At 44.7% G+C, this 115,343-nt stretch carries 109 protein-coding genes (2 of these 109 only partly in view); 9 read left to right on the top strand and 100 right to left on the bottom strand.

Annotated elements, in window-relative coordinates:
- The 6 genes in view from AC3WTJ_RS23810 to AC3WTJ_RS23785 are tightly spaced (at most 34 nt apart) and all read right to left on the bottom strand, a layout consistent with a single transcriptional unit that may run on beyond the window.
- Positions 1–188, bottom strand: the 5' portion of a protein-coding gene (locus tag AC3WTJ_RS23810) for a Gfo/Idh/MocA family protein (protein WP_492523920.1). Its footprint begins 841 nt before the window's first position; 188 of the gene's 1,029 nt are visible here — the first part of the coding sequence; the start codon lies at positions 186–188; its stop codon lies beyond the left edge, outside the window.
- A gap of 23 nt (positions 189–211) precedes the next feature.
- A complete protein-coding gene (locus AC3WTJ_RS23805; RefSeq protein WP_492523919.1) occupies positions 212–1,750 on the bottom strand; it encodes a type 2 periplasmic-binding domain-containing protein in 1,539 nt (512 codons plus the stop codon).
- Between the two features lie 29 nt (positions 1,751–1,779).
- Positions 1,780–2,661, bottom strand: a complete 882-nt coding sequence (locus AC3WTJ_RS23800; RefSeq protein WP_492524035.1) for a carbohydrate ABC transporter permease — start codon at positions 2,659–2,661, stop codon at positions 1,780–1,782.
- Positions 2,662–2,693: 32 nt separating this feature from the next.
- Complete coding sequence (locus AC3WTJ_RS23795; protein WP_492523918.1) at positions 2,694–3,659, bottom strand: ABC transporter permease; 966 nt, start codon at positions 3,657–3,659, stop codon at positions 2,694–2,696.
- Positions 3,660–3,677: 18 nt separating this feature from the next.
- Positions 3,678–4,481 (bottom strand): sugar phosphate isomerase/epimerase family protein, encoded by an 804-nt coding sequence (locus AC3WTJ_RS23790; RefSeq protein WP_492523917.1) that lies wholly within the window; start codon positions 4,479–4,481, stop codon positions 3,678–3,680.
- 34 nt (positions 4,482–4,515) lie between these two features.
- Positions 4,516–5,454 carry a sugar phosphate isomerase/epimerase family protein gene (locus AC3WTJ_RS23785; RefSeq protein ID WP_492523916.1) on the bottom strand — a complete coding sequence of 313 codons (939 nt, stop codon included), beginning with the start codon at positions 5,452–5,454 and terminating at the stop codon, positions 4,516–4,518.
- 234 nt (positions 5,455–5,688) lie between these two features.
- Between AC3WTJ_RS23785 and AC3WTJ_RS23780 the strand changes: the two genes are divergently transcribed.
- Positions 5,689–6,894 carry an ROK family protein gene (locus AC3WTJ_RS23780; RefSeq protein WP_492523915.1) on the top strand — a complete coding sequence of 402 codons (1,206 nt, stop codon included), beginning with the start codon at positions 5,689–5,691 and terminating at the stop codon, positions 6,892–6,894.
- Between the two features lie 106 nt (positions 6,895–7,000).
- Here AC3WTJ_RS23780 and AC3WTJ_RS23775 read toward each other — a convergent pair whose 3' ends face one another.
- From AC3WTJ_RS23775 to AC3WTJ_RS23765, 3 genes are all read right to left on the bottom strand, one after another.
- Entirely contained in the window at positions 7,001–7,963 is a 963-nt protein-coding gene (locus AC3WTJ_RS23775) for a bile acid:sodium symporter family protein (protein ID WP_157321050.1), read from the bottom strand.
- A 144-nt stretch (positions 7,964–8,107) separates the two neighbouring features.
- On the bottom strand, positions 8,108–8,647 hold the full coding sequence (locus AC3WTJ_RS23770; RefSeq protein ID WP_492523914.1) for an NAD(P)H-dependent oxidoreductase: 540 nt from the start codon (positions 8,645–8,647) through the stop codon (positions 8,108–8,110).
- Positions 8,648–8,817: 170 nt separating this feature from the next.
- Positions 8,818–9,390: a TetR/AcrR family transcriptional regulator gene (locus tag AC3WTJ_RS23765; RefSeq protein ID WP_492523913.1), complete on the bottom strand. Its 573-nt coding sequence runs from the start codon at positions 9,388–9,390 to the stop codon at positions 8,818–8,820.
- Between the two features lie 137 nt (positions 9,391–9,527).
- On the opposite strand from AC3WTJ_RS23765, the gene AC3WTJ_RS23760 reads away from it, so the two are divergent.
- Both AC3WTJ_RS23760 and AC3WTJ_RS23755 read left to right on the top strand, forming a co-directional pair.
- Positions 9,528–10,409 carry a LysR family transcriptional regulator gene (locus tag AC3WTJ_RS23760; RefSeq protein ID WP_492523912.1) on the top strand — a complete coding sequence of 294 codons (882 nt, stop codon included), beginning with the start codon at positions 9,528–9,530 and terminating at the stop codon, positions 10,407–10,409.
- A 70-nt stretch (positions 10,410–10,479) separates the two neighbouring features.
- On the top strand, positions 10,480–11,580 hold the full coding sequence (locus tag AC3WTJ_RS23755; protein WP_492523911.1) for a GerAB/ArcD/ProY family transporter: 1,101 nt from the start codon (positions 10,480–10,482) through the stop codon (positions 11,578–11,580).
- Here AC3WTJ_RS23755 and AC3WTJ_RS23750 read toward each other — a convergent pair.
- The 11 genes from AC3WTJ_RS23750 to AC3WTJ_RS23700 all read right to left on the bottom strand — a co-directional run bounded on the left by AC3WTJ_RS23750 (position 11,569) and on the right by AC3WTJ_RS23700 (position 21,978).
- Positions 11,569–11,799: a hypothetical protein gene (locus AC3WTJ_RS23750; RefSeq protein ID WP_492523910.1), complete on the bottom strand. Its 231-nt coding sequence runs from the start codon at positions 11,797–11,799 to the stop codon at positions 11,569–11,571. The two genes, AC3WTJ_RS23755 and AC3WTJ_RS23750, sit on opposite strands and share 12 nt — an antisense overlap.
- On the bottom strand, positions 11,796–12,968 hold the full coding sequence (locus AC3WTJ_RS23745) for a Ger(x)C family spore germination protein (RefSeq protein WP_492523909.1): 1,173 nt from the start codon (positions 12,966–12,968) through the stop codon (positions 11,796–11,798). Before AC3WTJ_RS23745 ends, AC3WTJ_RS23750 begins: the two co-directional genes overlap by 4 nt.
- Complete coding sequence (locus AC3WTJ_RS23740; protein ID WP_492523908.1) at positions 12,965–14,566, bottom strand: spore germination protein; 1,602 nt, start codon at positions 14,564–14,566, stop codon at positions 12,965–12,967. The genes AC3WTJ_RS23745 and AC3WTJ_RS23740 overlap by 4 nt, the downstream gene beginning before the upstream one ends.
- A gap of 222 nt (positions 14,567–14,788) precedes the next feature.
- Positions 14,789–15,532, bottom strand: coding sequence for an SDR family NAD(P)-dependent oxidoreductase (locus tag AC3WTJ_RS23735; protein WP_492523907.1), 744 nt, complete (start codon positions 15,530–15,532; stop codon positions 14,789–14,791).
- Positions 15,533–15,721: 189 nt separating this feature from the next.
- Positions 15,722–16,219, bottom strand: a complete 498-nt coding sequence (locus AC3WTJ_RS23730) for a hypothetical protein (RefSeq protein ID WP_492523906.1) — start codon at positions 16,217–16,219, stop codon at positions 15,722–15,724.
- Between the two features lie 173 nt (positions 16,220–16,392).
- A complete protein-coding gene (locus tag AC3WTJ_RS23725) occupies positions 16,393–17,064 on the bottom strand; it encodes a succinate dehydrogenase cytochrome b558 subunit (protein ID WP_492523905.1) in 672 nt (223 codons plus the stop codon).
- A gap of 163 nt (positions 17,065–17,227) precedes the next feature.
- The gene (locus tag AC3WTJ_RS23720) at positions 17,228–18,223 is read right to left on the bottom strand and encodes an oxidoreductase (RefSeq protein WP_492523904.1); all 996 of its coding nucleotides are present in this window, start codon (positions 18,221–18,223) and stop codon (positions 17,228–17,230) included.
- A gap of 97 nt (positions 18,224–18,320) precedes the next feature.
- Positions 18,321–19,073, bottom strand: a complete 753-nt coding sequence (locus tag AC3WTJ_RS23715) for an SDR family oxidoreductase (RefSeq protein ID WP_492523903.1) — start codon at positions 19,071–19,073, stop codon at positions 18,321–18,323.
- A gap of 163 nt (positions 19,074–19,236) precedes the next feature.
- Entirely contained in the window at positions 19,237–20,556 is a 1,320-nt protein-coding gene (locus AC3WTJ_RS23710) for an FAD-dependent oxidoreductase (RefSeq protein WP_492523902.1), read from the bottom strand.
- A 163-nt stretch (positions 20,557–20,719) separates the two neighbouring features.
- A complete protein-coding gene (locus AC3WTJ_RS23705) occupies positions 20,720–21,469 on the bottom strand; it encodes an SDR family oxidoreductase (RefSeq protein WP_492523901.1) in 750 nt (249 codons plus the stop codon).
- Between the two features lie 29 nt (positions 21,470–21,498).
- Positions 21,499–21,978, bottom strand: a complete 480-nt coding sequence (locus AC3WTJ_RS23700; protein ID WP_492523900.1) for a carboxymuconolactone decarboxylase family protein — start codon at positions 21,976–21,978, stop codon at positions 21,499–21,501.
- 145 nt (positions 21,979–22,123) lie between these two features.
- On the opposite strand from AC3WTJ_RS23700, the gene AC3WTJ_RS23695 reads away from it, so the two are divergent.
- From AC3WTJ_RS23695 to AC3WTJ_RS23685, 3 genes are read left to right on the top strand one after another with little or no spacing between them, the layout of a single operon-like run.
- Positions 22,124–23,572, top strand: coding sequence for a spore germination protein (locus tag AC3WTJ_RS23695; RefSeq protein ID WP_492523899.1), 1,449 nt, complete (start codon positions 22,124–22,126; stop codon positions 23,570–23,572).
- Positions 23,569–24,741 (top strand): Ger(x)C family spore germination protein, encoded by a 1,173-nt coding sequence (locus tag AC3WTJ_RS23690; protein WP_492523898.1) that lies wholly within the window; start codon positions 23,569–23,571, stop codon positions 24,739–24,741. The genes AC3WTJ_RS23695 and AC3WTJ_RS23690 overlap by 4 nt, the downstream gene beginning before the upstream one ends.
- A 16-nt stretch (positions 24,742–24,757) precedes the next feature.
- Entirely contained in the window at positions 24,758–25,858 is a 1,101-nt protein-coding gene (locus AC3WTJ_RS23685) for a GerAB/ArcD/ProY family transporter (protein ID WP_492523897.1), read from the top strand.
- A gap of 44 nt (positions 25,859–25,902) precedes the next feature.
- Here the strand turns inward: AC3WTJ_RS23685 and AC3WTJ_RS23680 are convergent, their stop codons facing one another.
- The 8 genes from AC3WTJ_RS23680 to sigV all read right to left on the bottom strand — a co-directional run bounded on the left by AC3WTJ_RS23680 (position 25,903) and on the right by sigV (position 32,298).
- On the bottom strand, positions 25,903–26,814 hold the full coding sequence (locus AC3WTJ_RS23680) for an RNA polymerase sigma-70 factor (RefSeq protein ID WP_492523896.1): 912 nt from the start codon (positions 26,812–26,814) through the stop codon (positions 25,903–25,905).
- Positions 26,815–27,033: 219 nt separating this feature from the next.
- Positions 27,034–27,624 (bottom strand): DUF3892 domain-containing protein, encoded by a 591-nt coding sequence (locus AC3WTJ_RS23675; RefSeq protein WP_492523895.1) that lies wholly within the window; start codon positions 27,622–27,624, stop codon positions 27,034–27,036.
- A gap of 77 nt (positions 27,625–27,701) precedes the next feature.
- Positions 27,702–28,547 (bottom strand): ABC transporter permease, encoded by an 846-nt coding sequence (locus AC3WTJ_RS23670; protein ID WP_492523894.1) that lies wholly within the window; start codon positions 28,545–28,547, stop codon positions 27,702–27,704.
- Positions 28,531–29,334: an ABC transporter permease gene (locus tag AC3WTJ_RS23665; RefSeq protein WP_492523893.1), complete on the bottom strand. Its 804-nt coding sequence runs from the start codon at positions 29,332–29,334 to the stop codon at positions 28,531–28,533. Before AC3WTJ_RS23665 ends, AC3WTJ_RS23670 begins: the two co-directional genes overlap by 17 nt.
- Positions 29,309–30,328: an ABC transporter ATP-binding protein gene (locus tag AC3WTJ_RS23660; RefSeq protein ID WP_492523892.1), complete on the bottom strand. Its 1,020-nt coding sequence runs from the start codon at positions 30,326–30,328 to the stop codon at positions 29,309–29,311. The genes AC3WTJ_RS23665 and AC3WTJ_RS23660 overlap by 26 nt, the downstream gene beginning before the upstream one ends.
- 229 nt (positions 30,329–30,557) lie before the next feature.
- Positions 30,558–30,815 (bottom strand): hypothetical protein, encoded by a 258-nt coding sequence (locus tag AC3WTJ_RS23655; RefSeq protein ID WP_492523891.1) that lies wholly within the window; start codon positions 30,813–30,815, stop codon positions 30,558–30,560.
- Between the two features lie 87 nt (positions 30,816–30,902).
- Complete coding sequence (gene rsiV / locus AC3WTJ_RS23650) at positions 30,903–31,787, bottom strand: anti-sigma-V factor RsiV (RefSeq protein WP_492523890.1); 885 nt, start codon at positions 31,785–31,787, stop codon at positions 30,903–30,905.
- Between the two features lies 1 nt (position 31,788).
- Positions 31,789–32,298, bottom strand: coding sequence for an RNA polymerase sigma factor SigV (gene sigV / locus AC3WTJ_RS23645; protein ID WP_492523889.1), 510 nt, complete (start codon positions 32,296–32,298; stop codon positions 31,789–31,791).
- Between the two features lie 196 nt (positions 32,299–32,494).
- Between sigV and xerS the strand changes: the two genes are divergently transcribed.
- Entirely contained in the window at positions 32,495–33,577 is a 1,083-nt protein-coding gene (gene xerS / locus AC3WTJ_RS23640) for a tyrosine recombinase XerS (RefSeq protein WP_492523888.1), read from the top strand.
- Between the two features lie 3 nt (positions 33,578–33,580).
- Here the strand turns inward: xerS and mgrA are convergent, their stop codons facing one another.
- The 9 genes from mgrA to AC3WTJ_RS23595 all read right to left on the bottom strand — a co-directional run bounded on the left by mgrA (position 33,581) and on the right by AC3WTJ_RS23595 (position 42,646).
- Positions 33,581–34,570 carry an L-glyceraldehyde 3-phosphate reductase gene (gene mgrA, locus AC3WTJ_RS23635; protein ID WP_407867700.1) on the bottom strand — a complete coding sequence of 330 codons (990 nt, stop codon included), beginning with the start codon at positions 34,568–34,570 and terminating at the stop codon, positions 33,581–33,583.
- A 521-nt stretch (positions 34,571–35,091) separates the two neighbouring features.
- A complete protein-coding gene (locus AC3WTJ_RS23630; protein ID WP_492523887.1) occupies positions 35,092–36,132 on the bottom strand; it encodes a phosphotransferase enzyme family protein in 1,041 nt (346 codons plus the stop codon).
- Positions 36,133–36,156: 24 nt separating this feature from the next.
- Entirely contained in the window at positions 36,157–36,663 is a 507-nt protein-coding gene (locus AC3WTJ_RS23625) for an ADP-heptose synthase (RefSeq protein ID WP_492523886.1), read from the bottom strand.
- Positions 36,664–36,833: 170 nt separating this feature from the next.
- Positions 36,834–37,427: a ribonuclease H-like YkuK family protein gene (locus AC3WTJ_RS23620; RefSeq protein ID WP_246239259.1), complete on the bottom strand. Its 594-nt coding sequence runs from the start codon at positions 37,425–37,427 to the stop codon at positions 36,834–36,836.
- A 108-nt stretch (positions 37,428–37,535) separates the two neighbouring features.
- Positions 37,536–38,489, bottom strand: coding sequence for a C40 family peptidase (locus AC3WTJ_RS23615; RefSeq protein WP_492523885.1), 954 nt, complete (start codon positions 38,487–38,489; stop codon positions 37,536–37,538).
- Between the two features lie 148 nt (positions 38,490–38,637).
- Positions 38,638–38,931 carry a hypothetical protein gene (locus tag AC3WTJ_RS23610; RefSeq protein WP_492523884.1) on the bottom strand — a complete coding sequence of 98 codons (294 nt, stop codon included), beginning with the start codon at positions 38,929–38,931 and terminating at the stop codon, positions 38,638–38,640.
- Between the two features lie 70 nt (positions 38,932–39,001).
- A complete protein-coding gene (locus AC3WTJ_RS23605) occupies positions 39,002–41,305 on the bottom strand; it encodes a thiamine pyrophosphate-dependent enzyme (protein WP_127450909.1) in 2,304 nt (767 codons plus the stop codon).
- A 35-nt stretch (positions 41,306–41,340) separates the two neighbouring features.
- Positions 41,341–42,351 (bottom strand): 2-oxoacid:acceptor oxidoreductase family protein, encoded by a 1,011-nt coding sequence (locus tag AC3WTJ_RS23600; RefSeq protein WP_127450910.1) that lies wholly within the window; start codon positions 42,349–42,351, stop codon positions 41,341–41,343.
- A gap of 115 nt (positions 42,352–42,466) precedes the next feature.
- Positions 42,467–42,646 (bottom strand): hypothetical protein, encoded by a 180-nt coding sequence (locus tag AC3WTJ_RS23595; protein ID WP_157321118.1) that lies wholly within the window; start codon positions 42,644–42,646, stop codon positions 42,467–42,469.
- A gap of 225 nt (positions 42,647–42,871) precedes the next feature.
- Between AC3WTJ_RS23595 and AC3WTJ_RS23590 the strand changes: the two genes are divergently transcribed.
- Both AC3WTJ_RS23590 and AC3WTJ_RS23585 read left to right on the top strand, forming a co-directional pair.
- Positions 42,872–44,119, top strand: a complete 1,248-nt coding sequence (locus AC3WTJ_RS23590) for an ATP-binding protein (protein WP_492523883.1) — start codon at positions 42,872–42,874, stop codon at positions 44,117–44,119.
- 90 nt (positions 44,120–44,209) lie between these two features.
- Positions 44,210–44,608 carry a hypothetical protein gene (locus tag AC3WTJ_RS23585; protein ID WP_492523882.1) on the top strand — a complete coding sequence of 133 codons (399 nt, stop codon included), beginning with the start codon at positions 44,210–44,212 and terminating at the stop codon, positions 44,606–44,608.
- A 49-nt stretch (positions 44,609–44,657) separates the two neighbouring features.
- Here the strand turns inward: AC3WTJ_RS23585 and AC3WTJ_RS23580 are convergent, their stop codons facing one another.
- The 63 genes from AC3WTJ_RS23580 to AC3WTJ_RS23270 all read right to left on the bottom strand — a co-directional run.
- A complete protein-coding gene (locus AC3WTJ_RS23580) occupies positions 44,658–49,604 on the bottom strand; it encodes a family 43 glycosylhydrolase (protein ID WP_492523881.1) in 4,947 nt (1,648 codons plus the stop codon).
- A 197-nt stretch (positions 49,605–49,801) separates the two neighbouring features.
- A complete protein-coding gene (locus AC3WTJ_RS23575; protein WP_492523880.1) occupies positions 49,802–50,287 on the bottom strand; it encodes a low molecular weight protein-tyrosine-phosphatase in 486 nt (161 codons plus the stop codon).
- A complete protein-coding gene (locus AC3WTJ_RS23570; RefSeq protein WP_157321130.1) occupies positions 50,284–51,018 on the bottom strand; it encodes a phosphonate ABC transporter ATP-binding protein in 735 nt (244 codons plus the stop codon). The genes AC3WTJ_RS23575 and AC3WTJ_RS23570 overlap by 4 nt, the downstream gene beginning before the upstream one ends.
- Before the next feature lie 116 nt (positions 51,019–51,134).
- A complete protein-coding gene (locus AC3WTJ_RS23565) occupies positions 51,135–51,524 on the bottom strand; it encodes a YlbF/YmcA family competence regulator (RefSeq protein WP_492524034.1) in 390 nt (129 codons plus the stop codon).
- A gap of 107 nt (positions 51,525–51,631) precedes the next feature.
- A complete protein-coding gene (gene miaB / locus AC3WTJ_RS23560; protein WP_492523879.1) occupies positions 51,632–53,113 on the bottom strand; it encodes a tRNA (N6-isopentenyl adenosine(37)-C2)-methylthiotransferase MiaB in 1,482 nt (493 codons plus the stop codon).
- Positions 53,114–53,248: 135 nt separating this feature from the next.
- Entirely contained in the window at positions 53,249–53,818 is a 570-nt protein-coding gene (gene pduL, locus AC3WTJ_RS23555) for a phosphate propanoyltransferase (RefSeq protein ID WP_492523878.1), read from the bottom strand.
- A 95-nt stretch (positions 53,819–53,913) separates the two neighbouring features.
- The gene (locus AC3WTJ_RS23550) at positions 53,914–54,780 is read right to left on the bottom strand and encodes a 2-oxoacid:ferredoxin oxidoreductase subunit beta (RefSeq protein WP_127450936.1); all 867 of its coding nucleotides are present in this window, start codon (positions 54,778–54,780) and stop codon (positions 53,914–53,916) included.
- A complete protein-coding gene (locus tag AC3WTJ_RS23545; RefSeq protein ID WP_492523877.1) occupies positions 54,768–56,516 on the bottom strand; it encodes a 2-oxoacid:acceptor oxidoreductase subunit alpha in 1,749 nt (582 codons plus the stop codon). The genes AC3WTJ_RS23550 and AC3WTJ_RS23545 overlap by 13 nt, the downstream gene beginning before the upstream one ends.
- Before the next feature lie 205 nt (positions 56,517–56,721).
- A complete protein-coding gene (locus AC3WTJ_RS23540) occupies positions 56,722–57,663 on the bottom strand; it encodes a dipeptidase (RefSeq protein WP_492523876.1) in 942 nt (313 codons plus the stop codon).
- A gap of 125 nt (positions 57,664–57,788) precedes the next feature.
- Positions 57,789–58,049: a stage V sporulation protein S gene (locus AC3WTJ_RS23535; RefSeq protein WP_028558349.1), complete on the bottom strand. Its 261-nt coding sequence runs from the start codon at positions 58,047–58,049 to the stop codon at positions 57,789–57,791.
- Positions 58,050–58,162: 113 nt separating this feature from the next.
- Positions 58,163–58,957, bottom strand: a complete 795-nt coding sequence (locus AC3WTJ_RS23530; RefSeq protein ID WP_127450942.1) for a TIGR00282 family metallophosphoesterase — start codon at positions 58,955–58,957, stop codon at positions 58,163–58,165.
- Between the two features lie 119 nt (positions 58,958–59,076).
- Positions 59,077–60,615, bottom strand: a complete 1,539-nt coding sequence (gene rny / locus AC3WTJ_RS23525; RefSeq protein ID WP_145656332.1) for a ribonuclease Y — start codon at positions 60,613–60,615, stop codon at positions 59,077–59,079.
- 386 nt (positions 60,616–61,001) lie between these two features.
- Positions 61,002–61,691, bottom strand: a complete 690-nt coding sequence (locus tag AC3WTJ_RS23520) for a regulatory protein RecX (protein WP_492523875.1) — start codon at positions 61,689–61,691, stop codon at positions 61,002–61,004.
- Positions 61,692–61,769: 78 nt separating this feature from the next.
- On the bottom strand, positions 61,770–62,813 hold the full coding sequence (gene recA / locus AC3WTJ_RS23515; protein ID WP_492523874.1) for a recombinase RecA: 1,044 nt from the start codon (positions 62,811–62,813) through the stop codon (positions 61,770–61,772).
- 172 nt (positions 62,814–62,985) lie between these two features.
- On the bottom strand, positions 62,986–64,236 hold the full coding sequence (locus AC3WTJ_RS23510) for a competence/damage-inducible protein A (RefSeq protein WP_492523873.1): 1,251 nt from the start codon (positions 64,234–64,236) through the stop codon (positions 62,986–62,988).
- Positions 64,237–64,277: 41 nt separating this feature from the next.
- On the bottom strand, positions 64,278–64,865 hold the full coding sequence (gene pgsA / locus AC3WTJ_RS23505) for a CDP-diacylglycerol--glycerol-3-phosphate 3-phosphatidyltransferase (RefSeq protein ID WP_127450952.1): 588 nt from the start codon (positions 64,863–64,865) through the stop codon (positions 64,278–64,280).
- The gene (gene rimO, locus AC3WTJ_RS23500; RefSeq protein ID WP_492523872.1) at positions 64,862–66,190 is read right to left on the bottom strand and encodes a 30S ribosomal protein S12 methylthiotransferase RimO; all 1,329 of its coding nucleotides are present in this window, start codon (positions 66,188–66,190) and stop codon (positions 64,862–64,864) included. Before rimO ends, pgsA begins: the two co-directional genes overlap by 4 nt.
- 127 nt (positions 66,191–66,317) lie before the next feature.
- Complete coding sequence (locus AC3WTJ_RS23495; RefSeq protein ID WP_127450956.1) at positions 66,318–66,809, bottom strand: YajQ family cyclic di-GMP-binding protein; 492 nt, start codon at positions 66,807–66,809, stop codon at positions 66,318–66,320.
- Positions 66,810–66,955: 146 nt separating this feature from the next.
- Positions 66,956–67,834 carry a helix-turn-helix domain-containing protein gene (locus tag AC3WTJ_RS23490; protein ID WP_127450958.1) on the bottom strand — a complete coding sequence of 293 codons (879 nt, stop codon included), beginning with the start codon at positions 67,832–67,834 and terminating at the stop codon, positions 66,956–66,958.
- A gap of 49 nt (positions 67,835–67,883) precedes the next feature.
- On the bottom strand, positions 67,884–68,627 hold the full coding sequence (locus AC3WTJ_RS23485) for a DUF3388 domain-containing protein (RefSeq protein WP_379171917.1): 744 nt from the start codon (positions 68,625–68,627) through the stop codon (positions 67,884–67,886).
- Between the two features lie 120 nt (positions 68,628–68,747).
- Entirely contained in the window at positions 68,748–69,599 is an 852-nt protein-coding gene (locus tag AC3WTJ_RS23480) for a hypothetical protein (RefSeq protein WP_492523871.1), read from the bottom strand.
- Between the two features lie 92 nt (positions 69,600–69,691).
- Complete coding sequence (locus AC3WTJ_RS23475) at positions 69,692–69,943, bottom strand: DUF3243 domain-containing protein (protein WP_127450964.1); 252 nt, start codon at positions 69,941–69,943, stop codon at positions 69,692–69,694.
- A gap of 93 nt (positions 69,944–70,036) precedes the next feature.
- The gene (ymfI, locus tag AC3WTJ_RS23470) at positions 70,037–70,792 is read right to left on the bottom strand and encodes an elongation factor P 5-aminopentanone reductase (RefSeq protein WP_492523870.1); all 756 of its coding nucleotides are present in this window, start codon (positions 70,790–70,792) and stop codon (positions 70,037–70,039) included.
- Complete coding sequence (gene yfmH, locus AC3WTJ_RS23465) at positions 70,789–72,078, bottom strand: EF-P 5-aminopentanol modification-associated protein YfmH (RefSeq protein WP_492523869.1); 1,290 nt, start codon at positions 72,076–72,078, stop codon at positions 70,789–70,791. Before yfmH ends, ymfI begins: the two co-directional genes overlap by 4 nt.
- Positions 72,079–72,081: 3 nt before the next feature.
- A complete protein-coding gene (gene yfmF / locus AC3WTJ_RS23460) occupies positions 72,082–73,362 on the bottom strand; it encodes an EF-P 5-aminopentanol modification-associated protein YfmF (protein ID WP_492523868.1) in 1,281 nt (426 codons plus the stop codon).
- A 99-nt stretch (positions 73,363–73,461) separates the two neighbouring features.
- Positions 73,462–74,265 carry a spore cortex-lytic enzyme gene (gene sleB, locus AC3WTJ_RS23455; protein ID WP_492523867.1) on the bottom strand — a complete coding sequence of 268 codons (804 nt, stop codon included), beginning with the start codon at positions 74,263–74,265 and terminating at the stop codon, positions 73,462–73,464.
- 139 nt (positions 74,266–74,404) lie between these two features.
- The gene (locus AC3WTJ_RS23450; RefSeq protein ID WP_492523866.1) at positions 74,405–76,969 is read right to left on the bottom strand and encodes a DNA translocase FtsK; all 2,565 of its coding nucleotides are present in this window, start codon (positions 76,967–76,969) and stop codon (positions 74,405–74,407) included.
- 64 nt (positions 76,970–77,033) lie between these two features.
- Positions 77,034–77,270 (bottom strand): YlzJ-like family protein, encoded by a 237-nt coding sequence (locus tag AC3WTJ_RS23445; protein ID WP_407867720.1) that lies wholly within the window; start codon positions 77,268–77,270, stop codon positions 77,034–77,036.
- Positions 77,267–78,007, bottom strand: coding sequence for a ClpP family protease (locus AC3WTJ_RS23440; protein ID WP_127451156.1), 741 nt, complete (start codon positions 78,005–78,007; stop codon positions 77,267–77,269). Before AC3WTJ_RS23440 ends, AC3WTJ_RS23445 begins: the two co-directional genes overlap by 4 nt.
- A gap of 177 nt (positions 78,008–78,184) precedes the next feature.
- A complete protein-coding gene (locus tag AC3WTJ_RS23435; protein ID WP_127450978.1) occupies positions 78,185–79,861 on the bottom strand; it encodes a ribonuclease J in 1,677 nt (558 codons plus the stop codon).
- A gap of 168 nt (positions 79,862–80,029) precedes the next feature.
- Positions 80,030–80,893: a 4-hydroxy-tetrahydrodipicolinate synthase gene (gene dapA / locus AC3WTJ_RS23430; RefSeq protein WP_492523865.1), complete on the bottom strand. Its 864-nt coding sequence runs from the start codon at positions 80,891–80,893 to the stop codon at positions 80,030–80,032.
- 25 nt (positions 80,894–80,918) lie between these two features.
- Positions 80,919–82,136 (bottom strand): aspartate kinase, encoded by a 1,218-nt coding sequence (dapG, locus tag AC3WTJ_RS23425; RefSeq protein ID WP_492523864.1) that lies wholly within the window; start codon positions 82,134–82,136, stop codon positions 80,919–80,921.
- 44 nt (positions 82,137–82,180) lie between these two features.
- Positions 82,181–83,218, bottom strand: a complete 1,038-nt coding sequence (locus tag AC3WTJ_RS23420) for an aspartate-semialdehyde dehydrogenase (protein ID WP_127450984.1) — start codon at positions 83,216–83,218, stop codon at positions 82,181–82,183.
- 36 nt (positions 83,219–83,254) lie between these two features.
- Entirely contained in the window at positions 83,255–83,848 is a 594-nt protein-coding gene (locus tag AC3WTJ_RS23415; RefSeq protein WP_127450986.1) for a dipicolinate synthase subunit B, read from the bottom strand.
- Positions 83,845–84,744: a dipicolinate synthase subunit DpsA gene (gene dpsA / locus AC3WTJ_RS23410; protein WP_157321166.1), complete on the bottom strand. Its 900-nt coding sequence runs from the start codon at positions 84,742–84,744 to the stop codon at positions 83,845–83,847. Before dpsA ends, AC3WTJ_RS23415 begins: the two co-directional genes overlap by 4 nt.
- Positions 84,745–84,869: 125 nt before the next feature.
- On the bottom strand, positions 84,870–85,325 hold the full coding sequence (gene dut, locus AC3WTJ_RS23405) for a dUTP diphosphatase (RefSeq protein WP_492523863.1): 456 nt from the start codon (positions 85,323–85,325) through the stop codon (positions 84,870–84,872).
- Entirely contained in the window at positions 85,312–86,568 is a 1,257-nt protein-coding gene (locus AC3WTJ_RS23400; RefSeq protein ID WP_181646151.1) for a M16 family metallopeptidase, read from the bottom strand. Before AC3WTJ_RS23400 ends, dut begins: the two co-directional genes overlap by 14 nt.
- Positions 86,569–86,674: 106 nt before the next feature.
- Positions 86,675–87,730 carry a polysaccharide deacetylase family protein gene (locus AC3WTJ_RS23395; protein ID WP_492523862.1) on the bottom strand — a complete coding sequence of 352 codons (1,056 nt, stop codon included), beginning with the start codon at positions 87,728–87,730 and terminating at the stop codon, positions 86,675–86,677.
- Between the two features lie 162 nt (positions 87,731–87,892).
- Positions 87,893–89,995 (bottom strand): polyribonucleotide nucleotidyltransferase, encoded by a 2,103-nt coding sequence (pnp, locus tag AC3WTJ_RS23390; protein ID WP_492523861.1) that lies wholly within the window; start codon positions 89,993–89,995, stop codon positions 87,893–87,895.
- A gap of 263 nt (positions 89,996–90,258) precedes the next feature.
- Positions 90,259–90,528, bottom strand: a complete 270-nt coding sequence (gene rpsO, locus AC3WTJ_RS23385; RefSeq protein ID WP_029195252.1) for a 30S ribosomal protein S15 — start codon at positions 90,526–90,528, stop codon at positions 90,259–90,261.
- A 163-nt stretch (positions 90,529–90,691) separates the two neighbouring features.
- Complete coding sequence (locus AC3WTJ_RS23380; protein ID WP_492523860.1) at positions 90,692–91,630, bottom strand: bifunctional riboflavin kinase/FAD synthetase; 939 nt, start codon at positions 91,628–91,630, stop codon at positions 90,692–90,694.
- Positions 91,631–91,679: 49 nt separating this feature from the next.
- A complete protein-coding gene (gene truB, locus AC3WTJ_RS23375; protein WP_492523859.1) occupies positions 91,680–92,597 on the bottom strand; it encodes a tRNA pseudouridine(55) synthase TruB in 918 nt (305 codons plus the stop codon).
- A complete protein-coding gene (locus AC3WTJ_RS23370; RefSeq protein ID WP_492523858.1) occupies positions 92,594–93,595 on the bottom strand; it encodes a DHH family phosphoesterase in 1,002 nt (333 codons plus the stop codon). Before AC3WTJ_RS23370 ends, truB begins: the two co-directional genes overlap by 4 nt.
- A complete protein-coding gene (gene rbfA, locus AC3WTJ_RS23365) occupies positions 93,592–93,951 on the bottom strand; it encodes a 30S ribosome-binding factor RbfA (protein ID WP_157321176.1) in 360 nt (119 codons plus the stop codon). Before rbfA ends, AC3WTJ_RS23370 begins: the two co-directional genes overlap by 4 nt.
- Before the next feature lie 6 nt (positions 93,952–93,957).
- Entirely contained in the window at positions 93,958–96,894 is a 2,937-nt protein-coding gene (gene infB, locus AC3WTJ_RS23360; protein ID WP_492523857.1) for a translation initiation factor IF-2, read from the bottom strand.
- On the bottom strand, positions 96,884–97,213 hold the full coding sequence (locus tag AC3WTJ_RS23355) for a L7Ae/L30e/S12e/Gadd45 family ribosomal protein (protein ID WP_157321181.1): 330 nt from the start codon (positions 97,211–97,213) through the stop codon (positions 96,884–96,886). The genes infB and AC3WTJ_RS23355 overlap by 11 nt, the downstream gene beginning before the upstream one ends.
- Entirely contained in the window at positions 97,203–97,517 is a 315-nt protein-coding gene (rnpM, locus tag AC3WTJ_RS23350; protein ID WP_127451004.1) for an RNase P modulator RnpM, read from the bottom strand. Before rnpM ends, AC3WTJ_RS23355 begins: the two co-directional genes overlap by 11 nt.
- A gap of 30 nt (positions 97,518–97,547) precedes the next feature.
- Positions 97,548–98,645 (bottom strand): transcription termination factor NusA, encoded by a 1,098-nt coding sequence (gene nusA / locus AC3WTJ_RS23345; protein WP_157321183.1) that lies wholly within the window; start codon positions 98,643–98,645, stop codon positions 97,548–97,550.
- 36 nt (positions 98,646–98,681) lie between these two features.
- Positions 98,682–99,146 carry a ribosome maturation factor RimP gene (gene rimP, locus AC3WTJ_RS23340; protein ID WP_309491758.1) on the bottom strand — a complete coding sequence of 155 codons (465 nt, stop codon included), beginning with the start codon at positions 99,144–99,146 and terminating at the stop codon, positions 98,682–98,684.
- A gap of 219 nt (positions 99,147–99,365) precedes the next feature.
- Positions 99,366–103,676, bottom strand: coding sequence for a PolC-type DNA polymerase III (locus tag AC3WTJ_RS23335; protein WP_492523856.1), 4,311 nt, complete (start codon positions 103,674–103,676; stop codon positions 99,366–99,368).
- A gap of 68 nt (positions 103,677–103,744) precedes the next feature.
- The gene (gene proS, locus AC3WTJ_RS23330; protein ID WP_407867730.1) at positions 103,745–105,193 is read right to left on the bottom strand and encodes a proline--tRNA ligase; all 1,449 of its coding nucleotides are present in this window, start codon (positions 105,191–105,193) and stop codon (positions 103,745–103,747) included.
- A 22-nt stretch (positions 105,194–105,215) separates the two neighbouring features.
- Positions 105,216–106,475, bottom strand: a complete 1,260-nt coding sequence (rseP, locus tag AC3WTJ_RS23325; protein ID WP_407867731.1) for an RIP metalloprotease RseP — start codon at positions 106,473–106,475, stop codon at positions 105,216–105,218.
- A gap of 172 nt (positions 106,476–106,647) precedes the next feature.
- On the bottom strand, positions 106,648–107,793 hold the full coding sequence (locus AC3WTJ_RS23320; RefSeq protein ID WP_492523855.1) for a 1-deoxy-D-xylulose-5-phosphate reductoisomerase: 1,146 nt from the start codon (positions 107,791–107,793) through the stop codon (positions 106,648–106,650).
- Positions 107,794–107,817: 24 nt separating this feature from the next.
- Positions 107,818–108,612: a phosphatidate cytidylyltransferase gene (locus AC3WTJ_RS23315; protein WP_157321193.1), complete on the bottom strand. Its 795-nt coding sequence runs from the start codon at positions 108,610–108,612 to the stop codon at positions 107,818–107,820.
- An 85-nt stretch (positions 108,613–108,697) separates the two neighbouring features.
- Positions 108,698–109,471, bottom strand: a complete 774-nt coding sequence (uppS, locus tag AC3WTJ_RS23310; protein WP_492523854.1) for an undecaprenyl pyrophosphate synthase — start codon at positions 109,469–109,471, stop codon at positions 108,698–108,700.
- A gap of 64 nt (positions 109,472–109,535) precedes the next feature.
- Positions 109,536–110,090 (bottom strand): ribosome recycling factor, encoded by a 555-nt coding sequence (frr, locus tag AC3WTJ_RS23305; RefSeq protein ID WP_492523853.1) that lies wholly within the window; start codon positions 110,088–110,090, stop codon positions 109,536–109,538.
- A gap of 3 nt (positions 110,091–110,093) precedes the next feature.
- On the bottom strand, positions 110,094–110,819 hold the full coding sequence (pyrH, locus tag AC3WTJ_RS23300; protein WP_127451020.1) for a UMP kinase: 726 nt from the start codon (positions 110,817–110,819) through the stop codon (positions 110,094–110,096).
- A gap of 87 nt (positions 110,820–110,906) precedes the next feature.
- The gene (gene tsf, locus AC3WTJ_RS23295; protein ID WP_157321198.1) at positions 110,907–111,557 is read right to left on the bottom strand and encodes a translation elongation factor Ts; all 651 of its coding nucleotides are present in this window, start codon (positions 111,555–111,557) and stop codon (positions 110,907–110,909) included.
- 111 nt (positions 111,558–111,668) lie between these two features.
- Complete coding sequence (rpsB, locus tag AC3WTJ_RS23290) at positions 111,669–112,367, bottom strand: 30S ribosomal protein S2 (RefSeq protein ID WP_127451023.1); 699 nt, start codon at positions 112,365–112,367, stop codon at positions 111,669–111,671.
- Between the two features lie 238 nt (positions 112,368–112,605).
- Positions 112,606–113,112: a hypothetical protein gene (locus tag AC3WTJ_RS23285; protein WP_492523852.1), complete on the bottom strand. Its 507-nt coding sequence runs from the start codon at positions 113,110–113,112 to the stop codon at positions 112,606–112,608.
- A complete protein-coding gene (locus AC3WTJ_RS23280; protein ID WP_492524033.1) occupies positions 113,105–113,674 on the bottom strand; it encodes a hypothetical protein in 570 nt (189 codons plus the stop codon). The genes AC3WTJ_RS23285 and AC3WTJ_RS23280 overlap by 8 nt, the downstream gene beginning before the upstream one ends.
- Before the next feature lie 41 nt (positions 113,675–113,715).
- Positions 113,716–114,042 (bottom strand): hypothetical protein, encoded by a 327-nt coding sequence (locus AC3WTJ_RS23275; protein ID WP_492523851.1) that lies wholly within the window; start codon positions 114,040–114,042, stop codon positions 113,716–113,718.
- 19 nt (positions 114,043–114,061) lie between these two features.
- A protein-coding gene (locus tag AC3WTJ_RS23270) for a flagellar assembly protein A (RefSeq protein ID WP_492523850.1) crosses the window boundary here: on the bottom strand, positions 114,062–115,343 show its 3' portion. Its footprint extends 128 nt past the window's final position; 1,282 of the gene's 1,410 nt are visible here — the last part of the coding sequence; the start codon falls outside the window, past its right edge; it ends in the stop codon at positions 114,062–114,064.

Here is a 115,343-nt window from a genome sequence, read left to right as displayed (position 1 = left end):
ACAGCATCATCGTATGACGTGTAGGTATGTACCCCCTCCCACTTTTCGGCTTCCTGCCGCAGTTTACCTTCACCACGAGAAACTAGGGCAACAAGTTCAATGTGATCGGATAGCTCCCGTATAGCCGGAAGATGGGACTTCGACACACGTCCCAATCCGACAACGGCTAATCGTAATTTACGCAGCATGTTTGCTCGACTCCTTTTTCTCTTTATTTGCTGTTTTTCCTGTCTTGATAGGACTTATTAAATTCATCTATCATCTTCATGTAATTGGCATCCGCTTTATACATTTTTACCATCGCATCCCAGGATTCGATCGGTTCTTTCCCCATAATCACTTTGACCTTCATATCATCCATTTTCTTCTTGAAGTCAGGTCCCATTTTCAAATCAATATCGGACATCAGACCAATGGATACATCCGGTACGCCATAATTTCCTCGTTCATCAATAATTTTTTTATTACGCTCGAAGGTGGCTTTCGGCATACCTACGCGATAAGCCCATAAGTACGGATCAAATCTTTCGAAGATTTTACCGAACGAGCTTTGCGATACACTGTCTTTCACCGCTTGCTCTGTCGCCGTTTTGAAACCGTCTACCACCGTGAAGTGGGTATCCTTCAGGCCGTAACAGGCCAATTCGAAGCCTTCCTCGGATGCGCCGTAATCCATCAAAGCCAGGATTTTCTTCATTTTGGCTTCAGGAACTTTTTTCGGAATCACATACAGCCCTGCGAATCCGGTACCTGTAGGAACCATTTTACCGGCCGCACTTTCCAAATAAGTCATAGCCACAAAATCCGCTTTCGGATCAAGCTTTTGCGCACCTTCCGTCGCCCGGAAAACGCCTTCTGTGGTATCCACTTGAACACCGACTTTACCTGCTTTCGCCATGTTTTCAAAATCGGTTGTTTTCATAGCAACGAAATCTTCAGGCAATATTTTATCCTTGTACATCTTGTTAAGATAAATAAGTCCTTCTCTTGTTCCCTGTTCTAGATCGGTGTCCACCAGTTTGCCGTCTTGCAGTTTCCACTTGCCATTGCTTTTATTGAAAATATCAATGACTTTCTCCCAGTTCTTTCCGTTATAGCCGTACGTGTCAGCTTTCCCGTTTTTGTCGGGATCTTTGTCAACGAAAGCTTTCAAAGCGGCGTAGAACTCATCCATGGTGTGCGGCATCTTCAGCCCAACGTTATCCAACCAGTCTTGGCGGATATTAAAGAAGCTGCTTCCATGCAGCGGTCGTACCGACGGCAGGATATATTGCTTACCGTTTACTTTGACACTGTCCATAATTTCTTGCGGATAAGCCGATAAATTTTTATAATCCTTCAAGTAAGGCGTCAAATCCCAGAAAGCGCCTTGCTTGATCATGGTGATCGCTTGCGTTTGCTTCATGTCTTTGATTTTCATCAAATCCGGCATATCGCCTGAAGCTAACATGACGTTCTGTTTCTCTTCCCATGCATTCGGAGATGCCCAAGTAATTGTCAGCTTCGTATTCGTGCGCTTCTCGAATTCCTTGGTCACTGGATTATCGGCTGCGGGTGGTTCCGGTGTGCTAAACTCCGTAAAAATGCTAATTTCTGTTGGTGGACCGTTGTCAGCTGCAGCTCCTGTTCCTGTTCCTGTTGTTGAAGCTGGTGCTCCGCCTGAGCAAGCCGACAGAACCGATGCGGCCATCATGAAAGTTAACGATACAGGCAGTGCTTTGCTCGTCATTGACCTCTCATTTTTATTCATATGAACCCTCCTCTTTCATTTTAAAAAGATTATCCTTTCACCGAACCCAGCATGACGCCTTTGGCAAAATGCTTTTGCAGGAACGGATAAACACACAGGATTGGCAATGTCGCTATGACGACAGCAGCCATTTTTAAAGTTTCGGTAGGGATGCTTTGTTCGGCCATCATCTGTGCTGCAGCAGCCCCTCCTGCTTGCGTCGATGAGTCGATTAACATATTGCGGAGCACGAGCTGAAGCGGCCACTTGGTGTAATCATTGATGTACAAAACCGCACTAAAAAAGGTGTTCCAATACGCCACTGCGTAGAATAGTCCAAATGCGGCAAGAGCAGGAAGTGATAGAGGAAGGACAATACGAAAGAAAACGCCGATATCCGTGGAGCCGTCAATGATGGCGGATTCTTCTAATTCAACAGGGATGCTGTCGAAGAAGCTTTTCATGAGAATTACGTACCACCCGCTTGTCAGCACCGGTAGAATTAAGGACCAGACGCTGTTAATCAAGCCCAAGTCGCGAACCAGCAGGTAAGGTGGGATCAATCCCGGACTGAACAAAAGGGTTATCAGAATCAATAACATGATCAGTCTTCTACCTTGCAACCGCTTACGGGATAACCCATAGGCTAATGCAGCAGTTATCACAAGGCTGAGCGCTGTTCCGACAGTTGCCAGAAAACCACTGATCATCGTTGCATTTTGAAAGGCTGACGTAGACAACAAATATTTGTAGGAATCCAAGGTCCATTTTTGCGGAAATAAGAGATAACCCTGCTTTTGGATGTATTCTGCTGGATCCGTAAATGAAACGACAAACACATAATAAAGCGGAAAAATCGTAATGATCGCTATGACACCGAGCACGATAATATTCATCGTATCAAATAAACGCTCGCTTAAGCTTCGATTCATCATTCTCACCCCGTTTCCTGTATTTGCGGAGATCAGTATACGCCTTCTTCACCAAATCGTTTGGCCAGCTTATTGGCTGCAATAACCAAAATCAATCCGACCAATGATTTGAACAAGCCGACAGCCGTGCTGAAGCTGAATTGCCCTTGCTGAATACCTAAACGATAAGCATAGGTCTCAAAAACATCGGCCACATTGGAAACGGCTCCGTTCATCATTAGAAATACTTGCTCGAACCCAACATCCATGATGTGCCCGAGCTTGAGGATGAACAGTACGATAATGACACTTCGAATCGCGGGCAGCGTTACGTGCCAAGCTTGCCGAATACGGCCCACTCCGTCTATTTTCGCCGCTTCATACAGTCCAGGATCGACTCCCGCGATAGCAGCAAGGAAAATGATCGTTCCCCATCCCGCTTCTTTCCAGACGTTCTGCACGGTAAGCAGGATCCAGAAACTGTTTGCATTCGTTAAAAAGTCGTATTTGGCAGCCCCTAAACTGACTAGCATCTTATTAATAATCCCCGATGATTGCGATAACAACAAGAAAGTAATTCCTGCGATAATAACCCACGAAAGAAAGTGCGGCATGTAGACGATGGACTGGATCCACTTTTTATAAACTTCATTACGTAGTTCATTCAGCAGAAGTGCAAGTAGGATCGGCAGCGGGAAAAAGAAGACCAGACTTAACAAGCTGATGGCCATCGTATTTCGAAATAATAAGTAGAAGTCTTGATTCGAGAAGAAGCGGATAAAATGATCAAAGCCAACCCATGGGCTTCCCGATACCCCCATATAGGGGGAGTAATCTTGAAAGGCGATCACGACCCCCCACATCGGGACATACTTGAAGATCAGGAAAAACAACACACCTGGAGCAATTAACAAATACAGAAATTTATCTCTCTTAAGTCCATGCAGCACATGTTTCCATCTGCTTTGCGGGACAGCTTCCGGGATACTACCCAGATGCCATTCACTCTGAGCTGCCATTTGCCCTGCACCTCCTATTTACTTGAAAAGCGATTTCGCATAAGCAAGATCTTCGGTGATGTAGCGGTCCTTATTGGCCAAATCCGTATACTCTGCAGTCAAACAAATGACACCGGCATAGTTTCGTTCTTTCACATAGCCGGCAATTCTCGGCCAGTGCGCCATGCCGTGCCGTCCGGTCGTGAAATGACGTTTCCACTCCGCTGTTTCAGCCTCAGGTCCATTACTTCGTTGAAAATACCCATTTTTCAAGTTCACCATCGCCAGATGGGACCATACGATGTCCAAACCATATTCAGGCTGCTGCCCAGCGAATGCATCGTGCGCAGCATCCCAGACGACGCCGATATACTCGGGGTTTATTGGAGACATCAACTGCATAATGCCGTTCGAATCGATGATGTAGTTTCCATAATGCTGCTGAATGCCGACCTTTACGCCATATTTCTCGCAAAGCGGGACAAGCGCCTCCAGCTTCCGCTTGGTCCTCTCTTCCGTCGCCTTATATCCGTCCTGATCGATATTGACCATAATTCGGATCAGCGGTACACCGGCTTCCGAGCATGCGGCGAAAATCGATTCATCCGTTGAAGCGGCAACGCTATACAAATTGACTCCTTGCTCGTTTAACTGCTTGGCAAATTGCGGCAGTGTTTTCCAAGCTGTCTCTGGCTCTACCTGAAACCCGTCTCGAATCGGAAGCTCGATGCCGTCAAATCCAATTCGGCTTACAAAGCTAGCCAGCTCGGGAGCCGATTGATCTTTCCAATGTTTCACAAACAATGAAAACGAATAAGGCCTTTTCGATTCCGAATGTTCCACAGCCGCCAGTCCTCCCTCTCCCTCTACGCAATTCTTATACATTAACGTTAGATTTCGTGACGCTAAGCAGGTGCTGCACATCGTTATAACATTGCTGAGCTAATCCGGTATGTACGGGAAGATCGGAGCCAGGCTTGCTTACACTTTCAACGGTGAGGTAACCGTTGTATCCGATTTGTTCCAGCCCCCGGAACACTTCATACCAATCAATCCCGCCTTGATTAATAAGCCGATGACAGAAATATTGCTCATCTTGCTTACCCTGCTTCGGTATGACTCTATGATAGCGGCCGATATGCGGCACATAATCACTGTATTCGAAAGCCCAAGGATACTGGTTGCCTTGCAGCTTCACAATATCCTTAATATGAATGTTGAGGAGATACGGTTTTAAACGTTGAATAGTTGCGATCCCATAATCAGTCGGCACCTGATACAAATTGACCGGATCCAGGATCAGCCCTACATTACTGCGCCCTACTGCTTCTACAAAAGCAATGGAGGAATCGGCATGATCGCAAAGCGTTCCGTGATGCATCTCAATAACCGCCCGAATATTTCGGCTGTTTGCCGCATCGGCGCATTGCTGGAACCACTTGACGGCCTTAGCAAAGTCCTCCTTGGACACCTCATCGGAATGCTGGAATCCTGGGTTCAATCGCATCATGCCGCATCCAATGGTTGAGGCAAAATCGAGATAACGCTCCCACTTCAGAAATTCCGCATGGTTTTCCTCTTCCGTATTACAAGCAAAATTCCCAACAAAAAGGGATAGATTGATTGGAGTTAACCGATAACTTACGAGCAAACTTTTAATCTGCTCCGCTCGTTCTTTCGAGATATGGCCATCTTTTAATTCACCAACACCGCGAATCTCGACGCCCTCATAACCAACAGCAGCTGCATCTTTCAAAAAGTGCTCAATGGTTGAATCATCATACATATTACCGCCTAAAACGATCATTGTTCTCATCCCGCCCTTTCCGTAATAGCGCTTTCAATAGTATGAGAATATCATAAATTAACTCCGTGACTTATGTCAATATTTAAATTAAGTCATTTATTTATCCACTTAATTTAATTATTATCGCTAGAAAAACATTGATCTTTGTTCTTATTTTTATTAAAGTAAGCTCATTACCACTATTCGTATGGGTTCAGGTATAATCGGTTTAATTACATAATGATATAGCGACGGTGAGAACTCATGATAAGTCCATATAAAAGCGATCAAAAGGGTACCAAAACCAGCATCATTCAAGCTTTGCGTATGCACGGTTCCATGCCTCGGATTAAATTGACCAAAGTTACGGAACTGAGCAGAGCGACCATCTCTTCCACGATTTCCGAGCTCATGGATTGTAAGCTGGTCCAAGAAACAGAAAAAGCCCCCTCAACGGGAGGCCGTCCAGCTATTTCACTAGAGCTTGTCCCAGGATCACCAGGTATTATGGGCGCTGATCTGGATAATCAAGTATGGACGTTGGGCGTGTTTGATTTACTTGGGAATGTCATTCATCTTACGAAAATACCTGTCAGCTCTCCCCTGCCCGAGATCGCGATTCAGGAGTTAACGGAGCCAACGGCAAAATTTGTTAAAGAATTGAAGATTGGCGTCATCCAATTGTTCGGTCTGGGAGTGCCTGGTCTTGTCGATACAAGAAGAGGTATTATTAAAAGCGCTTCCGATTTGGGCTGGTCAAACGTGGAGATTGAGGACATGGTAAGTAAAAAGCTTGGCTGGCCCACTGTAGCCATCAACAGGCACCGTGCCCGTGGACTTGCCGAATGCCGTTTTGGTTCAGGCAGCAGCTATAAGCATATGATCTATGTCGGGGTCGGTTCCGGGATTGCTGCCGGAATTTTTAATGATCGACAATTGGTTTCAGGTTCGTTCGGCGGAGCAGGTGAACTCGGACATATTACGGTTGAGCCGGACGGACCCGTATGTCCATGTGGAAATAACGGTTGCTTACACCTCTATTCAACGGCTTCGGCCATTGAACAGGAAGCGCGCCGGCAGCTCCGTTCCGGACAGGAAGATAGTGTGCTCAACCGTGTGATAGCCGGAAACGATCTGCAAATTCTGCAAGCAAAGGACGTTTGCTTGGCTGCAGACCAAGGTGATGTTTTGGCCTTACGCATCATTAACCGCGCCGCCACGTATCTCGGGATCGCGTTGGCTAATGTGGTCAATTTACTCAATCCGGAGGCGATCATTCTTGGGGGATCCATCCCCAGCATGTGCAGCACATATGTCCAAACCGCTACAAAAGTTATGAAGCAGCGGTCTATGTTAGCCCTCTCTGCCGGGATCGCCGTGGACACGGCCGTTTTACCTGAAATCGGCGGTGCACTCGGCGCGATTAATTTTGCGCTTGATCAACATTTTTCTTTTACCATGATTCAGTAAACCATGGATCAATGTTAAAAGCCTCCAGCCCACTTAAAAGTGGTCCTGAAGGCTTTTTTAGTTTCGCGTTATCCTTATGTATACGTCAAATGTAATTACATTTCATCTAGGCTGCTTTTGCTGTGTGGCCGTTCACACCATAGCTTTTAGCCAGACGTTGCCCGAATATGGCCGCAAGAATTTGCTGAAACAGCATGCCTGCGACAACAGGAAGCGCCACTGGCGGCGGAAAAAAGCTGATGGCGAGCACCGCGCCTGCACTTAAATTTCGCATCCCGGAATTAAACGTTAAGGCTATCGTAACTTCGCGTTCCCATTTCATCATCCGTGACACCAGCCACCCTGCCAAGTACCCGATGGTCGCACTCACGAAAGCGATTACAATGATTTTGACCAATTGCCCATTCATGTTCTTCAGATAAGGAGCTATGACCGAGGAATTAATCGCCACGACCACAAAAAGGCCTATTTTTGAAAAAGGCGCAAACCTGGGTCCCCATGTGGTTTTAATTCTCCCTTTTGTCCACTGATTAAGGAACGTGCCGATCAATGAGGGAATCACAACCATCAGAAATAATCCTCTCATAATGTCCCATTGGTCCATATGTACCTTCGCTCCAACGATGAGTGAAAGACTAAGTGGCACAATAAAGGGAGACAGAAGCGTGTCCAGCAAAATCAGCGCCAAAGTAAGCGCTATATTTCCCCCGTAAATAGTGACCCATACCAAGCTAACTACGCCTGTAGGAATAACGAAAAGGAGAACAAAACCAGTCTGAGTCAAATCATCTCCCGGGAAAAAAAGCGAGCCGGCCGCCCAACCAAGCAATGGCATGGCTAGATGCAGAATGATAAAGTTAGCGACAATCGGCAGCGGATGCATCATGACCTTCTGTAAATCTTTAAAATTAGAGCCAATACTACCGAAGAACGTCATCAGCGCAAAAATCCATGGCACCAGAAAGCTCAGATTGTGCAGCCAAACACTGCAAATTAGCCCAACAATAACAGCCGTTGGCGTGACAAAAGGCATGGCTTTCTCGAGAACTTTATTCAAACGGATAAGCATATACACCCCTCCTTTCTCTTTTGATAAGGATTCATTTTAATTACTTAATTACGAAACCATTGTAGCACAATTGCGAGTCTGGAAACTTACTAAATTAAAAAGACTTCCACCCACGAGGGCGAAAGCCTTTTAACGAAAACGTTCTTAAACCATCACAGTGGGTTTGACCGTTTTGAGATGCTGAACATAATCTTGGGCGCTTTTTGCTACACGATCATCTGTCGCATTCGATGTATCGTTCAGAGCAAAGTGCGGCAAATACGAGGCGCTAATAAAATGAGCAAGCGCTTCTACCGGTCGCAGCATCTCTTCCAAGGTAAAGCGATTGGACCCGCTTTTTGAATACGACTCTTTGGTGCCATACGTCGAGATCGCAGCACCGATTTCTTTTCCTGCTGTTTTGCTGCCATCGGGTCCATAAGCCCAGCCGTATAACAATACGGTATCGAACCACTTTTTTAATAATGGCGGAGTGCTGTACCAATAAAACGGGTATTGAAAAATAATGCGGTCATGCGACTCAATTAACTTCTGCTCTTTAGCAACATCGATATTTTCGTCTGGGTACGTTTTGTATAACTCATGGATAGTGTAATCCGTTTGATCTTGCAGAGCTTTCACCCATGCTTTATTCCATGTGGACCCTTCCATGTTCGGATGCGTAACGATGACTAAAGTTTTCATTTTATTTTGCCTCATTTCATCATTGGTTTCGTTTTGATTTACGTTACATAGCACACTCATTTACCTTCATTATTTTTCTTTAATTCTCAGGAAATGATACGCCATTTTAGCATATAATTGTTTTATCTACTAAAAGGTAGATTTACCATAAAAACAATCCGCCTCCTTTTTCAAGTTAAGGCGGATAGCAAACCATCGACAATCATATCAAACTTTTTGACATCGCTAAAACTTCTTGCAAGTAGTTGCGCACCTTGAAGTGAAGCCAGAAATTGATGGGCTCTAACATCTGCGGCACCTTCAAACTTGAGCTGTCCATCACGCCGCCCCTGCTCCAGCACACGTTCCAACCATTCTAAATTCGATGTGAAGAATTGAGCTAACCCATCTCGAACCTTGCCGGATAGTGTAGCTAAATCCGTTGATAACATGACGCTCAGACAAGTACGATACTCTTGGACTGGACCGCTGTAGAGTAAAGTGAATTTGCGCAGTTTCTCCAAACTATGCTGAGTATCCAAATCAATTTGTGCGACGTAGGTAATAAAATTTCTTTGATACCGTGTAATCAGTGCTTCTCCCAGATCCTCTTTGTTAGGGAAATAATAATGAATACTGGCATTCCGTATCCCTACTTTGTCTGCAATGTGTGAATAGCTAAAACCGTTAAAGCCAAATTGCTGCACAAGCGACTGAGCGGTATCTAAAATAAATTCTGCTGTATTTTTATTGTTTTTATCCATAAATAAATTCTAGCTTTCAGTAGATAGCGTGTCAACATGCAAGGCAATCTTTTATCATGTATAATGCAGAATAATGACATTCATTATCTCAAATACTGATAGCTAATCGTACCAAATACAGGAGGTTTATATTTTATATGGATATACAGTTGCTCAAAGTATTTTTTACCACGGCACATGAAGGCAGCATTTCCAAAGCGGCTAATAAATTAAACTTCGCTCAGTCCAACGTCACTCACAAGATTCAACAGCTTGAGGCTGATTTGCAGACACAGCTCTTCTATCGCCACAACCGGGGGATCACACTTACGCCTTCCGGTCAAATCCTTGTTTCCTATGCGGAGAAAATATTGCATGTGATTCAGGAAGCCCGGCTTGCCGTGGGAGACTCATCCGAGCCTGCCGGACCTCTGCATATTGGCTCCATGGAGACAACCGCCTCCGCCCGGCTGCCCATGCTGCTCACCAACTATCATACGGAGTATCCGGCTGTCGATTTCACATTAACAACGGGTCCTACAGAACAGCATATCCATGGCGTACTTCATTATGAGCTTAACGGAGCATTTGTGGCCGGTCCTGTCGAACATCCTGATCTCATTCAAGAAAAAGTCATTGATGAAGAACTGGTCCTCGTCACTTCATCCTCCCACCCGCCCATCCGTTCCATCCATGATGTGCAGGATCGCCCGCTTCTCGTCTTGCGCAGCGGTTGTGCATACCGGGCAAAATTAAATCTGCTGCTCAAAGAAGAAGGCTTAACCCCCGTTAAACTCATGGATTTCGGATCACCGGAAACGATTATCGGTTGTGTCGGCGCAGGCTTAGGCATTTCGCTTTTGCCTCGTACAATCGCTGCCGAACCAGAGGAGCAAGGACGAATCCGCACGCATGAAATTACGGGCAAGCATGCCATCGTGACAACGGTCTTCATCAGGCGCAAGGATGCTTTGATCACACCTGCATTGTCCGCTTTCTTAACGGCTATGCGTGCGCATTTTACGGGTCTTAACGTATAATTAGCTATCGATAAGTCAATACTTGGAGCAGCCTCTGTGAGGTGAGACGAGGGGTTGAGGGGTTGCTGCCATGCACAATACAGAAAAAATTACAGCTAACCAATTTGGTATTCTGCTATTCTCTTTTATCGCTTCCACGATCATCTTAACCATTCCGGGATTGATGGCGATGTTTGCCAAGCAAGATGCTTGGATATCGGTATTACCATCCACAACAACAGGATTGCTAAGTATTTGGGTGATGACCAAACTCGCGAAACGGTATCCAGGTCTTACAATCATAGCGTACAGTCAAAAAATACTCGGTAAATGGTTAGGAACTTGTTTGGGCCTTTATTATATTTACTTTTGGTTCATGTCTATATCGATTATGACCATACAACATACCTTTTTCATTAAAACACTGCTATTGCCAAGAAGTCCGTCCATAATAGGAAGTCTGACTTTATTGATCCTTTGCGGATTAGCTGTTTATATGGGAATTGAGGTCATCGGAAGATGTGCTGAGTTTCTTACGCCACTGAAATTGTTTTTTTTGATTCCACTTTTGGTTCTGACGATTGGTGCAGCAGATCATGAGCAGCTTAAACCGGTTTTAGCAGACGGATTTCTGCCGGTATTACAAGGAGCCATCCTTCCGGCAGGAGCTTTTATGAATCAGCTGTTTATATTGGGTTGGCTACTTCCCTATTTGAATCAACCCAAAAAAGCGCTCAAGGTCTCCCTTTATGCGCTTTTATGTATTTTTATTTTTATTTTCTTCGTCGTTTTGTCTACGATTTTGGTCCTCGGTTCCTTAACAGGCCAACTAAACTATTCCTATTTAAGCGTCATGCAATATATAGGTATTGAAGGTTCATTCGAACGTCTCGAAGCCATTGCTGTCATGGTATGGGTCATTGGCAGTTTCGTAAAAGTTTCGGTGTCATTGTTTATAATAAGTCTTAGCATAAGCGAGATTTTCGGCATCCGGAACTATCGAGATCTCGTGGCGCCAATTACCCTCTTATGCCTCATTGGATCGGTTTGGGTTTTCAAAAATGGTGCTGAACTTCAGACTTATCTTACATTAATTTACCCGAGCGGGGGTTTTGTCACGCAAAGCCTTATACCGTTGTTTCTTCTCCTGATAGACACAATCAAAAGAAAAGCTGTGCCCTCAGCGCATTAAAAGCATTTTTCCGATAGGTTCAAAAACAATTTTGAACGGGACAACCATACTTGGCAGCTCAACCCGAGCAATTAATAAAGAACCGACTACAGACGATATGAGCATTAAACTGCTGAATACCGCTGCTTCTCTATTTTTCTGTCTCCGCAGCATAGATCGGATTGTAACAAAAGACCATACGATCATGAAACATACAAAAAGGACGATTTTAACGATCATTTTACGATCTCCTGTCTCTTCAAATGTAAAGGAGGACCTGCCATCCCGCTGCCTAATATATTTATCTTAACTTCAAAGGAAACGGCTACCTCCGGAAACTTATTGTCCCATTGATTTTTCAACATTTTCCACTGTTTCGGTTCATCACGGTAGATTTCTCTGCCAAAACCCACACTATCTACTTTGTATTGCTTCTGGATTTTGGATAATGTATCGTGAATTTGTTTCTCCACCGCTTTCTCTAACGCTTCCTCCACAATTTTAAGATTCTCTGGTATTCGAATATCTAAATTGGTGTTATTTTCCCAAATGTTCCCTTCGCCTTGAAGCTGTATGTTAAATTTAATCTTACCCCCACTGATCTCCGGAGTAATTTTCCGATCCGTTTTTGATAATATCATCCCAACCGTTCCACCGCTATCTGGTATATTTGCATTCAGACTCCCATGCTTCATTCTATTTGTAACCCATAGAAATCCATTGGTTTCATTCTCGTTTAGGAAGCCAGCTAATTTGAAGTCCTTAAAAATGGCCGAGCCAGCCAGCTTGAATATATGGCTTTCTTTGACTCCTTCTGTGATGCCATCCGGCGTGATGGCTCCCAGTACGGGGCTGATTCCTTCTCCAGACGAGGCTAAAAAGAAGTCTCGCAATGAGATTGCCAGCTCACTTCTTAAAGCTTCCATCTCCTTGATTGCCTCACTGGGCACTTGTTCAAAAGGGTATTTCACTTTCAGAATGTCCCGCCCTTTTCCTCCCTTTACAACCATGATATATGTTTTCAAGCGTTGTTTTGAATCGTGGGTGTAAATATCGAGAATGTCTTGAATTCCGCGTTTAGACAGCTTCTCGCCAATGTAAATAACGACGCGGTGTGCAGTAAACAGTCTGCGCGAACTTTTTTTCTGAAGCCTATAGAAAGCTTCATTAACATTACTACCCTCAGCGGAAATAACGAAAAATTTCTCATTGCTGTTGCCGCCACTACCCGGCCCTCCTTGCGCGGAGGAAGGAACCGCAATTTGGTGGGATAAGATAAAGTTTCCATCATCGGTTATGTCGAATGCCGTCCCCATAATGAAAGCAAGGTCATTTATTTCCGTTCGGTCCCAACAGCCACTTGTGGTCAATAAAGTGACTAGTAAACCCATGTAAAGGAATGGTTTCATTCTGGAGCTTCCTTCCCTTTCGCCGCCGCAGATCCCGGACTTGGTTTCTGACCTGTCGGCTCACGTACCGTATCGTTCATGCTTGTTTCATTAGGACGCCGAGTTTTGGCCCAAATAGGTGCCCGGATGATGACATCCTTTAATTCCGCGAAATTCACCGGTGCTGCCGGGGTAAAGTAAGGGACACCGAACGAACGAAGCGATGAGATATGTAACACAATGCCCAGCAACCCGATTACAATGCCATAAAGACCAAGCGTACCCGCCAGTAATAGCATTGGAAATCGCAGCAATCGAATACCGTTAGCAAAACTGTAACGAGGGATCGTAAACGCTGCAATACCAGTAATGGACACAATAATAACAACCGGTGCGGAAATTATGCCTGCTAATACGGCCGCTTGTCCGATGACTAATGCGCCTACAATACTTATCGCTTGCCCGATTTGCTTAGGTAATCGAATCCCAGCTTCCCGTAAGGCTTCAAATATAATTTCCATTATGCAAGCTTCGATAACGGCTGGAAAAGGAACGGGTTCTCTAGAGGAGGCAATACTCAGCACCAGATTCGTTGGAATCATTTCCTGATTGAAAGTCGAAATCGCGACGTATAGAGGAGGAGCAAATATCGCGATACTAATGAAAAGGAAACGAATCCACCGTACAAAAGTGGCGATTGGCCAGCGGATGTAATAATCCTCACTTGCCTGGAGGCCTGTCCAGAAGGTCATAGGAACAATTAAAACAAATGGAGATGTATCTACTAGAATAGCTACTTTTCCTTCCAACAGTTCTGCAGCAACTACATCTGGACGTTCTGTACTGTGCACAAGCGGAAAAGGGGAGTAAGGACTGTCTTCAATAAATTCCTCAACATAACCTGAATCAATGATCCCATCGATTTGAATCCGACCTACCCTTTTTCGAACTTCCTCAATGATAGATTCAGACGCAATACCTTCTATGTATGTAATGACAACTGGGGTTTTAGTAAGCTCTCCAATTGTAAAGGATTCCATTTTTAGCCTTGAAGTTTTAATTTTGGCGCGTATTAACCCGATATTTGTTGAGATTTTCTCGATAAATCCAACTCTTGGACCGCGTATAACAGGTTCAGATGACGGTTCATCCAAGCTTCGTTGTGATTTAGCATTCACTTTGACCAGCATTGCTTCGCAATTCCCTAAAGTAAGCACAGCTGCATGGCCATTTAGCACCTGATTTACAATTTCCTTTACTTCAGATGTCATACTCGTCATCCCTAATGAGATAACTTGATCATCCAGCGATTCTGTATTTACGATAAACAACTCGTCTTGCTTGTTCGATTTGGCTATCATTGGTTCCAAAATATGCTTGTTAATCAGCTCTTCTTCAACAAGAGTCGTAAAGTAAATGATAAGCCAATGATCTTTTCCTGCCGATTGAACTTTTCGAAAAACGATGTCCGCACTTTTATGGAATATACGTTTAAAAATTAATTCATTATGCTCTAAATCCAAGTTTAAATTGGCGGTCTCTTCAGCTTCAGAGAGATGATCCTCAGGTATAATTGGATACCCAGGTTTCTTGTGCATCCATTTCCTAATCCACTTCAATGAAAAGTCCTCCTAGTGAAAAACTGTTAAAGTTAATTTCCCATTTTTTCACCAAAAATATTCTTGGATGAAGCAGCCATCTTCATCGCACTCTCCTTGTTATAGCCAGGAAATAACACATATAATCCCAGGCCTGAACGGCACTGGGATTATATAAAGAGATACGACTTTGCTATATTATTATTCTGAACCTATTCACGGATTTCTCTAGCTTAGACTTGCTTACCACTGACCTGCATTTTGACCGCCATCGACGTGAAGAATTTCTCCAGTTACAAAATTCGCGGATTCCAGATATACAATCGCATCAACAATCTCTTGCATCTCGCCCATTCGGCCCATAGGGTGTAAGGTAGCCAAATAATTGTGATTCTCAACCGGATGCATCGGCGTTTTGGTAATTCCCGGTGCGACAGCGTTCACCCGAATTCCTTTGTCCGCATATTCAATCGCTAGCGATTTCGTTGCTGCGTTCAAGCCTCCCTTGGTTAAAGCGGGCAATGCAGCAGGAATGGCTTTAATTGGCTGCTCGATGAAGCCACTTGCTGTAATGTTGATGATGTGGCCTGAACCCTCTTTCAACATCTCGATCAGAGCGCGCTGTGTGAGATGGAAGAATCCTGCCACATTGACGGAAAGGATCGAGGCAAAATCTTCTTCCGTGTATTCGGTAAATGGTTTCGCAACAAAAATCCCAGCATTATTGATCAGTGTGTCAATGCGTCCAAAACGCGAAAGTCCTTCGCCGATTAACTGTTCAGCTACTTTCGGGTTTGAAATATCGCCTGCAACATAAGCGACATGCGCACCTGTCGGATCGATTTCATTTGCAGCCTTAACTAGCTCTTCCTCGCGACGCCCATTGATGACGACATTTGCTCCTCTTTTTACAAATTCAATAGCTGCTGCTTTCCCAATTCCACTGCTTCCACCTGTAATTACGACAACTTTACCTTGATTACTCATTTTCTCCACTCTCCGTTTCTACCTATTAAAAGGTAGTTAATTTTGTTTAAAAAAAGCGTCCTTTTCTTAGGCGCTAACTAACTGTGTTGTTTCTGTCTTCTTATGTATCTTACAACGATTCATCTATCTTGTATAATACGGAAATGAGATATTCGACATCTCATTTCCAGATGACAAAGAACTCCTGCCCTATTTGCGCTTCCCCCATGGCTTAAAAACGGATAGCAGAAACATGGCAACCAAGGAGATCAACTGTAAAGCTATGCCAATGAATAACGATATCGTGTTTACTACCATAGCCCCTTGATTTGCTCCCTCTACCCCCACATCCGTTATCAGCGATATGCCTTGAAGCGTCCAAATGTACATGCCGACAGGACCTAGAATAAGCGCGATCAAACTAAGGATTTCTTTTGCTATGATCCAATAATATTTCACCAACCCCCAGTGAGTCCATACGGATAAAAGCAATCCTGTCACTATTGTTCCAATAAACGAGGCTCTGACAGAAGTTGTGGATAAAACATGCATAGCCTTGTAACAAGAAAGTATTAATCCTGAATCACTGGTGCTCACTGCCGTTATACTCAAAATAAGAAATGTTACACTTGTCCCGAGCATAATGGCTGAAAAAAGGATGTGCAAGCTCAAGAGCCACTTCTTCTGTGTTATGTTTAACACTTTCATTGTCCCGTATTCCCCCTGTAAACGTCGTATCTATAAGATAATAAATGGAAATAAACTAGGTCTAAACCGCATATTAAAAATTCATAAACTGAGAATATGAAACAAAAACGGGATAAAGTTTGCTGTCAAGAGCCGCGACAACAACTTTATCCCGTTATGAGGTTATTCGACTGTCAGATGCTGCCGACCGCCAAACCTATGCCGATAGCCGTTCCTTTAAACTCCTCGCTAGTGAACGCAATGAGCGAAAGAAGGAACAGCAGCGAAACAAGAACAAATACTCCCATACAAATTTTAGAAGAAACTTTTTGTGCGCGCGGTGAGATCGTAATCCCCCAACTAATCATAAAAGCCCATAGACCATTGCTGAAATGGAATACCGCTGACAATACCCCGATCACGTAGAGGACAAAGTAAGTTGGATTCGTAGCAATTTGATGCATTGTAGAACCAAGATCATCATGCGTGATAGTCCCAAGGTAGACTTGAAGGCGCGTATTAAAGAAATGCCAGAAAACGAAAATAAACGTAATTGCCCCCGTTATACGTTGTAAGGTAAACGCCCAATTGCGACCGTACGCATATTGTCCTGAGTTCAGCTTGGATTGATAAGCCATATAAAGTCCATATACGCCATGGAACAGGATCGGAATATAGATTCCAAAGATTTCGAGTAAAGGTTTAAGCGGCAGGCTGTTGACCAAATGCACACCGCTGCTGAACCCCTCTGGTCCACGCTCAAACGATTGAAAGTTAATCAATAGATGAACTAGTATGAAGCCTCCGAGTGGAATGACTCCGAGTAGCGAATGCAGTTTGCGCCAGTAATAGGAATTTCCTTTCATGTGACACCTCTCTAAGATGATTTTTCCCGATCTGTCTCGTTGTTTCGAATCGGGCAATAATATGTTGTCTTGACATTAATAAGACAATTGAGAGTGTCAAAGTGTGACAAAAAACCGCCCACAAGGTTCGAAAACCTGAGGACGGTTGATAGCTCACTCTTGCTTATACTGGAAACTTGATACCGGTCAGATCTTCACTAAGGTACCAGAGTTGCTCGGCGAATTCCGGATTCGTCGCCCATGGTTTGACGCCTGGACCGCGAGGGTTATCGGCTGGAACGGCCTGTGCGATATCTACATTTTCGCAATAAACGCCTCCCTTGCCTTCCAATTGTTTATTCACAGCACACCAGACAATCGTAGCGGCACCTTCCGAAATTGTTTTAAATTCATCGTTATACTCGCTGAAGACCCGCTGTCCTTGTTCGTCCAAAGCCCCCATTGCATGCATTTCATCATCTGACAGGTTACGTGACAAGTCGGTTACAATCGAACCTGGATGAACGGAAAAAGCACGAACACCATAGGATTGGCCTCGCTTATCCAACTCCACTGCAAATAAGGCATTTGCAGTTTTGGATTGTCCATAAGCTGTCCATTTCTCATATGGGCGAGTTTCAAAATGCGGATCGTTGAAGTCCATCCCGCTAATCGCATGACCACGCGATGAAACCGATACAACTCTAGCTCCCCCGGCTTTCACTAAAGCCGGCCACAGTCTTGCCGCTAGTTGAAAATGTCCCAAGTGGTTTGTTGTAAACTGAGCTTCATACCCGCGGTGATCACGCGCCAGCGGCGATGCCATGATCCCGGCGCTATCAACAAGGATATGCAAAGGACGGTTCGAAGCAAGGAATCGCTCGGCGAAAGCATCTATGGAAGCTGGATCCAGAAGATCCAAAGATTCCAGTTCAACCCCAGGGATATCGGAAACGGTAGCCAGAGCTTTCCCCGGCGTACGCGCGGGCACAATAACCGTCGCCCCGGCATTCGCAAGCACACGTGCGGTTTCGAGACCTAGACCTGAATAACCACCTGTTACTATCGCGACTTTACCGCTCAAATCTTTTCCCTCAAGTGCTTCCTGCGCCGTCGTTCTTGGGCCAAATCCGGATTGAATTGGAGCTTGTATCGTTACTTCTTTGCTATTTTTTTGCATCTGAATATTCCTCCATAGTCATTGAATTTTGGGGCTTAGGCTGAAGTCACTTCGCCTAGTTCCAAGAATAGTACCTGGAGTATACTCGATGTCAATTTTAAAATTTCGAAGTGCTCTTTAACCAATCTTCGAAGCGTGTCGTAGCGATACGTGCATCCCCAAGAGGGACAAGGGAATGTTGGTTTAATAGCACACCGTAGTAACGAGAATTTTCGTCTGTGACTACTTGCCGAGTGTCCTTTCTAGCAGTCAGGAAGCGACGAACGAGTTCATCAAGACCCATTCGTTCTGGACCGGCCAGGTCCACAATACCATTCACCGGCGCCGCAAGCGCATAGTCCGCAACCGCGGCAGCGACATCGTCGGATACAATCGGTTGAATATAGGCGGACGGCATCCGGACGGTTTGTCCTTCCGTAGAGAATTGAGCAATGCTTTCAACGAACTCGAAGAACTGTGTCGCGCGAACGATTGTGTAAGGGACTTTGGAGGCTTTAATCATTTCTTCTTGCGCCATCTTTGCCCGGAAATAGCCACTTTCAAGTAATCCATCCGTACCAACGACGGATAGGGCAACGTGATGTTTCACGCCCGCAGCAGCTTCAGCTGCAAGCAGATTACGAGTTGATGTTTCAAAGAACTCTAATACGGCTTGGTCTTCCCAAGAGGGAGCGTTCGAAACGTCGACAACAACTTCTGCGCCGCTAATTGCTTCACCTAGTCCTTCACCCGTAACGGAGTTGATGCCTAAAGAAGGTGACGCAGCCACTACATCATGGCCATGCTCACGCAGGTTGTTTACGAGTTTTTTTCCAATAAGACCACTACCACCAATAACGACGATTTTCATATGAATTCCTCCTAGTAGATGATTGCTGCCTATAATTTACACGTTGTGCTATTTTTATATACCTGCATTGTGCTGTTACTTGGTTGTTTTTCTTTACACGATTAAGACAATTGGCCGCATTGAAGTGTGACATACCTTTTACTGTGTTCGAGTACCCTATTTTTCAAACCGTTTGCAAAGCTTCGTGAGCTTCATTAACAATGGACAAAGCCACATTTCGAGCGCTGGAGAAAGCTCTTTCTGCAAGCTCTCCCTTCCCCTCACAGCCGTCTCCACAAAAATAGAACGGAACATGATCGATACGAGTTGGAAGTAACTTATTTGTAATAACGTTTTTCACGCTGGAAACCATGGCTTTTTTGGAAACGCGTTTCACCGCGGTAACGTCGCGCCATCCTGGATAATGCCGATCGAAGAGTGCTTCCATCTGTGCATTCTTATCATCCAAATAGGTTTTACGCTGCTCCTCATTATCAAAATGATCTTTTAAATAGGCAATTGCCTGGAGCAGTTGTCCACCCTCTGGGACAAGCGTATGGTCTGTTGCCGACACATCCGTGATAAATATTTTATTATCCATATCGCTAATATACGTAAAAGGTCTTGCAACAACCTGAATTAATCCAACATCATAGATCATTACTTCGGTTGCTGTATTGGATTCATATGGAGCAAGGAATGGCTCCCAAGCCGTACCTTTGAGAAATTTGATGACTTGTTGAACCGGCATGGCAAAAACAACTTTATCATAGGCCTGCCTACGATTTTTAGTCTGCAGAACGAATTTTTGATTCTCATATCGAAGTTCTTCAACACTTTCCTGCATGGCGATTTCCCATTGGCCAGAAGTCGTTATTTTCTGCTTCAATTGATTCGTAATAACGGACCAACTTCCTAAGATGTAATTGACAGGTTTCGTTGACAGGAACAAATTATGATAGTACTCGCTAATCACAGCTCCGGAAACATGGCGAGCATCTTCAGGAGCAATGAAAAAGTTGGAGCAAACCAAATGCTCCCATAACTCCTTCACATCATCATCCGCCTTGGAGGCTTCGAAATAGTCCTCTAAGGTATTGTAATTTTTCAAGTTATGAATATTGGCAATAATCGCCGTAATATCTCCGACAAATCTTACTTTCTGCATGGTGCTTAACAGATCTGTTGTTAAAAGATTAATAGCGTCCAGCGGCGCCGTTGTAAGATGATTACCTTTCGAATAAACGACTTTACGCTTATCGACCTGCTTTGAGGAAAATGTCAGACGCAATTCGTGTTCCATGGACGACAAGATATGGCGGTCGATGCCATAGATCGCGTGTGCGCCGTAGTTCAATGTGAATCCAGCCTTTTCATAAGTAAAAGCTCGCCCGCCTAATTGCGGACTGCGTTCGAATAAAGTTCCTTCAACCTGTGGATTCTCAGTCAAGTATGCTGCCGCTGTTAATCCGGCTAATCCACCGCCAATAATAGCTATTTTCATTATGATTCCTCCTGGGGGGTATGGTATGAGCTATTCGGATCGACATTAATAAGGCAACTGGCGGCAACAATACGTGACATCTTCGGAGGAGCTATTTATTGGATAAAAAAAAAGAGACCTGCACTCAAGCAGTTCTCCTTTTCGGCATTGCAGTCTATTCTACTTAGTTCGTAGTACGATTTAACCACTCTTCAAAATGTGTTGGAGCAATGCGCGCCTCGCCTAGTGGGACGAGGGAATGCTGCTTCAACAGCACGCCATAGTAGCGTGAATTTTCGTCTGTGATAAGCTGTCTTGCGTCCTTTCTGGCTTCCAGGAAACGACGCACAAGTTCATTAAGACCCATACGCTCGGGACCAGCCAGATCAACAATGCCATTCACTGGAGCCTCGAGTGCATAGTCCACAAGCGCGGCAGCGACATCGTCGGAAACAATCGGTTGAATAAAGGCAGATGGCATCCTAACGGTTTCCCCTTCCGTGGAGAATTGAGCAATACTTTCAACGAACTCGAAGAATTGCGTCGCGCGAACGATTGTATATGGCACTTTAGAATCTTTAATCATCTCTTCTTGCGCCATTTTCGCACGGAAATATCCACTTTCAAGCAAGCCATCCGTACCAACGACCGACAAAGCAACGTGATGTTGCACGCCTGCAGCAGCTTCTGCATCAAGAAGATTTCGCGTTGACGTTTTGAAGAAGTCTAGCACGGCTTGATCTTCCCACGAAGGAGCGTTCGTAACGTCAACGACAACTTGTGCGCCGCTGATTGCCGCATCAAGCCCCTCACCCGTAACGGAGTTGATGCCTAAGGAAGGTGATGCCGCTACAACTTCATGGCCAAGTTCACGCAAGTTATTTACAAGTTTTTTCCCAATAAGTCCATTACCACCGATTACAACGATTTTCATATGAATTCCTCCTGGTTTTATGATTGAAATTATTTGAGACCAGCTTTCGATAAGCCGAATGCTGCGTCAGCCGAGCCTGGAACTGTTTTGAACCCGACGTTGATTCGGTTCCAAGCATTGATCGCCATGATGGAGAAGCTCAAATCAGACAATTCTTTCTCCGAGAACTGGCCGCGAACTCGATCATATACGTCATCAGGTACGCCATGTTCAGGAAGCTTGGTCAGGATTTCAGTCCATGCTAGTGCAGCACGTTCGCGCGGCGAGAACAAAGTGGATTCGCGCCAAATTGGAAGGTGATAGAGACGAAGCTCGCTCTCACCATGAATTTTGGCTTGTTTGACGTGCATATCCACGCAGAATCCACATCCATTCATTTGTGAAGCTCTGATGTGAACCAGATGCAGGATTGTTTCTTCAATGGAGCTATCCTTCTCAGCGTTGCTGAAGTCCATCATTTTTTTGGTGAATTCCGGTGATTGCTGCATGTAATTTATACGTTGTGTCATTTTTGTTACCTCCACTGTTTTGATTTCATAACACTATTAAGACAATTGGCGTCTTCAAAGTGTGACATCCTACACACCCTGCATAACGAAATAATACTTTGTTAATAATATCCATCATCTATGATGCATGGAGAGATGATCCTCGATGAGCGAAATAAGCAGGTCAATCGAAGTGAACGAAGCCTTTCTTAGAGATCAGTTCCGTGATTGCTCAGATATCGTTATACGATCTTTTATGTTAAAAGATGAAACCAAACTCATCTTCGTCTATTTAGACGGAATGACTCGTATGCAAAGTGTCGAAGATAACGTACTCAAACCGCTGATTTTCAACGGTCTCCCCCAAGGCATAGATCGGATTCAATCTCTCGCCGACATGCTTAGCCAGGAATGGATTCCTTTAACCGACGTCAAGACGGATTGTACGCTCGAAGATCTTGTCCAGCACATTCTGCAAGGCAGCTTAGGAATATTAGCAGATGATGCGGCAACCGCGCTAATTGCACAGGTGCAAGGATTTGAGACAAGAAGTATCCAAGAGCCAAGGAAAGAAGCAACATTACGAGGATCAAAAGAGGGCTTCGTCGAAAATATTCGCACGAATACAACGTTGATTCGGAGAAGAATTGTTCACTCACATTTGAAAATGGAATCTTTTACAGTTGGGACTTATACGCAGACCGAAGTTGTCCTAACCTATTTGAAAGGATTAGCAGATGAGAAAGTACTAACCGAGGTACGAGATAAGTTAAATGCCATTGAGCTTGAAGGCGTTCTCGATTCCGCTTATCTCGAGGAGTGCCTTGAGCATAACTCTTTCTCTATCTTCTCACAGATTCAGAATACGGAACGACCTGATATTGCGGCAGCAAGTCTTCTGGAGGGTAAAGTCGCGATTATAACGAATGGAACTCCCTTTGTCCTAATCCTTCCTATTACACTATGGTCAGGTCTTCAATCGGCGGATGACTATTTCGAGAGGTTCATCTTTGTTTTACTGACACGTATGATCCGATATATATTGACCTTCACCTCCTTTGCTTTGCCCGCAATATACGTCGCTTTGTCAACATTTCACCCCGAAATGATCCCAAGCTCGCTTATGATCGGGATTGCAACGGCAAGGGAGAACAGCCCTTTTCCTACCGTCATCGAAATATTCCTGATGATGTTTATTTTTGACGGCTTGCAAGAAGCAGGTGTACATCTGCCCAATCAACTCGGGCCCGTCGTCAGCATTATTGGTGCGTTGGTCATCGGACAAGCGGCGGTAGAAGCCGGAATTATTTCAACCCCGATTATCATCGTGATTTCATTGACCGGTGTCGCGGCATACACCATACCGAGGTACAGCGCCACGCTTCCCTTCCGTTTCATTAGATACCTCTTACTCTTTATATCCGGGTGGCTTGGTTTCGTCGGCTTCGCCTATGGCATAATCTTTTTACTGATTCATCTGGTGTCGCTTGAATCATTTGGAACCCCCTTCTTGAGCCCGATTGCTCCGTTTGACGCCAAACGGTTCAAAGATGTCATTATCCGCTTCCCTTTTAGATTCAAGAACGTTTTAAATAAGAAAGGCCGTCAAACATGATCCGTTTTGTTATCGTTATAAGCGCATCCCTCACCCTTCTATTATTTGCCTCAGCCTGCACCGATTTTGTAGAACCCAATCAATTGGCATTCGTGCTGGGCACTGCATTTGATCATGACAAGGATGGACAAATTGAAATCAGCCATCAGATTTGTATCCCTTCCCAGATCAATGGTTCATCCATAGGAGGAGGATCCGGAGATTCAGACGGCTACATTGTCATGACCGCCAAAGGCAGGGATATTCTTGATGCCAGCGAAAAAATACAAAAAAAATTGTCGCGGAGATTATTGACGAATCATCGTGTCATTATTGCGATTAGTGAAGAGTTTTTCAGTAAGAACGAGGTGGACAAGCTATTTGACGAACTCGGAAGAGATCCTGCCAACAATCAAAGAGATATTACCGTTATGATTAAAGGAAAAAGTGCGAAAGATTTCCTAATGTCCAAGCACCCCTTGGAGCATCTCTCTAGCATTGCCGCGGGAAAAGAACTGCACATCAATGGCATGAAGAGTTACTCCACCAGGCAATTCATTATCGACAGTAGTGCAGAGGAACACAGAACACTCGTCCCTATTCTGCAAATTCAAAATACGCAAGTAAGCAGAAATAAAAAGGATCCCATGGCCGTACTATCCGGTTACGCGGTTTTAAATAACAAGCTTAAAATAGGTGGGGTTTTGGATGATGTAGAGGGCAGTCAAACAGCCTGGATGTCCGGCAAAGACGGGGTACGCGTTCTGACCATTCCGTGGAAGGACGGCAAGGGGGAGCTATCCTTCCGATTAAGCCATCTAAAACGCGAAATTTCATCAGTTGGCGACGATGATCCCAGACAAGTTGTTTTAACAGTAAAAGCGCAAGCCTACTTGCTTGAAAACACCACTCAAATGGATATGTCCGAAGTAAGCAACCTGCTTGAAGTACAGAGACATTTGAATGATCAGCTTAGAGAAGAGTTACAGCCAACATTGAAAAAAGTTCAAAATTGGGGTCCTGACGTTTTCGGAATCGGTGCTTACCTGCACCGCCATTATCCAACATGGTGGAGAACGCATAAAGAGGATTGGGATGGCAACTTTAAACAACTCGATGTGACGATTCAAGCGAATGTCCAAATAAGATCTATCGGAGCAACCGGCGGGCAAATAAAACGAAGAAGCTAAAGAGGGTGAAGGCTGTATGAAAGTAAGTAGTTATCAGATGTTTTGGTTGGTTTGCATCTCTTCTATTATCGTACTTTCTTATCTTCCTCTCCATTTGGCCGCGGAGCAAGCTCACCAGGACTGTTGGATTTCTATCCTGCTTGGCGGCTTGCTAATGATGGCAATTACCTGGGTGATGCTCCGTGTTTGTATGCAAAATAAAGAAAAAACATTAGTGAGCTTTATGAAAGACCTCTTGGGTACTTTTTTGGGCAAAATTACTGTGATCGTCTATTTTCTTCTTTGGTTTTTACAAATGTCCACGATTGCAAAAGGGAATGCGGAATTTGTGAATTTAGTTTTGCTGCATAATACACCCACGATCATTATCTTGCTCTTTATGATATTTCTGATTTCATATGCCGTGTATAAGGGTGGGATTACGACCATCAGTCGATGCGCAGAGGTCATTGGCCCCATCTTCGTATTCATGTTGTTCTTGCAGTTGTTTCTCAATCCTCAGGACATGGATCCAACAAGAATATTTCCCGCCTATGTGGATTCAGGTTGGTTGCAAATACTAAAAGGCACTTTTTATTCGTACTGCTACATGGTGGATCCCTCCATCATATTGATGTTGTTCTTTTTCGCAGAGAACAAGCAAACAGCCGCGCGAGCCATCCTATGGGGAACAGGTATCTCGATGATCTGGGGTGTTTTAGCCGCGCTCGTTCTTTTATTCGTCGCCGGTCCCGATGTAGCTTCGCAATTATTAGTTCCTGTCTATTCACTCTCCAAGCTGGTATCCATTCTTAATTTCATTCAAAATATCGATGCTTTTTACATTCCGCTATGGTTATTCGGAGCTTTTATCAAGCTATCGATCTGCTTATTTATTATGAGTTACGGGTTGTCCGAGTGGACAGGCATCAAGAATTGGAAATACATTGCCTGCAGCATTGCGTTTATTTTACTGGCATTTGTCGTCTATAGCTCATACAATATTCGAATTTCTTATACGTTGAAGAACAAGTTTCTGATAAGTATCTTTTATCCGCTCGCGTACATTGCCATCCCTTTACTTTTGTGGTTGGTTGGCAGTTTGAAGAATCGGCGGCGCAAGGTGTCCGTTTCATAGATAAAAACTCCGAGCCCCGCTTCAAGGCAGGGACCGGAGTTTTTTTACAAGGAACTGGCTATATGTTTTAACTTATCTGGATTCAAAATGATGAAAATTCGCTGCACAGCCAGCTTATAGGCATCCCATTCAAAAGAAATGACGCCAGTTGGCACGCCATCTTTGGTTAACAATATTCCTTGTTGATCATTAACCTCGACGAGATGAGCGTCCGTTTCCGGAAATTTAGACGAAAGAGCCTGCAATATTTTAAGTACACGTTCTCTCAAGTAAACTGGCACAGCTGCAGCCGACACTTTCCCACCACCATCCGCAACCAAGATGACATCCTCTGTCAGTAAGTCCACGAGGGATTGAACGTTGCCGTTCGAAAGCGCAGAGATAAACCGCGTCACCAGTTCCTTTTCCTCAACGGGATGCATCTGTAAGTAATCATTTTTGTCTGTAGATATATCAACTTTTTTCTTAACCCGGCTATAAATTTTACGGCAATTCACTTCCGTTTTATTGAACATTTCGGCAATTTCGCTATGCTCATAGGCAAAAACTTCTCTTAAGATAAATACAGCTCGCTCCAGTGGGGTTAGTTTTTCCATCAGTACAAGAAAAGCGTAGGAAATCGTGTCATGACGTTCAATGCTATCGAGCGGATTATCCTCACTCAATTGGACCAATGGTTCCGGAAGCCAATTGCCTACGTAGCTAACACGTTTCTTTCGCGCCGATTTCAATTCATTCAAACACCGATTGATCATCATTTTGCTTAAATATGATTTCATATTATGGATATTATCATTCAGATAACCGTGCATGCCGATGAACAAATCTTGCACCATATCCTCAGCATCGGAGCTAGACCCAAGCATGCGGTAAGCTATTGCAAACAAATGAGACTTATAGGTTTTATACAAATCTTCGATGTTATGAAGTTGTGGGTCCATAGTATAACTTTGCATAATAGCCTCTTCTCTTTGATTTAAAATTTAATCTGTTTTAAGTATTATGAAACAAACCCAAATAAACCATTCTCTGTGAAAAAACTGCCCAGAACCATCCATTAATAAGACAACTGGCATGGAGTTTCTGTGACATCAGAAATGATATTTTTCGAGAAAAACCTTGAAAAAGTAAAAAAGCAGCTTGCTTGGCAGCAAACTGCTTGATGTCATCCCTTTTTAAAACCGGGGTAAATTCGATAAGTTGTTGCTTGGATCTCCATCCGGGTAAGACCTTAGCGTCTTTTCCCCTTCACGATTTCGCCCCGTATTCACATCTTCAATTAATCCAGCTTCCGTCATCGCTATTGCATCAGCAATATCCACGATTCGGCCATCTTGAAATTGCACGCTGCGAATGCCGCCGTCTCCATAATGAACAGCTTGAATAATCGCTTTATTCGGATCGATCGTATGAGGTCCTGCCCCGTACTGCGTTCCATCTCTCATAAACGTACCGTACTGCGTAGGTTGACCATTCGCTCCATACCCTGTGTATCCACCTTGGAACCCCACATTACGCGCGTCCGCGTGATTAATACCAGTATTTCGTTGACCATACGGGGCACTCATGTCGCCGGAAGAACCCGGAACAGGCATTCCGCCCTGATAGGTCTGGTACTGATATTGATCATTACGGGCTTGCGGCATAAAATTTTGTTGCATGTTTGGTTGATACGAAGACGTTGCTTGAAACGTTGGCTGCATCATACCGTTAGGTTGGCTTTGCATATTCGGATTCGGTACTGGACCGCGCCGGCGTCTTGACATTCTTATCGACTCCTTTGTTTTACGTAATATGTCTGCCACCTGAGTAGTATGCGCAGCTCATAAGCATGCTATGCTTTCTAACGTCTCAGTCCCATCATGTTACCGGATGAATACCTTCTTAACCCTCCATGAAATAGGCTTATGGCGACAACGCAAAGGAATAGAGCAATACCAATGGCAGCTAAAATAAACGGCAGATCGATATCGCGTAACAATCCAATCGGCAAGTAACTAATAAATCCCGCTGGCAGCACGGTGAATAGAACAATTTTACCTAAACCTTTAAAAATGCTGGTCGGATACGTTGTAAAAGTTAAAAGTGCATTATACAACTGCAAACTAAGTCCCTCCGTGCTGCCCAACCAGAAAGCAAGACAATTTACAATGACCGTGAAAAATATAAAAATCAGCGTCGACAATACCATCGCCAGTGTGAATTTAAGTAAACCAAACCCTGACTTATCTCCAAAAGCGGCGTAAATCAATAGGGCAAATAAGACATCACCAATGGCGCTAACCGACATCCGGCTAATGAGAACATGCAGCAGTACGGGCTTTGGCTGTGTTAAATAAATATCAAGCTGTCCGGTCGCAATCAGATTCGATATCCGGGTCGCATTGCCAAAGAATGTGGCCATCACCCCGAAACCTCCGGCTGCTACGGCCCACAGCATCATCACATCCTGCATCTCCCATCCATTCAACACATGGAATCGGCCAAAATAAATCCCCCAGAATACGATCCAAACCACATTATTAATGATCATCATGCCGGCGGTAAGCAGAAAACTCAAGCGAAATTCCATGGCTCCCGCCAGATTGAGCTTCCAGCATGCTAGAACAAATCGAAGTAATCGCTTAAACTTCCCGGGCTGCCCGTATTCGCTGATTGTTGGCAAACGTTTGCTATCCACCGTTAACATTGAGTTTTGTCACTCCTTTCCGATACACGAGAAAGACGATAACACCGATCACCAGCATCCAAATCAGCTGTGTGCAAATCGTTCCGCCCAAATTGGAGGCATCGAAAGCCACCGTTGTTTTGGCTGGGAGATAAACAATCGTTTGAAAGGGGAGCCAGCGGCCTACCTGCTGCAGCGCATCAGGGAATAGCTCAAGAGGCATCAGCATGCCGCCGATGGTAAATAGAAATTTATTGTACACAAATTCCAATCCCCGAGTCTCTTCCACCCAGAAAGCGCAAAGGGCTAATACCATGTTCAGTAAAAAATTGACCGTGAAACCGCAAAGCGCAATAAGCGGAAGCCATAACAACCCATAGCCGAAATGCGGCGGCCCAATGATTAATAGCCCCAAAATGGTACCAAGAAATGCGTTTACGATAAAACGTATGGCTGCTTCGCTCATGTATTCGACAAAGTGGAACACGACAAAATTGACCGGACGAACGAATTTAAACACGATGTCGCCGCTTTTCACTTCTTCTTCAACCCGCGTGCACAAGCTGGGACTAGCCAAAATCATCGATTCCGTAATGACCAGATACCACATAATTTGTTTAAAACTATAACCGGCAATGGTATCTGTGCCTTCCCCATGGAACGTCGTCTGCCACAACTGAAGGAAAATATATAAGATCAAAAGCAAAAAAATCGATCGAATAAGAAAATCAATCATATAGGCAAATTGGTTACGCAGTGTGATTTTGCCGATAAAAACATACTTAACCGATTTGCTCCAGGAGTTCATGTTCCGTCCCTCCCTTGCCATAGTCCCCGTACATGCGAGTAATGATATCCTCCATAGGCGGGTCTTCTACTGTGACGTCAACAATTCGGTGAGCCGCCATAATCTGAGATAAGGCTGTTTCAATCGTTGTTCGCCCCGTATCCACCGAGAGGGAGAGCCCCACGCCGTTTTTTTCCAGCAACGCCACGCCTTCGAGTTCCATCTCGCCTGGTTCGTCCTCCAGCACAAGGCGTACTGTCTTGTGAGTCATGAAGCGCTGCTTCATCACTTGAACGCGATCATCGAACACAATTCGTCCATGATTGATCACAATGGCTCTATCGCATAGCCGTTCGATGTCGCCGGCATCGTGAGAGGTTAGGAAGATCGTTGTCCCCTCTTCCCGCTTCAACTCCAGAATGAGCTCTCGGATACGCTGCTTCACAACCACGTCTAATCCGATCGTCGGTTCATCCAGGAAGAGCACTTGGGGACGGTGCAGCAAGGAAGCTGCGATTTCACAGCGCATCCTCTCGCCTAGAGACAGCTTACGAACGGTGGTCTGCAAGTAGGGACCAAGCTCGAACCGCTCGATCAGGTCGTCACGCCGCTTGATATAATCACTTCGCCGCAGCTCATAAATACGGCTCATCAGCTCAAAGGTATCGATCGGCGGCAGATGGTACCAGAGCTGCGATTTTTGGCCGAACACAGAGCCGATCTGATAACTAAGCTTGTTTCGCTCCTTCCAAGGACAACAGCCCAGTACTTCCGCCTCACCCGTGGAGGGATGCAGGATCCCGGTCAGCATCTTGATCGTCGTTGACTTCCCCGCTCCGTTCGGGCCGAGGAAGGCTAGCGTTTCTCCTCTAGCAGCAGAGAACGTAATGCCTTCAACGGCTACTTTCTCGGTGTATTGCGGCCTAATGAGCGCCTTAACACTGCCGATGAATCCCTCTTCTTTCTTCTTCATTCGAAATGACTTCCCTAACTGCTGAACACGTATCGACTCCATCAGGGCCACCGTCCTTTCATTCACTAAAGCAAAAAAGACCTCTCGGTCCGTTTCGCCTATGCAGGCGGAACTTTCCGAAGGTCTTTTATCCCTTACGGTGTAACACGTCTTCATCCGTGTCGGCTTCGCTTGGTTCGCCATCCGTGTGGATTCGGATCCCTAGAAGCCCTTCCGTTTATTTTCCACATCTTAACACACCATGTCATGTACAGACAATACCTTTTTTCAATTAATTCCCAGATTGTTCAAGGGAATCAAGCTCCTTTTTGAGGGTAGCCGATTTCTCCTGTGCATCCTTTATTTGAGACTGCAGCTGCTGAATCTCCTGCTCCGCCTCCGAGAGTGCAGCCGCGGTAGCCTGGGAGTGAAGCTCTTGAGCTACCTGCAGGGTTTGTTCAGCAGCTTGCTCCGCCTTTTGGGCAAACTGTTTAATTTGTTCAATGTTTTGGTTATTGTCATCTTGACCTTGTTGATTTTGTTGTGACATAAAAGAACCCCCAGCTCGAATTTTCCATACACGATTAATTTTAGTAAAATGAGCCGATCTTATTCCTCTCATCCATAGCAGCTTGAATTATCGAAGATATTCCTCTTTGCTGACCAGAAGATCGGATATCACACCAGTTGGAATGATGAATTCAGGAACGCCCATATAACCTGGCGCAACCTCATACTTTTGAAACGAAATCACAAGTTGACCGTCCGAATTAATGTAAAAGTTTTGATCTTTTTTTATAGACTTGAAGATTTCGCTCATCTGTACCGGTGCCGGAGAGCCATCCACCCAATATACTTTTCCCTGATCCGATTTCATCTGCTCCGTCATTTGCGACTTAATATTCTCGCTGATCACCTCGATATAACGCTCATCCTTGAACAAGCTGGGCAGCGTAATGAGAATCTCTTTCTTCTTATCAATCGTGTCGAATTGAAACGTGGTCGACGATGATCCCACCATGTTTACCACGTATCTTCCCACAGACAAAATGCGATCGTTATCGGTCTTCACGACATAACCGCTATTTACGCCCAAATGCCCTCCGCTGCCAGCTGCTTTCATGCTATCCATTTCCACCATGAAATCTTGATACTGCTTTTTCGCTTCTTCCTGATATTTTTGATTCAGCGATTCCTGAAGTTCCTTATTTTTCATGTCCGTAATCACTGGCACTTCCAATTTGGCTTCATAAGTCTGGTCTTTAAACATATATTCTTTAAACGTGAGCACCTTGATCAAATTCCCCACCAGCGGCACTTCCGACAATGCATGAGCAAAAGATGGACTTGTGTTGATACCAGCGACAAAAATAATCGCCGCGGCAGCAGCAGCTGTCAACCATTTGAGACTTCTCTTTTTCTTCGTATGACGTTGGATGGCTTTCGATACGATAGAATCAAGCTCTTTGGGAATCGGGACATCCATATATTGTTGTTTCATTTCTTCTAATTTCCTATCCATCTTAGAGTGCCTCCTCTGGATTGTCATCGGTCATACGAATACGGAGCAGCCGCAGGGCTTGATATAATCGGGTTTTGATCGTTGAAATATTTTCGCTCAGCACTTCGGCAATTTCGTCGATTTTCAAATCCTCAAAATATCTAAGGGTAATCACGCTGCGATACATAGTTGGCAGTTCATCCAGCGCTGTCTCCAGATCCAAATTGGCATACACGTCTTCACTGCCAGAGTCCATGGCTTCCAGCATCGTTTCGTCCACGACCTGCATGTTTTTGTGCTTCCGTAAGAAATCCAGCGAAGTGTTCACAACAATACGATAAAACCAACTCTTCATCGACGCTGTATTTTTCAGCGATACCGCCGAGGCAAACGCTTTATGGATCGCTTCTTGAACAATATCAAGCGCGTCTTCCTGATTTTTCACATAACTGTATGCCAAACGGTAAACGTGATCTTTATGTTCCGTTATACAGGTAATTAACAATTTCTCCAGATTGGGTTGTAGGCTCATGAGTGTAAAAACGCTCCTTTTAATACGCGCGTATTATGTGTCTTCTATGAGGTAGGACGTATAAGTGCGTCATAAAGTTTGGATCTAGCTATCATAACATAGGGTGTGAAGCCTCAGAGCCATCCTTCTTCTACCAATTTCCCTCCCTCACTGCTATACTTACAACATGCATACGTTAAAGAGGTGACTAGAGCCTATGAACATTATTAAAGTCAAAGACCGCCAAGAGTTAGAGAAAAGAATCCCCACCATGCCCTGGTATATAGAGAAATTTATTAATTATAAGCTGCCTGATCTCTCACCCTCCTCTTTGCTGGAGTACGTGCGCGATTACGAAATTTTCTTATCCTGGATGCTGGCCGAAGGATTAAGCACGGCGCCATCAATCAATCAAGTGCCTATCGAAGATTTAGAGGTATTACATATGGACAGCGTCGATAATTTCCGGATGTTCCTTGCTGTTCGGAGAGAACATGCGAATGTCAAGACGACGGTGAACCGGAAGCTTTCCGCACTTCGATCCCTGTTCCATTATTTAAGCCAAATTGCCGAAGATGAGAATTTCTACCCGCTGCTGAAGCGAAATGTCATGGCTAAAGTGGAAATTAAGCGGTCTCACAGGCCCAAGGATAGTGCCGCCAAGCTCGAAGGGAAGCTGCTGCAGGAAGAGGAAATTGCCCAGTTCATCGACTATGTCCAGAATGGGTACGAGCATGATGTGGCATCCAACAAGCAGGCTATCTACTCTTATGAACGTAACAAAATTAGAGATATATGCATCATTACTTTAATTTTGAATTCCGGTTTGCGCGTATCCGAAGTGTTTAATCTGAATGTCGATGATATCGATCTGAAGAAGAAGTTAACGCATGTCTACCGCAAAGGTAAAAATGATGATACGTTCAAAACGCCTGTCTACTTCCGTCAGGATGCCATTGAGGCGCTAACGGATTATCTAGCTATTCGGCAGACCCAATATAAGCCGCTAAAAAAAGAAAAAGCCCTCTTCCTTGCCATTGCGAATGGCAAAAAAGAAGGCGTTCGTATGACCAAACGTGCCATACAAGAACTCGTTATCAAATATGCGAAGCGTTTTGGCAAACCTTATCTGTCCGTTCATAAGCTGCGGCATTCATTCGCTACAGATTACTACTTGCAGAACGATTTATACAAAACACAAGAGCAGCTTGGACACGCTTCGCCGGAAACGACGCAAATTTACGCGCATCTGACCGACCGGACCATGTCCGAAGCGATTGATAAACGATTGGAATCCTGAAGCTTACTTCAGGATTTTTTCAATTTGTTCCAGCTCTTCCGGAGCGAACTCCAGGTTTTTCAAAGCTGCAACGTTTTCTTCGATCTGGGATACACGGCTTGCGCCGATCAACGCTGAAGTAACACGTCCGCCGCGCAGCACCCAAGCCAGCGACATTTGCGCCAAACTTTGTCCACGGCTAGCAGCCAGCTCGTTCAACTGAATAATTTGATTCAACTTCTCTTCTGTAATGTCCTTCGTGTTCAGGAATTGGCTTTTCCCGCCTGCGCGTGAATCACTTGGTACTCCGCTCACATATTTATTCGTCAGCAAGCCTTGAGCAAGCGGACAGAACGCGATGCTGCCCACGCCGAATTCATCCAGCACATCCTGCAGGCCACCTTCGATCCAACGGTTCAGCATGCTGTAAGAAGGTTGGTGGATCAGCAGAGGAGTGCCAAGCCCTTTCAGAATGGTCACCGCTTCTCTCGTTTGTTCAGCCGTGTAGTTGGAAAGACCAACGTACAAAGCTTTACCTTGACGAACAATTTGATCAAGTGCGCCCATTGTTTCTTCGAAAGGCGTGTTCGGATCAGGTCTGTGTGAGTAGAAAATGTCTACATAATCAAGGCCCATGCGTTTCAAGCTTTGATCCAGGGAAGAAATTAGATTCTTCTTGGAACCCCACTCCCCGTATGGTCCTTCCCACATGTGGTAACCAGCTTTTGTGGAGATGATCATCTCATCCCGGTATGCGCCAAGATCGCTTTTCAATACTTTGCCGAACATTTCTTCAGCCGAACCTGGAGGCGGGCCGTAGTTATTAGCCAAATCGAAGTGTGTAATCCCCAAGTCAAAAGAACGAAGCAGCATAGCTCGTCCATTCTCGTGAATATCCAATCCCCCGAAATTATGCCATAGACCTAATGAAATCGCTGGCAGTTTAAGTCCGGATTTTCCGGAACGATTATATTTCATTTCTGCATAACGTGTTGAGCTTGCTTGATAAACCATGTGAGTCCTCCTTCAAAATGTCCATAGAAAGCTTACGTTGTAAGTATCTATTAAAGTTTCACCAAAGTTTGGTTTCTTAGTACAGTATAGGCGAACGCTGGCAACAAAAAAAGAACTGAAAAAAACGTGTCTTACTTACCTTTAGGTTAGTAGGCTCTCTCAGACTCGTTCCCGGCAACAAAAAAACTGCCGAGTCGCCTCGACAGTTTCAGGACTTACTTGCATTTACCGCAACCACAACCGCATTTCCCTTTGCCTTTTGGTTTATAGACCTCTTTGTTCATAAGCAGCGCTTTCGACTTCGCAGTTCCTCGAATTCCCGCACAGCGTAAACAGTCTGCGATACATTGATTCCGGCCAACTACAAACAAACGTGTACAGACATTCGTACAAAAACGGCCGCAATTTGGTATTGCACGTACATTTCCCAGATAAGCACCTTTTGGCATACCACCAGCACCACCTTTTCCTTTGGTACTATAAGGTATTCCCGCAATGATGCTTACGGTTGTACAGTTCCTCTAGTCTAATTGCTTATTTTGTATAGAACGTACAAGTTCCATGCTATGCTCCTGCAGCCATTTTGTCTTATCAAATGTATTCTGGATAATATCAATCAGCACACCTTGCGGATCAACACCATCCGCATATCGTCCCAGGAAGTGAATAAATACATCCAGCCTCCGCAGCTCAATCAATAACGGCAGCACTTGAATTTCCGCTTCTTTTAACTGGGCGAATTGTTGGTAGCCTTGATAGAATGCGTCACAATTTCGCTTCAACTCCGCTTTCGGCAGCGCAGGATCAATCAAATCGGACAAGCAGACCGCAATTTCCATAACCCGAAGATCGCGCGTAATAAATTCAAAGTCCAGAACGGAGGTAATGTGACCTTCCTCATCCACCAGCATGTTGGAACCGTTAATATCGCCATGCACAAGTTGATGAGGCAGTTTACGCAAGGAGGGAATCGCTTGATATAACGCGGAAAATCGTTCAAAAATATATAGGAGCTCCTCACGCTGCGCGAAAAACGGTTCCGGTGGATGCAGACAGAATTCGCGGATCGCATCCGGCGTGCAGCGGGGATGAATATTTTCAATCTCGTAGTAAGGTGGGTAAACAGGCTTCAAATCGACAGCTATCGTTCCCAAAACAGCAGATAACTGACCAACAGCCTCTCCATAATGTAGCAATTGTTGAGCATTCACCCACGTGGGATTTATCCCGTCCGTATAGGTGAATAAAGCCGCGAGTTTTCCTTGGCTATCATCCAGCTGTACAACCGTTCCACCGTCCGGCAGTTCGATCGGCACTGGAATTCGGTAAGGTAGTTGATTTTTTCGTTTGTTCAAAGCAAGCAGAATGCGATGCTCAAAAATAATTTTATCGATATCGCGATGAGTTTCGTACAACCGCAGTACATAGGAAGTGCCTCCTACATCAACAAATCTTGTTGTATTATTCATGCCGCCCGCACCTACACGGATCGTCCAATTTTGACCAGGAAACCAGTATGCAGGCAATAAGGCCAATTGCTCCTCAAAATCTTTAACTCGCATAATTGTATTCACCAGCTCCTTTCACTAAACTTGATTGTCGCCTTCCACCGCGAATTCGAAGTCTTCTACATCAAACGCTTGAACAGGAATTTCGGCTTGAATCAGCCTCTCGATCAGATCAAACTGATCTGTTAAAATGGGGGCTTGCTCCTTCATTGAACTGAGGATTAACTCCGTTTCAATCGGATCAAAATGCTCACCATAAGCCTCTGTATCGATGGCTAACACAACCATTAAGGTGACGTGCTCATTGATCGGCAGCGGCGGGCTTTTCCGCCATGGTGCAACAAGTGCTTTTTCAATTTTTTTCTTATTAAATGATTCTTCGAAGAAGGCGATCAACTCGCCAATCATTTGTTTGACGAAACCGTCATCCTCTTCCTCCAGCATGATCGGCTCGCTGCCTGCTTGTAATTCATATAACTCTTGAATGCTTGTATAAGGGATTATATAGGTAACCGGCTGGCCTGGCAGCATTAATTGGCCATGCACAGCGAGCATAACGGCTTCTATGATAAATGTTTTGCTCATAACTTATCCGTCTCCTCTCTCTAAGGGTGTGTCAGCATTTATTTCGCTAATAAGCTTTGAAAACCCTTTTTTCACTGGACATTTTAACCTGGAGATTAAGTTGAGAGAACAAAAAACCGCCAGCTCAAATGATCGCAGAGATCATCTAGAACTAACGGTTCAATCTTCTCTTATAAACTGCCATCCTTTACCTCACGATCTTCATACAAGGGAAGATAAGGTTTCTTAGAGAACCTGTTCGCATAAGCCGATGCCACATAACAATCCGGTTTAATGACAGGCACCATGCCGACAGACTCTACCCGCCGCACCATCTCTTGGACGTATTTGGCCGTCCTGTTCTTATTCTCATCATCACCTGCATCAATATGGATGTACATATCGAAAGAGGCTCCTTGGTACAGATGAGGAAGAACAATATTTTCCATATCCTCTCGTTTAGCCTCGTCAAAGTACGTCGCGATCTCTTCACTGAGTGCCGTTTCCATCGAAAGCTTTTCCTTAATGGAATGCAAAGCCCGATGGACAATCACTTGACGATAGCATGCCCACGCTCCTTTTCCAAGCCGCTGAATCACTACACCTGTGATGAATTTGGTGTGGCCTGAGTGCACCTGACAATCCGTTCCAATGATAAACTTGTAGGTACCTGCCGGCTCAAGACGCATGAAATGCAGGATCCTCTCATGAACCGTATCCAAGTTCAGTCCTCTTTCCGTCGTGTTCCGAAATTCCAGTGGGTGATTTGCTCTCGAAGGTTTCAAAGATAAGGTTCTTCCTTTCTCCTTAGAATCAGGAAGAAGCGGATGCTGGCCAGCTGCATCCGCCCCTATCTATAGTATATAGCAAAACTCCAATGATCGAACCATCACTTATCGTAAAACACTTCCGCCATACAAAAAGCGGTTCTCCCATTGCTTGCCATCGATCGTATCGACACGAACACCGCCGGATTCAACGGAGTACGTATGCAGGATAGTTCCATTCCCCAGGTAAAGCCCTACATGGGTAATCGGCTCTTTGAACGGATCGACACCATCGTAATCAGAAGGTTTGCTTCCTTTATAGGAGCTGAAGAACATCAAATCTCCACGCTTTAATTTCGTCCAATCCGTACTAACAGGACCTAAAGATCGCACGAAAGTGCCTTGTGCAGCGGAATCACTTGGAACCGAGAGGCGAAGCGCATCCCAGAACATCGTTTGTACGAAATCAGAGCAGTCAAACGTAGTAGGATCATTTCGAACGGAACCAAACTCATAAGGTGTGCCTAAGTAAGCATTGCCTGCTGAAATCACCGCTTCAATCTCATCCGCAAGTGGCCTATTCGGAACGATCACGGAGAAATCAGTGACCATATATTTGCTGCCTGTGCTTACGTAGCCGCTTGTCCCGTTCGCATCCACAATTTTGTACCAGCTGTCATTAATCTTATCCGTAATTAAAACTTCTTCACCTTTATTAAGCATGCGAATCACTTTGGAGCCACTATCTGATGAAGGAAGCGTACGAAAGTTAACGCCATAAATGATTGCTGCATTGCTGACAATTTTTATGTACTTGCTGTTTGTCGATACATAGCCGCTCACGCCTTGAGCATCCTTGACTTTGTACCAATTGGTTGTCACATAATCCGTTACCGTGACGATTTCATTCGTTTTCAGCAAGCGGATCACATTGCTTGACGTGCTCGGCTGATCTCGAAAACTTACCCCAGATACGATCTGTGCTTTCGTCGAAGCACCTGCATTTGCTGAAATCGCTGCCGGTAAAACAAAAGTAAGCGCCAAAACAATCAAGCTAACAACCAACGACCATTTTTTCATCGCCTCAACCTCACTTCATGATGTCATATTTTACTTACATATCCTTATTATAGTTTCATGGGCTGAAGAGCGAATATAGGCGAAAGGTTGCGATTTTTGTCGTTTTTATGTAAACGTCGCATGGCTGCATACCTATTGACGGCAAGGTTTAATTTTCCAATTTTTGAACTTCGGATTTTCTTGTTGGAAGCCAACAGATCGAGAGGTTAGGGTCATTTTTCAATTTCACGTTGCAGAGTTTCATTTCCCCTTCTTCAAGCTCGATCACCTGCCAATCTTCCGGTACAACTCCCGTTATGGAAAGGAGAAATTCCCGTGAAAGCTCATTCGCCTCCTCCTGCTCCGGCCAAAATTTCACACCATAGTAAGCCAATCCGTAATGATTGACCAGCATACAGGTGAAGAGCTGCTCAGTGTTTTTATTTTGTAATACATACGGCATTTGATCTTCCTCCATTAAAAAGGCACATTCACCGCAACAGGGTGAACGTGCCTCGTTCATATGATTGCTATTACAAATAAGCGTTCTCGTGTTTTGCTTTTAAACGATTCCACCGGCGTTCAACTTCGACTTCGAAAGATTTGAGCGAGCCCTCATATTCCGGCTTCGTCATATGTTTCGTTTTCCCCATCGTCTTAAGCCAATCCGATAAAGGAATTTTCTTGTTTTTATCTTCGGGGTTATACGTGATGCTCGTAATGCCGTGTTCTACTTCATACAGCGGGAAGAAACAGGAATCTACCGCAGCGCCTACAATGTTGGATCCCTCCTGGTCGTCAGACAGCCAGTTGAGCGGGCAAGCAATCAGGATCTTCCCATACACAAGGCCCTCATTCTGAGCGTACCATTGTGCTTTCGCCGCCTTTTTCACGAGATCTTGCGGATACGCTTCTGATCCTGTGAAGACATATGGGATATGCGTAGCCGCCATAATTTGCGCCGTATCTTTATGGTGGAACACTTTCCCGCCTTGGTGCTTCCCAACGTTCGATGTCGACGTGCGATGCCCCATCGGCGTTGAATAGGACAGCTGCGCGCCTGTATTCATATAACCCTCGTTATCATACTCGAGGATAATCATTTTATGATTGCGCAGCGCAGCGCCAATGGCCGGCCCCATGCCGATATCCATGCCGCCATCGCCTGTAATCATGACGAAGGTGAAATCGTCCTTCAATCCCAAATGATCGAGTTCTCCACGGCGCTTGCGCTCCCAGAACATCTCCACAACCCCTGACAGCGTTGCGGCGCCGTTCTGGAACAGGTTATGAATATACGTCGCTTTATGAGCCGAGTATGGGTAACCTGTCGTGACAACCATCGCACAGCCTGTGTGGAAGATCGAAACGATATCGCCTTCGATTCCCTTGAAGAACAGCTCTAAGCCCGAGAAAATGCCGCAGCCCGGACAGGCGCCATGGCCTGGAGCAATCCGCTTCGGTTTCTTGGTTAGAGCGCGCAGTGGCGGGATCCGAACATTCAGCTTGCCGGAAGCCTCATCCGGTGTTACAGTAATGAGCCCCGTCTTCAAATCCTCATATTTCATCGGTGTCAGTACCCGCTTCGGCGCTTTCGCCGGATCACCTGGCGTGTGGCCGTAGTAATCGAAGGGCACTTCCACCTTGCCGTTTTGCACAGCGTCAATGGCAAATTGGAACAGGTTATGCCCGTCTTCGGCATAAAAGTCCTTGCCACCTAAGCCGTATATTCGGCTTATGACAAGCGTATCTCTGTTCCCGTGCGTGAACAGCGCCGCTTTAATTTCGTTGACCATATTGCCGCCATGGCCGCCATAGGAATCCGCGCGATCGCCGACCGTGATCGCCTTCACATGCTGCAAAGCTTCGGCAATTTGCTTGGCAGGGAAAGGACGGATCATATTCGGTGCGATGGATCCGGCTTTAATGCCCTTTTCGCGGAGTTGGTCGACGACGTCCTTGATGATTTCGGAAGCCGAATTCATCAGGAACACCGCGACTTCCGCGTCCTCCATCCGATACAGCTCAAGAATCGGATAGTCACGGCCTGTCAATTCGGCATATTCCTGCCGAATGCGATCATACACCTCTTCGGCATTGTACATCGCCATAGATTGCTGGTAACAGTTATTAATGTAATCCGGTTCATTCATATAAGGGCCAACCGTGATCGGGTTATTCCGATCTAACGTATCAGGGAAACCTTGCGGCTTCTCGCCGATAAATGCATGCACGTCTTCACGATTTGCGAACGTTTGCACTCTGCGTTTCTGGTGGGACGTGAAGTACCCGTCCGAGGCTACCAGAACCGGCAAGCGCACCGCTGGATCTTCAGCCAATTTCAAAGCGAGAATATTCATATCGTAAACCGCTTGCGGATCACGGCACATCACAATCGGCCATCCCGTATTTAAGGCATAATACAGATCCGAATGATCCCCGTGGATGTTCAAGGGACCGGAGACAGATCTACATACCAAGTTCATCACCATGGGAAAGCGTGTGCCGGACTGCACCGGCATTTGTTCCAACATATACAAATAACCGTTGGCGCTAGTCGCGTTAAATACGCGGCCGCCAGCAGTTGAGGCTCCATAACATATACCTGCAGATCCATGCTCTCCGTCTGCCGGAATGAGCACAATATCATGTTGTCCGTTGGACTTCATCAGATCCAGGAATTGGGCCACTTCCGTCGATGGAGAAATCGGAAAATATCCCATAATGTGATAATTGATTTGATGGGCTGCATAAGCCGCCATCTCGTTGCCTGACTCATATACAATGCGTTGTTCAACCTTGGCCTGCCCTAATTCCTTCTTAATATCAATGGACATAACGAGTAGTTCCACCCTTCTCCCATAAATACTCTCTAAGAGTTTATAGCTAGATTGAAGCGATGTGGCATACGGTGAATATCGGCATAACCGTCTTCTTCCCGCTCATCAGTGAGCGCTTCGGTCGGACAAGCCTGTACACATTTAAGGCAACCTTTACAGTATTGATAATCAATGCCCTGCAAAAACATCTGCGGACGCCCTTTTTTGTCAGGGAGCTCATCCCACACAAAACAGAAATCCGGGCAAGCGTTATCGCAAGAAGCACAGTGAATGCATTTATCTTCATGGAAATGCGGCATCATGCCCGCGCGTGAAATGCTTAAATCCTTTAGAATGCTGTTCCCAGGATTAGAAATTACTCCGCCGATCGTCTGCGTTTCGTATCCGAGTACCGGGGTATCGAAGCGCACGAAATCAGGCATTGTCTCCCCTTCTGGAAGCGCATACGTTTGGAACTTAACTTCGTTGTATCCGCGGTCGAACGTTCGTAAGGCTGGTGCAACAGCCTGCGGATACTTCTTCTCTAATGATTTCCGAATAACACCTCTCATAACATCCGGATCAAGGAAATCACATAACCGGAACAAGGCGCCAAGCATCGCCATGTTTACACGATTTTTCTCCTCCAACGAAATGCCGATGGCATCGATAACCGCAATCGTGCCGCCTCTTAGCTTCATCTTTTCCTTGAGTTCATCAGGCGTTTTCGTTGAGTTTACTAATACTGTACTGTCTTCATAAATGCCACTGATAACGTTTACAGTTTTGGAAAGCGATTCGTGAAAAACACCTACAACATGCGGTCGTTCTACAGGCGAAGTATCCCGTATTTTCGTATCCATGTCACAAAACCTGATGTGCGCTTTCACTGCCGATCCTTTCTTCTCCGAACCATAAGAAGAAAAACTAACCCCGTTCAATCCCACCCCGACTACGCCCGCTTCCGCCAGCATTTTGCCAGCTAGATTAGCGCCGAGACCGCCGATGGATTCCAGTCTTATCTCGAAAAATCCGAGATCGTTCAATTTAGGTAAAGTTACCATGCAAGGTCTCCTTTCAAAAATGAACAGCATAAAGAATAAATAGTATGAATAGTAAATCTACTTACATTGTAACAAGAAATTGCTGCTAATCAACCTTTTTTTAGACAAAGCCTTTTTAGAGCAAATAATCGATAATAAGGCCGCATTTTCCCAAATAGTAACTTGTTTCTTCTAGCCTCTCACTCTCTGTTTCAGATTCAAGCTTCCCGACATGCTCACACTCGTCACAAACGTTCAAATAATCTTCGTCAATCGGATTAAAGACAACACCGCAAACCTGTGAGCACGCCCGCATCCTCATCTCTCCTCGTTTTCAAATCCCATGAATTTGTAAACGCTTGCATTGATGTTAACTCCTATTATACAGCGCTTAATAGCGTAAACACCATAAGTCTTTATTAAATCTTTAGCAAATCTTTAGCATCCAAAATGGACCCTTTCTCTTGATAAGGTCTAATTCTGTGAGATAATGTAGAAATAGCTAAGATAATGTCGTACACATGGAAAGGATGGCAATCGTTTGCTCCATTCAATCATTTCCCATGAACTGCATGGTCTCTTCTACCTCATGAGCGCTACATTAATCCATCAGGTTCTCACACCTTTATTCATCTACAAAGAGCAGCACCGCAAACTGTTATTTGGTATCCTGCTCATCATTCTACTTATCTTTTATTGGAATTATGAAGATATTGATCCCTTCATCTATTCGCTTCACTTTCTCCCTTTGAGTTTAACAACGGTCATTCTGTTTGCTGGATTTATTCCTGCTGCAATGACTTGGATCAGTTTTAATATAGGCTGTATCTTCGTGCTTCATTACTATTGGCAGCCAGCATTGCTAAGCAGCGCTTTTATCTTGCTTGGCAGTTATTATATTAGAAAAAAAGTTAATCAGCTTAATCTTAAGTACAAATTAACATACGCATTGGCCTTACTGGTTGTGTACGAAGTATTGTATGCACTGCTTGCGTCTTACATACAATCTTACTTTTCTATGTATGTTCTATACACCATATTGTTTACTTTTATTTCACTACTGCTCATTACTTTTTTAATTTTCCATATGAAGAAACATGAATTACATAGACAACGCATTATTGCTATTGAGAAAGACCGCATGATTGGTCAATTGGCTGCTACGATCTCTCATGAAATTCGCAATCCATTAACCTCCATTCGGGGGTTCCTGCAGTTGTTAGATCAGAAGGAGCTGCCACTCCATGATCAGAAGAGATATATTGAGCTAGCGCTATCCGGTGTAGACCAGGCGAATACCATCATCAATGACTATTTGAACTATGCCAAGCCTTCCAACGGGTTGCAGGAGCAGCTGGATATTAAGGAGGAATTGGAAGCCACGCTTCGATTCATTACTCCACTGGCTAGCGATCATCGGGTTAACATCGAAATTATTCATGAAACCGATGACCCCCTGTTCATCCTGGGTGAGTCCAAGAAGCTTCGGCAGTGTTTGATGAATTTGGTCAAAAATGCCATTGAGTCCATGCCCGATGGTGGTCACATTGTACTGCGCACCTGCAAGCTGCCGGACGGTGTTCAAATTTCCATTACCGATACAGGGGTTGGGATGAGCAAGTCACAATTAGATTCACTAGGAATGCCGTTTTATACAACCAAAGAACAAGGAACCGGACTTGGGCTTGTCGTCGTTATGAGTATCATCAAAATGATGAACGGGAAAATTTCCTTCAGCAGCGTTTTAAACCAGGGGACACAATGCTCGATCCTTTTCCAGCAAAAATAGAAACCAAGTCCCTCCATTTAACAAGGATGATGATCTGTGTTATTCTGTTAAGACAAGCGATCATCATGACTCGTGAAGGAGGGCATTGCCATGAGTTCAGATTTTATTCAGATAAAATCGCTGGAAGGCGACTTGAAGATGTCTCATAAGAAGAAGGATTATGGCTTAACCATCACGACCAAAGAACTGATTCTTCACAAGCCACATATGAATTATTATTTTAAATTGGAGAAAATCATCAGTATTGTTCCCTATGAGATTTCTTCAACGAAAGCCATATCTTTTGTCAATGCTCGATCTGGTAATCAGGAGACTACGCATTTATCTCCGGGCTCCGATCACTTCCGTATTTATGTGCAAGGAGCAACAGTCCATAACAGAAGCGGATTGTTTGAACTTGGTCCTATTAACATCGTTATTCCTATTTATCCAGTCATGCTCGGCGCTATCTCCGAATGCCTCACGCGTACAGGGTTAATCTCTTTATAAATTGTAAAAAGGCGTGCAAATGGGTTATCCCATTGCACGCCTTTTTACTTTAATTCAAGATCATCCGAGCTACCTCGGCCAAGTCTTTAATATCAACTGTCCCGTCACCATTCATATCTGCCTTTTTGTACTCGCTCCAATTTGGATCATTGAAGGTTTTTCCATATGCAGCAGCCACGATAGCCAGATCGCCGATTGTAACGTGTCCATCGCTGTTGACATCCGTGGAATGCGCTGTGTTGACCGAATCGATGAACGCTTGAAGCGCCAGGTTAAGCTCTATTGCTGCTTGATCGATCTGTTGTTGGGAAGCATTTAGGTTGTTCAGCACCGATTTTGCTTTCTCGATCGCGGACAGCAATACGGCCTTGGATCCTAATGGATATTGATTCACTTCTGTTCCTTCCGCTGAGTTATCATACTTCGCTTGGGCTGATGCTATAGCGGCGCTAAGATTAGCTCGATCACCTGTTTGGATTTCTACGCTCTTGAACACATTGCCAAGTGCGGTTTCTTCCCCTAGCCCATTGGAAATCACCACATTAGCTAGCCCGATTACGGCCGGTTGAGAGGAAGATTTCGCTTTAAAATGAAGCGTCAGCTGATCGCCGTTAGTTTGAACGGCATTTTCTGCTCCTATACTTGCCAGCAGGATGCGCACGCGCCCGGCCATTACGTTTTTACCGGCGATAGTTAGTCCCTTCTGAACAGGCTCTGCATCAACAAACTCTATTTGTGCAGGATCGAACGTGACCGTAATGTCTTGTGCATATATGCTTTGTGTAACACTAAGATGGTCGAGGCCGTACAACAGTTCGAAGGGCTGTCCGGCTTGCACGCTGTTCGCTCCATTTAATGTAGCCGTCGCTTCTGTCGCCTGCTCAGCCGAAGGCTTAAGCTGAGGAGTAATCGTCGGGCCCCACACTTCCATCGCATCGATACCGCTGGCTTGCGGCACAAAATGAACACGATCAATCGCAAGCTTGCGTGGTTCAGTTGTACCTGCCTTGTAATGAGTATGGTACACCATGAACAATTCTGTACCGTCCGGCGAGTAGATTAAGGAATGATGTCCCGCTCCGGGCACAATCGTGTTGGATTTCATAATCGGATTATACGTGTATTTCGTCCAAGGTCCCGTTGGCGTCGGAGCCGTGGCATAACCCACGCCATAATCCGGGCTTTCGAAATGGTTGCCGGAATAGGTCAAGTAGTAGGTTCCCTTATGCTTAATCATAAACGGACCCTCGTTTATACTTGCAACCGGCTGCTTTTGGCTGCGTTCCCATTCTTGAGTGGCCCGGAACACGAATTGCACCGTATCTTCCTTCATGCTCTTCATATCGTCATTCAACTCGGCCATCCACATTTCATTGCCTTGATTGAATCTGACGAAGTAAATGTACCTTTTGCCATTATCGTCTTTAAAAATATGCGCATCGATTTCCGGCGTATTCAGATGCATCGGTTGCTTGACGTCTTGAACGAACGGCCCTAATGGAGAACTGCTTGTTGCAACCGCAAGCCGCTCGTTGACTACATAGTACATGTAGAAAGTTCCGTCCCTTTCCACGACCTCCGGTGCCCAGAAACCGCTAGTCCCCCAAGAGTCGGACTGCTTTAACGCTAGTTCATTTTGTTCCGACCAAGTCACCAAATCCGTTGAAGTATATACCTTGAATCCCAATGACGTTTTATTGGGATCCGTATTCGTCCCGTACAGATAATATTTGCCGTCATGCTGCAGTACGAATGGATCCGCAATGTTTGGCAGCACCGAATTGGTATAAGTTGGCCCCGTTATCGGATCACGGTACGAAGATACTTTGATATTGTCGAAATTGGCATCGGCATTCCATGTGCGCAATCCGATTGCTCCGGTCGCCATATGTGATGTATCCAACAAGTCGAATTTCGGATATCCGTTGACATTAAGAGGATTATCATTTACGTAAACCTGAATGTGATCTTCGTTCGCAACGACCTTAATATGGTATCGCTCATTTACCAGAATCGGCAGCTTTTTAGAAGCAAGCTCTTGCCACTGGCCTTTCGACATATGGCCGAGAACGGCCGATTGTGCGGAAGCGTTAATGCCTACGTAATATCCGTCTAAATTATCGGCCCCACTCGCAACATTCGATGCTCTGAAAATAAACCCAGCTTCGTTCCCGCTCGTTATTTGCACATCGCCCTCAAGCACGAAGTCTGTGAAGCTTTTGCTGTTAAGCACCGCTTTATAGCCGGGACCGCTGTTAACCGCATATTGCCCGTTCGACACGGTCCAATTTCCTTCGTACGTAAACCATCCTTCCGCTGATGTACCGCTAAAGTCGTTCGTGTACAAGACCTCCGGCACTGGGGCGGAATTCGGAACGGTGACTGTTGCTTGCGAACGGAAATCACCGCTCGTCGATACCGCTTCAATGACCGCTCTGCCTGGCGCTAATGCCGTGATTAATCCACTGCTGCTGACCGTAGCGATCTCCGGATTGCTGGAAACCCAAGTCACTTCATCTCCGCTGGCTCCCACGTTGTGAAGCTGAGCTGTCTTCCCTGTTTCAAGTGTCAGTTTCTTCTGATCAAGATCAACTCCGCCTAGAATCGATCTGACAGCGAAATAGTCGAATCGGGCATCAATCCGATTGTTTGTAGCAACGATATTGTTAGCGTAGAAACCGACTTTAATATTTTTCAAATTCGCAGTGACGGGGTTCGACGCCTGTATCCACACATATCCATCCCAATAATAGGTCGTATATACATTCCCCATCTTCTTGATTTTGAGTGTCAGTGTATCGCCACCAGGATGAGCCGCCTCATTGCCTGGTTTCTTATAACTGCCGCCAAGTTCATAAGCGGTTTCAATAATTTTTCCATTCGCATATACATGCCCGAGCTTTACGAAATTATCCGCATCCTGCCAGACGAACAGACCGCCTTGCTGGTGATTTAACGTAACAGGTGCCGTAACTTTCGTGACAATTTCAAAATCGCCGTTCACGGGTACATTTCTCAAGAATACATTGTTTTGACTATTGTTATCCTGATAAACATCCGTGGGCGTCGTGTGAATCGTCATTGAACCCGGCGTTTGAGTCAAGCTCCAATTGCCTTTGCTTTCCTGGAAAATGGACCATGCCGGGTCGAGCACCTCGCTATCAAAGGAATCAACGGTGAACTTCGATAAGTCCGGTTCTCCAGGCGTTTGACGGACAGTGACGTTGCATTCACTAATGACTGCGCCAGTATCGGCACTTGCAACTCGAATTGTTGCGCTGCCCGCCTTCAGTCCCTTTACCGTCAGCATCGTGCTTCCTGTAGCTGTATCCTTGCTGTCCTGGGTCACCGTCGCCACTTCAGGCGCTGATGAAGTTACGACGACGTTCTTGTTTGTTCCTACCATCGGTTTCACTGACGCAATTAAGGATGCAGATTCTCCAACCGCCAATGACATTGTTTGATTATCCAGTGCAATACTATCAGCCGGCGCTGAAACGTTACTCTTCTCTAGTGGCTCAAGAACGATGTAATCCAGTTGAGCGAAATTCAGTTTGCTGGTAAAACGGATCTTGTTGATCCCGGCATTCAGGCTAACATCCATCGATACGGGATTAAATCCTTTCCAGCCAAAGTTTTTATAAGTGATCGACTGGCCTACACCGCCATTTACGGAAACTTCTTGCTGCGCAGAAGCACCTCCGGCAGTTCCGTTGTCAGCCATGGCAAGGAGTGAGTACTCGCCCGCTTCCTTAACGTCAACTGTGAACTCTACATAATCTTTTCCAGGCTGATCCAAATGACCGATAACTTTATCTCCCGATGCATTATCGGATGAAGTGATAGCCGCTGTGCCGCTGATAAAAGCGCTTTCAGCTTCATATTTGTATCTTGTTACACTCGGAGTACCTGAGGGCTCATCCAAAGAAGCGCCGTAAGCGGCAGGTGTTCCGAAATTCGGGGTACCATCCTCATTCCACGTGAATTTTTGCGCCCGGATACTGCGATTTCCCCAGCTTCCACCTGAGAATTGATCGGCGTGATAGACAATCCAGTCCTCTTTTCCGTCTGGAGAAGTGGTAAACGTATTATGGCCTGGACCGTAAGCGGTAGGTACTTTGCTGAAAACAGGGCCGGATTTGCTCCAGGAAGCAGGATTCAATACATTGCCATCCGTGTTGCTTAACATCCCAAGCGTATAATCGTCCGTCCAACTGCCGCTTGCCGAATAAACCACAAATATTTTACCGTTTTTCTTCAAAATCTCCGGTCCTTCGTTGATATAAGGCGTACCTTTACGCTCCCAATCTTGGTCCGGCGTAGAGATTTGAACTCTCGGACCGCTGATCGTCCAAGGATTGCTCATTGGAGCGATATAAATGCTTTGCTTCACATTGACATCGCCTTCCCAACCCGACCATACGAAATATTTGGAGTTGTCATCCTTAACCAGAACGGTTCCGTCAATTGCCCATTTGTTGGTGCTGTCCGAAATTTTCCCTTTCAACGTATAGGATCCTTGCGGATCCTGTGAGTTCCCTTCCAGTACATACATCCTGTGATTTTCATTCGCCCCGTCATCAGCAGCAAAGTAGATGTACCACTTGCCATCCAGGTATTGAAGCTCAGGCGCCCACAGTTCCTTGGAATAGGCTTGGCCGCTTGGCGGCGAATAAACAGTCACTCTGGGGACAGAGCCGATATCCTGCAATCTTTTCGCCTTCGAAATCGAGATGGATGCATCTCTGTTGGATTTTACATAGTAGTAGTAACCATCTCTAAATACAATGCTTGGGTCGGCTGAACCGCCGCTGCTGTTGGAAACAGCAACGATCGGGTTTTTAAAAGAAGTGGTCTCTTGAACCGTCACATCCTCAGATGCCGTAGCTCCGCCATCCTTCAAGGTTGCTGTGAATGTTAAAACCATGCTGGCAATCAAGGCAGAAGATACGATCGTTTGAATCTTGTTGGATATGCAATTTAACCTTTTCTTCAAGTTTCTTCCTCCAGTCACTACATATATTTCTTCAAGCACAAGATACATTATGTAGCAAAAAGGAGGAATTGTATTTGCGTTTTCCCGTCTTTTTGTTTGTTTTTACAATTTATTCGTGCAAACGCGTACATAATTAGGCATATCAACGACAAAAACGGAGCCTCGCGGATTTGCGAGCTCCGTTTTCTAATAACGATTTATGTAAGTTGTTCCTTATCTCTGATATAGGTCAATAATCTTGCGCAGCTCTCTTCAACCATCTCGTAAACTTCTTGGAAATTCCCCGTATAATACGGATCCGGCACATTCTTATCCTTGCGCCCGGGGGCAAAATCCAACAATTTATGAATGGATGCGCGATTCTCACCATCTGCCGGTTCAGGAGCGAACCCAGCTAGATTCTGCACATTACTCTCATCCATCGCGATAATATAGGTAAACTGCATGAAATCATCGGATGTTACCTGTCTAGCTAGCATGCCTTTGTAATCAATCTGATTTTTATCTAAAATGTCCCGTGTTCCTCGGTGCGGCGGATGACCGATATGCCAATCACCAGTGCCTGCGGAATCAATGGCAATGACATGATCAAGACCGGCTTGTTTGACCTGATGACGGAAAACAGCCTCTGCCATGGGAGAGCGACAAATATTACCTAAACAAACGAATAAGACCTGGATCATACTTCACCAAATACAAGCTTTTTCTCACGCATCGTTAACTGTCTGGCGGGGATGTCGAGTACGATTCTACCCTCTGAAAGACCCCAAATACGTGTTGCGAATCGCTCTGCTAATTCCACCTTATGCAAGGTTGCGATTACACTCATATTCCTATCTTTACATAATGACTTCAAATCCTGCAGAATATACTCCGTGGATTTCGGATCTAATCCAGAAACAGGCTCATCCGCAACGAGCACTTTAGGTCCAAGTATTAGAGCCTTTGCGATGGCTACACGCTGCTGTTCACCGCCACTAAGCTGGCCAACTTTCTTGTCCCCTTTATCCAGCAGCCCTACTTTTTCCAAATAATCCATGCTATCTACATGCTCATCCCTGGACGTCATGCCTGTGAGAACTCGTAGTGGCGCTTGAAACACTCTGCCCATCATGACATTCTTGACAGCGCTTTTATTTCGATTCAGCGCAGGTTTCTCTTCTAAGTAAGCGAAATCCTTGCCTAATTTAAAGCGCTCCCAAGGTCCCGGCTGAGAAATATCATTGGAGTTATAAATTAGCTGGCCGCTTGTCCACTTTTCTTGATGGCTAATGCAGCGCAGTAAGGTTGTTTTCCCACTCCCGCTACTCCCTATTACGGCGATAAATTCGCCTTGATCCACTTGAAAGCTAACTTGAGAAAGCACTTGATTGTCTGGCGGATATACTTTACTTAGATTACGTACGGTAAGCATGACAATCTCTCCTTCATGTTTCCTATTGGTCCCTTTGGAAAAAATCGCCACTCACATCAAGCTATGGCCTGAATAGAGGGCGATTCTCGCTAACCCACGGGAAGTCATCTTTCATCTTAGTCACAAGATGTCGGTGCTTCTGAAGTTCCTGCTTCTACATTGATTTTATCGGAAATCGTATCACGAATGACCGACATCACCAGTTGTAGCAAATAGTTGATATCGTCTTGTGTTTGTTTAAACTCACTTACAATGGGAATTCCGTCTAATTCATCTTGCAGAACTTCGATTTCATTCTCAATCTTTTGAACCATTTTCTCGTTCTTAAATGTCTGAAATGCAACAATTTCTTTTTGCTTCTTTTTAATGGAGTTAATTAAAACTTGAATATCCGGGTTTGTAGCAATTTGCTTCTCTGCTTTTTGGTAAAATTGCACTTCATTCGAAGTCGTTAGCAAATTCGCCAATTCTTTAGCTTTGTCTAAAATATCTTCGCGAACGATCATTTCCGTATTCGTAAATTCTTCAACTTTAAAAGCGTGAGGCTGGTTATCATGTTGGTGATCACATTGGGACACTTTCATTCACACTCCTATCTATAATAACAAGCGGATTAAATGGATACTTTCAAAGGTTCCTGAACAATTTCGCCCTTCAAAATCCATGTTTGCGCATGCGTCACTTTGACGTCGATCATTTGACCGATTAGCTCTTTGGAGCCGGTAAAATGGATCAGCTTATTCGTTCGTGTGCGCCCGGCGAGTACATCGGCGTTATTTTTACTTTCGCCTTCAACGAGTACTTCGACCGTTTGGCCCAGCAATTTCTCGTTACTCGCTTTACTGTGAGCATTTACAAGCTCATTCAAACGATATAAGCGCTGTTTCTTCACTTCCATCGGAACATTGTCTTCCATTCCAGCAGCAGGTGTACCTTCGCGCGGCGAATAAATGAATGTAAACGCGAAATCGAATCCTACTTCCTCGTATAAAGACATCGTTTCATCGAATTGCTCGTCTGTCTCGCCTGGGAATCCAACGATAATATCCGTCGTTAGCACAACATCCGGCATGGTAGCTTTAATTTTGCGGGCAAGTTCCAAATAATGCTCTCTGGAATATTTCCTGCTCATCCGTTTCAGCACTTCGGTATTCCCCGCTTGTACGGGCAGATGAATATGTTCAACCAAATTACCGCGTTTGCCTAAAACCTCAATCAAGTCGTCATCAAAATCCCGTGGATGTGAGGTTGTGAAACGAATCCTCGGAACGTCAATTTTACGGATATCATCCATCAAATTAGCGAAAGAATAAGTAATATCTTCAAAGTCTTTGCCATAAGCATTGACGTTTTGTCCAAGCAGCGTAATTTCTTGAAACCCTTGTCTTGCCAGGTCTCTAACTTCAGCAAGCACATCCTGCGGTCTACGGCTTCTCTCTTTGCCGCGCGTATACGGAACGATGCAGTATGTACAGAATTTATCGCATCCGAACATGATGTTCACCCAAGCGCGGATACCTTCCCGCTTCTTCGGTAAATTCTCAACAATGTCGCCTTCTTTGGACCATACTTCAACAACCATTTCTTTGCTATAAAAAGCATCCTTCAACAAACCAGGCAAACGATGAATGTTATGTGTTCCAAAAATCAAATCAACAAAAGCATGCTTTTGCATAATCCGATTGACGACGGCTTCTTCCTGTGACATGCAACCACAAACTCCAAGAACAAGTCCTGGTTTCTGTGCTTTAAGCGCCTTCAGGTGTCCAAGCTCACCGAACACTTTATCCTCCGCATTTTCACGGATTGCACAAGTATTCAACAGAATGACATCTGCTTGGTACTTGTCTTCCGTCGACTGATAACCCATTTGTTCAAGCAAGCCCCTCATTACTTCTGTATCATGCTCATTCATCTGACATCCGTAAGTGCGAATCAAATAATATTTATCTTTGCCGAACCCCTGCATATCTTCAGGGATATGGAAATCATAGTGAACGGCGATTTCTTCTTTTCCGCGCTTCTTAGCATCTGACAGTGAAGGAGGCTGAAAATATTGAGAATAATCCTTATCGGATTTCACTTGGTTAGCCACTTTCGTTCCTCCTACGTGTTTGCGTTGGTAAAACTTACGTAATTCACAAATAATTACGCAACTTTTATTATAACATCACATGCCTATATAGTACAAAAAGAAATTGGTATAACGGTGAAAACAGCTCTTTTTGAGCTAGTCGAGAATCTCGGCGATGTCTCCTGTTTTAACCCCAGCCGCGTTCCCCTCATCGGTGTCAATATGCATGTCCAAAGCAAATTGTTCGGATACCCGTGCAATCACATTTTCAAAAATCAACGGTCTTTCGCCATTTACTTTGACACGGAGCAATTGTTTATCCTGGATGCCCCATTGATCTGCGTCTGACGTGTGAAAATGAATATGTCTGGCTGCTACAATCACACCTTGATCGAGCTCTACTTCGCCTGCCGGACCTATCACCTTCAAACCTGGTGTTTGGTCGATATGGCCTGACTCGCGTACTGGCGGGTTAACTCCCAGAGAAAATGCATCCGTGCGTGAAATTTCGATTTGGGTAAATGGGCGTGATGGACCCAGAATTCTCACTTTATCCATCCTGGTTTTCGGTCCGACGATGGACACTGTTTCTTGAGCTGCAAATTGTCCAGGCTGTGAAAGATCTTTAAATACTTTGAGCTCATACCCTTCTCCAAATAAAATGGCAATATGTGCCTCTGATAAATGAATATGTCTAGCCGAAACGCCAACGGGAACTGTTTTCATTAGGGTATCATCCTTTAATTTAGTATAGTTGTCAGTATTGCCGCTCAGCAAAAAGGGCATACGGATTATCTCCATATGCCCTCAAGGTCAAGCCATTATTTGAATTCAGTGAGCATTTTGTTGAAGTCTGCTTCTGAAATTTGAAGATCTTGTTTCGAAAGTCCTTCTTTTGCGAAGCTAGGGATGGAATCTTCATAGCTCTTTTTGTCTTTATTTTGGTAAATGATACCCGTCAACATGGAGTTAGTTTCCATGATTTTGGTCATTGCCATTACGCGGTTTGTGTAATCGTAATCCGGAATTTCGTCCAGATCAACAATGTTTTCTTTGAACCAATCATACGTGTTTACTTTGTTGAAAGTTACGCATGGGCTGAATACGTTGATCAAGGAGAATCCTTTGTGATTCAAACCAGCTTCGATAACAGCTGTTAACTGTTTCAAGTTGCTGGAGAAAGATTGTGCTACGAAAGTTGCACCAGCAGCCATCGCTACTTCTAACGGAGAAATAGCAGACTCGATTGTACCTAGTGGTGTACTTTTCGTTTTGAAGCCTTCCGCACTACGTGGAGATGCTTGACCTTTTGTCAAACCGTAGATTTGGTTATCCATAACGATATAAGTAACGTCGATGTTACGACGAATCGCATGCACCGTGTGACCCATACCGATTGCGAAGCCGTCTCCGTCACCGCCGGAAGCGATAACTGTGAGGTCGCGGTTAGCCATTTTCACACCTTGTGCGATTGGCAAAGATCTACCATGAATACCGTGGAAACCATAAGCATTGATGTAACCGGAGATACGTCCGGAACAACCGATACCGGATACGATTGCTAAGCCTTCAGGCTCCAAACCAACATTAGCCGCTGCACGTTGAATGGCTGCTTGTACGGAGAAGTCTCCGCATCCTGGACACCAGTTTGGCTTTACATTGTTACGAAAGTCTTTTAATGTTGCCATGCTAAAGTCAACTCCTTACATTTTTGTTCGATTTCTGCTGGAAGGAACGGATTACCGTTGTACTTAAGAACGTTTTTAATTTTATCTGCATGACCAACATGCAGTTTAATTTGATCAGCCAATTGACCAGTCGCGTTGTTCTCAACAACGATAACTGTTTTTGCTTTCTCAACAAGCGGTCTCAGCTGTTCAGCTGGGAACGGATGAATCAAGCGTACAGTCGCGTGGTTCGTTTTGATGCCTTCTTGTTCAACGCGGCGTCTTGCTTCATCAATTGTGCCGCCAGTGGATCCCATACCGATGATCAATAGATCCGGGTTCTCATGAGGAGCATCAGCTTTGATCGCGTCTGTAACTTGAATATGTTTCAACTTCTCAAGACGTTTATCCATCATTCTTTGACGATTCTCTGTGCTCTCCGAAGGACGACCTGTTTGGTCATGCTCTACCCCAGTTACATGGTGAAGACCATGTTTAACGCCTGGGATGACACGTGGAGAAACGCCATTTTCTGTGAACTCATAACGTTTGAACAATTGATTTGCTTCTAGCTCAGGAGCTTCTGTTACCAGAGCACCGCGATCGATGACGATACGGTTGTAGTCCAGCATTTCAGCGGATTGTTTACCCAAGGAAAGCTGAAGATCCGTCATCAGAATTACTGGGCATTGGTATTTCTCAGCCAAGTTGAAAGCTTCGATTGTGTCATAGAAGCACTCTTCAATTGTGCTAGGGGACAGAACGATTTTCGGGATTTCACCGTGTGTTCCGTAGACCATTGCGTTCAAGTCAGATTGCTCTTGTTTCGTTGGAAGACCTGTACTTGGACCGCCGCGTTGTGTATCAACGATAACAACTGGCGTTTCCGTCATACCAGCGAGGCCAATCGCTTCCATCATCAAGGACAGACCAGGACCAGCAGAAGCTGTCAGTGCACGTGCACCCGCGTAGTTAGCGCCGATTGCCATTGTGCATGCCGCGATCTCATCTTCTGTTTGAATAACGGTACCGCCGAATTTAGGAAGTGCTTTAATCAAGTATTCCATTACCTCGGAAGCAGGTGTAATCGGATATGCAGGCATGAAACGGCAGCCAGCAGCTACAGCTCCCAGAGCGATTGCATCGTTACCGATCATGAACAATTTTTGCTTGCCGTCAGCCGGCTCTAATTGGAAGTCAGCGATTGGGCCGCCAGCCAATTCAAGTACGGATTCAGCACCTTTGCGAACAGCTTCAACGTTTTTCTCAACGACAGCTGCGCCTTTACGACCGAACTCTTCTTCAACAGCTTTATTAAACACATCAAGCGGCAAACCGAGCAATGCCCAAGAAGCTCCCGATGCGGCCATGTTCTTAAATAGGGATGTTCCTAGTTCTTCTGCAATTGCAGTAATTGGAACTGGAAACAAACGTGCTTTAATTCCTTCAGGTAAAACAGGGTTAAATTTGGCATCTGCAACGATGACCCCATTGTCACGAAGCTCGTGAGCGTTGAAATCGATACTTTCCTGGTCAAATGCAACCAGAATGTCCAAATCATCTGAAATTGCGCGAATCGGCTTGGTGCTGATGCGAATCTTGTTATTTGTATGTCCCCCCTTAATCCGTGAAGAGAAATGACGGTACCCATACAAATAGTAACCGAGACGGTTCAATGCAGTAGAGAAGATACGGTCTGTACTTTCGACCCCTTCACCCTGTTGACCTCCGATTTTCCAAGATAACTGACTAATCACCGTACGTCCACTCCTTTTGATTGTAGCTGCTCGAAGACATTAAAAGCTCAATTGTTTAGTAAGATAAGATAATGCAATAAAAAAAACCTTTCACTGTCAACCAAATTCTATGCCTTTATGAAGCAAAATGCAAGGGGTACCAACGATTCTAAAAGATAGAGTTTTTAGATCGAATCCATATCAATTTTAGATCGGTTTTCAATTTTCATTTCGGAAGATTCGTCAACATGAAATTGCGCCAATTTCCAAACAAAAATGCCTCCACTTGTGTTTCCTTATAGTTTTTACAAAGAGCCTCTATTAAATTTTCGTATTGGCCTGCATGTCTTAATCCTTTGATCCATTGTTCAATGCCGTCAAAATCCGATCCAAACCCAATCTGCTTCTCTCCCCCCAACGAGCAAACGTGATCAATGTGTTTAAGTAAACCTGCAATAGGAACAGCCAGATTCACGCTATCAACGAAGTAGGGAACAAACGTAAGGCCAATTTGTCCTTGACATTGAATGATAGCTTTGATTTGATCGTCTGATAAATTTCTTGGATGGGGACATATTTTCTGAGCATTGGAGTGGGAAGCAATAAAAGGTTTGTTAAATCCTTCGACCATTTCCCAGAATGCCGCAGTCGATAAGTGTGACACATCTGCTATTATACCCATAGTTTCTAATTCTCTTAACATGAGTTTGCCTTTTCTTGTGAAACCGCCTTTTCTAGGCTCCATTACACCGTCTGCGGCCCAATTCGCATAATTCCAAGTTAGCCCTATGCTTCGTACGCCGAGGTGATACAAGATTCTTAGGTGGGTCAAATTGCCTGCTAAAGCATCCACACCTTCAAGTGTCAGAATTGCGCCAATTTGATCTCCTGCTTCTACTTCGTGCCAGTCCTGCACATTAAGAATGAATTTCATACCCGAATGACTCACAATTTTCCGATGAAAAATATCAACCATCTGCAAAATATGCTCAAATGTCGGCTGTTGGATAGAGTCGGATAAATAAATGGCAAAACACTGCACTTTAACGCCCGCATGCTTTAGTCTCGGATAACTGACATCCAGTTCCTGATCTTCCAACCCAAAATCGAGCTTTGGGTTCACATACAACTTCGTTAATGCATCGCAATGGCCATCCATGATCTTCATCCATCCAGCCTCCTTATTTATCGCTATACAAGACAAAAACCCCTTAACAGAGGTTTTGGCGTAGAATAAAAAACCTGTCTACAAGGTAAACAGGCCGCATGCATTCTTATGTATGGTGACGTTCATTACCTCGGCTCAACAATTAATTTAATGGCCGTCCGATCTTCCCCGTCAATCACGATATCTGTGAAGGCTGGTACACAAATTAAGTCAACTCCGCTGGGCGCCACAAATCCTCTTGCGATCGCTACTGCTTTAATGGCTTGGTTCAAGGCGCCTGCTCCGATCGCTTGGAGCTCAGCTGCCCCGCGCTCACGCAACACACCTGCCAAAGCACCTGCAACGGAGTTTGGATTGGATTTTGCTGAAACTTTTAATACATCCATGAATAGTACCTCCTCGGGAATGATGGATAGTTCCATTAATCATCATATTCCCAAGGCAGCACAAACATGACTTTCTGTTTCATTCTAATTCTCTAAATTTTCTGAAATAACGATTAATCCATGAAAACTTGGTCTTCATCGTACCGAATAAGCTGTATGGCTTTCGCTTGACCTGTTTGATCATTCAACTCGATTACGACAGCATGGAAGTGCCATTTCCCTTCATCTGTTACGAATCTCACAGGCAATTGTGTTTTGAATTTCTGAAGCACAGCATTTCGCTCCACACCAAGAATGCCATCACGCGGACCAACCATCCCCACATCTGTCACATAAGCTGTGCCCTGCGGCAATACACGGTTATCATTGGTTTGCACATGGGTATGCGTGCCGACAACTGCCGATACTCTCCCGTCCAAATGCCAACCCATCGCAATTTTCTCAGATGTTGCTTCAGCATGGAAATCAACAAATATAAATTTGTGTTTTTTCTTATCTGCTTCTAGGATCTCATCTACTTTCCGGAATGGACAATCAATTGGCGGCAAGAATGTGCGCCCTTGTAAGTTAATGATCAGCAGCTCCTGATCTTTCACTTTAATGACGGTATGTCCTCTACCTGGCGTACCCGGCGGAAAGTTGGCTGGACGAACCATTTTCTCATCCCGATCGATAAAATCGAAAATTTCTTTTTGATCCCATGTATGATTGCCCATTGTAAGCGCCTGAATGCCCATCTCATAGATTTCTTTTGCGATGGCTGATGTTATCCCTTTCCCCGCAGCAGCGTTCTCTCCGTTAGCGATGAACACGGCGTGAGGGTGCGCCTGCTTTAAACGAGGCATAATATTTTTTAGTGCTTTGCGTCCAACGGATCCAACAATATCTCCAATAAATACAATTTTCATAACAATTTTGTAGCTCCTTTATTAACATAGATACATGGAGGGTGATGATCCAATGAAATCGTCCCTCCTATAAAATAAGGAAAAGTGGCTGTATCAGCCACTTTTCGCATTGGTTACTCTTATTTAGCGTATTCAACAGCTCGTGTTTCACGAATGACGGTAACCTTAATATGTCCTGGATAATCGAGTTCACCCTCGATTTTTTTGGTAATATCGCGGGCCAGACGGAACGCTTCGGTGTCATCCACTTTCTCAGGTTGAACCATAACACGTACTTCACGGCCTGCTTGAATGGCGTATGATTTCTCAACACCTTCAAAAGATTCCGAAATTTCTTCGAGCTTCTCTAGACGCTTAATATATGTTTCGAGCGTTTCCCTGCGTGCTCCAGGTCTCGCCGCGGATAAGGCATCTGCTGCTCCGACTAACATCGCAATAACGGAAGTTGCCTCCACATCACCGTGATGTGATGCAATACTGTTAATGACGACTGGATGCTCCTTGTACTTCTTACCAATCTCAACACCAATCTCGACATGAGATCCTTCAACCTCGTGGTCAAGCGCCTTACCGATGTCATGAAGCAGCCCGGCACGTTTCGCCAAAGTTACGTCTACCCCGAGCTCCCCGGCCATCAGACCAGCCAGATAAGCTACCTCCATGGAATGCTTCAATACGTTCTGACCATAACTTGTTCTAAATTTCAGTCGACCCAAAATCTTGATCAAGTCAGGATGCAATCCGTGAACTCCAACTTCAAACGTGGCTTGCTCCCCATATTCGCGGATGCGTTCATCCACTTCTTTACGGGATTTCTCAACCATCTCTTCAATACGTGCTGGATGAATACGTCCATCGGCAACAAGCTTCTCTAGGGATGTACGAGCAATTTCGCGACGAATTGGATCAAAACCAGATAAAATAACTGCTTCTGGCGTGTCATCAATAATAAGGTCAATACCCGTTAATGTTTCTAGTGCACGGATATTACGTCCCTCACGACCGATAATCCGGCCTTTCATTTCTTCATTTGGCAACGAAACAACTGAAACGGTCGTTTCAGCAACATGATCTGCGGCACAACGTTGAATGGCGAGCGTGATGATCTCACGGGCTTTCTTATCGCCGTCTTCTTTGGCCTGTTGTTCGATTTCTTTAATAAGCTGTGCAGTCTCGTGTCGTACTTCCTGCTCCACATTGGTAAGAATGATGCTTTTCGCTTCTTCCATTGTAAGTCCTGAGATACGCTCTAACTCCGAAACCTGGCTTTTATAAAGCTGATCAATTTGATTTTGGGTATCCTCGATCCGCTTCTCTTTGTTGGCAACTTGCTCTTCTTTACGCTCGAGAGATTCTAATTTTTTATCCAGCGATTCCTCTTTTTGCAACAATCGTCTTTCTTGTCGTTGAATTTCATTCCGACGCTCACGAATGTCTTTTTCAGCTTCGGACCTAAGTTTATGCACTTCGTCCTTTGCTTCCAGAACCGTTTCTTTTTTCAGTGCTTCTGCTTCTTTCTTAGCAGCTTCTCTAATCTGCTCAGCGGCTGTTTCAGCACTGGAAATTTTCGCTTCTGCAAGAGATTTACGGATAAAATAACCAATCCCTAAGCATGCAGCTCCAACAATGAGAATGATCGCGATCCAGATGACAGTCATCTTGTTCACCTCCTCGTTGGTTTCTCCAAGGTGTTAGCCTGGGATTCCGTTCGGTTTTTTAATCCGATTTTTAATTGTTTGACTAGTCATACATACCCTAATGTAAAAGGGTATGGCTTTTAAATGAATGCGCACTGTGCGTAAGAGGCACTATAGTGCTAATAATCCATAATCAACAGAGTAAAAATTGGCGGTTTTTACATCTGTCCCCTCAAAATCAATGAAATAAGTATGATTTTGAATACATTATGAAAATATACACTGTTATTTTATCTTTTGTCGAAGAAGCTTGTCAAGCGATAGTCCATGAGAAGATCATCATGCCCAACTGCGTCCCCTTTTATTCATTCATATTGTTAAGTAATTTCAGTTATTATTTAACAACATTAATCATCAAAGGAATCATCATGGATTTCAAAATCATCTTCACTTGGCTCGCTGCTCAACTGCCCGAGTACCTTCGTCACAACGGCACCCGTGTACCCTCTGCGCATTAGAAAAGCTGCCGTCTTTCTCTTCTTATCAAAAACCTCGCCAGAGGTTTGCTTCCATTTCGTTTGAGCAAGTTTCATGGCTCCAGCTATTTCATCCTCTTGATTGATGTTCTCCATTGCATGTTTGACCAACTCTTTATCGATGCCTTTTTGCTGCAGTTCTTGACGAACGAGGTTGCGGCCTTTCTTTTGAGAAATAATCCGGCTGTCCGTCCACATTTTAGCAAACTCTTGGTCATTCAGATAATTTTGCGAGGCTAACTTCTCAATCACCCATTCGATAATAGGTGGTTCATAACCTGATTCTTTGAGCTTGCGTTTCAACTCGCTCGATGAATGCGGTCGCCGGCCGATCGCTCGCAAAGCCTTCATGTACGCATTATTCCGTTCTTCATCTTGAATAATTCTCTCAATATCTTGGAGATCTACGCTCTCTCCTTTGACTAATCGATGCTTAATGAGAATGTCTTCATGGACTGAAAACGCGTACTCTTCATTCAAAAATATGTTATAGCGGTGCTTCCCCCGCTTCTGCTTCTCCACAAGTGTGATGATAGAAATCTGTTGTTCTTCTTGCTCCAAACTTTCCGGCCCCTTTCATGCACGAAAGCACCCTAACCTAAGGTTTAAGGTGCTTTCACGATATCATATCATCGAATCTTACTCGAAAGCCGCTTCTAACTCATCGTCTTCCTCGTCTACATTTGGCCCGACAGCAATAATCAAATTGCTGTTTTCACGGATTTTTTGTTCGATCGTTTCGGCAATTGCTTTGTTATCTTTCAAGAATTGCTTTGCATTTTCACGACCTTGGCCTAAACGCTCGCCCTCATAGGAATACCAGGCTCCGCTCTTATTCACGATATCCATCTCAGTTGCGATATCAATAATACTGCCTTCACGTGAAATGCCTTCACCGTACATAATATCTACTTCCGCTTGTTTGAACGGAGGAGCTACTTTATTCTTAACGACCTTAATTCTCGTCCGGTTACCGACCATATCGTTACCTTGCTTGATCGTTTCTATGCGACGAACATCCAGTCGAACGGAGGAGTAGAACTTCAGTGCACGGCCACCAGGCGTTGTCTCCGGGTTTCCAAACATAACGCCGACCTTCTCACGCAACTGGTTAATGAAAATCGCAATAACCTTGGATTTGTTAATTGCACCAGACAGCTTACGAAGTGCTTGAGACATCAGACGTGCTTGCAGACCTACGTGAGAGTCTCCCATTTCGCCTTCGATCTCTGCTTTAGGTACTAATGCCGCTACAGAGTCGATAACGATAATATCTACCGCGCCGCTTCTTACAAGCGCTTCTGCGATCTCTAGAGCTTGCTCGCCGGTATCAGGTTGAGAGAGCAACAGCTCATCTATGTTAATGCCGAGCTTACTTGCATAAGAAGGATCCAACGCGTGCTCTGCATCGATAAATGCAGCTTGTCCGCCAACCTTCTGGACTTCAGCGATCGCATGTAACGCTACTGTTGTTTTACCTGAGGATTCAGGTCCGTATACTTCAATAATTCTTCCGCGTGGGAATCCACCTATTCCTAGTGCAATATCAAGGGCTAACGCTCCGCTTGAAATCGTCTCAACTTGCATATGCGTTGATTCTCCAAGCTTCATGATGGAGCCTTTACCGAACTGTTTCTCAATTTGTCGTAATGCATTATCAAGTGCTGCGCGACGGTCTGTCAAAACACTCACTTCCTTCTATCATTATAGGTATATGATAACTTGTTTCGGGGTGTTTGCCAAGTACTTTTTCGAACATACATTCGTTTTTTTTCGCGAACAAACAAAAAACCGCAACAAAGTTATCGCTTTGTTACGGTTCTTCCGTTAACACTTCTTTGATTATATGCGAACTCTAGCTTTCTTTCAACTGTTTCCAAAGATGGTAGAGCGCGCTCTTCGCGGATCTATGTTTAATCGATTCCCGGTTGCCGGAAAGCTGCAGCGTAATGACTTGTGGCTCCGCGTTCTTTTGCGCAAATCCAATATATACAAGTCCGACAGGCTTGCCTTCAGACGAGCCAGGACCGGCTACACCGGTTACGGAAATGCCGAAGTCACTCCCCGTTGTCGTGAGCAAGTTCTCTGCTAAGATAACCGCTGTTTCGCTGCTAACGGCACCTGGCGCACCTTCGCCTTCCAGCACCTCCATAGGAACACCGAGAAGTTTATGTTTTAGCGCATTGGAATAACAGATAATCCCCCCCAGGAAAGAGCTCGAGCTCCCGGGTATTGAAGTTATTAAATCACTGAGCAAACCGCCTGTGCAGCTCTCAGCAACGGCAAGCGACAATTTGCGTTCATCCAACATTTTCAAAACCATTGTTTCAATCGGTACGTCTTGATCCGCATAAATATGCTGGCCTAAACGGCTTCTAATCTCTTGTTCAGTCGCAAACAGTTTACGCTCGCCCTCTTCCGCCGTTTGTGCGCGGGTCGTCAGACGAATCGTCACTTCGCCTTCTTTGGCATATGGAGCAATGGTTGGGTCCGATTGTGCTTGAATCAAATCAATTAATTGATGCTCTAAATTAGATTCACCGATGCCGGCAAATTTGAGCATTTTGGAATAAAGCGGAACTTCATCATGCATAACCGCACGCAGCCAAGGAATCGCATAGTTGGTAAACATGGGCTTCATTTCTTTGGGCGGTCCAGGCAGAAGAATGAAATGAGTTCCTTCAAACGTGAAGGCAACACCTACGGCCAGTCCTGTTTCGTTATGTAATGGATCACTGCCCTCAAGCATTAACGCTTGGCGCCTGTTGCTTTCTACCATATGTATCCCGCGTGATTGGAACATCTGGGTGATTGCGTTCATCGACGGCTCATGAATGATTAACTGACGGCCTACGTAAGCCGCTAGGACATCTTTTGTAAGGTCATCCTGTGTAGGACCCAAACCACCTGTGCAGATGACCACGTCGGCTCTGGAGGCGGCTAATGTGAGGCTTTCCAGCAATCTCTGCTCATTATCGCCCACTACGGTCTGGAAATAGATGTCCACACCAATTGCGGCGCACTCCCTGGAAAGAAATTGAGCGTTCGTATTAACAATTTGTCCAAGCAAGAGCTCTGTTCCAACAGCAACGATTTCTGCTTTCATCCCAGCATCCTCCTAGAATAGAAAAAAACCAATAGGAAGCCCTATTGTGTCTTTTCTGAAAAGTCTATGACATGTTTATTTTTCACAAAATACTCGATACCTGAGTAGACCGTAATGATGGCCGCTGCCCAACTTGCTATAACATCAAAAGGGAAATCCACAAACGTAAACGGAAAATTATTGATAAGTAGCGCTATGATGGCTGTAATCTGAGCTGCCGTCTTTGCTTTTCCCCACTTACTAGCCGCCATCACTGTGCCTTCCAGCAGAGCAATCTGGCGAAGACCAGTTACAGCCCATTCTCTACTGATAATAACAATGACGATCCAAGCATCTACTTTACCCATTTCCACTAGTGAAACGAGCACAGCCGTAACAAGCAGCTTATCCGCCAAAGGATCAAGCAGCTTGCCTAAATTGGTTACTAAATTGCGTTTTCTGGCAATATAACCATCTAAACTATCTGTGCTCGCTGCAATAATAAAAATAGTAGCAGCAATAATTTGATTATACGTAATGCTAAATTCCTCAATCCGTATATGAGGGAATTTCACCTTAATCAACAGAAAAAACATGATGATCGGTACTAGTAAAATCCTCGCCACGGTGATGCGGTTGGCCAGGTTCATGCAATTACCTCCCCAGATAAGTCAAACTCATAAGAGTGGGTAATACGAACTTTGGCAAGTTCACCGATCGTCAGTTTACCATTCGAAACGAATACTTCCCCATCAATCTCGGGAGCATCAAATTGAGAACGTCCAATATACACATCACTTCTGCCATCGTACCGCTCAATCAGTACATCAATTTCTTGACCGATACGGCGTCCGCCCCGGATATTCGAAATTTCTCTCTGGATTTCCATGATCGCATTCGCACGATACTCTTTCACATCATCAGGCACTTGATTCGGCAAACGTGCCGCCGGCGTATCATCTTCTTTGGAATAGGCAAAAACGCCAAGGCGATCGAACTGTACATCACGAACAAATTGTTTCAAGTTCTCGAAATCTTCTTCCGTTTCTCCCGGGAACCCTACAATAAGGGAAGTCCGAAGTGCAACATCCGGGATCGATTCGCGAATTTTGCGAACCAGTTCACGGGTATCCTTTTGACGGCCAGGTCTACGCATACGTTTAAGAATGGAATCTTCGCTGTGTTGAAGCGGCATATCGATGTATTTACACACTTTCGGGTTTGTCGCCATCACTTCAATTAATTCGTCGCTAAAGAAACCAGGATATGCATAGTGCAGACGTACCCACTCAATGCCTTCTACCTCGCTCACTTTATTCAGAAGTGTAGGCAGCATAAAGCTATCATACAAATCTGTCCCGTAGTTCGTAGAATCCTGTGCAATTAAGCTAATTTCTTTCACGCCTTGGGAAGCCAAGTTAGCTACTTCCGCGACAATGGACTCCATGCTTCTGCTCTTGAAGCTTCCGCGCATGATCGGGATACTGCAGAATGTGCACGCATTATCACAGCCTTCGGCGATTTTTACATACGCTGTATATCTAGGCGTTGTAACAAGCCTCGGCAGGTCCGCATCATAGTTAAATACCGGATTCCCAACAAGAATCGGTCTTTTCCCGCGCAGCGCCTCATCAACGATATCGTTGATTTTGTCAAAATCTCCCGTTCCCACGATTCCGTCAATCTCCGGCATTTCATCGAGCAGCTGCTTTTTGTAACGCTGGGTTAAGCAACCTGAAACGATAAGCGCCTTAAGATTCGCTGTTTCTTTGAGTTCCGCCATATCCAAAATTGTATTTACGGATTCTTCTTTCGCTGCATCAATGAACCCGCAAGTGTTCACGATAATGACAGTGGCATCTTCCTTGTTATCTACAAGCTGAAAACCACGCCCATGTATTAATCCAGCCATAATCTCGGAATCGACCATATTCTTCTCGCATCCGAGGGTTACTACTTTAACCTTTTCTGTCATGAAAGAAACAACCTCCAATAGTCCTAAAAACGCTCCCTACAAGTATAATACAAGCCCTATAGGGTGTCAAAATGTAAAAACCCCCTCGCAGCAGGGGGCTTCTCTTTCAATAACAGGGTATGTATGCCTATTTTAAGTTTACAAATTGTAGATCAAGAGGAATATCAGCCTTGCGAAGCAGAGCGATAACAGCCTGTAAATCATCACGGCTCTTGCCCGTTACCCGAATTTGATCTCCTTGTACTTGCGTTTTCACCTTAAGTTTCGAATCACGAATCAGGACGTTGATCTTTTTCGAATTTTCTTGATCGACACCTTGTTTCATGCTGATTTTCTGTCTTACGGTCGAGCTGGCCGCTGGTTCTACCTTGCTGTAATCGAGATTTTTGATCGAAATCCCGCGTTTTGTCATTTTGGCATGCAGAATATCTAGAACATTCTGAAGCTTGAACTCGTCATCCGAAGTAACCACTAATTGATCTTTTTCTAATTTAATGCTGCTTTTGCTGCCTTTAAAATCAAAGCGGGTTGCAATCTCTTTTTCAGCCTGTTGAATGGCGTTATTTAACTCCTGCATATCCACCTTGGATACAATATCGAACGAACTTTCTGAACTCATCTTAGACCAAACACCCTTTCCATCAAATTACAATAGCATTATAGCAAGAAGTCTAATAAAAAGAAACATCCCGCAGCCCCACGGCCTAGGATGTCTCTTGAGGAAATGATTTCATTACCCGGGAAAGCGCAGGAAATGCCAAAATGCTAGTTTTTTTGCAAGTTCAGCTGTACACGCTTTGGATTAGGCGTATCACCAACAGGTACCACGGTGCCGTTCACAGTAAGCTCTAGCGCACTTGCTGCTCCTACATTCAGATAGGCGGAACTTGTCAAATCAAAGGCGTCAGTATCGCCTGCTTTGTAAAGCTTTTGTCTTAACATGTCTTTACCGCCACCCTCTGTAAGGGCATCAATTCGAATCCAGCAGGAACCGTTTATTTTCATTTGTATGTTTAAATTCGCAGTACCGGTAATCGTGTAGTTATCTACACCTTTTTCATTGCTGCTAAATTTAACTTGTACCGCTGGTGGCGTTGGGGTCGGTGCCGGCGTTGGGGTCGGAAGAGGCTCCACTTTACCTTCACTGGAGGCATTCGTTGAAGTTGTCGGAGTCGTTCCTGCCCCGGGATTCGTGGTATCCGTAATTCGCGGAGACTGCGTTTGAGAAGGCTTTTCCCCTGCCGGTGTTCCCTTATAGTTCTTATATGTATAATAGTACACAATTCCGAAAATGAGCAAAATGAAACATATAAACATCACGCTTGACGCCCAACGGCTCATTTTCTCCGTGTTACGAACACTCGTTCGATTTTTACGAATTGTTTCTACTACCGGTTTTTCCACGACTGGAGAAGGATTCGTTGTCTCGTACATATTCAACACTTCAGTTGGATCCAATCCTACCGCTTCGGCATAGCTTTTGATGAAAGCTCGTACATAAAAGCTTCCTGGCAGCACTTTATAGTTTCCTTCTTCAATGGCTTCAAGGTAGCGTTTACGAATTTTTGTAACTTCCTGCAAATCATCTAGCGAAATCTTTCTTTCCAATCGTGTCTTGCGTAAAATGTATCCAAGATCAGACATAATGGTCACCTCCCCACGGGAATCTCATTAGTTAATGACGTTACAAACCTTAAAATGGTTCGGACGTATACGTAAACGAATCATAATTGATTTCTTCATCCGGGCTATTTCGAAGCTCAATAATATAATCAAAGTGATTATAAGTGTATTCAGATTCGCGAATAAATATATCCGGATGCTCGATTACCTTCGTAGATGGCATCGCCATGATATCCTGTAAAAGACTATGATGCTTCTCATTCGAACGAATCGTGGAGACGATTCCGTCAATAATGAACACATTGTTAGGAGTCATTTCATCTTCGGATAATTGGCTGCGAACCGTCTGACGAAGCAACGTGGAAGAAACGAAAGTCCAGCGTTTATTTGCACATACACTTCCTGCAATAATCGATTCTGTCTTGCCGACCCGAGGCATGCCGCGAAGCCCGATCACATGATTGCCTTCGCGTTTGAAAACCTCGCCAAGGAAGTCAACCAATAACCCTAGCTCATCACGGGTAAACCGGAATGTTTTGCGATCATCCGAATCGCGTTCGATATAACGACCATGACGCACAGCCAAAATATCCACAAGCTTAGGTGGACGTAATGCTGTAATAGTAATATTATCTACTTTTTTCAGCATTTTACCCATTAAGTCAATTTTTTCTTCATCGTTAGTTTGAAGAAGCATACCACGCGTACGATCTTCAACCCCATTAATGGTTACAATATTAATATCCAACATCCCCATCAAGGAAGCGATATCCCCTAATAACCCGGGACGGTTTTTGTGAATCTTATACTCCATATACCATTCTTTAACGTCCAATCCTTCCACCTCATCGCTGTATCTGTAACGTTCCTTTTGTTAGCTCTTCAAATAAATTCTACAATTTTCGCCAATTTCCTTCTATAAAGAGGCACGAATTTATTTCATTTTGAGTTCAGTAAGCTCTTTTTCATTGTAATTCAAAGCGCCTTTCTGCCATGACTTACTTGTCATTGCAAGAAGCCGGTCATCGAGAATTTGCGGCCAGTTCAGCTCAGCTGATAATGAATTTGAAACATCGATGACAGAGGTTCCTAGTGTTTTTGCTTTTTGCAGCTGCGCTTCTGTCGCTGGAGAATAGAATATAATCCAAGTCGCATAGTGCTGTCTCGTTTGGAAAGCTAATTGCTGAAACCATTGTTCATTATTATCAAGCAAAACAATGTGGTCCGCTTCTTCCGAAGGTGCCCATGCAGAAGGAATCGGACGATCGCTTCTTGTCACCCATTCCACTGTAATATTCTGAGCCATGAGATTTTGAATCCACTGATTCTTCAAGTTATCAATTTGTTGAGAATCAATTTGCAATAACGCAGCTTGCTCAAGGGTTGTGCTCGCACTCCCGTTAGCATCCAACTGGCTCTGTAATAATGTCCACTTACCCGGATTTAACCCTTGCTGAATCACCCCATTTGCCGATGGGAACAAATCGTTGCCGATAACATATATGTAATCGTACGAGCTTGCTTTCAATTTCGTGAGCACACGATCATCCACTGCACTCAAATCGTTAATCCAATCATAGGCGATAAAATTGGCGTCTCTCCACTTTTGAAGCGCACTCCCAATGGAGTCCTTAGCGGTTTGAGACAAATTAACGCTGGAAAGCATCAAGACAGACAATTTCTTATCCAATAACTCCTGTTTGATAACAGGAATACCTCGATTTCCACACCCTGCAACAATAAAAGATAAGAGCAAAATCATAAGCATAGAACGTTTGATCATCATGAAATTCGATTCCTTTCTACCTAAGAAAGCGTGCAAAAGCCTCCGAAAGAGGAGGCTTTCACATAGTACCCTATTGAATTGTAAAACGGTTATTAACCTTTGTCTACTAATTTTACCATGAGGCGGGCAAGCGTACGTTTATCCTGCTCATCCCCGGCATCCCACAGCTCTTTGAGCACACGTTCCTGCTCATTTTCCGGATCAACTTTATCAGCTAGGAATTCGCCAATTTGAAAAGCGAGCTTCGAGATGGTTTCATCACTCATCCCCGCATGTCCAGCTTGACTAACGCGTTCAGCCAGAAACTCTTTCCATTTGTCAAATACTTTAAGTACTGTAGCCATTGTAAGAAGCCTCCTTTGAGTTATGAGAGATGGTCATTACATAAGTAATATTCGCTTCTCCCACTAGAATTATGCGCGCTTCTTACAATGACATTAAGTTAACCATCCGCCATTAGGGCTAATGATTTGACCTGTGATATAGCCGGATTCGGGCAATGCCAGGAAATAAACGAGCGAAGCCACTTCATAGGGCATTGCAAAACGGCCTGCCGGAATTTCACTGGCAATCGCATCCCGCTCCTCCGTTTGAAATCCGGACATCATGTCGGTTTCAACAGCGCCGGGTGCAACGGCGTTTACTGTAACGCCGGATGGAGCAAGTTCTTTAGCTAATGCCTTAGTGAACGCATTCAGCCCACCTTTTGCCGTGGAATACACCACTTCACAGGATGCCCCTGAGATACCCCAGATCGAGGAGACATTAATGATTCGACCGTACTTTTGTGAAATCATCGCTTGCATAAAGGTTTGCGAACAAAGAAATGCTCCCTTTAAATTAACGTCCATGACAGAATCCCATTCTTCTTCGCTAACATCTGACAACAGCCCGTAATGAGCGATGCCCGCATTATTCACGATGATATCAGGAACCATTTCTTTTTGCTCCAGCTTTTCCTTCATCAAAAGAATTTGTTCTCGGGATTTGACATCCGCAGACACGGTCAGCACCTTCGCACCATGTTTCATGCAAGTTCTGGCAACTTCGTTCGCTGCTTCATGAGAATCGCGGTAGTGGATGACCACTTTCATCCCTACCGCGGCGAAGCGCTCAGCAATTGCTGCTCCAATCCCCCGGCTGGCGCCCGTAATGAGAACCGTTTGCTCACTAAATGGCTTGGAAAAGGTCACGACTTCTCACGACTTTGGACAATGGAAATAGCAAGCTTACTCCAATCGAAATGCTCTCTGAAGCGTCGATTAACATCCTCAAGCGTAATTTGCTCGTATACAGGCAAAATGTCAAACAGATCAATTCCTTTAAAGCGGTATTTCGTAAATTCATTCGCAATCGATTCCGGGGAATTCATCATCCGTAAGAAATTGCCGATTTTCTTCTTCCGGCTGCGTTCAAAGGTAACCTCATCAAGTCCTGAGCTTTTCCTTTTTTCTACTTCTTCACGGATACGGGCAATAAGCTGATCAGGATCTTTGGTATCACCGCCAAGGATAGAGAAGGCATATCCGTCACTGCAATTATATTCATGTCCGAAATTATCAGAGATTAACTGTTCATCATAAAGCGTTTGATAAATATCCGAGCTTGAGCTGAACAAGACGTCCAGCATTAATTTCGTTGTCAGCTCTCTAACAAGCAAATCTTTGCCATTCACAGCCGGTGCTTGCTCCTTGAAGCCAATTAAACACTTCGGCATCGATACTGGAAGCAAGGTAACTCTGCGTGCTTCCTTCACCTCCACCGGCTCTTCCGGGAAAAATCTTTTGATTTCTCCTTGCGGCGGAAATGTTTTGGCAGCTTGGTTCTCCTTCACTAATTTGATTACCTCTTCCGCATTCACCCCGCCTACAACAAATAAGCTCATATTGCTCGGGTGGTAGAAGGTGTTGTAGCACTCATACAAAGTCTCCTTTGTAATTTTGGAAATCGAAGCTACGGTCCCAGCGATATCAATATGAATAGGATGCTTGGCGTATAAAGATTCAATTAAACCGTAATAGCTTCTCCAGTCCGCATTGTCTTCGTACATTTTAATCTCTTGGCCGATAATCCCTTTTTCTTTTTCCACATTTTCATCTGTAAAATAAGGATTTTGCACGAAATTAATTAATGTCGTTAAATTAGTTAAATAATTGTCCGTTGACGAGAACAAATACGCGGTCCGGTCAAAACTTGTGAAAGCGTTCGCTGATGCCCCGTTTGAAGCAAAAGTAGCGAAAATGTCACCCTCAGGCTCCTCAAACATTTTGTGCTCCAGGAAATGGGCAATACCGTCCGGAACTTGAGCAGCCTCTTTCCCTTCAACTTGAAAATCGTTATCGATAGAACCATACTGCGTCGTGAACGTCGCATAGGTTTTCTGGAAACCTTCTTTGGGCAGAACAAACACATGAAGCCCATTATCGAGCACTTCGTGATAAATCGTTTCACCCAGGTGTGGATAAGGAATAACTTTCATGGCCTACTCTCCCTCCCGATCCCGTAAAAAGTAAATCGTATCCAGTTGAACTCGCTTAGCAGCTTGAGCAATCGCCGGAATGTCGATTTGTTCCACGGACTCGATTAACCCCGCTACAGTGCGCTCTTTACCCGACAAGATCGCATTAAAATCAAAAGAAATTAATTCAAAAGCGGAATCCTGAATTTCGCGGAGCTGATTCGCAATCATCGCTCGCGTCTGGCTTAGTTCGATATCATTAATATCTCCCTGCTCCATCGCCGTCAGCTGCTTGCGGATAATGTCAACCGCTTTCTCATAATTAGCCATTTCAATTCCGGACTGGATCGTTAGTATGCCTTTGTGCCCATCAAATCGAGATGATGCATAATAAGCTAAACTTGCTTTCTCACGGACGTTAATAAACAACTTGGAATGCGGATATCCGCCTAGAACCCCATTATACATAAGAGCTACAGGATAAAGCTCATCCCCATAGGAAATATTCGTGCGCAGCCCCATGTTCAATTTACCTTGATTAACGTCTAATCGCTCGACAACCGTTCTCACTTCACCTGAAGCGCCCCGCGGAGCCGAAGTTACATAACCAACATCTTGCTTGCGTTCAATCTTGAAGGCGGAAGCGACAATTCCTTCAACTTCAGCGAGCGTTGTGTTGCCAACCACATAAATATCTATCGGCTGTGATTGAAGCCACTGTCTATACTGTTCGTAAAGCTGCTCGGAATTAATGCGGTCAAGATCCGCTATTTTACCCAATGGGTGAAGACGATACGGATCGTCACTGCACATTTCTTCGATACAGCGCTCAGCGGCATAGCGGATTTTATCATTAATTACGGATTCAATACGCTTCTGAAGCGTTTGCTTCTCGGAATCTACATATTTGCTGCGAAAATGATTACCTTCCAGAGCTGGCCGTGTCAGTGTTTCTCCAACAAAATCAAGCCCTTGCTTCAAGAGTGATTGCGCCGACTTTACGAAACGGTCATTAATGATATCCATCCGCAACTGCACAATTTGATAATCGCCTCTTTTGTAAATATCAAAACCAAAACCCGCACCGTACAGATCATCCAAATACTCTCGAAATTGCTTCGTTTCCGGACGTAATTCCGTTCCTCTGCGTAAGACAAAAGGAGTAAGGGCGGTATTCGTGACCGTATCTTCATCTAAGGGACGGCCTATGTACACGGAAATTGCAAACGTTTTGAACCGATCTGTCGGCAGCACATGCAAACGAATATGATTTAATGTACTGCGCTCAAATTGTATATGCTTCAAAGGTCTGTCTCCCTTCTAAGATCGTAATAGTTCCATTATATTCCTATACGAAGAGGAGAAGCAACCAATGCCGGTTCCTTCTCCTTGTCCATTTCGAAATTATTTACAAAAAATATGCTTGCCAATATTCTTAACTTGTGGTCGGCTCCAAATCCACTTGGATGTTGCGGTTTCCGGGTTAAAATAATAGATACACCCGCCTGTAGGATCCCAGCCGCTTAATGCATCCTTAACCGCTTTTTTCGTTGATTCGCTAGGTGTAAGCCAAATTTGGCCATCTGCTACAGCGGTAAACGCACCTGGTTGAAAGATAACGCCCGAAACCGTGTTGGGAAAACTCGGGTTTTTGACGCGGTTCAAAATGACTGCGGCTACTGCTACTTGTCCAATATAGGGCTCGCCTCGTGCTTCACCATTCACAGCATTCGCCATCAAGTTAATATCTTGCTCCGAGAGGCCGAGATTATTAGATGGAGTAAGATTAGCCGGCTTTTGGTCCGAAGCAGCATTCTCCGTACCACCAGCAGTACCACCGCCACCGCTGCTACCTGTGTTTCCTCCAGTCGCAGGTGCTGTTGGTTTCCAATTCTTCGTAGCTTCCCATAGTTTAAGTTTTGTTTTTGGCCCTACAATACCATCTACGGTCATCCCAAATTCGCCTTGGAAACGTTTCACGGCTGTTAAAGTCTTATACCCATAGTCACCGTCTATATTGCCGCCATAAAAACCGATGAATTTCAAACGTCCTTGCAGCTCATTGACGTCTGCACCCGTAGCCCCATAACGTATCTCATTTTTGCTGAACGTTTCTTCCGCCGGCGGGTTGAACTTTCCTTTCAATTGGAAGGCAACAACCAATACGAAAACAATGCAAAAGGTTAATACAATTAATCGTTTATTCATTCCCCTTCTCAACCTCACTTTTCAAATAAGAGCCTTTTCTTACTTTTCTTAGCTTATTATGAGAAAGGGGGTCTTGGTTTATGCAAACAAAAACACTCTCTAGAAAGAGAGTGTCCATGTAATCATCCTGCATCTGCTATCAACTAATTCGATTGTGTTGGTATTGCTCAATTGACATCAGCACTTCGCGGGGTTTGCTTCCCTCATAAGGGCCGACAACGCCTTTGGCTTCCATGGCGTCAACAAGCCTTGCTGCACGTGTATAGCCAACTCTCATGCGTCTTTGAAGCAAGGAAACGGAAGCTTGTTTCGCTTCTAAAACGATTTGAACAGCTTGATCGTACAGCTCGTCTTCGAACTCATTTTGTTGTTCAGGCATTTCTTCCACCTGTGGTACTAATTCTTCTTGATAATTGGCTTGTTCTTGCGTACGGACGAAAGTTACGACATGCTCGACCTCTTGGTCAGATAAAAAGGCCCCTTGTACACGTACCGGCTTGGATGCGCCAACAGGTAAATAAAGCATATCGCCTCGGCCTAGCAGCTTCTCGGCGCCAACCATATCCAAAATAGTCCGTGAATCGACTTGGGAAGAAACTCCAAATGCAATACGCGAAGGGATATTGGCTTTGATAACACCCGTAATGACATCAACAGATGGCCTTTGCGTAGCAATAATCAAGTGAATACCTGCTGCGCGAGCCATCTGCGCTAATCGGCAGATCGAATCTTCTACGTCATTAGCTGCGACCATCATTAAATCCGCCAACTCGTCTACAATGACAACATAGTAGGGCAATGGAGCCGCTGTGCCGCTTTCTGTCAACATAGCATTATAGCCTTCAATGTTTCGAGTTCCGCTCTTCGAGAATAACTCGTAGCGTTTCTCCATCTCGACAACGATTTTCTTAAGAGCCAGAGATGCTCTTCGTGGATCAGTTACAACCGGCGCGAGAAGATGAGGTATTCCATTGTAGACATTTAACTCAACCATCTTGGGATCGATCATAAGAAACTTGACTTCATTCGGTTTAGCTTTATACAAGATACTCGTAATGATCCCGTTAATACATACGGATTTACCTGAACCTGTAGCACCAGCTACGAGTAAGTGAGGCATTCTAGCCAAATTCCCAACGATTGGTTGTCCGGAGATATCCCTCCCGAGTACAACAGACAGACGAGAACTCGATTCTTGAAAAGCTGATGTTTCCATCACTTCTCGCATCGTTACAACGGAAACCTCAAGATTCGGAACCTCAATCCCAATTGCCGATTTGCCCGGAATCGGAGCTTCCATCCGAATATCCTTTGCGGCAAGCGCTAACGCGATATCGTCCGTTAAGGAAACAATTCGACTTACCTTCACGCCGACATCAGGTTGAATCTCATACCGTGTAACAGCAGGTCCCCTGACGACCTCGAGCACTTTCGCACGCACACCGAAGCTTTCCAAGGTGGCCTCCAGCTTTCGTGCATTCGCTTTGTAGTCCGACATCTCACTGCCTTTGCCGACAGCCGGCTTCGCCAGCAGGTCGAGTGCAGGCATCTCATAAGGACGGGTTTGAACGGCCGGTACTTGATCTTGAAACTCTAAAGTTACAGGTTCATCATCCCCAGTTGCATCACTCGCTGAAGCTGGTTTTGTCTTAGGCATCGCCGTTGTTGATGCAGCCGAAACAGGTTTAACCGATTGTTGGGCTTCTTGAAACACTTGCTCCTGAAAATCGCGGATAATCGGAGTGACAGGCTGATCTTCCGATGGAATCTCGACAGCAGATCGCACTTCATTCGATTTATAAACCACTTCCTCGGAAGCTTCCGTTTCTTCTGCATTATGTACAAATTCATCTTCATTCTCGTCACTTGCCGCTGCAGTTGCTTTCTTGCGCCCTTCTTTAATAGGACGCAGCAACTCCATGAGAAGCGGCGATTTCTTCCGTTTCACAGGCTGGAATACTTCTTCATCGAACTCATCGTCAACAGGAACATAAGCCTGCCTCTTTACTTTCTTGTCGTTGGTACCAGAGGCCGTGGCCGTGGCAACCTGCGCGGGTTGTCGCCCTTCTCGATCTTGCAGCCATTCTTTCATTCTGTCTTTGAAATTTTGCCCTACATTGCTGAACCGTCCGCGGATTACGTTCCCGATATCCACATAAGAGATGCCGGTAGCCAGAATAAAACCTATGACAAATAAGGCGTACTGAATTAATCTTGCACCTAAGTAATCAAATAAGAAGTACAAGATGCTATACAGCATAGCGCCGATCATGCCGCCGCCAATCCCGTGCTCAAGCGCAGCCTGTCCTGCTTCCGTCGGATGCAGCCCTTCCAACATGGCGTTCCATGTCGACGAAATGATTTTGCCTGACGTAAATCCGCCATCCGGGTACAATTGAGCAAATAAATCAATGTGATTTTTTATCAACAGTCCAAGAATAAACAGCAAAATACCTGCTTTCTTAGGCGTTACCATTTGTGGCCAGGCTCGTTTGATCATGGCATATAAGGCCACATATATGAAAATGAGAGGCACTAACGAATACCACGTTCCAACAAAAAAACGGAAAAGGTAAATCAATGAGTTTCCGACATGTCCTTGATGAGCAAGGGCAATGACGGAAAAAATCAAAATGAGAATACCGTACAATTCGAATAACAAGCTAGTTTTTAAAGCCTTACCCTTCTTCTTGCGTTTCGCCACGCTTGTCACCCCCAAGTCCACATTATACCATATTTGACTTGAGGGATGATACAGGAACAGGGCTTTATGTGAGTGAATTCTCCATGATTGGACTGAAAGAAATTATAGTTCCAGGGGCATATTGCTCTTTTAAATAATCCTGCGGGTTACAGCTGTACAGTCTGACAATACGAGCTTGAAAGCCGCTAATTGGCTCAATCTGCATCTTGATTCCGCCTTGTTCAATATCCATGAACTTGGGCTCATACGTATCTGCCCCTTCAAAAATCACATCCATCGGCACCACCGAGTAGTGAATCATTGTACCATGCCACCACCCATAGCTGCCTTCTTCGACTCAATACGCTTGTTTAGCTCCCGAATAGCATCCCCGATCCCGCCGACCTGGTTGATTAAGCCGTATTTCACAGCATCCTCGCCAATGACCGTTGTCCCGATATCTCTGGTTAACTCCCCCGTCTTAAACATCAACTCTTTAAACTTTTGTTCCGTTACATTGGAATGTTTCGTTACGAATCGAACGACGCGTTCTTGCATTTTATCCAGATACTCAAAAGTTTGCGGAACCCCGATAATTAAGCCATTTAATCGAATTGGGTGAATCGTCATCGTCGCAGTCTCCGCGATAATGGAGTAATCTGCAGAAACTGCAATAGGTACACCGATACTGTGTCCACCCCCTAGAACTAGAGCGATCGAAGGCTTCGAAAGAGTTGACACCATCTCTGCTATCGCTAACCCTGCTTCAACATCTCCGCCCACCGTATTTAAAATAATCATGACGCCTTCAATCTTTGGATTTTGCTCCGCGGCGACCAATTGTGGGATGATATGCTCGTATTTCGTTGTTTTATTCTGCGGCGGAAGCACGATATGGCCTTCTACTTGTCCGATGATCGTAAGACAAAAAATGTTCGACTCGCCCGAAATCGTATTGGTTTGGCCTAATTGCTGAATATTTTCGAGGACAGGATTTTTCTTACCTTCCTCAGTCACTGGTTCCTGCTGCTTCGTCGGTTCTGTAGATGATGCCACAATAAGTCCCCCTTCATGTTTGACTAACAATCCTTACAGACATGGATCATAATCTCCCATAGTATGAATAATCTTGGTACCTTTCATGCATCATTTCTTCTTATGGGCCGACTGAAAAAAGCTCCCTCCAGTGATGGAGAGAGCTTTGCTATTTGCATAGGTTCAAGTGACTGTTCGAGCCTAGACTTCCATGATAATTGGAAGGATCATTGGTCTTCTTCTGGTTTGTTCATATAAAAAGCGTCCGAGAACATCTTTTACATTAGTTTTTAAAGATGCCCATTCATTTACATTTTCGTTCATTAACTTCGTTAATGTATTGGTAACAATGCGATTGGCTTCTTCCAAGAGGCCCTCTGATTCACGTACATACACGAATCCGCGAGAAATGATATCCGGTCCGGATAAAATTTTGCCATCTTGTTTACTGAGAGTAACAACGACTACAAGAATACCGTCTTGAGACAGTAACTTACGGTCACGCAACACAATGTTGCCTACATCTCCGACGCCCAGTCCATCAATCAGAATGTTGCCGCTTTGAACTTTGGATCCTTTGCGTGCAACTCCATTTTGAATTTCTACCGTGTCACCGATATCACACATGAAGATATCTTCTTTCGCCATTCCTACAGACTCAGCAAGGAGTCCATGCTGACGGAGCATGCGATATTCACCGTGAATGGGAATAAAGTATTTCGGCTTCATCAAATTGAGCATAAGCTTCAATTCTTCTTGACTGCCGTGACCTGATACGTGTACACCAGTTACTGAACCTGGTCCGTAAATAACATTAGCACCGATACGGAACAATTCATCTACGGTACGACCAACATCACGTTCGTTTCCTGGAATCGGCGTAGCTGCAATAATGACCGTATCACCTGGTAAAATATCAACTTTGCGGTGGGTGGAACGCGCCATTCTTGTAAGTGCAGACATCGGCTCGCCTTGGCTTCCTGTGGATAGAATGACAACCCGGTCAGCAGCAAGCTTGTTCACTTCCTCCGGCTCAATTAACATGCCATCCGGAATATTCAAGTAACCTAATTCGCTTGCAATCGATACTACATTAACCATGCTTCGACCAATCACGGTAACTTTACGATTCGTTGCAGCCGCTGCATCAAACACCTGTTGCACACGATGAATGTTAGATGCAAAAGTTGCAATAACCACTCTCTGTTTAGCTTTACGGAACACTTCTTCAATCTCAATACCTACACTGCGCTCCGAGCCTGTGTAACCAGGTCGTTCTGCATTGGTACTGTCAGAAAGCAAGGCAAGAACGCCTTTCTTCCCGATCTCTGCCATGCGGTGCAAATCGGCATATTGATCATTCACAGGAGTTTGATCAAATTTGAAATCTCCTGTATGCACAACTACGCCTTCTGGTGTATCCAGAGCGACACCTACAGAATCAGGGATACTGTGATTCGTTTTGAAGAATGTTGCTGTAATAGTGCCTAAAGAAAGCACGGAATCCGCGTTAATTAGGATCCGGTTCGTTGTACCGAGCAAGTTCGCTTCCTTCAGCTTCGCTTCAATGAGACCCATTGTAAGTTTAGTAGCATACAGTGGAACATTAAGATGCTTAAGCACATAAGGTAAGCCGCCGATATGATCTTCATGGCCGTGAGTAATGATAATGCCGCGTACTTTATCCCGATTCTCCGTTAAGTATCCGATATCTGGAATGACAATATCAATTCCAAGCATGTCCTGCTCAGGAAATTTCAAACCACTATCAATGACGATGATATCGTTCGCATACTGAACGCAATACATATTTTTCCCGATTTCGCCCACGCCGCCAAGAGCGAAGATCAAAAGTTTATCAATATTTTTTTTGGACAAGAATATACCTCCTTCTAAGATTGGACGACGAATTTTAGATGAAAAACCGAACTAGTCACTTGCAACCATTATACATGAAAAAAAACAACAAATACAAGTTAATACCGATTACAATAGCTTCCCCAAAAAAAGAAAACCGATGCCGGAGCACCGATTCATTAGGCGTTATCATACAAAAAGTGATTGGATGAATTGTCCTTCTTGCTCGGATACGCGAACTAACGGAAGTCTCACGCCCCCTGTTTGGATGCCTTTCAGTGCAAGAGCATGCTTGATTGGAGCAGGACTCGGAACACGGAAAATGCCAATAAACACAGGGTGCAGCTTACGATGAAGTTCTGCCGCTTGCTGAATGTTACCTTCTAAATAATACTTTACCATAGATTGCATTTCTTTTCCAATCACATGGCTCGCAACACTAATAATTCCATGGCATCCTACGGATAATGCTGGCAGGGCATTGCTGTCATCCCCGCTGTATACTAGAAAACCAGGGGCTGCATCGTTAAGAATACGGGTTAATTGATCCGTGTTCGCACAATCCTTGGTTGCCACAATATTCGAAATGTGGGAAAGACGAATGGTTGTCTCTGCATCCAAATTAACACCTGTACGGCCCGGTACGTTATAGAGCATGATACCGACGTTAACGGATTCAGCGACAGCTTTAAAATGCTGGTACAACCCCTCTTGCGACGGGCGGTTATAGTAAGGAGCTACGATAAGCACAGCATCGACTCCAAGTTTCTCGACCTTTTGGGAGAAATGAATGGTGTGTGCCGTATCATTGCTTCCAGTGCCTGCAATGATCTTGCAACGACCTCGTGCATAACGAACGGATAGCTCGATCAGCTTCAGCTTCTCCTCGTCAGTTAATGTAGGCGCCTCACCAGTGGTCCCACAAATTACGAGGCTATCAGACTGCTGCTCTTCGATCAAATAATTGATTAGCGGTTCTACTTGGTCCCAGTTGACTTGTAATTGCTCGTCAAACGGAGTGACCATGGCTGTGATTACTCTTCCAAAATCCACCGTTTGCACCTCCTGAATCTCATATTCATTTATTTAAACCAAATTTATGATGTAATGCTTTAACCGATTTGATCATATCTTCACCTTGTACAAGCACCCAGATCGTCGTATTCGAATCGGCTGATTGCAAGATCCGTATGTCTTCTATCGTTAAAGCTTCTACAATTTGCGCCATAATTCCCGGCACGCCGTTCATCCCCCCGCCAATCACGGATACCTTGGCACATCCACTTAAAGCAAGGGGTTCGTAACCATGGCTCCTAAGCAGCTTAACTGCGCGTTCAGCTTCGTGGTCGAAAACGGTATAAACAACTGCCGATGGATTCACACTGATAAAATCAACACTGATCTGGTTCTGCGCCATCGTTTTGAATACACGAAGCTGCAGATCGAATTGCCCCTCAACGGCGGCCACGTAGATTTGCGTAATATTCGTAAAATGGGCAATCCCTGTAACAAAGCGGTCTTTCACTTGGTTCATGTCATGCGGGATATTGTCTGAAGCTGTAACCAAAGTGCCTAATTCCTTCGTGAACGTGGATCGCACCCGGATCGGAATATTAGCGTGCATTGCGACTTCTACGGCACGCGGATGAATCACTTTGGCGCCATTGTGCGCCATATTGCAAATTTCAGCAAAGCTGACTCGAATGAGCGGTTTAGCGTCCTCTACGATTCTTGGATCCGCTGTCATTATCCCATTCACGTCAGTGAAAATATCAACAATCTCGGCTTTCAGTGCTGCTCCTAACGCAGTCGCTGATGTATCACTACCTCCGCGTCCCAGCGTAGTCAGTTCATCCTCGCTTGTTTTACCTTGAAAACCTGTAACAATAACAACCATATCTTGTTCCAGTAATTCTAGAATACGGTTAGGCTGCATAGCAACGATCTTAGCGTTGCCGTGATCGTCATTTGTTAAAATGCCAGCTTGCCCACCCGTCAAAACTGTTGAGCGGATGCCTCTAGACTGCAATAAACTGCACAAATGTACCGCAGAAATTAATTCTCCGCAGCCCATTAGCATGTCGAGTTCCCGCGCCGGCAGCCCCTCCCCGTTCTTACGAACAAGATCTAAGAGCGTGTCAGTCGCATAGGGTTCCCCTTTACGTCCCATCGCAGAAACAACAACGACTAGTTTGTAATCATCGATTAGTGCATCTTGAATATGTCCAATAACATGTTCTCTAGCTTGTGCGGTGGAAAGCGAGGTACCTCCGAATTTCTGTACAAGGATTCGCATGAGTTTCCCCCATATTCACTGCAACTTAATCGCAGTAATGCTGATTATTGTTCTATAGCAATATATTCAGCAATTTGCACAGCATTCCAAGCAGCGCCTTTGAGCAGGTTGTCAGAAACAATCCACATATTCAGTGCTTTTGGGTTGCTCAAATCGCGGCGCACGCGTCCAACAAAAGTTTCCAGCTTGCCCGCTGCATCTGTTGCTAGTGGATACTGCTGCTCAGCCGGGTTGTCAACTAACACGATACCGGGAGCATTAGCAAGCAATGTTTTCACTTCTTCTACGTCGAAATCTTCCTTCAATTCCACGTAAACGGACTCTGAATGTCCATACACAACAGGAATACGCACACAAGTGGCCGTCACTTCAATGGACTCGTCACCCATAATTTTTTTCGTTTCAAGAATCATTTTCATCTCTTCATTGGTAAATCCATTGTCGAGAAACTTGTCGATTTGAGGAATTGCATTAAACGCGATTTGGTGTTTCACCGGCAATGAGCCCACTGGCAAAATGTCCGGATTCGCATCGTTACCTGCAAGTACCTCTTGCGATTGTCTCAACATTTCATGAATCGCTTTCGCGCCCGCTCCAGAAACAGCTTGATACGTCGATACGATGATACGGGAAATGCCGTAACGATCGTATAAAGGCTTCAGGGTTGCAACCATCTGAATCGTGGAACAGTTCGGATTTGCAATGATACCTTTGTGCTCGTTGATCTTGTCAACATTCACTTCCGGAACAACCAGAGGTGTGTCTGGATCCATACGGTATGCACTTGTGTTATCAATACAAATTGCACCTGCATTCACCGCGTGCGGAGCTAACGCTTTAGTCACGTCGCCGCCAGCGCTAAACAAGGCAATATCTACACCCTCAAAGCTGTCAGGGGTAGCTTCTTGAACCGTTACATCTTGACCTTTGAATGAAATCTTGACACCGGCTGAGCGAGCGGAAGAAAGCAATTTTAATTCCTTGATGGGGAAATTCCGTTGTTCTAATAGACGGATGATTTGTTCACCTACTGCGCCTGTTGCTCCGACGACTGCAATGTTGAAAAGCTTCTGGTTGGACATGAGCTGGTCTCTCCCCTTCAAGATTTATATATGAAATTAGTACTGAAATCTCTCAATAATCATGGGTTGCAATTGCTTGCCATCCAACGCAGATTCACAAGCTTCCATAATCAAGTCCATGCGAGCCACCAACGAATTTGGCTTAGCTCCAGGTGCATCTTGACCAAAAGGAACAAAATAAATGTTCTTCGTAATCAGAAGCTTAGCGATATTCATCGCATTCAAACCTAGTCCGTCATTGGTAGAAATAGCTAAAACAAGCGGACGTAAGTTCCGCATTTGCGCTTTGGCAGCCATAAGTACAGGACTTTCTGTCATCGCATTTGCTAGCTTACTAGTTGTATTTCCTGTGCACGGCGCAATAACCATCACATCAAGCAGCTTGGATGGACCTAGTGGTTCTGCATCTACAATTGTCGAAATGATGTTGTTGCCTGTTATGTCCTTTAACTGCTGCTGCCAATCTGCCGATTTCCCGAAACGTGTGTCCGTTGTCATGATCGTATTGGATACAATCGGAATGACGCGTGCACCAGCATCTACAAATCTCTGAATTTGAGGCATTACCTCTTCCAGCGTACAGTGAGAACCGGTTAACGCGTAACCGACTGTTTTCCCTTGCCAATTCATTCCACATCGCTCCTGTCTCTGAAGTCTTCCTCGATCAGCTGACTTAGTGTGTTCGCCATGATGCGGCCAGCTGTTTTGGGGGCGACGATGCCAGGTAATCCGGGCGCAAGCATCGCTTTGACACCTCTTCTCTCGGCAAATCGGAAGTCCGTTCCACCGGGTTTAGAAGCCAAATCGATGATCAGCGCGCGATGTGGGATATTGGTAATAACTTGCGCTGTGACTATCATAGTCGGAATTGTGTTAAAAAGCAAGTCAATATTCCCCACTTCCGGATACAGATCTTTCGTGTAAAAAGGCTGAAAACCCATCTCCCACGCCCTTGCGAAATGCTCTGGTTTCCGTACCCCTACCTTAACGGTAGCCCCTAAACCTTGCAGTGTTTTGGCCATGGTGAAACCCGTACGGCCAAAACCCAAAACCATACATACAGAACCATGAATCGTAATATCCGTGTTCTGTATCGCCATCATCAGCGCGCCTTCAGCTGTTGGAATGGAGTTGTAAATCGCGACATCGTCCCGATCAAATAACTCCACAACGCCAATTCCATGTGCGGCACAAAGATTTTTTAAATAACTTTTGGCCATTCCCGTGTATACCTTGGCATGCTTCGGCAGCGAAGAAATATGAACGTCCGTCAATCTCAACTCTTCGCTTGAAAAGATAGATTCCACTTGTCCCGAATCATCCGTACCTACAGCCGGCAAAATTAGAACATCAATCGTTTGAAGCAGCACGGGATCCAGTTTCGCATTGGAAACACTGCTGAATTGCCTCCCGAGATTGTCAAAACCGAATAATGTTACTGATGCGTCAAGCTCGGTAAATTTCTGAATTACTTCTAGCTGCCGGGCGTCTCCACCCATGAAAGCAACCGAAATCCCAGTAAGCATTCTTTGCTTACACCCCTTTCTCGGTCCGTTTCGATACGTTATAGTATGCGTTCGCCTAAGGATGGGTGCCACTGCTTTTTGAAACAAAAAAAGAACCCCTATACAGAGGTTCTTCCTACTACTTATTATCGTCCTGTGTGACCAAACCCGCCGGAGCCCCGCTCCGTTTCCGTCAACTCATTAACTTCCACTAAATCAATCTGTGGCACCAGCTGAAATACCATCTGGGCAATGCGCTCATTGCGCCCAATTGTGAAAGCTTCCTGCCCATGATTAATCAGCAGCACCTTTACTTCACCACGATAATCAGCATCAATTGTTCCTGGTGAATTCAATGTCGTAATGCCATATTTGAATGCCAATCCGCTTCTTGGCCGGATCTGCGCTTCAAGTTCAGGCGGCATGCTCAGTGCGAATCCAGTGGGAATAAGCCGACGCTCACCCGGAGCAAGAATAATAGGTTCGCTTACAGCAGCATGAAGGTCAAAGCCGCTTGCGGCTGCAGACATTTTCTGTGGCAAGAGAATATCTTCCTGCCCGGAAACACGTTTTATTTGGACATCAAACTTAGAGAGAGACAAGCTGATCCCTCCTGAAGCTGCTAATGACATCATCGGAATTCCCTACCATAGACAGAGCGAAAGGTGTAGAGAATAATGTTTTGGTTAACGCTTGAATGTGCTCCATTTGTACGCTGTCAATGCGTTGAAGCATTTCATCCAGGCTATAGTGCTTGCCGGTCATCAACTCATTTTTCCCGAAACGGTTCATGCGGCTGCTCGTACTTTCAAGACTAAGAATCAGGCTGCCCTTCAACTGTTCTTTCCCTTTTTTCAACTCGGATTCCAGCATCCCTTTTACCGCTATATCATGCAGCAGCTCCATCGTTACCTTCAAGACTTCTTCTGTTTGTTTAGGTGCTGTGCCTGTATAGATCGTAAACATACCACTATCGATATGGGAAGAATGGTACGAATACACCGAGTAAGCTAAGCCGCGCTTCTCACGGATTTCTTGAAACAGCCTGGAGCTCATGCCCCCGCCGATCGCGTTATTGAGCAGCACCATAGGGTACAGGTTTTCCTCTTGTAAGGAGAGACCTGGCAGTGAGAGACAGATATGATTTTGCTCTGTTTTCTTAGCATGGAAAATCAATTCTCCAAGGAAATCCGGTGCATCGTAACTCGTTTCTGCTCCTGTTAATGCGAATCCACCAAAATGTTTCTCAATCAATTCACGAACACTGTCATCAATATTGCCGGCAATGCTAAGCACAGTATTCTCCGTATTATAATGTTTCTTCATATAATTACGAAGATCATCGGACTTCATTTTGGATAAATTCTCTGCCGTCCCGAGAATCGTATAACCTAATGGGTGAGTCCCATAAGAAGCTTTCGCTAATAAATCATGGACCAAGTCGTCAGGTGTATCTTCATACATCGAGATTTCTTCATAAATGACTCCCTTTTCCTTCTCCAACTCCCCTTCATCAAAGGAAGAATGGAAGAACATGTCGGAAAGTACATCCATAGCTAGCGGCAAATGCTCATCGAGTACTTTGGCATAATAGCAAGTGTACTCTTTGGAGGTAAATGCATTCACATTCCCGCCAATTCCGTCAAATATCTCTGCGATATCTTTTGCTGAATGGCGCTCCGTCCCCTTGAACAGCATGTGTTCAATAAAGTGTGAAATGCCGTTTTGTTCTTGAGACTCATTACGTGAGCCAGTCTTTACCCAAATTCCGAACGTGACCGATCGAAAAGTAGGGATTTGTTCCATAACCACTCTCAAGCCATTATGTAAGCGATATTTGATCACTAAGTTTCCTCCTCAAAATGAAGCCCGTAAAGTCCCATTTCCAAATTATACTTCCTCAGTCTAACAAAAATGTGCGAGCGACTCAACTTTGCAGGTTGGCCCTCACTCAGTTGACAATTTGGTTCGCTTCTTCGACCCGTTTGGAGGAAAGCAATTCCGTTACCGTACCCATGGTTAATCCCTTATTTTTAATCATTCGGATCATCCCTGGCAGTGCGTCTCTGGAAGAAGGCGTTGGATGCATCAGAATAAGCGTGCCAGGCTCAACACTGGTGGAAAGCCGCTGCAGAATGCGATCTGCTCCGGGATTTTTCCAATCAATCGTATCAAAAGTCCATAATACCGTCTTTAGTTTAAACTCGGCCGCTACTTGAACCGTTTCTTGGTTAAAATACCCGGAAGGCGGGGCAAATAGTGTGTTATTCACGCCTAACTGCTGCTTCAGCAACTGCTCCGTTTTGGAGATTTCCTCCACAGCCTTACTTCGGCTGACGTTCCTCATATCCTTATGGGAATAAGCATGATTGGACAATTCATGACCTGCATTCTGGATCGTTTTCGCCATCTCAACATTTTTATTCAACCAGGAGCCATCGAGGAAAAATGTAGCGTGCACGTTTTCTTTGCGCAGCGTCTCTAAAATGCTCGGCAAATACTCATTCCCCCAAGCAACATTGATCATAAATGAGACCATAGGCTTTTTGGGATTGCCTTTATAGATGGGGTTTGGTCCCAAATCATCCAACTGGATACTAGGAGAAACTTCTTTCATGATGTAATTGATTTTGCCAGGCGTCAACTTGTGCTGAGCCAGTTTAAGCGTTTCAGGAATATCGACTTCCAGACCGTTATAACCAGGAATTGCTTTCCACACTGAATCTAATTTCGCATTGATCGGAGCAATTTTACGTTTTTCCGCCTCTTGGGTAATTGTATCTAATAAATTATTGCTTTTAGACGGAGTCGATTGAATTGGACCAGCAGCCGGCTGCATTGCAAAAACCGGAAGCGCTTCTTCGTCCTCCCAATCGGTCCCGAATACATAGGGACTTTGTCCACTTTTCACGGACTGAATATAAGCACCCACATTAGGGATAGTATCTAAGGCAAGCATAATCATAGCAAAAAAACTTCCAAGTAGAAGCCACTTCTTGTAGCGCATAGACCGATCCCCCTTCTCCTCATGTCCTGAGTGTATGCAGAAAGGGACAAGAGTAGAACCGGGCATGTCCTGTCTAACGAAATAGCAAAAAAGAGACAGATTCATCTGACTCTTTATCCATAACTTCATCTATGAAAAAGGGACTTCACAAGTCACTCGGCTCTAGGTTTGAGCCGGGACTTGCGAAGTTAATGTAGCTTTGCGAGAAAGGTTTACTCTTCCTTGCTGGTCAATTTCCGTTACTTTGACTGTGATTTGATCGCCAACGTTAACGACATCTTCCACTTTTGCGACGCGTTCTGTGGAGATTTGAGAAATATGAACCAGACCTTCTTTACCTGGCAGGATCTCAACGAAAGCTCCGAATTTCTCAACGCGTTTTACAGTACCAAGATACGTTTCACCGACGATAACTTCACGCACGATACCTTCGATAATGGAACGTGCTTTTTCATTCATGGCTTGATTAGAGGAAGCAATGAAAACACGGCCATCTTGCTCGATATCAATTTTCACGCCAGTTTCTTCGATAATCTTGTTGATGATTTTACCGCCTGCTCCGATCACATCACGGATTTTGTCAGGGTTGATGTTCATGGTCAAGATTTTCGGCGCATATTCGGAAAGAGTTTTCTTCGGTTCCGAAATACGTGAAACCATTTTGCCTAAAATGTGCATACGGCCTTCTTTGGCTTGCTGCAAAGACTGCTGCAGGATGCTGCGATCGATACCATCGATTTTGATATCCATTTGAAGCGCAGTAATCCCTTCAGCTGTACCCGCAACTTTGAAGTCCATATCGCCAAGATGATCTTCCATCCCTTGAATATCGGACAAAATAGAGAAATGGTCTCCGTCTTTAATCAGACCCATCGCAATACCAGCAACCGGTGCTTTAATTGGAACCCCAGCATCCATAAGAGCCAAAGTACTTGCGCAAATACTTGCTTGGGATGTAGATCCGTTGGATTCAAGTACCTCAGATACAAGACGAATCGTGTAAGGGAAATCGGTTTCGTTAGGAATGATCGGCTCTAAAGCTCTCTCCCCTAGCGCACCATGTCCGATTTCACGACGACCTGGCGGACGAAGCGGTCTTGCTTCACCTACGGAGAACGGAGGGAAATTATAGTGATGCATGAAGCGTTTCGTTTCTGTAAGATCCAAGCCATCTAGAATTTGAACATCGCCTAATGCGCCCAATGTACAAACACTTAACGCTTGCGTTTGTCCACGTGTGAACAAGCCTGATCCGTGAGTCCGCGGCAGCAAGTCAATATCGCAGTCAATCGCGCGAATTTCTTCCAATTTACGTCCATCCGGTCTAACTTTATCATGCGTAATCAAACGGCGAACTTCTTCTTTGACGATATCATAAAGAGTCTCTTTCACATCGCCTAACAACTCAGGTGTTTCCGCATACAAAGCTGTAAAATGTTCTACCGCTTCAGCGTTCACAACGTCAATTGCTTCTTGTCTTGCATGTTTCTCGGAAATTTTGATGGCATCGACTAGTCTAGCCTGCGCGAAGTCGCGAACTGCTTTACTTACATCAGCATCAACCGCGTGGAGTTTCACTTCCATTTTCGGCTTGCCTGCGATTTCAACCAATTCTTCAATTACAGCAACAATTTTGCGGATTTCATCATGACCGTACATAATCGCTTCGAGCACAACGTCCTCGGAAACTTCGTTGGCGCCTGCTTCAACCATCATGATTGCGTCTTTTGTTCCTGCAACAGTTAAATGAAGATCACTTTTCTCCGCAGTTTCACCCGTTGGGTTAATTACGAATTGACCATCTACACGTCCAACAATGACACCGCCAACAGGACCGTTGAAAGGAACATCCGAAATTGCCAGCGCTGCGGAAGTGCCGATCATTGCCGCGATTTCCGGTGGACACTCTTGATCCACGCTCATCACCATGGACACGATTTGAACGTCATTACGGAAGCCTTCCGGGAAAAGCGGACGAATCGGACGATCCGTCAAACGGCTCGCAAGAATTGCCTTTTCACTTGGGCGACCTTCACGCTTAATAAATCCGCCTGGAATCTTACCTACGGAATATAGTCTTTCTTCATAATTGACAGTCAACGGGAAAAAATCCAGGTCTTTCGGTCCGCTGGATGCTGTAACTGTACTTAGCACAACCGTGTCACCATAGCGAACGGTAACTGCTGCATTGGCTTGTTTGGCAAGTCGGCCCGTTTCAAGAATGAACGGTTTACCGCCAAGTTCCATTTGTACCCTTTTCTCCATAAAATCCTCCTAAGGAAATTTCTTATTCATTATGTGTCTTGATACGCATTCACAGAAAAGGAGGTTAATACCTCAAACCTTTGACTCCGTATGTATCCAAAAACCTGCCTAGAACCTGAGTCATCCTCTAATTCTGCGTACTGTCTAGTATTTCCTTCTTTTTCCGTTTTAAAAATACAAGAAAAAGCAACCTCGTTGCCACTCTCTGCGCAAGCTTTATCAAGCCCAGCAAAGGAGCAACAGGTTGCTTCTCATTGTCGGTTTTATCGACGCAAACCAAGCTTCTCGATCAAAGCACTATAACGGCTTACATCTTTGTTCTTCACGTAAGCAAGAAGCTTACGGCGTTGTCCAACCATTTTAAGCAAACCACGACGGGAGTGGTGATCTTTCTTGTGTGTACGAAGGTGGTTCGTAAGGTTTACAATGTTCTCAGTAAGGATTGCTACTTGAACCTCAGGTGAACCTGTGTCGGTATCGTGTACCTTGTGAGTTTGAATCAGTTGAGTTTTGCGCTCTTGTGTTAATGCCATGATTGTTCATCTCCTAAATTCTATTGTATCCCCATAAGCCTAGAAATCGCCGATGATAGCGTCTATCCAAGCTTAGGTTCATGCCAAGGGAATTGTCCTTTGGGCAACGTTAATTAGTATACCATAATCACATAGTAGAAGTAAATATTTGATTCGGTAGGATCTATTCTAATTTATTTTTTGCAGCTTCCGCATCCACTTTGATCTGCGTAATCAGCTCGTCAATGGACGAGAATTTACGCTCGGGACGAAGGAAAGCAATGAGTTCAACCTTCATTTGTTCGCCATAAATTTGCTCGGAGAAGTCAAATAAATGAGCTTCAAACGATGGTTTCAACTCACCAGTAGCAAAAGTCGGCTTTACGCCGATGTTCATGACGCCTTTATAGGTTTCCCCTTTGATTGAAGCTTTAATCGCATACACGCCATTTGTAGGAATAACATAGGTCTCGTCCAATTGAAGATTAGCTGTTGGAAAGCCGAGTTGTCTTCCTCGCTTCTCTCCATCTATCACGATGCCGCTAATGCTGTAGGGACGGCCAAGAAGTCTAGTAACTGTGTCAATATCCCCTTGTTGCAACGATTCACGAATGAGTGTAGAACTAACTTTTTCGCCGTCCATTTGAAAAGGTCTCACCACTTCTACAGAAAATTTCCCGTGACTCAATTCGCAAAGCGAATCCGGGTTGCCTTTGCCTTGATAGCCGAAAGTAAAATCAAAACCGCAAATGACGCTGTTCACACCTAGCCGATCCAAGACTTGATCCACGAATAGTTCCGGGGACAATCGCATTAGCGAAGCGTCGAAGGTCACAATATAGGTATGATTGACGCCCAGCGAGGCAAATATCTCCATCTTCTCTTTCATCGGTGTCAAAAGATCAATGTATTTATCCTGCCCCATTACCGATCTGGGATGCGGGTGGAAAGTCATGATGGCTGTCGGAAGATTCAGCTTTTTAGCAGTAAGTAAGGCTCGTCCAATGACCTCTCGGTGCCCCAGATGAACACCATCAAAATCACCTATAGCTACTACCTGCTCTCCGACAAAAACGCTCGGAGTATCAAAATCAATGGGATATGATATTGGTATTATTTGCATATAAGTTCAATTCACCTATCCATTTCAACCTGTCCCTGCTTGTAATGGGTTAAAGAAATACTTTTGAAGGGATCAGGATTTGGCCAGCGCTTTTCCATTCATAAAGCCCTAGGAACCTTTTATCTGGAGAATAGGCACGAAGCAAGGTTGGAGAACCCGCCGCTGCACCTGTAATGCGACTTTTAGCCACAGAAATGCGTTTTCCTTGCTGCGCATGAGTGGCTTCTTGGTCGGAAAGCTCAACCGAAGGTATATGAGAGATCGCTTGATCCATAGGCATCATGCGGTCTTGCAACAAACCTTGATCTTTCAATTCTTTGATTTGCTCAAAGGTTAGACACTGTTCCTGACGGATATTGCCTGTGGAAGTCCTGATCAAGCTGCTCATAACCGCAGGATACCCTAAAGCTTTACCAATATCAACACATAGCGTTCGAATATAGGTTCCTTTTGAGCAAGAAACACGAAAATGTATTTCCGGATGTTTTTGCTGCAAATCCATACGAAGAATGTCTAATTGATGGATCGTTACTTTGCGTGATTTGCGCTCAACTTCTTTACCTTCGCGGGCCAGCTCATAGAGCCGTTTCCCGTCGATCTTAACAGCCGAGAACATAGGAGGAATCTGTTCGATCTCTCCGACAAAGCGAAGCAAAGCCTCGCGAACAACCGTTTCGTCCAATTGTACGTGAGAAACTTTTTCGAGCACATTGCCAGTCATATCTTCTGTATCTGTTGAAAGGCCAATACGAAGAACGGCCTCATATTCCTTCGGCAAGTCCTGTATATATTCAACCATCCGGGTTGCTCGACCAATGCAAAGTGGCAGAACTCCTGTCACTTGCGGATCTAATGTTCCGGTATGGCCAATACGTCTAATTCCAAGTATACCTCTGACTTTGGCTACAACATCATGAGATGTAAAGCCTTCCGGTTTCCAAACAGGCAAGATGCCTTCTAGCGTCATATCAGCTTGCTCCCTACTTCCTGAACCATTCTTGCTACTGCTTCTTCAATTGTTCCTTGGATTGTGCAGCCTGATGCACGCACATGACCGCCTCCACCAAGGGATTGAGCGATCGCTGCAACGTCGATAAGTCCTGAAGAGCGAAGACTTACTTTAATTATGCCTGGTGCTTTCTCCTTAAATAACATACCCACTTCGACGCCTTCCACGTTACGAGGGTAGTTCACCAGTCCATCTAGATCTTCACTGGAAGCCCCAGTAGACTCCAAATCAGCTAAAGAGACTGCGAGCCACGCTAGTTTGCGGTCATGGGCAAATGAAAGGGTAGATAAAGCCTTCTGAAGAAGAACGATTTGCGAATATGTCACTCTCTCCAAAACTTGCTCGGCAATTTCGGAGCCCTGCACGCCCAAAGCAAGTAGAGACGCTCCAATTTGCATAACTTCCGGCGAAGTATTCGAATAACGAAAACCGCCTGTATCCGTAAGCAAACCTGTGTAGATGCAGTCACCAATGGCCAAGTTCAAACTCATGTTCATATGTATCGCTAAATCATACAAGATCTGAACGGTCGCGGCCGCATCATGTTTAATCAAATGGCACGAACCAAATCTATCATTGGTTGGATGATGATCAACATTGAGCAGCTGAGCTTGTTCATCAAAAAGAGTGCTGACCCTACCTATTCTGGAGAAATCAGCACAATCAACACTTATTATGGTCTTGTAACGTCTACTCGGTACTTCTTTGCTAAAATCAAGTACCTGATCGCTTCCCCATAGATAGGAGAATTTAGAAGGCATAGGACCTTCGTTGATCATGGTAAAGGTCTTCCCTAGCTGATCCAGAAGCCAACCCATCGCGTATGTAGAGCTGGCGGCATCCCCATCCGGCTGGATGTGAGATACCACCAGGAAATCATCATGCTGCTCGATAAACTTAGCTGCTGCTTCCAGCTGCTGGCTGTATTCGGTGGCATGCATCATTCCATTACTCATACACTTGTATTTCCTTCCTGGTTTAGCTTATGAAGCAAGTTCTCGATATGACTGCCATAATCGATAGACGCATCGAACTTGAACTGTAATTCCGGGATTTTCCGTAACCGAATTCGTTTGCCAAGTTCAGAACGGATGTAACCGGAACCTGCAGAAAGAGCCTTCAGTGTGGCCTCTTTCTGTTCGTCCGTACCCATCACGCTTAGAAACACACGCGCTAAGGAAAGATCATTTGTTACTTCAACACCCGTAACGGTTAGGAAACCAATTCGCGGGTCTTTTAACTCGGATTGAACGATTTGGCTCAATTCTTTCTTGATTTGCTCGCTTACTCGACCTACACGCACTCTAGCCATTTGTTATCACCTCTCAACGGACTCCATGATGAAGGCTTCAATAATGTCGCCCTCTTTAATATCATGATAACGCTCCAGAGATATACCACATTCATAACCTTGTGCTACTTCTTTTTGGTCATCTTTAAATCGTTTCAAGGAATCAATTTTGCCTTCATGAACGACAATACCGCTGCGGATTAAGCGAGTTTGAGCATTACGAGCAATTTTACCCGAAATGACCATACAGCCGGCAATTGTTCCTGAACCCGTAATTTTGAATACGTTACGTACTTCAGCTTGACCAAGAACAACTTCTTTGAAGACAGGATCCAGCATGCCTTTCATTGCTTGCTCGATTTCTTCAATAACGTTGTAAATGATATTATGCAGACGAATATCAACTTTCTCTTGTTCTGCTGTAGATTTAGCAGCAGGCTCTGGACGAACGTTGAACCCGATAATGATCGCATTAGATGCCGAAGCAAGAATAATATCAGACTCCGTAATCGCCCCTACACCGTTATGCAGGATTTTGACGCGAACGCCTTCCACTTCGATCTTCTCAAGCGAGCTTTTCAGCGCTTCAACAGATCCTTGAACGTCACCTTTGATAATGACATTCAAATCCTTGATTTCGCCATCTTTGATATGCTTGAAGAGATCATCCAATGTCACGCGTGAATTTGCCGTCATTTCGGATTGACGCAATGCGATGGAACGACGGTCCGCGATATCTCTCGCTTTACGCTCATCTTCATACACCAAGAATGGATCTCCAGCTTGAGGAACATCGGTTAGACCTGTGATTTCGACTGGCGTAGATGGACCTGCTTCTTTCAATCGTTTGCCCTTATCATTCACCATCGCTCTGATACGGCCGAAGTGAACGCCGGCAACGAAGCTATCTCCCACTTTAAGCGTACCATGTTGAATCAGGACACGAGCCACAGGGCCTCTTCCTTTATCCAACTCAGCTTCAATAACTGTTCCTCTTGCACGTTTGTTCGGGTTAGCTTTGTACTCTTGTACTTCCGCTACGAGCAAGATCATCTCTAAGAGATTTTCAAGTCCGATACGTTGTTTCGCAGAAATTTCGCAGAAAATGGTATCGCCGCCCCACTCCTCCGGAACCAGTTCATAAGCTGTAAGAGCCTGTTTGATTTGGTCAGGATTAGCGCCTTCTTTATCAATTTTGTTCACAGCAACAATGATTGGAACGCCTGCCGCTTTAGCATGGCTAATCGCTTCTACGGTTTGTGGCATTACGCCGTCATCTGCAGCTACGACAATAATCGTAATATCCGTTACTTGTGCACCGCGGGCACGCATCGTTGTAAATGCTTCGTGACCAGGTGTATCCAAGAACGTGATCTTCTTATGGTTAACTTCAACTTGGTACGCACCGATGTGCTGCGTAATTCCGCCTGCTTCGCCTTCCGTAACGCTTGTTTTGCGAATAGCATCAAGAAGTGTTGTTTTACCATGGTCAACGTGACCCATAATTGTAACAACCGGTGGACGCTCAAGAAGATCTGCCTCATCATCCACTTCTTCAATCGTCTCGAAATTGTCTTCTTCGACTTTAATTTTAATCTCGACTTCAACGCCGAATTCAGTTGCAATCAATTGAATAGCGTCCAAATCAAGTTCTTGGTTGATTGTTGCCATTGTTCCTAGGAACAACAATTTTTTGATAACTTCAGAAGCATCTTTATGGAGCAATTTGGCTGTTTCACCAACCGTCATGCTGCCGCGAACGATGATTTTCTTAGGTGTGTTATCAATTTTTTCTTTCTTAACCGTTTCTTGTTGATATCTGCCACGGTTGTTACCACGTTGATTGCCACGGTTGTTGCCGGATGGCCCGCGGTTACCACCGGAGCGATTATCATCAAAACGTTTAGGTGTTGGTTTGGATTTCTTGGTAGTAATTACGCCAGCCTTCGCTGCTGCATCATCCAATTCAGCTGCTGTTGCTCCAACATGGAACTGCGGCTTAGCTTCTTGAATAACAGGTCTTCCGCTTTGGTTATTGTTACGGTTGTCAAAAGGTTTGTTTTGACGATTCGGTCCTGTACTGCGGTTAGGACTTCCACCTTGCGGACGGCCGCTGTTAGCGCTTTGTCCGCCACCGGCAGATGCGCCTGCACCTTGGTTCGGACGGGATCCCGCATAGTTGCTATTCGTGCGAGGAGCTCCGCCTTGGCCTTGCCCTTGGTAGGAACCTTGACCGCTTGGACGTTGGCTGTTATATCCGCCTGATGATCCACCACTCGGACGTCCATCGTTGGAACGGAATGGAGGTCTGTCACCAGAGCGTTGACCTTGACCTTGGCCTTGATAGCCTTGGCCACTTGGACGTTGTCCGCCTTGTGAAGATCCTTGATAGCCGGAACGTTGCCCGCCTTGTGATGACCCTTGGCCGCTTGGACGTTGTCCGCCTTGCCCTTGATAACCTGTACGTTGTCCACCTTGGCCTTGACCGCTTGGACGTCCGCCTTGCGAAGATCCTTGACCACTAGGGCGACCATCACGTTGGGGTTGGGAAGGGCGACTTGTCGCACCAGGTGTAGCTTGCGTTGTCGATGGCTGTGGTGTCACTGCACCACTAGTTGTTTGGTTGGCTGATTGTTCTGAAGAAGCAACAGGCTTGGAAGCCCCCGTTGCTGCACCTTTATTCTCTTGTGCTGGAGCCTGCGATGCAGGATTCTGATTCGTCGTCGATGAACTCACATTTCCTCCGTCCGTAGCTGCTCGTTTGGCAGCCGCATTAGCTTTTATATCACGGAAAAATTTCTCCACGGAACTAACCGCGTCATTTTCCATTACACTCATATGATTGTTAACAGGTATATTTAAACGTTTGAGAATGGTGATAATTTCTTTACTGCTCATATTGAGCTGTTTGGCGTATTCGTATACGCGGGTTTTATCTTTATTATCTTGTTGTTTATTGGTCAATATGTTCCACCTCCGCAGGATTTTCTTGACTTTTCTGCAGCATCTGCGCGAAGCCTCCGTCCAATACACCTATGGTGACACGCATCTCTTTACCAATGCTGCGGCCCAATTCATACTTCGTTCCAATTTCCATAAGAGTCACCCCATAAAATTGGCATTTATCCTGAAATTTCTTCCGTGTATTAGCCGAAGCATCCTCCGCCATAATGACAAGTTTGGCTTCTCCCGAACGAATGGCTTTAAAGACGCCTTCATCGCCGGTAACAAGCTTTCCTGCCCGCATCGCCAGACCCAACTGGTTAAAAAATTTAGGATTCATCTTCGGAGTCCTCCTCTTTGGAGGAAAGGAATTCATCTTCAACCCGAATAAAATCTTGTTCCAGTTGGTCATAAATATCAGCGCTTACGGCATGCTTAAGTGCTCGATCCAAGGCTTTGCTTTTCTTTGCCAATTTAAAACAAGAAACTTTACCGCATAAGTAGGCACCGCGCCCGGATTTTTTCCCTTTGAGATCAATGAGAATGTCATCTTCAGGCGTTTTGACGACGCGGATCAATTCCCTCTTCGGCATCATCTCCTGGCAGGCCACGCATTTTCTCAGAGGGACTTTTCTCTGCTTCATTCCGATCACCCCTTGCTTCCAAACAAAAACTTAATCGATACTGACTGAATCTTGATGCATTTCTTCTGTATAAGTTTTCACTCGGCCAAATTCTTGTTCCGCTTGTGTTTCACTCTTAATGTCGATTTTCCAGCCTGTCAATTTAGCTGCCAGGCGAGCATTTTGCCCTTTGATACCAATGGCTAATGATAGTTGATAGTCTGGAACAATGACGCGTGCCATCTTTTCATTTTCATGAATTTGAACTTCAAGAACTTTGGAAGGACTTAGCGCATTGGCCACATACTCTTCCACGCTTTCCATCCAACGAACGATGTCGATTTTCTCGCCGCGCAGTTCAGTAACAATCGTTTGAACACGTAACCCTTTGGGTCCAACACAGGAACCTACCGGATCTACCTCAGCATTGCGTGAGTGAACAGCGATTTTGGAACGGAATCCTGCTTCGCGGGCCACGGAACGAATTTCGACGACACCGTCAAAAATTTCAGGAACTTCAAGTTCAAACAGACGTTTAAGCAAACCGGGATGTGTACGGGACAAAATAATTTGCGGCCCCTTAGTCGTATTCTCCACTTTGGTGATATACGCTTTAATCCGATCGCCTTGTTTAAATTTGTCTGTTGGCATAAGTTCTGTTAAAGGCAGCACAGCCTCCACTTTACCTAGATCAACATAAATGTTGCGTTGGTCTTGACGCTGAAGAATACCCGTAACAATATCTTCCTCTTTGTCAATAAAAGCATTGTAAATTAGTCCACGCTCAGCTTCACGAATACGCTGTGTTACAACCTGTTTGGCTGTTTGAGCAGCAATTCTACCAAAATCGCGAGGCGTTACTTCAATTTCAACAATATCTTCCAGTTGATAATTTGGATTAATTTCACGCGAAGCGTGGAGCGAAATTTCCAATCTTGGATCGAGCACTTCCTCAGTTACGGTTTTGCGTGCAAATACCTTAATGAGACCCGTATGACGATTGATATCTACGCGCACATTTTGCGCGGTGTTGAAATTACGCTTATAACTTGAAATCATCGCTGCTTCAATTGCATCGATAAGTAACTCTTTAGAGATACCCTTCTCACGTTCAATTTCCGACAGCGCTTCGATGAAATCCGTGTTCATTTGAACTGAGTCCCCCCTTTCAATAAGTAACGGTCACTAAAAAACGATAGCCAAACGAGCGCTTGCTACCTTAGTGAACGGAATAGTAACTTTCTTTTTGCCAATTTCAATGATGAGATCTTGTTCGTCAAAGGATACCAGCAATCCTTCAAACTCCTTGGAGCCCTCGATCTGCTCGTAGGTCGTAACAAATACGTGACTGTTCACGGCCTTGTAATAATCTTGCGTCTTCTTCAATGGACGTTCAGCCCCTGGTGAAGAAACCTCCAAGAAATATGCATCAGCAATCGGATCTTTTTCATCCAATTGAACACTAAGGTATTCACTGATACGGCCGCAATCATCTATATCAATTCCGCCTTCTTTGTCAGCGTAGACACGAAGGAACCAATTGCTGCCCTCTTTGACATATTCAATATCCACGAGTTCAAATCCATTTTGTTCAATGAAATCCTTCAGCATGTCCTCTATGACGGATTTGATGTGTGCTTGTGTAACCACAGATAAATGTACCTCCTAAATTGACTTTCCCCTAGTCATAACCCGAAAAGTCCTATATCAAAATGTAAAGAGTGGGTTTCCCCACTCTTTAATCACAAGATGATATCCTCATTATTGCCAATAAAAATTATACCATAACCAATCTTTGCATTACAATAGCAAACTTGTTAATGATTTTCACTTGACAGCTAACTTCTCTATTACACTATGCAATGAAATTTAGAATAGTGACAACTGATTCGATTCCGGCATACCTCGGAAACATCCCATCGACGATAACAGCTCGATCACGGTTTTGGAAGCTTTCGAACGATTCTGGAAATCCTCGATGGAGAGGAAATCGCCTTCGTCCTTGGCAGCCGCAATATTCTTCGCTGCGTTCTCGCCGATACCTGACATGGCGGCAAATGGAGGAATCAATGTGTTGCCATCAATCGTAAATCGCGTTGCATGCGAACGGTAGATATCAATTGGCTTGAAGCTGAAACCACGAGACGTCATCTCTAGCGACATCTCCAGGATGGAGACCATGGCCTTTTCTTTTGGTAGCGCCTGGAAACCTTTTTCTTCAATTTCAATCAATCGTTTCAAGATAGCGTCATACCCTTGGCAGAGCAATTCGAGATCGAAATCGGCCGCACGAACACTAAAGTAAGTAGCGTAGTAAGCAATTGGATGATATACCTTGAAGAATGCAGTACGAACAGCGGAAATAACGTAAGCAGCAGCATGCGCTTTTGGAAACATATATTCAATCCGTTCACAGGACTCAATATACCAAGCAGGCACATTGCACCGCTTCATCTCTTCTTTCCACTCGTCCGTTAAACCTTTACCTTTACGCACACTCTCGGTAATTTTAAAGGCTAAGCCCGCATCCATTCCTGCTTTATAAATTAAGAATAACATGATATCATCCCGACATCCAATTACGGTCTTAATATTGCATATTCCTTTTTTAATCAGTTCTTGAGCGTTCCCCAACCAAACGCCTGTTCCGTGCGAAAGTCCGGAAATTTGCAGTAAGTCGGCAAACGAGCTCGGTTGCGTTTCCTGGAGCATCTGGCGCACAAATTTCGTTCCCATTTCCGGAACGCCATATGTAGCAACCGGTGAACGAATCTGATCCGGGGTTACGTTAAGCGCTTCTGTGGAGTTAAAAATACTCATCGCTTTAGGATCATTCATCGGAATGGTTGTCGGATCAATCCCCGTCAAATCCTGCAGCATCCTCATCATCGTCGGATCGTCGTGTCCGAGAATATCTAGTTTGAGCAAATTAGCGTCGAAGGCGTGGTAGTCAAAATGAGTTGTTTTCCATTCTGAATTCTTATCATCTGCTGGGTATTGGACTGGCGTAATGTCATCAACTTCCATGTAATCAGGGACTACAACAATTCCCCCTGGATGCTGCCCTGTGCTGCGCTTAACCCCAGTACAACCGGCAGCCAACCTATTCAGCTCAGCGCCTCGCCACTTCTGGCCCTGCTCTTCTTCATATTTTTTCACAAATCCGAAGGCTGTCTTCTCCGCAACTGTACCAATGGTGCCCGCACGGAAAACACATCGCTCACCGAAAATTTCTTTCGTGTAATTATGGGCAACCGGCTGATACTCACCAGAAAAGTTCAAATCGATATCGGGGACTTTATCCCCTTTAAAGCCTAGGAATGTTTCAAAAGGAATGTCGTGTCCGTCTCCTCTAAGGTTCCCACCACAATCGGGGCATATCTTGTTAGGGAGATCGAACCCACTCGGAACGCTACCGTCCAGGAACCATTCACTGTGCTGACAAGAAGCACAAATATAATGCGGAGGCAGCGGATTAACCTCAGAAATCCCAAGCATCATGGCAACTACGGAAGATCCGACAGATCCCCTTGAACCTACGAGGTAGCCGTCTTTATTCGACTTTTTAACCAATCGTTCAGAGATCAAATAGTTCGCAGAGAAACCGAATTTAATGATTGGAACAAGCTCTTTTTCCAACCGGGCAACGATCACCTCTGGAAGCTCATCGCCATAAATATTTTTCGCCGTAGAGTAACAGGTGTTTCGAATTTCATCGTCCGCACCTTCAATAATTGGCGTAAACAATTTATCCGGGAAGAGCTCAATCGCTTCGAACCGATCTGCCAGTTCATTCGTGCTGCGAACAACAACCTCAAAGGCTTTCTCTTCGCCCAAAAACTTAAACTCTTCCAGCATCTCTTTGGTGGTGCGGAAGTGAGCATCCGGCTTCTTCATCGATTTCAGCGGACTAAACCCAGTAATCCCGTTAATCGTAATGTCCCGGCATACTTTCTCCCGAGGATGCAGATAATGCACATTGCCTGTCGCAATGACCGGCTTGCCTGTTTTATAACCGATTTCACAGACGCGGCGTACTGCATTCTCAAGGTCCTCCACACTGCCGACAAGCCCTTTTTCAACCAAATGCATATTGTAACTGACCGGCTGGATTTCCAAAATATCATAGAACTCTGAAACTTGTTCAGCTTCTTCAATTGTTTTATTAAGAACAGCCTCAAAAAACTCGCCTTTTTCACAACCGGAAGTGATAAGAAGCCCTTCTCTAAATTGGACTAACACGCTCTTTGGAATCGTAGCGCCTCTTTGTAAATACGTTGTATGCGATAAAGAGATAAGTTTAAATAAGTTCTTTTTGCCAATCGCGTTAAGCGCATAGATGCAGCAATGGAAAGGTCGCTGATTCGACAAATCTTTGCCTACGTAATCATTTAGCTTAGCGAGACTCGTTATTTGTCGATCATTAGCTTCATTAATTAAGTGATAGAGCACAAATCCTAAGGCAATGGAGTCATCAATCGCACGGTGATGATTATCTAAGCCCACCTTGAATTTATCGGATAAGGTATTCAATCGGTGATTCTTCATGGATGGGAACAAAAATCTCGCCAGTTCCAATGTGTCTACTACAGTGTTGGTCACCTCCGGCAAACCCATCCGCTGCAAATTGGCTTGAAGGAAACCCATATCAAAGCGCGCATTATGAGCTACAAGCACGGAATCGCCGATAAAATCTATAAACTTCGGAAGCTCCACCTCAATATCAGGAGCTCCTACCACCATGTCATCTGTAATATTCGTTAATTGCTGAATGTTATAAGGGATTTTCTCATGCGGATTAATGAACGTTGCAAAACGGTCGATTTCCTTGCCATCCTGCATTTTAACTCCGGCAAGCTCGATGATACGGTTATTCGTAACGGATAGACCGGTGGTCTCGACGTCGAAAATGACATATGTCGCCTGTTTCATGTCCAAATCCCTGCCATTCATGACGATTGGCACAGAGTCATTGACTACGTTAGCTTCAACGCCGTAAATCACTTTAATTCCGTGTTTTTTGGCGGCTTTCCCTGCATCAGGGAAACATTGAATATTGCTGTGGTCCGTAACGGCAATGGCTTTGTGGCCCCATTTAGCCGCCATTTTCACATATTGATCTATAGGCGTTAATGCATCCATCGTACTCATCGTCGTATGCAGGTGGAACTCAACACGCTTCTCAGCGGCATCATCCATGCGATCTTTCGGCGCCATCACTTCAGTCAAATCGTTTGGAATCATTACGAGTTCAGGGATTTGCATGAATCGGTCATATTCAACTTTGCCTCTGGCTCTGATCCATGTTCCGTTCTGAAGCAAACTCATAATCTTCACGTCATCTTTGGTTTTCGCGAAAACTTTCATCGCCATTGAATCTGTAAAATCCGTTACGTTAAAGCTATACAACGTGTTACCATTTCTTAATTCCTTAACCTCTAAGCCGAATACCGTTCCTTGAACCGTAATTTTCTTCTCTTCTTCTTTAATATCCTTCAGGGGAGTCGGTACTTCCTTGATCTCATACCCCATTACAAGCTTCAAATCATCCGGCAAAGAAGATTCTTCTTCTTCTTCCATGTCAATCGACATCATGATTTCTTGTGTAATCGTCTTTTCGCTTTGCTCACGCTGCTTGGCAAACTTTTCATATTCCGTTTCGACATCGGCCGAATCGCTGATCGCATATTTAACCGTCAATTCCGTTTGGAAATAGTTATGGAAAAAGTCTCGAATGAAGGTATCAATATTCTTTTTCTTCGCAAGCTCCAGACCAATCGCATCCAGCATAATGAGGGATAGGACTTGCCCTTGCACTTCAAATTTAGCTTTAGCCATCCAGCCATTAATGGACGGTACTTCGCGCTGCAGCCATTCCATAAATAAGCTCCAGTATTCATCTACCAAAGCAGCCGGCTCCGCCCCTTCAAACTTCCAAATAAAACGAATCTTCGCGATTTGCGCGAATTTTTCCTGAATCATTTTACAAAAAGAGCGGTAAATGTTCTGAGGCACTAAGTCATTTTTCACCAAATAAAAAGTCCAGTCGCGGTTCTTCCGACTAATCTCTACTTGATCGATATAGCCTTCTGTAAAAAATGATCGCACGATATCGGCAGGAATCTCAGCTTGCTGCATCAAAAGCTCAAAGCGATTCCGTTTATCCGCCAAATTACTCATGAACAGCCTCCCCATAAAAATACGAAGGGCAATGGATGACTTGCCTCCATTTGCCCTTATTGTAGTAATTAGTAACTGCGGCCAAATACGACCGTATGTTTCGCAGCATCGCCGCAAACCAAACATGTTGACTTCGTTTCTGTAGGTGTGAAAGGAATATTACGGCTTGTCGCACCTGTTTCTTGCTTCACCTGTTCCTCGCATGCATTGGAGCCGCACCATCCAGCTAAAGCAAAACCACGTTTTGTTTCCAGGAAAGTTTTGAATTCATCGATAGAATCCACGGCAATGTAATGCTCGTCACGGAACTGCTTGGCTTTATCATACATCTGCTGATGAATCTCAGCAAGTAAATTTTGAACTTCTTCGACAAAATTCGCTTGTTGCACGGTTTTCTTCTCTCCACTTACTCGGGAGACAAGAACAACCTGCCCGTTCTCCATATCACGTGGTCCCAATTCAACACGAATCGGTACGCCGCGCATTTCATATTCATTGAATTTCCAGCCAGGGCTTTGATCAGCGCGATCGTCCACTTTCACGCGGACACCTGCTTTTTTAAGATCAGCGTACAACTCGTCTACCCGTGCAATGACTTGATCCCGCGTTTTTGGAGGACCGATTGGAATCATGATAACTTGCGTTGGAGCGACTTTTGGCGGAAGAACCAAACCTCTGTCATCTCCATGAACCATGATCAGCGCCCCGATTAGACGCGTACTTACGCCCCATGATGTGGTGTGCGCAAATTGATGCTGATTCTCGCGATCCAGGAATTTGATATCAAAAGCAACAGCGAAATTCGTACCCAAGTAGTGAGAGGTGCCGGCTTGTACAGCTTTTCCGTCTTTCATCATCGCTTCAATCGAGAAAGTATCAATTGCCCCAGCGAATTTCTCAGAAGGCGTTTTCTGGCCAACAATGACCGGAATAGCCAAGAAATCTTCCGCAAATTGACGATACACGTCTAACATTTGCATCGTTTCACGGCGTGCATCCTGCTCATCCTCATGTGCCGTGTGCCCTTCTTGCCATAGGAATTCAGTTGTACGAAGGAATGGCAACGTACGTTTCTCCCAACGAACCACATTCGCCCATTGATTAATCAGCAAAGGCAGATCGCGGTAGGAGTTGATCCATTCGGAGTACATATGTCCAATCATCGTTTCGGATGTAGGGCGAATCGCCAAACGTTCTTCCAGCTTCTCCCCGCCTGCTTCTGTAACCCAAGGCAGTTCCGGATTAAAGCCCTCTACATGCTCTTTTTCCTTTTGGAAAAAGCTCTCTGGGATAAATAAAGGAAAATAAGCGTTCCGATGTCCTGTTTCTTTGAACTTGCTGTCCAATTCGCGTTGAATGTTTTCCCAAATTTCGTAGCCGTCCGGCTTAAACACGATACATCCGCGTACCGGAGAGTAGCTCATCAGATCCGCTTTTTTGATCACATCTATGTACCAACGGGAGAAATCTTCTCCCTGTGGTGTAATCTCTTTTACAAACTGCTTATCGTTTGACATAAACCCTCCTAGATCATTAGAACTATCCCTTAATTAAACGTAAAATATCATTATACGTTACAGCTACCATAAGCAGCATAAGCAGCGCAAACCCAACAAAATGAACCATACTCTCACGATTCGGATCAATTGGCTTGCCCCGAAGCGCCTCCAGTCCCATGAACAATAATCTGCTTCCATCCAAAGCAGGGATCGGCAGAAGATTAAATATCCCAAGATATAAACTTAATGTAGCCATCCACGAGAGAAAAACAGTGATTCCCATTTGCGCAAATTGGGCAGAAACTTGAGCTGTTCTAACCGGACCGCCTAAATCATCAAGTTTAAATTGCAGCATCACTAGCTTCTGCAGACCCGTTACGATTCCGATTGTTGTCCCAACAACTTGCTCATAGGTTCCAGTTATTACTTCACTAAATGAAGCACTTCTCCGGTCTCCTGAGATCACAACACCTAGTTTGCCTGATCCGGCTTCCGTTTCTGGTGTTACTTGCAGAGTCAGCGGATTCCCTGAACGGTCAATGACCCAAGTCATTGGCTTTCCAGCTGATGATTGAATCGTCGTTACCAACTTCTCGCGGTCGCTGCCAATCGGCTGATTATCTATCGAAATGATAATATCGCCTTTTTGCAACCCGGCCTTCTCTCCTGCCTTACCCGCAAGCACGGAATCCAGCTTTACATTCGTAAAGACACCGGACATGATGGCAACGATTAAGAATAACACGATCGCCAAAAGAAAGTTCATCACAGGTCCCATTACAATCGCAATCGCCCGCTTACCAACGGTTTTCGATCCGAATTGCCGATCATACGGTGCAATCTGTGTTTCAACTCCCTTGGTAACCATCATCGCTTCTCGGTCGACGGGATAGGTTACTCTTTCTCCATCCACATCGAGTGAAACTTGAAGTGTTCTTTCAAGATCAATATGTTCCACAACACCCAAAATGACATTGGAGCGACGGTCTAATTGATCGAGAAAAAGGGAGGACACTTCATTTTGTTTATTTAATTTAATAGCAATGGTTTGTCCAGGGTTCACTTGAACAATTTCCGGATCTTCTCCGGCCATACGAACAAAACCGCCGATGGGCAGTAAGCGAAGCGTATACCGAGTTTCCCCTTTTTTATATGAGAAAATCTTGGGTCCAAAACCGATGGCAAACTCTCTAACTAAGATGCCTGCGCGTTTTGCAAAGTAAAAATGACCCCATTCATGAATCGATACAAGAATGAAAAACATCAAGATAACTTTCAATCCAACTTCTATGGCTGACAAGTCGTATTTCCTCCTTCATGGACAGCATGTTCTTAGATTACCATTATTGAACCGCTGAATACAAGCTATGCCTGTTTAGCACAGTATACGGCAATGGAGAATGAATTAGACGTACCTGCAACCAGAGAAAAAAAGAGCCGAGCCACACTCACTGACTTAAGCTCTTAACACATTAAAATTGAATAAACTCCGCATACGATCTAGCCCACAGGTCCTGTTCATGTATGAGCTCCAGCGAAGGATTGGCATATGACTCATGCTTTTGAAGAGCTGCTTCAATGACTTGCTCGATTTGTAAAAACGTAATTTCCCCTTTGAGGAAACGAGCTACGGCAATCTCATTGGCAGCATTGAAAACCGTCGGTGTCGTTCCACCTTGTCTTCCGCTCTCATATGCCATTCGCAAACATGGATACCTGGTATAATCCATTTCGCGGAAGTGCAGTTTGCCAATTGCAGCCAGATCAAGCTTCTTGGTCGGTGTCACGAATCTGTCAGGATACGTTAAGGCATATTGAATTGGCACGCGCATGTCCGGATTTCCTAGCTGAGCAATAATGCTGTTGTCAACAAACTCAACATAGGAGTGAATGACACTTTCCGGATGAATCAACACATCAATTTGATCATAGGAAAGGTCGAATAACCAGTGCGCCTCAATGACCTCAAAACCTTTATTCACCATCGTGGCTGAATCGATTGTAATCTTTGCTCCCATCGACCAATTCGGATGCTGTAGAGCTTGTTCAACTGTAACGCCTTCTAACTCTGCGCGAGTACGATCACGGAAAGAACCACCGGATGCTGTTATCGTAATTTTGGAAACCTGCGCAATGTTCTCGCCATTTAAACATTGATAAATCGCTGAATGCTCACTATCAATAGGCAATACAGCGACACCTTTTTTACGTACAGCTTCGGTTACAATGTGCCCTGCACTCACTAAAGTTTCCTTGTTGGCAAGACCGATGTGTTTACCAGCATCAATGGCAGCAAGGGTGGGTTTTAAACCTTGACTTCCTACCAGTGCAGTAACAACTAAATCAGCTTCTGTCGCCGCGGCTACTTCAATTAGGCCTTCTTCACCATATACAATCTTCGTCCCTGCCGGCACGTTCAGCTGAACCTCATGCGCCAACTCCTTCGTTGCAACGGAGACGAGTTTCGGTTTAAACTGGTTCACTTGCTCGATCAATAACTTTGTATTATATCCACCAGATATAGCTTCAACTTGAAATTTCTCTGGGGCGTGTTGAATGATGTCTAAGGTCTGTGTACCGATAGACCCCGTTGATCCTAAAATGGCAATCCGTTTCATGACTAAGCACCTCGCCCATGACAATTACATAGGTATTATTCCGATCAAATAAACAAATGGAAACACAATTAGCCAACTATCCATCCGATCCAGCACACCGCCGTGACCGGGGAGTAATGTTCCCGTATCTTTGATTCCTTTAACACGCTTATAGGCAGACTGAATCAAGTCCCCTACTTGTCCAACAACAGCAATAATAAAACCAAGAGCCAGCGCTTTGCCAAAACCGAGTAAATCCGGAGCAAACCAAGCGAATATGAACGCCGCGATCATCGAGATGACAACGCCGCCTATAGCGCCTTCAATTGATTTCTTAGGGCTAATTTGCGGCCACAGAAGATTTTTGCCCAGTTTGGAGCCAACGAAATAGGCGCCTGAATCGGAGGCCCATATACAAACGAAAACAAGGATTGTCCAAAACAAGCCATGCTCCGCTAAACGTGCTGCAATCATATAATAGAAGCCAAAAGCAATATAGACAACGCCTAACAATATGACCGAAACCTGATCGATGGTAATTTTATTTTTCGAAGCTACCGTTATAAATAGAAGAATAAACATAGCAAACCAGATGATCGCACTTGTAGAAATTGGAGAAGTGATTCCGACGAATTTCCAAGGTATTGTTATGTACAACAGTGCAATTAATCCAACAGCGCTTGTTAACTTATACTTCATGTAGCCATTCATCTGCAAATATTCGCGGTAACCAAGAATCGAGAGCAAAACGATTAATCCGGCATACCAGTAACCACCTAAAACTAATAACGTAATAAAAACGAGCCCAGCGATAACGCCTGTGACGATCCTTTGTTTCAAGTTGAATCCTCCTAGATGAACAACTTCAAATCCGGCAGGAATTCGTTAAACAACCGTACCGTTTAGGAGAAATCGAAAGGATCTCTTACAGCCCTCCGTATCTTCTCCCACGGCGTTGGTATTCCGCGATGGCCTGCAAAAATAAAGATTCTGTAAACTCCGGCCAATAAGCCTCAGTAAACCAAAGCTCTGAATAAGCCAATTGCCACAACAGAAAATTGCTAAGTCTCAACTCACCGCTCGTGCGAATTAACAAATCGGGATCTGGTAGATCTGAAGTAAGCATATACGATGAAAAACGAGTCTCGTCCAGCTCTTCGGTCTGCAGCTTGCCGCTTTGAACATCACGAATCATATCCTGCACACCAGCAATCATTTCTTTACGTCCACCATAGTTTAAGGCAAAGTTCAAAATGAGTCCTGTATTATTTTTCGTCCGTTCGATAGCGCCCTCTATCGCGTTTAGCGTATAGTCAGGCAAACCATCCTTCCAACCTGTCATGCGGATACGGACATTATTCTCGATCAGCTCTTCAATTTCCAAAGGAAAAAACTCTTGGGGAAGCTTCATTAGAAATTCCACTTCTTCCTTGGGCCTCTTCCAATTTTCTGTTGAAAAAGCATACATCGTCAATACTTTAACACCGATCTCATTAGCTGCCATCGTAATTTTCTTAACATTCTTCATGCCGGAATGGTGCCCGGCTACACGCGGCAAGCCTCTTTGTTTTGCCCAGCGGCCATTTCCGTCCATAATGATAGCGACATGCGCTGGCACTTTGTCCAATTCAATTTCTGGTCTAGCTGTAGATGCTTGCTGATCTTTTATTCCAAACCATTGCTTAAATCGCTTGAGCACTGTTGTTCCTCCCAACTAGGGAAAGATGAAAAACCCCCAGCGACTACCCGGGGGCATATCTATCTTATACTTCCATGATTTCTCTTTCTTTAGCAGCCAAAACTTTTTCAACTTCAGCTACGAATTTATCCGTAAACTTCTGGATGTCTTCCTGATGTTTACGCGACTCATCTTCAGAGATCCCTGCTTTTTCAAGCTTTTTGATCTCATCGTTCGCATCGCGACGAATATTGCGAATCGCTACTTTGGCTTCTTCGCCGAATTTTTTCGTCATTTTAACGAGATCCGTACGACGCTCTTCGGTTAGAGCAGGAATGACAATACGAATAACAGTTCCATCATTGGATGGTGTCAGTCCTAAGTCAGACTTCATGATTGCTTTCTCTATCGAGGACATGGAGCTTTTGTCCCATGGTTGAATAAGCAAAGTACGTGAATCAGGCGTTGTTAAATTCGCAAGTTGATTCACCGGTGTCATTGCTCCGTAATATTCTACTTGAATACGATCCAACAAAGAAGGCGTAGCACGACCTGCACGAAGTGTAGTCAAGTCTCTTTTCAGTGCGCCGATGGCTTTATCCATCCGGTCTTCTGCGTTCTTTTTCACTGCTTGTGGCATCGATTAGACACTCCCTTTAACTGTAGTCCCAATTTTCTCGCCAAGGACCACTCGTTTGATATTCCCTTTTTCTGTAATGTTGAACACCACCAACGGGATGTTGTTATCCATACATAGGGAAGAAGCGGTGGAGTCCATGACACCTAAATTATTACTGATAACTTCCATATACGTCAACGTTTCGAATTTCTTAGCTGTTGGATCTTTGAATGGATCTGCGGAGTAAACGCCATCCACTTTATTTTTGGCCATGAGAATAACTTCCGCTTCAATTTCAGCTGCTCTCAAAGCTGCTGTCGTATCTGTTGAGAAGTATGGATTCCCTGTACCTGCTGCGAAGATAACAACTCTCGCCTTTTCCAAGTGACGAATTGCTTTTCTACGAATATAAGGTTCAGCTACTTGCTGCATCGTAATGGAAGACTGAACTCTTGTTGGCACATCAATATTTTCCAATGCATCCTGCAGGGCCAAGGAATTCATGACGGTCGCAAGCATCCCCATATAGTCTGCTGTTGCACGATCCATGCCTTTTTCACTGCCGGCGATTCCACGCCATATGTTACCGCCACCTACTACGATAGCGACTTCCACGTTCAATTCAACAACGTCTTTCACTTGCTGGGCGATGGAGGTAATGACTTCTGAATCAATGCCGTACCCTTGCTGTCCTGCCAGAGCTTCGCCGCTCAATTTGAGCACTATTCTTTTATAAAAAGGTTGACCCAACTTATATAACCTCCGTTTCCATGCATAAACAAACTTATTGGCTAAAAAAGAAGGAACACCAAGTGTTCCATCTTTTTGAAAGAGCTATTATAGTTTAACTTGGGACATAACTTCTTCAGCGAAGTTTTCTTGTTTTTTCTCAAGACCTTCACCAAGACCAAAACGTACGAAACGACGAATCGAGATGTTTTCGCCGATTGCAGCAATTTTCTCGTTCAACAATTGATCGATTGTTTTGTCTGGATCTTTAACGAATTGTTGCTCCATTAAGCAGAACTCTTCGTAGTATTTGCCAATACGGCCTTCAACCATTTTTTCAATGATTTTTTCTGGTTTGCCTTCATTAAGCGCTTGGTTGCGAAGAATTTCTTTTTCTTTCTCCAAAGCTTCTGTTGGCACTTCTTCACGACGAACATAAGAAGGGTTAGCCGCTGCGATGTGCATTGCGATATCTTTGCAGAAAGTTCTGAATTGCTCTGTTTTACCTACGAAGTCAGTTTCACAGTTGATCTCAACCAGAACACCAACTTTACCTCCAGCGTGAATGTAAGACTCTACTGCGCCTTCAGTAGCGATACGACCTGCTTTGTTAGCTGCCGCGGAAAGACCTTTCTCGCGAAGCAATTCACCAGCTTTTGTGATATCACCATTTGCTTCTTCAAGCGCTTTTTTGCAATCCAACATACCTGCGCCTGTTTTTTCACGTAATTCTTTCACTTGTGCTGCTGTAACTGCCATTGAAAGAAACCTCCCGTTTGTGGTTTGATATGTAACGCCTTTGCTTACTTTAAAAAAAGGGTGGTGACAGGCTGTTACACCTTCCAACCACCCTTTTCCCATTCCTATAAATTAAGCTGTTGTTTGTTCGCCTTGGTGTGCTTCGATTACTGCGTCAGCAATTTTCGCTGTAAGCAATTTAACTGCACGAATCGCATCATCGTTACCTGGGATCACGTAGTCGATCTCGTCCGGATCACAGTTTGTATCAACGATACCAACGATTGGGATACCCAATTTACGAGCTTCTGCAACAGCAATACGCTCTTTACGTGGATCGATAATGAATAGTGCGCTAGGCAGGGATTTCATGTTTTTGATTCCGCCCAAGAATTTCTCAAGACGCTCTTTCTCTTTACGGAGAATGATAACTTCTTTCTTAGGTAGAACTTCGAATGTACCGTCCTCTTCCCATCTTTCAAGAGTTTTCAAACGGTCAATACGTTTTTGAATCGTTTGGAAGTTAGTAAGCGTACCCCCCAACCAACGTTGGTTGATGAAGTACATTCCGCAACGTTCTGCTTCTTCAGCAACGGAATCTTGAGCTTGTTTTTTAGTTCCTACGAAAAGGATTGTACCATTATCTTCAGATACGGATTTAACGAAGTTGTAAGCTTCCTCAACTTTTTTAACCGTTTTTTGTAGATCGATAATGTAAATTCCGTTTCTTTCTGTGAAAATGTACTTGTCCATTTTCGGGTTCCAACGACGTGTTTGGTGACCGAAATGTACGCCAGCTTCTAAAAGCTGTTTCATGGAGATAACTGCCATCCCCAATCCCTCCTCTAAAATGGTTTATTTGGTATCCGCCGCCTGTCGCATCTTTGTATAAAACTTACCAAAGTAAGCACCAATATACAAATTGACTGACGTGAGTTTTTAACACCGTGAATAAATATACCACAACTCAAATCCCTATGCAACCTTTTGTCGATTTCGTATTTTCCCCTGATAATAGGCATGTTTCAATAAAAAAAGACCTCAAAATAAAGATCAATTTGAGCGTCTACTACTGGGATGTTATGAGATTCGACACAACCTGCTGCATATCCAATTGCCCTTCAAACACGTGAAAGCCAACTTGCAATTTGGTGTTTCCGCCTTGCTTTTGGAGTTCAGCGGCAAATGCTTTGCGGTCTGTAATCAGACCGGATTTCACGAGAAGCTCGCCAACAGCGGTTGCATCAAGATTTGGCTGTACATAAACAACCGTTCTAACAACGGTCTCCGTTTTAAGCTGATCTTGAGGCTTAGCTGCAGCTAGCTTGTCCGTTTCTTCTTTCACCTTTTTTTGAACTGAAGAATCCACTTCCGCTTGCGTATACATTTTAGTGCCTAAATCAAAAACTTGATAGTATTTAGCGGCTTCCTCTTTCAACTTCTGAGGATCCATTTCGTCAAGAGCTAAGCCCGATTTACCCGGTGCGCTTGCCCGAACGGACATCACTTGGAGCAATAAGGCCCCGACGATGATCCCAGTCCCAATTCCTAAAAGATACGAACGATTTTTAAGCACGGGTCATCTCCTCCTGTCGGGAAAGCTGCAAGATCAAACTAACCTCGCCTTTATTCATTCCTAATTTCTTAGCGATAGCTTCAACGCCTTTTCCTTGATCGTGTAGAGAAAATAGCTCTGAATATCGGCTTTTCATGCTCAAGCCTGTATAAACCGGTTCTTCTTCATCAACAACGGATTCTTCAACCAAAGTTAGGGGTTCTCCCGCGGCAGCCTGTTGCCCGACCTCTAAATCAATCGTAGATATTGCAGCTGAGTTTCCTTGATCTTTGAAATGCACTTTGGTCAATTCTTGAGAAAGCTCATGTTTCTGCTTCTCCAGGGTTTCAAGCCTGCCTGCCAGCTTCGCGAGTTCAACCTCGTAATCTTGTTTCGTCTTCGAAAAAAGATCCAGCAGCGATTGATTTTGCTCATCCATCTCTGCGGCAAAGTGTTCTATCGTTTCCTCAATTTCTTGAACGACTGTCATCTTGCCGGAAGCAGCCATTTGTTCCTTAGGCAGAAAACGTGCATAAACGATCACGACCAATCCTAAAAGTACGACATACATCCACGGCTGCATAGCCACTTAAGTTCACCTTTTTCTTTAAATGAGATAACGCCTTATAAGGATAAATCAATATGATGCCCTTTGTACGGATGATTCGGTTGATGTTCATGTTCTAAAGAATCTGATGACGACGAAGGTTTTTTGCTCCTGGGCTTCCTTTCCGCCATATGCTGCTTCTGACCGCCTTGACCATTGATATCCGTCCTGGCGCTTTCTTCAAGCTTACTGCTGCGTTGACGATCTTTTTCAGTTGATTGTGCCGCCTGATTTTCTAAGATCGTTTCATCTTGCCGCGGTTTCTGCATCAGTTGATTCTGACGAATTCCCGCCTCATCGTTCTTGTGTACAGCGAACTGTAAATCGATGGCTTTAAAACTCATCGCTTACTCACTCCTTCACTCACACATAAGCACTCATTGAAATATCACCCTCATGCAAACGGAACGTCATTCGATTCGTCGAGTCTTTGATGAATTTCGTATAACGCCCAATCACAATCTTAGTGCCCCCGTAAACAGTGGACAAAACTTCAACTTTCGCTTGTTCGGAATCTTCCAATGATTTTTCGATCTCAAGAATACGTTCCTTGATCGTATTCTGCTCTTCGATACCTTGTCTTTTGGTATGATTCAATTTAACACGCATCGCAAGTTTATCGGGAGTGAGTTGACCGGCAGCAGCCAATGAATCCAGCAAAGAAAGGGCTTTTTCTGTTTTGTCCATATTCTCCATAAAAACTCTCAGCTGAGTTCGCAAATGAATCATTTCATTACGGAGTTCCGGCAAAACCCCTACTTCAATGACCGTTGTGGTTGACATCGAGTTTCCAATTGTACGTGCTGTCACACGTTCTCCAGCTTGTATGGTGCCTCCAACAATGAGTCCCTTAGCTCCATTACAATTAACTGCTTTACCGGCTCGAATGGTTGAATGCATAATACTCTGAGAAACTTTTAATTCCCCTAATACTTCAACGGTGGCATCTTGAATAAAAGAGCTCTTTACATTTTTTCCAGCTTTAACAAAAGCTTTATTTTGACCTACAATACCGGCATTTATCTCGATAGAACCATCCGCTTCAAGCTCTGCAGCTTCTACGCCCCCAGTTATACGAATATCGCCGGCAGCACGGATTTTAAAACCTGGCAACACATTGCCACGGACAACAACTGTGCCGATAAAATCAATATTTCCAATATGATAATCTACATCACCATTCACTTCATACACTGGAAAAACATTGATCTTATCTCGATCTGTTTTTACAACCATTCCGTCAATCAGGGCATATAGCCCCTTTTGTTCGGCGTCTGCAATTACATTCTTACCAATTTTAAAACGAGCTTCTTTCCCAGCTTTACTAAAAAGCGTCTCACCGGTCACTGCACGTCCCGGGGTACCTTCGGTAGCTAAAAAACGCTGTCCGATCAGCTGGCCTTTTTTCACATTATTTAAGGATACTACTTCTTTATAGTTTACCCTGCCGTCATCCAGCTCTTGAGGTTTTTTGTCATTCTCATCCAAATCAAACGTATAAGAAATATAGCCGTTAGCACCTGGCTCTGCCTTCGTCCCAACAGCGATAACTACTTTTTGTTGATAAAAAGATTTAGAGTTTGCAGCTATTTGAGCTAGCAGTTGTCGATTCAAACCATGTATAATACGGTTTTTCTGAGCTAAT

Source organism: Paenibacillus sp. FW101-FHT12H11, from assembly GCF_058790355.1.
This window is presented reverse-complemented; position numbering and strand designations above follow the sequence as displayed.

Excerpts from the sequence above, each read along its gene's own strand:
- proS (WP_407867730.1), bottom strand. The coding sequence starts at position 105,193 with ATGTCAAACGATAAGCAGTTTGTAAAAGAGATTACACCACAGGGAGAA.
- AC3WTJ_RS23735 (WP_492523907.1), bottom strand. The coding sequence starts at position 15,532 with ATGAGTAATCAAGGTAAAGTTGTCGTAATTACAGGTGGAAGCAGTGGA.
- AC3WTJ_RS23535 (WP_028558349.1), bottom strand. The coding sequence starts at position 58,049 with ATGGATGTATTAAAAGTTTCAGCAAAATCCAATCCAAACTCCGTTGCA.
- AC3WTJ_RS23750 (WP_492523910.1), bottom strand. The coding sequence starts at position 11,799 with ATGATCGTTAAAATCGTCCTTTTTGTATGTTTCATGATCGTATGGTCT.
- AC3WTJ_RS23695 (WP_492523899.1), top strand. The coding sequence starts at position 22,124 with ATGAGCGAAATAAGCAGGTCAATCGAAGTGAACGAAGCCTTTCTTAGA.
- AC3WTJ_RS23625 (WP_492523886.1), bottom strand. The coding sequence starts at position 36,663 with ATGAGCAAAACATTTATCATAGAAGCCGTTATGCTCGCTGTGCATGGC.
- rpsB (WP_127451023.1), bottom strand. The coding sequence starts at position 112,367 with ATGGCAGTTATCTCCATGAAACAGCTTTTAGAAGCTGGCGTACATTTC.
- dpsA (WP_157321166.1), bottom strand. The coding sequence starts at position 84,744 with ATGCTTACTGGGATTTCGGTTGCTTTCATGGGTGGAGACGCCCGGCAG.
- AC3WTJ_RS23510 (WP_492523873.1), bottom strand. The coding sequence starts at position 64,236 with ATGAAAGCAGAAATCGTTGCTGTTGGAACAGAGCTCTTGCTTGGACAA.
- AC3WTJ_RS23685 (WP_492523897.1), top strand. The coding sequence starts at position 24,758 with ATGAAAGTAAGTAGTTATCAGATGTTTTGGTTGGTTTGCATCTCTTCT.
- AC3WTJ_RS23700 (WP_492523900.1), bottom strand. The coding sequence starts at position 21,978 with ATGACACAACGTATAAATTACATGCAGCAATCACCGGAATTCACCAAA.
- rbfA (WP_157321176.1), bottom strand. The coding sequence starts at position 93,951 with ATGGCTAGAGTGCGTGTAGGTCGAGTAAGCGAGCAAATCAAGAAAGAA.
- AC3WTJ_RS23780 (WP_492523915.1), top strand. The coding sequence starts at position 5,689 with ATGATAAGTCCATATAAAAGCGATCAAAAGGGTACCAAAACCAGCATC.
- AC3WTJ_RS23720 (WP_492523904.1), bottom strand. The coding sequence starts at position 18,223 with ATGCAAAAAAATAGCAAAGAAGTAACGATACAAGCTCCAATTCAATCC.
- AC3WTJ_RS23320 (WP_492523855.1), bottom strand. The coding sequence starts at position 107,793 with ATGAAACGGATTGCCATTTTAGGATCAACGGGGTCTATCGGTACACAG.
- AC3WTJ_RS23445 (WP_407867720.1), bottom strand. The coding sequence starts at position 77,270 with ATGATTCACTACTCGGTGGTGCCGATGGATGTGATTTTTGAAGGGGCA.
- AC3WTJ_RS23800 (WP_492524035.1), bottom strand. The coding sequence starts at position 2,661 with ATGAATCGAAGCTTAAGCGAGCGTTTATTTGATACGATGAATATTATC.
- AC3WTJ_RS23575 (WP_492523880.1), bottom strand. The coding sequence starts at position 50,287 with ATGATCCAGGTCTTATTCGTTTGTTTAGGTAATATTTGTCGCTCTCCC.
- AC3WTJ_RS23615 (WP_492523885.1), bottom strand. The coding sequence starts at position 38,489 with ATGAAAAAATGGTCGTTGGTTGTTAGCTTGATTGTTTTGGCGCTTACT.
- AC3WTJ_RS23775 (WP_157321050.1), bottom strand. The coding sequence starts at position 7,963 with ATGCTTATCCGTTTGAATAAAGTTCTCGAGAAAGCCATGCCTTTTGTC.
- frr (WP_492523853.1), bottom strand. The coding sequence starts at position 110,090 with ATGCCACAAGCAGTGAAAAAGAACGCAGAAGACCGGATGGATAAAGCC.
- AC3WTJ_RS23710 (WP_492523902.1), bottom strand. The coding sequence starts at position 20,556 with ATGAAAATAGCTATTATTGGCGGTGGATTAGCCGGATTAACAGCGGCA.
- AC3WTJ_RS23280 (WP_492524033.1), bottom strand. The coding sequence starts at position 113,674 with ATGCAGCCGTGGATGTATGTCGTACTTTTAGGATTGGTCGTGATCGTT.
- AC3WTJ_RS23380 (WP_492523860.1), bottom strand. The coding sequence starts at position 91,630 with ATGCAAATAATACCAATATCATATCCCATTGATTTTGATACTCCGAGC.
- rpsO (WP_029195252.1), bottom strand. The coding sequence starts at position 90,528 with ATGGCATTAACACAAGAGCGCAAAACTCAACTGATTCAAACTCACAAG.
- AC3WTJ_RS23745 (WP_492523909.1), bottom strand. The coding sequence starts at position 12,968 with ATGAAACCATTCCTTTACATGGGTTTACTAGTCACTTTATTGACCACA.
- AC3WTJ_RS23630 (WP_492523887.1), bottom strand. The coding sequence starts at position 36,132 with ATGCGAGTTAAAGATTTTGAGGAGCAATTGGCCTTATTGCCTGCATAC.
- AC3WTJ_RS23415 (WP_127450986.1), bottom strand. The coding sequence starts at position 83,848 with ATGAATTGGCAAGGGAAAACAGTCGGTTACGCGTTAACCGGTTCTCAC.
- yfmH (WP_492523869.1), bottom strand. The coding sequence starts at position 72,078 with ATGAAAGTTATTCCTTATCCACACCTGGGTGAAACGATTTATCACGAA.
- AC3WTJ_RS23665 (WP_492523893.1), bottom strand. The coding sequence starts at position 29,334 with ATGAACTCCTGGAGCAAATCGGTTAAGTATGTTTTTATCGGCAAAATC.
- AC3WTJ_RS23550 (WP_127450936.1), bottom strand. The coding sequence starts at position 54,780 with ATGGCAACATTAAAAGACTTTCGTAACAATGTAAAGCCAAACTGGTGT.
- pgsA (WP_127450952.1), bottom strand. The coding sequence starts at position 64,865 with ATGAACCTGGCCAACCGCATCACCGTGGCGAGGATTTTACTAGTACCG.
- AC3WTJ_RS23795 (WP_492523918.1), bottom strand. The coding sequence starts at position 3,659 with ATGGCAGCTCAGAGTGAATGGCATCTGGGTAGTATCCCGGAAGCTGTC.
- AC3WTJ_RS23475 (WP_127450964.1), bottom strand. The coding sequence starts at position 69,943 with ATGGCTACAGTACTTAAAGTATTTGACAAATGGAAAGAGTTTCTGGCT.
- pduL (WP_492523878.1), bottom strand. The coding sequence starts at position 53,818 with ATGAAAACAGTTCCCGTTGGCGTTTCGGCTAGACATATTCATTTATCA.
- AC3WTJ_RS23355 (WP_157321181.1), bottom strand. The coding sequence starts at position 97,213 with ATGAATCCTAAATTTTTTAACCAGTTGGGTCTGGCGATGCGGGCAGGA.
- nusA (WP_157321183.1), bottom strand. The coding sequence starts at position 98,645 with ATGAACACGGATTTCATCGAAGCGCTGTCGGAAATTGAACGTGAGAAG.
- pnp (WP_492523861.1), bottom strand. The coding sequence starts at position 89,995 with ATGGAGAAAAGGGTACAAATGGAACTTGGCGGTAAACCGTTCATTCTT.
- AC3WTJ_RS23715 (WP_492523903.1), bottom strand. The coding sequence starts at position 19,073 with ATGAAAATCGTCGTTATTGGTGGTAGTGGTCTTATTGGAAAAAAACTC.
- rsiV (WP_492523890.1), bottom strand. The coding sequence starts at position 31,787 with ATGGATAGGAAATTAGAAGAAATGAAACAACAATATATGGATGTCCCG.
- AC3WTJ_RS23730 (WP_492523906.1), bottom strand. The coding sequence starts at position 16,219 with ATGAAAGTGTTAAACATAACACAGAAGAAGTGGCTCTTGAGCTTGCAC.
- AC3WTJ_RS23765 (WP_492523913.1), bottom strand. The coding sequence starts at position 9,390 with ATGGATAAAAACAATAAAAATACAGCAGAATTTATTTTAGATACCGCT.
- AC3WTJ_RS23760 (WP_492523912.1), top strand. The coding sequence starts at position 9,528 with ATGGATATACAGTTGCTCAAAGTATTTTTTACCACGGCACATGAAGGC.
- xerS (WP_492523888.1), top strand. The coding sequence starts at position 32,495 with ATGAACATTATTAAAGTCAAAGACCGCCAAGAGTTAGAGAAAAGAATC.
- AC3WTJ_RS23490 (WP_127450958.1), bottom strand. The coding sequence starts at position 67,834 with ATGTCTGATCTTGGATACATTTTACGCAAGACACGATTGGAAAGAAAG.
- AC3WTJ_RS23605 (WP_127450909.1), bottom strand. The coding sequence starts at position 41,305 with ATGTCCATTGATATTAAGAAGGAATTAGGGCAGGCCAAGGTTGAACAA.
- dapG (WP_492523864.1), bottom strand. The coding sequence starts at position 82,136 with ATGCGAATCCTTGTACAGAAATTCGGAGGTACCTCGCTTTCCACCGCA.
- AC3WTJ_RS23600 (WP_127450910.1), bottom strand. The coding sequence starts at position 42,351 with ATGGTAACTTTACCTAAATTGAACGATCTCGGATTTTTCGAGATAAGA.
- AC3WTJ_RS23395 (WP_492523862.1), bottom strand. The coding sequence starts at position 87,730 with ATGCGCTACAAGAAGTGGCTTCTACTTGGAAGTTTTTTTGCTATGATT.
- rny (WP_145656332.1), bottom strand. The coding sequence starts at position 60,615 with ATGACTGTCATCTGGATCGCGATCATTCTCATTGTTGGAGCTGCATGC.
- AC3WTJ_RS23480 (WP_492523871.1), bottom strand. The coding sequence starts at position 69,599 with ATGATGATCAAACGTTCTATGCTTATGATTTTGCTCTTATCTTTTATT.
- AC3WTJ_RS23570 (WP_157321130.1), bottom strand. The coding sequence starts at position 51,018 with ATGCTTACCGTACGTAATCTAAGTAAAGTATATCCGCCAGACAATCAA.
- AC3WTJ_RS23770 (WP_492523914.1), bottom strand. The coding sequence starts at position 8,647 with ATGAAAACTTTAGTCATCGTTACGCATCCGAACATGGAAGGGTCCACA.
- AC3WTJ_RS23420 (WP_127450984.1), bottom strand. The coding sequence starts at position 83,218 with ATGTCCAACCAGAAGCTTTTCAACATTGCAGTCGTCGGAGCAACAGGC.
- AC3WTJ_RS23725 (WP_492523905.1), bottom strand. The coding sequence starts at position 17,064 with ATGAAAGGAAATTCCTATTACTGGCGCAAACTGCATTCGCTACTCGGA.
- AC3WTJ_RS23670 (WP_492523894.1), bottom strand. The coding sequence starts at position 28,547 with ATGTTAACGGTGGATAGCAAACGTTTGCCAACAATCAGCGAATACGGG.
- AC3WTJ_RS23655 (WP_492523891.1), bottom strand. The coding sequence starts at position 30,815 with ATGTCACAACAAAATCAACAAGGTCAAGATGACAATAACCAAAACATT.
- sleB (WP_492523867.1), bottom strand. The coding sequence starts at position 74,265 with ATGAATAAACGATTAATTGTATTAACCTTTTGCATTGTTTTCGTATTG.
- tsf (WP_157321198.1), bottom strand. The coding sequence starts at position 111,557 with ATGGCAGTTACAGCAGCACAAGTGAAAGAATTACGTGAAAAAACAGGC.
- AC3WTJ_RS23660 (WP_492523892.1), bottom strand. The coding sequence starts at position 30,328 with ATGGAGTCGATACGTGTTCAGCAGTTAGGGAAGTCATTTCGAATGAAG.
- AC3WTJ_RS23755 (WP_492523911.1), top strand. The coding sequence starts at position 10,480 with ATGCACAATACAGAAAAAATTACAGCTAACCAATTTGGTATTCTGCTA.
- AC3WTJ_RS23675 (WP_492523895.1), bottom strand. The coding sequence starts at position 27,624 with ATGTCAAGACGCCGGCGCGGTCCAGTACCGAATCCGAATATGCAAAGC.
- AC3WTJ_RS23690 (WP_492523898.1), top strand. The coding sequence starts at position 23,569 with ATGATCCGTTTTGTTATCGTTATAAGCGCATCCCTCACCCTTCTATTA.
- AC3WTJ_RS23680 (WP_492523896.1), bottom strand. The coding sequence starts at position 26,814 with ATGCAAAGTTATACTATGGACCCACAACTTCATAACATCGAAGATTTG.
- AC3WTJ_RS23610 (WP_492523884.1), bottom strand. The coding sequence starts at position 38,931 with ATGCCGTATGTATTACAAAATAAAAACACTGAGCAGCTCTTCACCTGT.
- AC3WTJ_RS23530 (WP_127450942.1), bottom strand. The coding sequence starts at position 58,957 with ATGAAAATTGTATTTATTGGAGATATTGTTGGATCCGTTGGACGCAAA.
- AC3WTJ_RS23585 (WP_492523882.1), top strand. The coding sequence starts at position 44,210 with ATGAGTTCAGATTTTATTCAGATAAAATCGCTGGAAGGCGACTTGAAG.
- truB (WP_492523859.1), bottom strand. The coding sequence starts at position 92,597 with ATGACGCTAGAAGGCATCTTGCCTGTTTGGAAACCGGAAGGCTTTACA.
- AC3WTJ_RS23495 (WP_127450956.1), bottom strand. The coding sequence starts at position 66,809 with ATGAGTTCAGAAAGTTCGTTCGATATTGTATCCAAGGTGGATATGCAG.
- AC3WTJ_RS23785 (WP_492523916.1), bottom strand. The coding sequence starts at position 5,454 with ATGAGAACAATGATCGTTTTAGGCGGTAATATGTATGATGATTCAACC.
- AC3WTJ_RS23485 (WP_379171917.1), bottom strand. The coding sequence starts at position 68,627 with ATGGAGTATAAGATTCACAAAAACCGTCCCGGGTTATTAGGGGATATC.
- AC3WTJ_RS23565 (WP_492524034.1), bottom strand. The coding sequence starts at position 51,524 with ATGATCGTTCGCGAAGATATTTTAGACAAAGCTAAAGAATTGGCGAAT.
- AC3WTJ_RS23805 (WP_492523919.1), bottom strand. The coding sequence starts at position 1,750 with ATGAATAAAAATGAGAGGTCAATGACGAGCAAAGCACTGCCTGTATCG.
- rnpM (WP_127451004.1), bottom strand. The coding sequence starts at position 97,517 with ATGAAGCAGAGAAAAGTCCCTCTGAGAAAATGCGTGGCCTGCCAGGAG.
- AC3WTJ_RS23595 (WP_157321118.1), bottom strand. The coding sequence starts at position 42,646 with ATGCGGGCGTGCTCACAGGTTTGCGGTGTTGTCTTTAATCCGATTGAC.
- rimO (WP_492523872.1), bottom strand. The coding sequence starts at position 66,190 with ATGACAGAAAAGGTTAAAGTAGTAACCCTCGGATGCGAGAAGAATATG.
- AC3WTJ_RS23705 (WP_492523901.1), bottom strand. The coding sequence starts at position 21,469 with ATGAAAATCGTTGTAATCGGTGGTAATGGACTTATTGGGAAAAAACTT.
- mgrA (WP_407867700.1), bottom strand. The coding sequence starts at position 34,570 with ATGGTTTATCAAGCAAGCTCAACACGTTATGCAGAAATGAAATATAAT.
- AC3WTJ_RS23540 (WP_492523876.1), bottom strand. The coding sequence starts at position 57,663 with ATGAAGATCATGGATGGCCATTGCGATGCATTAACGAAGTTGTATGTG.
- AC3WTJ_RS23275 (WP_492523851.1), bottom strand. The coding sequence starts at position 114,042 with ATGAGTTTTAAAGCCATCGATTTACAGTTCGCTGTACACAAGAACGAT.
- AC3WTJ_RS23335 (WP_492523856.1), bottom strand. The coding sequence starts at position 103,676 with ATGAGTAATTTGGCGGATAAACGGAATCGCTTTGAGCTTTTGATGCAG.
- sigV (WP_492523889.1), bottom strand. The coding sequence starts at position 32,298 with ATGAGCCTACAACCCAATCTGGAGAAATTGTTAATTACCTGTATAACG.
- AC3WTJ_RS23370 (WP_492523858.1), bottom strand. The coding sequence starts at position 93,595 with ATGAGTAATGGAATGATGCATGCCACCGAATACAGCCAGCAGCTGGAA.